The 114,101-nt window shown below is 54.8% G+C and carries 111 protein-coding genes, 3 tRNA genes, 1 pseudogene and 1 other annotated feature (2 of these 116 only partly in view); of the genes and pseudogenes, 53 read left to right on the top strand and 62 right to left on the bottom strand.

The annotated features are described in order from the left end of the window. Positions 1-2,028 carry the 3' portion of an autotransporter family protein gene (locus tag AC2FAK_RS01710; RefSeq protein ID WP_170942760.1) on the top strand. It extends 516 nt beyond the left edge of the window, so 2,028 of the gene's 2,544 nt are visible here — the last part of the coding sequence; the start codon falls outside the window, past its left edge; it ends in the stop codon at positions 2,026-2,028. Positions 2,029-2,075: 47 nt separating this feature from the next. Here the strand turns inward: AC2FAK_RS01710 and AC2FAK_RS01705 are convergent, their stop codons facing one another. From AC2FAK_RS01705 to AC2FAK_RS01660, 10 genes and pseudogenes are all read right to left on the bottom strand, one after another. Beyond that, a complete protein-coding gene (locus tag AC2FAK_RS01705; RefSeq protein ID WP_013095533.1) occupies positions 2,076-2,309 on the bottom strand; it encodes a YgdI/YgdR family lipoprotein in 234 nt (77 codons plus the stop codon). A gap of 139 nt (positions 2,310-2,448) precedes the next feature. Continuing rightward, complete coding sequence (gene carB, locus AC2FAK_RS01700) at positions 2,449-5,673, bottom strand: carbamoyl-phosphate synthase large subunit (RefSeq protein WP_013095532.1); 3,225 nt, start codon at positions 5,671-5,673, stop codon at positions 2,449-2,451. Positions 5,674-5,691: 18 nt separating this feature from the next. Continuing rightward, complete coding sequence (carA, locus tag AC2FAK_RS01695) at positions 5,692-6,840, bottom strand: glutamine-hydrolyzing carbamoyl-phosphate synthase small subunit (RefSeq protein WP_045292772.1); 1,149 nt, start codon at positions 6,838-6,840, stop codon at positions 5,692-5,694. A gap of 454 nt (positions 6,841-7,294) precedes the next feature. Then, positions 7,295-8,116: a 4-hydroxy-tetrahydrodipicolinate reductase gene (gene dapB, locus AC2FAK_RS01690; RefSeq protein ID WP_095455365.1), complete on the bottom strand. Its 822-nt coding sequence runs from the start codon at positions 8,114-8,116 to the stop codon at positions 7,295-7,297. 205 nt (positions 8,117-8,321) lie between these two features. Beyond that, entirely contained in the window at positions 8,322-9,272 is a 951-nt protein-coding gene (gene ispH / locus AC2FAK_RS01685) for a 4-hydroxy-3-methylbut-2-enyl diphosphate reductase (protein ID WP_028015471.1), read from the bottom strand. A gap of 1 nt (position 9,273) precedes the next feature. Further along, positions 9,274-9,723 carry an FKBP-type peptidyl-prolyl cis-trans isomerase gene (gene fkpB, locus AC2FAK_RS01680; protein WP_013095528.1) on the bottom strand — a complete coding sequence of 150 codons (450 nt, stop codon included), beginning with the start codon at positions 9,721-9,723 and terminating at the stop codon, positions 9,274-9,276. Positions 9,724-9,840: 117 nt separating this feature from the next. Next, positions 9,841-10,341 carry a signal peptidase II gene (gene lspA / locus AC2FAK_RS01675; protein ID WP_013095527.1) on the bottom strand — a complete coding sequence of 167 codons (501 nt, stop codon included), beginning with the start codon at positions 10,339-10,341 and terminating at the stop codon, positions 9,841-9,843. Next, on the bottom strand, positions 10,341-13,157 hold the full coding sequence (gene ileS / locus AC2FAK_RS01670) for an isoleucine--tRNA ligase (RefSeq protein ID WP_095455063.1): 2,817 nt from the start codon (positions 13,155-13,157) through the stop codon (positions 10,341-10,343). Before ileS ends, lspA begins: the two co-directional genes overlap by 1 nt. Positions 13,158-13,202: 45 nt before the next feature. Continuing rightward, positions 13,203-14,129: a bifunctional riboflavin kinase/FAD synthetase gene (gene ribF / locus AC2FAK_RS01665; protein ID WP_020688470.1), complete on the bottom strand. Its 927-nt coding sequence runs from the start codon at positions 14,127-14,129 to the stop codon at positions 13,203-13,205. Positions 14,130-14,136: 7 nt separating this feature from the next. Continuing rightward, a pseudogene (locus AC2FAK_RS01660) lies at positions 14,137-14,355 on the bottom strand (DUF2575 domain-containing protein). A gap of 101 nt (positions 14,356-14,456) precedes the next feature. On the opposite strand from AC2FAK_RS01660, the gene rpsT reads away from it, so the two are divergent. Then, a complete protein-coding gene (gene rpsT / locus AC2FAK_RS01655) occupies positions 14,457-14,720 on the top strand; it encodes a 30S ribosomal protein S20 (RefSeq protein ID WP_003856458.1) in 264 nt (87 codons plus the stop codon). Positions 14,721-14,777: 57 nt separating this feature from the next. Here rpsT and nhaR read toward each other — a convergent pair whose 3' ends face one another. The 4 genes from nhaR to dnaK form a co-directional block, all read right to left on the bottom strand. Next, positions 14,778-15,677, bottom strand: a complete 900-nt coding sequence (gene nhaR, locus AC2FAK_RS01650; RefSeq protein ID WP_020688469.1) for a transcriptional activator NhaR — start codon at positions 15,675-15,677, stop codon at positions 14,778-14,780. Between the two features lie 56 nt (positions 15,678-15,733). Then, complete coding sequence (nhaA, locus tag AC2FAK_RS01645; protein ID WP_095455064.1) at positions 15,734-16,909, bottom strand: Na+/H+ antiporter NhaA; 1,176 nt, start codon at positions 16,907-16,909, stop codon at positions 15,734-15,736. A gap of 173 nt (positions 16,910-17,082) precedes the next feature. Further along, positions 17,083-18,228: a molecular chaperone DnaJ gene (dnaJ, locus tag AC2FAK_RS01640; RefSeq protein ID WP_014830600.1), complete on the bottom strand. Its 1,146-nt coding sequence runs from the start codon at positions 18,226-18,228 to the stop codon at positions 17,083-17,085. A gap of 87 nt (positions 18,229-18,315) precedes the next feature. Next, a complete protein-coding gene (gene dnaK, locus AC2FAK_RS01635) occupies positions 18,316-20,229 on the bottom strand; it encodes a molecular chaperone DnaK (RefSeq protein ID WP_013095521.1) in 1,914 nt (637 codons plus the stop codon). A 297-nt stretch (positions 20,230-20,526) separates the two neighbouring features. Here dnaK and satP point away from each other — a divergent pair, with 297 nt between their 5' ends. Beyond that, positions 20,527-21,093, top strand: a complete 567-nt coding sequence (gene satP / locus AC2FAK_RS01630; RefSeq protein WP_013095518.1) for an acetate uptake transporter — start codon at positions 20,527-20,529, stop codon at positions 21,091-21,093. On the opposite strand, the gene AC2FAK_RS01625 is transcribed toward satP, so the two are convergent. The 3 genes from AC2FAK_RS01625 to tal form a co-directional block, all read right to left on the bottom strand. After that, complete coding sequence (locus tag AC2FAK_RS01625) at positions 21,070-22,392, bottom strand: MFS transporter (protein WP_020688467.1); 1,323 nt, start codon at positions 22,390-22,392, stop codon at positions 21,070-21,072. The genes satP and AC2FAK_RS01625 overlap by 24 nt on opposite strands. Positions 22,393-22,514: 122 nt before the next feature. Beyond that, positions 22,515-23,102, bottom strand: a complete 588-nt coding sequence (mog, locus tag AC2FAK_RS01620) for a molybdopterin adenylyltransferase (protein ID WP_013095516.1) — start codon at positions 23,100-23,102, stop codon at positions 22,515-22,517. 110 nt (positions 23,103-23,212) lie between these two features. Continuing rightward, the gene (tal, locus tag AC2FAK_RS01615; protein ID WP_013095515.1) at positions 23,213-24,166 is read right to left on the bottom strand and encodes a transaldolase; all 954 of its coding nucleotides are present in this window, start codon (positions 24,164-24,166) and stop codon (positions 23,213-23,215) included. A 262-nt stretch (positions 24,167-24,428) separates the two neighbouring features. Between tal and AC2FAK_RS01610 the strand changes: the two genes are divergently transcribed. After that, positions 24,429-25,859, top strand: a complete 1,431-nt coding sequence (locus AC2FAK_RS01610; RefSeq protein ID WP_029882677.1) for an alanine/glycine:cation symporter family protein — start codon at positions 24,429-24,431, stop codon at positions 25,857-25,859. Between the two features lie 66 nt (positions 25,860-25,925). Further along, positions 25,926-26,699 (top strand): peroxide stress protein YaaA, encoded by a 774-nt coding sequence (yaaA, locus tag AC2FAK_RS01605; RefSeq protein WP_013095513.1) that lies wholly within the window; start codon positions 25,926-25,928, stop codon positions 26,697-26,699. A 32-nt stretch (positions 26,700-26,731) separates the two neighbouring features. On the opposite strand, the gene AC2FAK_RS01600 is transcribed toward yaaA, so the two are convergent. The 7 genes from AC2FAK_RS01600 to yjjY all read right to left on the bottom strand — a co-directional run bounded on the left by AC2FAK_RS01600 (position 26,732) and on the right by yjjY (position 33,539). Then, positions 26,732-27,025, bottom strand: a complete 294-nt coding sequence (locus AC2FAK_RS01600; protein WP_095455065.1) for a DUF2502 domain-containing protein — start codon at positions 27,023-27,025, stop codon at positions 26,732-26,734. 243 nt (positions 27,026-27,268) lie between these two features. Next, positions 27,269-28,555, bottom strand: a complete 1,287-nt coding sequence (gene thrC, locus AC2FAK_RS01595) for a threonine synthase (RefSeq protein WP_013095511.1) — start codon at positions 28,553-28,555, stop codon at positions 27,269-27,271. 3 nt (positions 28,556-28,558) lie between these two features. Next, on the bottom strand, positions 28,559-29,488 hold the full coding sequence (gene thrB, locus AC2FAK_RS01590) for a homoserine kinase (RefSeq protein ID WP_083021538.1): 930 nt from the start codon (positions 29,486-29,488) through the stop codon (positions 28,559-28,561). A 1-nt stretch (position 29,489) separates the two neighbouring features. Beyond that, positions 29,490-31,952, bottom strand: coding sequence for a bifunctional aspartate kinase/homoserine dehydrogenase I (gene thrA / locus AC2FAK_RS01585; protein WP_095455066.1), 2,463 nt, complete (start codon positions 31,950-31,952; stop codon positions 29,490-29,492). A gap of 24 nt (positions 31,953-31,976) precedes the next feature. Next, positions 31,977-32,094, bottom strand: a sequence feature (Thr leader region). Then, entirely contained in the window at positions 32,033-32,101 is a 69-nt protein-coding gene (gene thrL / locus AC2FAK_RS01580) for a thr operon leader peptide (RefSeq protein ID WP_015572623.1), read from the bottom strand. It overlaps the preceding feature by 62 nt. A 211-nt stretch (positions 32,102-32,312) precedes the next feature. Continuing rightward, a complete protein-coding gene (locus AC2FAK_RS01575; protein ID WP_095455067.1) occupies positions 32,313-32,999 on the bottom strand; it encodes a tRNA/rRNA methyltransferase in 687 nt (228 codons plus the stop codon). A 399-nt stretch (positions 33,000-33,398) separates the two neighbouring features. Beyond that, complete coding sequence (gene yjjY, locus AC2FAK_RS01570; protein WP_001541509.1) at positions 33,399-33,539, bottom strand: YjjY family protein; 141 nt, start codon at positions 33,537-33,539, stop codon at positions 33,399-33,401. A 95-nt stretch (positions 33,540-33,634) separates the two neighbouring features. On the opposite strand from yjjY, the gene arcA reads away from it, so the two are divergent. Beyond that, positions 33,635-34,351 carry a two-component system response regulator ArcA gene (arcA, locus tag AC2FAK_RS01565; RefSeq protein WP_003856501.1) on the top strand — a complete coding sequence of 239 codons (717 nt, stop codon included), beginning with the start codon at positions 33,635-33,637 and terminating at the stop codon, positions 34,349-34,351. Between the two features lie 46 nt (positions 34,352-34,397). Here arcA and creA read toward each other — a convergent pair whose 3' ends face one another. Beyond that, positions 34,398-34,871: a protein CreA gene (gene creA / locus AC2FAK_RS01560; RefSeq protein ID WP_013095506.1), complete on the bottom strand. Its 474-nt coding sequence runs from the start codon at positions 34,869-34,871 to the stop codon at positions 34,398-34,400. 211 nt (positions 34,872-35,082) lie between these two features. On the opposite strand from creA, the gene robA reads away from it, so the two are divergent. Next, a complete protein-coding gene (gene robA, locus AC2FAK_RS01555; RefSeq protein WP_013095505.1) occupies positions 35,083-35,952 on the top strand; it encodes an MDR efflux pump AcrAB transcriptional activator RobA in 870 nt (289 codons plus the stop codon). Here robA and gpmB read toward each other — a convergent pair. Next, positions 35,949-36,596 carry a 2,3-diphosphoglycerate-dependent phosphoglycerate mutase GpmB gene (gpmB, locus tag AC2FAK_RS01550; protein WP_095455068.1) on the bottom strand — a complete coding sequence of 216 codons (648 nt, stop codon included), beginning with the start codon at positions 36,594-36,596 and terminating at the stop codon, positions 35,949-35,951. The two genes, robA and gpmB, sit on opposite strands and share 4 nt — an antisense overlap. Positions 36,597-36,645: 49 nt before the next feature. Here gpmB and yjjX point away from each other — a divergent pair, with 49 nt between their 5' ends. Beyond that, positions 36,646-37,161, top strand: coding sequence for an inosine/xanthosine triphosphatase (gene yjjX / locus AC2FAK_RS01545; protein ID WP_029882672.1), 516 nt, complete (start codon positions 36,646-36,648; stop codon positions 37,159-37,161). Between the two features lie 27 nt (positions 37,162-37,188). Here the strand turns inward: yjjX and trpR are convergent, their stop codons facing one another. Continuing rightward, on the bottom strand, positions 37,189-37,518 hold the full coding sequence (trpR, locus tag AC2FAK_RS01540) for a trp operon repressor (protein ID WP_013095502.1): 330 nt from the start codon (positions 37,516-37,518) through the stop codon (positions 37,189-37,191). A gap of 55 nt (positions 37,519-37,573) precedes the next feature. After that, the gene (gene sltY, locus AC2FAK_RS01535) at positions 37,574-39,511 is read right to left on the bottom strand and encodes a murein transglycosylase (RefSeq protein WP_095455069.1); all 1,938 of its coding nucleotides are present in this window, start codon (positions 39,509-39,511) and stop codon (positions 37,574-37,576) included. A gap of 227 nt (positions 39,512-39,738) precedes the next feature. Here sltY and ettA point away from each other — a divergent pair, with 227 nt between their 5' ends. Further along, positions 39,739-41,406 (top strand): energy-dependent translational throttle protein EttA, encoded by a 1,668-nt coding sequence (ettA, locus tag AC2FAK_RS01530; RefSeq protein ID WP_013095500.1) that lies wholly within the window; start codon positions 39,739-39,741, stop codon positions 41,404-41,406. 91 nt (positions 41,407-41,497) lie between these two features. Here the strand turns inward: ettA and AC2FAK_RS01525 are convergent, their stop codons facing one another. Continuing rightward, the gene (locus AC2FAK_RS01525) at positions 41,498-42,397 is read right to left on the bottom strand and encodes a LysR family transcriptional regulator (RefSeq protein WP_095455070.1); all 900 of its coding nucleotides are present in this window, start codon (positions 42,395-42,397) and stop codon (positions 41,498-41,500) included. A 108-nt stretch (positions 42,398-42,505) separates the two neighbouring features. Between AC2FAK_RS01525 and AC2FAK_RS01520 the strand changes: the two genes are divergently transcribed. After that, the gene (locus AC2FAK_RS01520) at positions 42,506-43,507 is read left to right on the top strand and encodes a zinc-binding alcohol dehydrogenase family protein (RefSeq protein ID WP_095455071.1); all 1,002 of its coding nucleotides are present in this window, start codon (positions 42,506-42,508) and stop codon (positions 43,505-43,507) included. 115 nt (positions 43,508-43,622) lie between these two features. Here AC2FAK_RS01520 and nadR read toward each other — a convergent pair whose 3' ends face one another. The 3 genes from nadR to serB all read right to left on the bottom strand — a co-directional run bounded on the left by nadR (position 43,623) and on the right by serB (position 47,320). Then, positions 43,623-44,855, bottom strand: a complete 1,233-nt coding sequence (nadR, locus tag AC2FAK_RS01515; protein ID WP_014830583.1) for a multifunctional transcriptional regulator/nicotinamide-nucleotide adenylyltransferase/ribosylnicotinamide kinase NadR — start codon at positions 44,853-44,855, stop codon at positions 43,623-43,625. A gap of 35 nt (positions 44,856-44,890) precedes the next feature. Continuing rightward, a complete protein-coding gene (gene radA / locus AC2FAK_RS01510) occupies positions 44,891-46,276 on the bottom strand; it encodes a DNA repair protein RadA (protein ID WP_013095496.1) in 1,386 nt (461 codons plus the stop codon). A gap of 75 nt (positions 46,277-46,351) precedes the next feature. Beyond that, positions 46,352-47,320, bottom strand: coding sequence for a phosphoserine phosphatase (gene serB / locus AC2FAK_RS01505; protein WP_013095495.1), 969 nt, complete (start codon positions 47,318-47,320; stop codon positions 46,352-46,354). Positions 47,321-47,437: 117 nt separating this feature from the next. Between serB and AC2FAK_RS01500 the strand changes: the two genes are divergently transcribed. The 3 genes from AC2FAK_RS01500 to AC2FAK_RS01490 all read left to right on the top strand — a co-directional run bounded on the left by AC2FAK_RS01500 (position 47,438) and on the right by AC2FAK_RS01490 (position 49,978). After that, positions 47,438-48,082 (top strand): YtjB family periplasmic protein, encoded by a 645-nt coding sequence (locus AC2FAK_RS01500; protein ID WP_013095494.1) that lies wholly within the window; start codon positions 47,438-47,440, stop codon positions 48,080-48,082. 39 nt (positions 48,083-48,121) lie between these two features. Next, complete coding sequence (gene lplA / locus AC2FAK_RS01495; RefSeq protein WP_095455072.1) at positions 48,122-49,138, top strand: lipoate--protein ligase; 1,017 nt, start codon at positions 48,122-48,124, stop codon at positions 49,136-49,138. 150 nt (positions 49,139-49,288) lie between these two features. Next, positions 49,289-49,978, top strand: coding sequence for a DUF1120 domain-containing protein (locus tag AC2FAK_RS01490; protein ID WP_095455073.1), 690 nt, complete (start codon positions 49,289-49,291; stop codon positions 49,976-49,978). Between the two features lie 52 nt (positions 49,979-50,030). Here AC2FAK_RS01490 and deoD read toward each other — a convergent pair whose 3' ends face one another. From deoD to deoC, 4 genes are all read right to left on the bottom strand, one after another. After that, positions 50,031-50,753 carry a purine-nucleoside phosphorylase gene (gene deoD, locus AC2FAK_RS01485; protein ID WP_013095492.1) on the bottom strand — a complete coding sequence of 241 codons (723 nt, stop codon included), beginning with the start codon at positions 50,751-50,753 and terminating at the stop codon, positions 50,031-50,033. Positions 50,754-50,836: 83 nt separating this feature from the next. Then, on the bottom strand, positions 50,837-52,060 hold the full coding sequence (gene deoB, locus AC2FAK_RS01480) for a phosphopentomutase (protein WP_013095491.1): 1,224 nt from the start codon (positions 52,058-52,060) through the stop codon (positions 50,837-50,839). Between the two features lie 51 nt (positions 52,061-52,111). Next, complete coding sequence (deoA, locus tag AC2FAK_RS01475; protein ID WP_013095490.1) at positions 52,112-53,434, bottom strand: thymidine phosphorylase; 1,323 nt, start codon at positions 53,432-53,434, stop codon at positions 52,112-52,114. Positions 53,435-53,534: 100 nt separating this feature from the next. Next, positions 53,535-54,314: a deoxyribose-phosphate aldolase gene (deoC, locus tag AC2FAK_RS01470; RefSeq protein WP_013095489.1), complete on the bottom strand. Its 780-nt coding sequence runs from the start codon at positions 54,312-54,314 to the stop codon at positions 53,535-53,537. Positions 54,315-54,576: 262 nt separating this feature from the next. On the opposite strand from deoC, the gene AC2FAK_RS01465 reads away from it, so the two are divergent. Together AC2FAK_RS01465 and AC2FAK_RS01460 are read left to right on the top strand one after the other, a co-directional pair. Continuing rightward, positions 54,577-56,124, top strand: coding sequence for a YjjI family glycine radical enzyme (locus AC2FAK_RS01465; protein WP_013095488.1), 1,548 nt, complete (start codon positions 54,577-54,579; stop codon positions 56,122-56,124). Then, positions 56,099-56,959, top strand: coding sequence for a YjjW family glycine radical enzyme activase (locus AC2FAK_RS01460; protein ID WP_095455074.1), 861 nt, complete (start codon positions 56,099-56,101; stop codon positions 56,957-56,959). The genes AC2FAK_RS01465 and AC2FAK_RS01460 overlap by 26 nt, the downstream gene beginning before the upstream one ends. Here the strand turns inward: AC2FAK_RS01460 and AC2FAK_RS01455 are convergent. From AC2FAK_RS01455 to AC2FAK_RS01420, 8 genes are all read right to left on the bottom strand, one after another. Next, positions 56,954-57,736, bottom strand: a complete 783-nt coding sequence (locus tag AC2FAK_RS01455; protein ID WP_095455075.1) for a TatD family hydrolase — start codon at positions 57,734-57,736, stop codon at positions 56,954-56,956. The two genes, AC2FAK_RS01460 and AC2FAK_RS01455, sit on opposite strands and share 6 nt — an antisense overlap. Beyond that, positions 57,733-58,785 carry a patatin-like phospholipase family protein gene (locus AC2FAK_RS01450; protein WP_095455076.1) on the bottom strand — a complete coding sequence of 351 codons (1,053 nt, stop codon included), beginning with the start codon at positions 58,783-58,785 and terminating at the stop codon, positions 57,733-57,735. Before AC2FAK_RS01450 ends, AC2FAK_RS01455 begins: the two co-directional genes overlap by 4 nt. A gap of 120 nt (positions 58,786-58,905) precedes the next feature. Beyond that, complete coding sequence (locus tag AC2FAK_RS01445) at positions 58,906-59,067, bottom strand: DUF1328 domain-containing protein (protein ID WP_003856556.1); 162 nt, start codon at positions 59,065-59,067, stop codon at positions 58,906-58,908. 126 nt (positions 59,068-59,193) lie between these two features. Further along, the gene (gene osmY, locus AC2FAK_RS01440) at positions 59,194-59,811 is read right to left on the bottom strand and encodes a molecular chaperone OsmY (RefSeq protein ID WP_048970615.1); all 618 of its coding nucleotides are present in this window, start codon (positions 59,809-59,811) and stop codon (positions 59,194-59,196) included. A gap of 300 nt (positions 59,812-60,111) precedes the next feature. Then, positions 60,112-61,701, bottom strand: coding sequence for a peptide chain release factor 3 (gene prfC, locus AC2FAK_RS01435; RefSeq protein WP_023621922.1), 1,590 nt, complete (start codon positions 61,699-61,701; stop codon positions 60,112-60,114). Positions 61,702-61,793: 92 nt separating this feature from the next. Continuing rightward, positions 61,794-62,471, bottom strand: coding sequence for a pyrimidine 5'-nucleotidase (gene yjjG, locus AC2FAK_RS01430; protein ID WP_020684451.1), 678 nt, complete (start codon positions 62,469-62,471; stop codon positions 61,794-61,796). 20 nt (positions 62,472-62,491) lie between these two features. Further along, positions 62,492-62,935 carry a ribosomal protein S18-alanine N-acetyltransferase gene (gene rimI, locus AC2FAK_RS01425; RefSeq protein WP_095455077.1) on the bottom strand — a complete coding sequence of 148 codons (444 nt, stop codon included), beginning with the start codon at positions 62,933-62,935 and terminating at the stop codon, positions 62,492-62,494. Next, positions 62,904-63,317 (bottom strand): DNA polymerase III subunit psi, encoded by a 414-nt coding sequence (locus AC2FAK_RS01420; protein WP_095455078.1) that lies wholly within the window; start codon positions 63,315-63,317, stop codon positions 62,904-62,906. Before AC2FAK_RS01420 ends, rimI begins: the two co-directional genes overlap by 32 nt. Positions 63,318-63,419: 102 nt before the next feature. Here AC2FAK_RS01420 and rsmC point away from each other — a divergent pair, with 102 nt between their 5' ends. The 4 genes from rsmC (at position 63,420) to AC2FAK_RS01400 (ending at position 64,919) form a co-directional block, all read left to right on the top strand. Then, positions 63,420-64,448, top strand: coding sequence for a 16S rRNA (guanine(1207)-N(2))-methyltransferase RsmC (gene rsmC, locus AC2FAK_RS01415; RefSeq protein WP_013095479.1), 1,029 nt, complete (start codon positions 63,420-63,422; stop codon positions 64,446-64,448). A gap of 151 nt (positions 64,449-64,599) precedes the next feature. Beyond that, positions 64,600-64,686 (top strand) — tRNA-Leu (locus AC2FAK_RS01410). Between the two features lie 28 nt (positions 64,687-64,714). Beyond that, a tRNA-Leu gene (locus AC2FAK_RS01405) sits at positions 64,715-64,801 on the top strand. Positions 64,802-64,832: 31 nt separating this feature from the next. Continuing rightward, positions 64,833-64,919 (top strand) — tRNA-Leu (locus AC2FAK_RS01400). A gap of 52 nt (positions 64,920-64,971) precedes the next feature. Here AC2FAK_RS01400 and AC2FAK_RS01395 read toward each other — a convergent pair. Next, positions 64,972-65,241: a DUF1435 domain-containing protein gene (locus AC2FAK_RS01395; protein ID WP_028028099.1), complete on the bottom strand. Its 270-nt coding sequence runs from the start codon at positions 65,239-65,241 to the stop codon at positions 64,972-64,974. Positions 65,242-65,456: 215 nt separating this feature from the next. Here AC2FAK_RS01395 and AC2FAK_RS01390 point away from each other — a divergent pair, with 215 nt between their 5' ends. Further along, entirely contained in the window at positions 65,457-66,521 is a 1,065-nt protein-coding gene (locus AC2FAK_RS01390) for a GGDEF domain-containing protein (RefSeq protein ID WP_023621917.1), read from the top strand. A gap of 91 nt (positions 66,522-66,612) precedes the next feature. Then, on the top strand, positions 66,613-67,401 hold the full coding sequence (gene fhuF / locus AC2FAK_RS01385) for a siderophore-iron reductase FhuF (RefSeq protein ID WP_013095476.1): 789 nt from the start codon (positions 66,613-66,615) through the stop codon (positions 67,399-67,401). A gap of 95 nt (positions 67,402-67,496) precedes the next feature. On the opposite strand, the gene AC2FAK_RS01380 is transcribed toward fhuF, so the two are convergent. Beyond that, the gene (locus AC2FAK_RS01380) at positions 67,497-68,843 is read right to left on the bottom strand and encodes a PTS cellobiose transporter subunit IIC (RefSeq protein ID WP_013095475.1); all 1,347 of its coding nucleotides are present in this window, start codon (positions 68,841-68,843) and stop codon (positions 67,497-67,499) included. A gap of 328 nt (positions 68,844-69,171) precedes the next feature. Between AC2FAK_RS01380 and AC2FAK_RS01375 the strand changes: the two genes are divergently transcribed. Then, positions 69,172-69,630 (top strand): YbaK/EbsC family protein, encoded by a 459-nt coding sequence (locus AC2FAK_RS01375; RefSeq protein WP_013095474.1) that lies wholly within the window; start codon positions 69,172-69,174, stop codon positions 69,628-69,630. A gap of 42 nt (positions 69,631-69,672) precedes the next feature. On the opposite strand, the gene bglJ is transcribed toward AC2FAK_RS01375, so the two are convergent. Next, positions 69,673-70,308, bottom strand: coding sequence for a DNA-binding transcriptional activator BglJ (gene bglJ / locus AC2FAK_RS01370; protein WP_013095473.1), 636 nt, complete (start codon positions 70,306-70,308; stop codon positions 69,673-69,675). Further along, the gene (locus AC2FAK_RS01365) at positions 70,305-71,042 is read right to left on the bottom strand and encodes a helix-turn-helix transcriptional regulator (RefSeq protein WP_020688833.1); all 738 of its coding nucleotides are present in this window, start codon (positions 71,040-71,042) and stop codon (positions 70,305-70,307) included. Before AC2FAK_RS01365 ends, bglJ begins: the two co-directional genes overlap by 4 nt. A 412-nt stretch (positions 71,043-71,454) precedes the next feature. On the opposite strand from AC2FAK_RS01365, the gene AC2FAK_RS01360 reads away from it, so the two are divergent. The 10 genes from AC2FAK_RS01360 (at position 71,455) to AC2FAK_RS01315 (ending at position 79,485) form a co-directional block, all read left to right on the top strand. Next, on the top strand, positions 71,455-72,231 hold the full coding sequence (locus tag AC2FAK_RS01360; RefSeq protein ID WP_062729719.1) for a threonine/serine exporter family protein: 777 nt from the start codon (positions 71,455-71,457) through the stop codon (positions 72,229-72,231). Continuing rightward, positions 72,222-72,695 (top strand): threonine/serine exporter, encoded by a 474-nt coding sequence (locus tag AC2FAK_RS01355; RefSeq protein WP_013095466.1) that lies wholly within the window; start codon positions 72,222-72,224, stop codon positions 72,693-72,695. The genes AC2FAK_RS01360 and AC2FAK_RS01355 overlap by 10 nt, the downstream gene beginning before the upstream one ends. A gap of 67 nt (positions 72,696-72,762) precedes the next feature. Further along, positions 72,763-73,404, top strand: coding sequence for a TetR family transcriptional regulator (locus AC2FAK_RS01350; protein ID WP_029882177.1), 642 nt, complete (start codon positions 72,763-72,765; stop codon positions 73,402-73,404). A gap of 41 nt (positions 73,405-73,445) precedes the next feature. Further along, a complete protein-coding gene (locus AC2FAK_RS01345; RefSeq protein WP_038981282.1) occupies positions 73,446-73,898 on the top strand; it encodes a MarR family winged helix-turn-helix transcriptional regulator in 453 nt (150 codons plus the stop codon). Positions 73,899-73,982: 84 nt separating this feature from the next. Continuing rightward, entirely contained in the window at positions 73,983-74,411 is a 429-nt protein-coding gene (locus tag AC2FAK_RS01340) for an organic hydroperoxide resistance protein (RefSeq protein WP_013095463.1), read from the top strand. A 148-nt stretch (positions 74,412-74,559) separates the two neighbouring features. Continuing rightward, the gene (gene dnaT, locus AC2FAK_RS01335; protein WP_014830554.1) at positions 74,560-75,105 is read left to right on the top strand and encodes a primosomal protein DnaT; all 546 of its coding nucleotides are present in this window, start codon (positions 74,560-74,562) and stop codon (positions 75,103-75,105) included. Further along, entirely contained in the window at positions 75,102-75,839 is a 738-nt protein-coding gene (gene dnaC / locus AC2FAK_RS01330; RefSeq protein ID WP_023620778.1) for a replicative helicase loader DnaC, read from the top strand. Before dnaT ends, dnaC begins: the two co-directional genes overlap by 4 nt. Before the next feature lie 83 nt (positions 75,840-75,922). Further along, complete coding sequence (locus AC2FAK_RS01325) at positions 75,923-76,405, top strand: YjjA family protein (RefSeq protein WP_095455079.1); 483 nt, start codon at positions 75,923-75,925, stop codon at positions 76,403-76,405. 270 nt (positions 76,406-76,675) lie between these two features. After that, entirely contained in the window at positions 76,676-78,967 is a 2,292-nt protein-coding gene (gene opgB / locus AC2FAK_RS01320) for a phosphatidylglycerol--membrane-oligosaccharide glycerophosphotransferase (RefSeq protein ID WP_095455166.1), read from the top strand. Then, positions 78,967-79,485, top strand: coding sequence for a GNAT family N-acetyltransferase (locus AC2FAK_RS01315; RefSeq protein WP_095455080.1), 519 nt, complete (start codon positions 78,967-78,969; stop codon positions 79,483-79,485). Before opgB ends, AC2FAK_RS01315 begins: the two co-directional genes overlap by 1 nt. A 72-nt stretch (positions 79,486-79,557) precedes the next feature. Here AC2FAK_RS01315 and tsr read toward each other — a convergent pair whose 3' ends face one another. Beyond that, entirely contained in the window at positions 79,558-81,222 is a 1,665-nt protein-coding gene (tsr, locus tag AC2FAK_RS01310; RefSeq protein WP_095455081.1) for a methyl-accepting chemotaxis protein, read from the bottom strand. Positions 81,223-81,305: 83 nt separating this feature from the next. Next, on the bottom strand, positions 81,306-81,746 hold the full coding sequence (hpaR, locus tag AC2FAK_RS01305; protein ID WP_013095456.1) for a homoprotocatechuate degradation operon regulator HpaR: 441 nt from the start codon (positions 81,744-81,746) through the stop codon (positions 81,306-81,308). A 268-nt stretch (positions 81,747-82,014) separates the two neighbouring features. On the opposite strand from hpaR, the gene hpaG reads away from it, so the two are divergent. The 14 genes from hpaG (at position 82,015) to yjiA (ending at position 97,197) form a co-directional block, all read left to right on the top strand. Continuing rightward, positions 82,015-83,292 (top strand): 4-hydroxyphenylacetate degradation bifunctional isomerase/decarboxylase, encoded by a 1,278-nt coding sequence (gene hpaG, locus AC2FAK_RS01300; protein ID WP_141236768.1) that lies wholly within the window; start codon positions 82,015-82,017, stop codon positions 83,290-83,292. Next, complete coding sequence (hpaE, locus tag AC2FAK_RS01295) at positions 83,289-84,755, top strand: 5-carboxymethyl-2-hydroxymuconate semialdehyde dehydrogenase (RefSeq protein WP_013095454.1); 1,467 nt, start codon at positions 83,289-83,291, stop codon at positions 84,753-84,755. The genes hpaG and hpaE overlap by 4 nt, the downstream gene beginning before the upstream one ends. Position 84,756: 1 nt before the next feature. Continuing rightward, positions 84,757-85,608 (top strand): 3,4-dihydroxyphenylacetate 2,3-dioxygenase, encoded by an 852-nt coding sequence (gene hpaD, locus AC2FAK_RS01290; protein WP_029882183.1) that lies wholly within the window; start codon positions 84,757-84,759, stop codon positions 85,606-85,608. Between the two features lie 9 nt (positions 85,609-85,617). After that, positions 85,618-85,998: a 5-carboxymethyl-2-hydroxymuconate Delta-isomerase gene (locus tag AC2FAK_RS01285; RefSeq protein WP_058681496.1), complete on the top strand. Its 381-nt coding sequence runs from the start codon at positions 85,618-85,620 to the stop codon at positions 85,996-85,998. A 335-nt stretch (positions 85,999-86,333) separates the two neighbouring features. Continuing rightward, positions 86,334-87,137, top strand: a complete 804-nt coding sequence (gene hpaH / locus AC2FAK_RS01280) for a 2-oxo-hept-4-ene-1,7-dioate hydratase (RefSeq protein WP_095455083.1) — start codon at positions 86,334-86,336, stop codon at positions 87,135-87,137. 9 nt (positions 87,138-87,146) lie between these two features. Then, a complete protein-coding gene (hpaI, locus tag AC2FAK_RS01275; RefSeq protein WP_095455084.1) occupies positions 87,147-87,944 on the top strand; it encodes a 4-hydroxy-2-oxoheptanedioate aldolase in 798 nt (265 codons plus the stop codon). 21 nt (positions 87,945-87,965) lie between these two features. Further along, on the top strand, positions 87,966-89,312 hold the full coding sequence (gene hpaX, locus AC2FAK_RS01270) for a 4-hydroxyphenylacetate permease (protein WP_023620766.1): 1,347 nt from the start codon (positions 87,966-87,968) through the stop codon (positions 89,310-89,312). A gap of 9 nt (positions 89,313-89,321) precedes the next feature. Continuing rightward, complete coding sequence (gene hpaA / locus AC2FAK_RS01265; protein WP_058678932.1) at positions 89,322-90,254, top strand: 4-hydroxyphenylacetate catabolism regulatory protein HpaA; 933 nt, start codon at positions 89,322-89,324, stop codon at positions 90,252-90,254. A 177-nt stretch (positions 90,255-90,431) separates the two neighbouring features. Next, the gene (gene hpaB, locus AC2FAK_RS01260; protein ID WP_485453286.1) at positions 90,432-91,994 is read left to right on the top strand and encodes a 4-hydroxyphenylacetate 3-monooxygenase, oxygenase component; all 1,563 of its coding nucleotides are present in this window, start codon (positions 90,432-90,434) and stop codon (positions 91,992-91,994) included. Between the two features lie 17 nt (positions 91,995-92,011). Next, entirely contained in the window at positions 92,012-92,524 is a 513-nt protein-coding gene (locus tag AC2FAK_RS01255) for a 4-hydroxyphenylacetate 3-monooxygenase reductase subunit (RefSeq protein ID WP_013095446.1), read from the top strand. A gap of 178 nt (positions 92,525-92,702) precedes the next feature. Further along, entirely contained in the window at positions 92,703-93,605 is a 903-nt protein-coding gene (locus AC2FAK_RS01250) for a helix-turn-helix transcriptional regulator (RefSeq protein WP_020688847.1), read from the top strand. 205 nt (positions 93,606-93,810) lie between these two features. Further along, a complete protein-coding gene (locus AC2FAK_RS01245) occupies positions 93,811-95,964 on the top strand; it encodes a carbon starvation CstA family protein (RefSeq protein ID WP_029882188.1) in 2,154 nt (717 codons plus the stop codon). A 65-nt stretch (positions 95,965-96,029) separates the two neighbouring features. Then, positions 96,030-96,233, top strand: a complete 204-nt coding sequence (locus tag AC2FAK_RS01240; protein ID WP_003856610.1) for a YbdD/YjiX family protein — start codon at positions 96,030-96,032, stop codon at positions 96,231-96,233. A 10-nt stretch (positions 96,234-96,243) separates the two neighbouring features. Then, positions 96,244-97,197, top strand: coding sequence for a GTPase (gene yjiA, locus AC2FAK_RS01235; RefSeq protein WP_045902501.1), 954 nt, complete (start codon positions 96,244-96,246; stop codon positions 97,195-97,197). A gap of 37 nt (positions 97,198-97,234) precedes the next feature. Here the strand turns inward: yjiA and AC2FAK_RS01230 are convergent, their stop codons facing one another. The 3 genes from AC2FAK_RS01230 to AC2FAK_RS01220 form a co-directional block, all read right to left on the bottom strand. Then, positions 97,235-98,503: an O-antigen ligase family protein gene (locus AC2FAK_RS01230; RefSeq protein WP_095455086.1), complete on the bottom strand. Its 1,269-nt coding sequence runs from the start codon at positions 98,501-98,503 to the stop codon at positions 97,235-97,237. Further along, entirely contained in the window at positions 98,497-99,513 is a 1,017-nt protein-coding gene (locus AC2FAK_RS01225; protein ID WP_095455087.1) for a glycosyltransferase family 8 protein, read from the bottom strand. The genes AC2FAK_RS01230 and AC2FAK_RS01225 overlap by 7 nt, the downstream gene beginning before the upstream one ends. A 226-nt stretch (positions 99,514-99,739) precedes the next feature. After that, a complete protein-coding gene (locus tag AC2FAK_RS01220; protein WP_141236769.1) occupies positions 99,740-101,098 on the bottom strand; it encodes an esterase-like activity of phytase family protein in 1,359 nt (452 codons plus the stop codon). Between the two features lie 402 nt (positions 101,099-101,500). Between AC2FAK_RS01220 and AC2FAK_RS01215 the strand changes: the two genes are divergently transcribed. After that, on the top strand, positions 101,501-102,046 hold the full coding sequence (locus AC2FAK_RS01215; protein ID WP_013095440.1) for a YfaZ family outer membrane protein: 546 nt from the start codon (positions 101,501-101,503) through the stop codon (positions 102,044-102,046). Continuing rightward, on the top strand, positions 102,046-102,366 hold the full coding sequence (locus tag AC2FAK_RS01210; protein WP_013095439.1) for a hypothetical protein: 321 nt from the start codon (positions 102,046-102,048) through the stop codon (positions 102,364-102,366). Before AC2FAK_RS01215 ends, AC2FAK_RS01210 begins: the two co-directional genes overlap by 1 nt. A gap of 41 nt (positions 102,367-102,407) precedes the next feature. On the opposite strand, the gene AC2FAK_RS01205 is transcribed toward AC2FAK_RS01210, so the two are convergent. After that, positions 102,408-103,778 carry an NAD-dependent succinate-semialdehyde dehydrogenase gene (locus AC2FAK_RS01205; protein WP_013095438.1) on the bottom strand — a complete coding sequence of 457 codons (1,371 nt, stop codon included), beginning with the start codon at positions 103,776-103,778 and terminating at the stop codon, positions 102,408-102,410. Between the two features lie 137 nt (positions 103,779-103,915). On the opposite strand from AC2FAK_RS01205, the gene AC2FAK_RS01200 reads away from it, so the two are divergent. After that, complete coding sequence (locus AC2FAK_RS01200) at positions 103,916-104,659, top strand: helix-turn-helix transcriptional regulator (RefSeq protein WP_048972195.1); 744 nt, start codon at positions 103,916-103,918, stop codon at positions 104,657-104,659. A gap of 48 nt (positions 104,660-104,707) precedes the next feature. Then, positions 104,708-105,346 (top strand): LysE family translocator, encoded by a 639-nt coding sequence (locus AC2FAK_RS01195; RefSeq protein WP_038418626.1) that lies wholly within the window; start codon positions 104,708-104,710, stop codon positions 105,344-105,346. 30 nt (positions 105,347-105,376) lie between these two features. Here AC2FAK_RS01195 and AC2FAK_RS01190 read toward each other — a convergent pair whose 3' ends face one another. Both AC2FAK_RS01190 and AC2FAK_RS01185 read right to left on the bottom strand, forming a co-directional pair. Then, positions 105,377-105,679, bottom strand: coding sequence for a BrnA antitoxin family protein (locus tag AC2FAK_RS01190; RefSeq protein WP_023620649.1), 303 nt, complete (start codon positions 105,677-105,679; stop codon positions 105,377-105,379). Beyond that, positions 105,666-105,953, bottom strand: coding sequence for a BrnT family toxin (locus AC2FAK_RS01185; RefSeq protein ID WP_023620650.1), 288 nt, complete (start codon positions 105,951-105,953; stop codon positions 105,666-105,668). The genes AC2FAK_RS01190 and AC2FAK_RS01185 overlap by 14 nt, the downstream gene beginning before the upstream one ends. Positions 105,954-106,122: 169 nt before the next feature. Between AC2FAK_RS01185 and AC2FAK_RS01180 the strand changes: the two genes are divergently transcribed. Further along, the gene (locus tag AC2FAK_RS01180; RefSeq protein WP_013095435.1) at positions 106,123-107,421 is read left to right on the top strand and encodes a DUF445 domain-containing protein; all 1,299 of its coding nucleotides are present in this window, start codon (positions 106,123-106,125) and stop codon (positions 107,419-107,421) included. Here the strand turns inward: AC2FAK_RS01180 and AC2FAK_RS01175 are convergent. From AC2FAK_RS01175 to AC2FAK_RS01165, 3 genes are read right to left on the bottom strand one after another with little or no spacing between them, the layout of a single operon-like run. Then, the gene (locus AC2FAK_RS01175; protein WP_095455089.1) at positions 107,391-108,467 is read right to left on the bottom strand and encodes a DUF2955 domain-containing protein; all 1,077 of its coding nucleotides are present in this window, start codon (positions 108,465-108,467) and stop codon (positions 107,391-107,393) included. The genes AC2FAK_RS01180 and AC2FAK_RS01175 overlap by 31 nt on opposite strands. Beyond that, entirely contained in the window at positions 108,457-109,524 is a 1,068-nt protein-coding gene (locus AC2FAK_RS01170; RefSeq protein WP_029882194.1) for an HlyD family secretion protein, read from the bottom strand. The genes AC2FAK_RS01175 and AC2FAK_RS01170 overlap by 11 nt, the downstream gene beginning before the upstream one ends. Then, positions 109,521-109,991 carry a MarR family winged helix-turn-helix transcriptional regulator gene (locus AC2FAK_RS01165; RefSeq protein ID WP_013095432.1) on the bottom strand — a complete coding sequence of 157 codons (471 nt, stop codon included), beginning with the start codon at positions 109,989-109,991 and terminating at the stop codon, positions 109,521-109,523. The genes AC2FAK_RS01170 and AC2FAK_RS01165 overlap by 4 nt, the downstream gene beginning before the upstream one ends. A 271-nt stretch (positions 109,992-110,262) precedes the next feature. On the opposite strand from AC2FAK_RS01165, the gene tssD reads away from it, so the two are divergent. Next, complete coding sequence (gene tssD / locus AC2FAK_RS01160; protein WP_095455090.1) at positions 110,263-112,248, top strand: type VI secretion system tube protein TssD; 1,986 nt, start codon at positions 110,263-110,265, stop codon at positions 112,246-112,248. Beyond that, on the top strand, positions 112,245-112,928 hold the full coding sequence (locus AC2FAK_RS01155) for a DUF2931 family protein (RefSeq protein WP_094916149.1): 684 nt from the start codon (positions 112,245-112,247) through the stop codon (positions 112,926-112,928). Before tssD ends, AC2FAK_RS01155 begins: the two co-directional genes overlap by 4 nt. A gap of 40 nt (positions 112,929-112,968) precedes the next feature. On the opposite strand, the gene AC2FAK_RS01150 is transcribed toward AC2FAK_RS01155, so the two are convergent. The 3 genes in view from AC2FAK_RS01150 to AC2FAK_RS01140 are tightly spaced (each overlapping or abutting the next) and all read right to left on the bottom strand, a layout consistent with a single transcriptional unit that may run on beyond the window. Further along, entirely contained in the window at positions 112,969-113,664 is a 696-nt protein-coding gene (locus AC2FAK_RS01150; RefSeq protein ID WP_095455091.1) for an ArsR/SmtB family transcription factor, read from the bottom strand. After that, positions 113,636-114,034 (bottom strand): amino acid-binding protein, encoded by a 399-nt coding sequence (locus AC2FAK_RS01145; protein ID WP_095455092.1) that lies wholly within the window; start codon positions 114,032-114,034, stop codon positions 113,636-113,638. Before AC2FAK_RS01145 ends, AC2FAK_RS01150 begins: the two co-directional genes overlap by 29 nt. Beyond that, positions 114,027-114,101, bottom strand: partial view of an antibiotic biosynthesis monooxygenase family protein gene (locus AC2FAK_RS01140; protein ID WP_023620659.1) — the end only. 249 nt of this gene lie beyond the right edge of the window; 75 of the gene's 324 nt are visible here — the last part of the coding sequence; its start codon lies beyond the right edge, outside the window — the gene reads right to left on this strand; the stop codon is at positions 114,027-114,029. Before AC2FAK_RS01140 ends, AC2FAK_RS01145 begins: the two co-directional genes overlap by 8 nt.

The raw sequence follows: 114,101 nt of genomic DNA, 5'->3' as shown, positions 1-114,101 counted from the left end.
TGGACGCTGACGGGTAACGTCGACATCATTGGTGCCGGTGATTCACTGCAGGTGAATAGCGGCAACCTGACCCTGGCGGGTACCGTTTCCAATGCTGGCAATACGCTGGTGGCGAATGAAGCCACGCTCCAGTTGGGCAATGGCGAAGGTATGGCAAGTCTCAGCGGTGGCCTAACCAACAATGGTACGGTTATTTTTAACCAGGGAGGCAATTTCACGTTTTCTACCGACATGACCGGCAGCGGAAACGTAGAGAAAGTTGATGCGAATACGCTGACGCTAACCGGCAACAACAGCTATACCGGCGATACGACCCTGCGAAACGGCACAACGCTGGTAGCGGCAGGCGCAACGTTAGGTGTTGAAAACAGCAATGCCACTCTCACCGTGCAGAACGGGGCAAAGTTTGCCACCGCAGGAACCGTCTACAACAATATCACTATTCTCAGCGGCGGTACGCTGGCAGCGTGGAATGCAATTGAGGGCAACACAACCCTCAGAGACGTCGGCATTGATACCATTAACGGCAACGTGACCAACAGCGGCACGCTTTTGCTCAGTGCAGCCGACCACAGCGTGGGTAATGACTTTACCATCACTGGTGACTATACCGGCGCAGAAGGTAGCCAGATTGTGTTAAACAGCGAGCTGGGTACTGACACGGCACCTACCGATCATCTCACAATAACCGGCAGCAGTTTTGGCCAGTCCGGTGTGACCGTCAGCAACATGGGTGGACTTGGCGCACAGACCGTGAACGGCATGGAGATTGTCAGCGTCGCCGGCAGCTCTGAAGCACAGCTGACGCTGGCCAAACCGGTTGTGGCAGGCGCATACGAATACTCTCTTTACCAGCACAGTGACGGGAACTGGTACCTGGAATCGAAGGCCACGCCACCTGTCGATCCGGCAGATGATACTGATGACGGAGATAATACCGACAACGGTGGCAATACCGACGATGGCGGTAACACTGATAATGGCGGTAACAGTGACAATGGCAGCAATACCGACGATGGCGGCAACAGCGGCGGCAATGATAACGGCGACGGTGGTGATAACAGCGATAACGGCGGCGGCAATACCCCTGCACCAGAAGTGATGGCACCTGAAGTGGGCGCGTATTTAGGTAACTATCTGGCTGCTCAGAGTATGTTCCTGCACAAACGTGACGATCGCGATCAGCTCACTTTCCGTAACGAAGACGATCTGAATACCTGGATGTATGTTAAAGGTCGTTACCATGAAAATGATGCAGGCGGCGATAAAGTCAGCTACGACACCACGACCACCGTTCTGCAAGTCGGCAGCGATTTCCTCAGCAAGCCAATGGACAGCGGTATCCTGCGTGCCGGTGGCATGTTCGGTGCAGGCCAGGCGAAGACCCACTCAGATGCGAAACACAACGTGCGTGACGCACAGGGTAAAGTCGATGGCTTCAACGTTGGGCTCTACGCCACCTGGCAGGAAGATCAGAAATTACGCCTGGGAAGCTACATTGATACCTGGGCCGCCTACAGCTGGTACAACAACAAAGTGACCAGCAACCGCAACGATGAGGATTACAACAGCGAAGGTTTTGCCGCGTCTGTTGAAGTCGGCCATGCGTGGGTTATCCCATCTGAAAACGAGCGTACCTGGAAGATCGAGCCTCAGGCGCAGGTGATCTACAGCTATCTTGATCAGGAAAATCATACGGACCGCGATGGCGTCCGGGTGACGACTCTGGATAACGACAGCGTCTTCGGTCGTCTGGGTGTGAAATCCAGCTATTTCCAGCAAAAGGACGTCACGGCCTGGCAGCCATACGTTGCGGTGAACTGGCTGAAGGGTGCAGGTCAAAACGATCTGGCCTTCAACGACGAAACCGTAAGTAATGATACGCCGGAGGATCGTGGTCAGGTAGAGCTGGGTATTACCGGCAATCTTAACGAGACCACGACAATTTCACTTCGCGCCAGCGGCGAATGGGGTGAAAACAACTATGCCGCTTATGGCGGTCATATTTTGTTAAACCACCGCTGGTAATCCATCCGCATCAAGCAAAAAAGCAGTGGCGGATGCCACTGCTTTTTTTAATTATCCAGTTCACCCATGGATTTAACCTGGTCACGGTTAATCTGCTCGGTTTGACCCGTTTCCGCGTTTTTATACGACACCAGACCGGTATCGTCATCCACCTGCGGTTTGCCGTCCGTAATGATGGTGCGGCCATCGGTGGTTTTTACCGCCTGATTAGATGAACACCCCGCTACGGTGAACATTGCAGTGGCAGCCAGAACGGAAGCGATCAGTAGTTTATTTTGCATGGTGTTTTCCCCTGCTCTCAGTTGAATTTCATTATCGACCTAACCATTTTAGGCTAACTGACTGAATGCGGATGGAAAACCAGAAGGTTCTGAAGAGGGGAAGAATGCCCGGTAACCGAACGGTACCGGGCAATTTGTCTTACTTGTTAATCTGGGCGTGCATTTCCTGGACCGAAATCACCTTCTCGGTGGCATCCGCGTTCAGCGCCATGGCTGTTGCGAAACCGCCGTTCAGGGTGGTGTCGTAATGCACTTTGTACTGCAGCGCGCTGCGGCGAATCAGCTTGGAGTCTTCAATCGCCTGGCGGCCCGCAGTGGTGTTGATGATATAGGTGTATTCGCCATTCTTAATGCGATCCTGAATGTGCGGACGACCTTCATGCACCTTGTTCACCAGACGCGGGTTGATTCCCGCTTCACCCAGCACAATCGCCGTACCGTGGGTTGCATCCAGCTCGAAGCCCTGTTTCAGTAGCTTGGCCGCCAGGTCAACCACGCGCTCTTTATCACCTTCGCGAACAGAGAGCAGCGCACGGCCAGATTTCTTCATGGTGGAATTGCTACCCAGTTGCGCTTTAGCAAACGCTTCTGCAAAGGTGCGGCCCACGCCCATCACTTCCCCGGTAGAGCGCATCTCTGGCCCTAACAGCGGGTCAACGCCCGGGAATTTGTTGAACGGCAGCACCACCTCTTTCACCGAGTAGTACGGCGGGATAATCTCTTTTGTGACGCCCTGCTGTGCCAGCGTCTGGCCAGCCATCACGCGCGCCGCCACTTTTGCCAGCGGAATACCGGTCGCTTTAGAGACGAACGGTACGGTACGTGCCGCACGCGGGTTCACTTCAATCAGGTAGACTTCGTTGTCTTTCACGGCGAACTGGACGTTCATCAGACCGCGAACCTGCAGTTCGAAGGCCAGTTTCTGCACCTGCTGACGCATCACGTCCTGAATTTCCTGGCTCAGGGTGTACGCTGGCAGAGAACAGGCGGAGTCGCCTGAGTGCACGCCCGCCTGCTCGATGTGCTCCATGATGCCACCAATCAGCACCATTTCGCCGTCACAGATAGCATCCACATCCACTTCAACCGCATCGTCGAGGAAGCGATCCAGCAGCACCGGCGCATCGTTGGACACGCTGACTGCCGTCTGGAAGTAACGACGCAGGTCAGCTTCATCGTAGACGATTTCCATCGCGCGGCCGCCCAGCACGTAAGAAGGACGCACCACCAGCGGGTAGCCAATCTCTTTCGCCTTCTCAACCGCTTGTTCAATCGCAGTCACGGTGGCGTTTGCCGGCTGTTTCAGCTTCAGACGGTCAACCGCCTGCTGGAAACGCTCGCGGTCTTCTGCACGGTCAATGGCATCCGGGCTGGTACCGATAACCGGCACACCTGCGGCTTCCAGCGCGCGCGCCAGTTTCAGCGGCGTCTGGCCGCCGTACTGCACGATCACGCCTTTTGGCTTCTCGATGCGCACGATTTCCAGCACGTCTTCCAGTGTTACCGGTTCGAAGTAGAGACGGTCAGAGGTGTCATAGTCGGTAGAGACCGTTTCCGGGTTACAGTTGACCATGATGGTCTCGTAACCGTCTTCGCGCAGCGCCAGAGAGGCGTGTACGCAGCAGTAGTCAAACTCGATGCCCTGGCCGATACGGTTTGGGCCACCGCCCAGTACCATGATTTTGTCGCGGTCAACGGACGGATTCGCTTCACACTCGTCTTCATAGGTGGAGTACATGTAAGCCGTATCGGTCGCAAACTCTGCCGCACAGGTATCAACACGCTTGTAGACCGGGTGCAGGTCATACTGGTCGCGCAGCTTGCGGATTTCTGCTTCACGCACGCCGGCCAGTTTTGCCAGACGCGCGTCGGCAAAGCCTTTGCGTTTCAACATGCGCAGGAAGTCAGCGTCCAGGCCATTGATGCCCAGCTCCGCCACTTTCTCTTCCAGACGCACCAGCTCTTCAATCTGTACCAGGAACCAGCGGTCGATGTTGGTCAGGTTGAACACGCCGTCCACGGACAAGCCTGCGCGGAAGGCGTCGGCGATATACCAGATACGCTCTGCGCCCGCGTCTTTCAGCTCGCGGCGGATTTTGGTCAGTGCTTCCGGGTCGTCCAGGCTCACTTTCGGATCGAAGCCGGTCGCGCCCACTTCGAGGCCGCGCAGCGCTTTCTGCAGGGATTCCTGCTGCGTGCGGCCAATCGCCATCACTTCACCCACAGATTTCATCTGGGTGGTCAGACGGTCGTTCGCGCCAGCGAATTTCTCGAAGTTGAAGCGTGGAATTTTGGTCACAACGTAGTCGATAGACGGTTCGAAGGACGCAGGCGTGCGGCCCCCGGTGATGTCGTTCATCAGCTCGTCAAGGGTGTAACCGACCGCCAGTTTCGCCGCCACCTTCGCAATCGGGAAGCCGGTCGCTTTAGAGGCCAGCGCGGAGGAGCGGGACACGCGCGGGTTCATTTCGATAACAATCAGACGGCCGGTTTTCGGGTTCACCGAGAACTGCACGTTAGAACCACCGGTTTCGACGCCGATTTCACGCAGTACCGCCATCGAGGCGTTACGCATGATTTGGTACTCTTTGTCGGTCAGCGTTTGCGCTGGCGCCACGGTGATGGAGTCGCCGGTGTGGATACCCATTGCATCGAAGTTTTCGATGGAGCAGACGATGATGCAGTTGTCGTTTTTGTCACGCACCACTTCCATCTCATACTCTTTCCAGCCAATCAGCGATTCATCAATCAGCAGTTCTTTGGTTGGGGAGAGATCCAGACCGCGTTCGCAAATCTCTTCGAACTCTTCACGGTTGTAGGCGATACCCCCACCGGTTCCGCCCATGGTGAAGGAAGGACGGATAATGCACGGATAACCCACTTCAGCCGCAACGGCCAGCGCCTCTTCCATGTTGTGAGCGATACCGGAACGCGCGGTGTCGAGGCCGATTTTTTTCATCGCCACGTCGAAGCGACGACGGTCTTCTGCTTTATCAATCGCGTCGGCGGTCGCACCAATCATGGTCACGCCGAACTCTTCCAGCACGCCCTGACGCTCCAGCTCCAGTGCGCAGTTCAGCGCAGTCTGGCCACCCATGGTCGGCAGAACCGCATCCGGACGCTCTTTCTCGATGATTTTACGTACCACTTCCCAGTGAATTGGCTCGATGTAGGTTGCATCCGCCATTTCCGGGTCGGTCATGATGGTCGCCGGGTTAGAGTTCACCAGGATGACCCGGTAACCCTCTTCGCGCAGGGCTTTACACGCCTGTGCACCGGAGTAGTCAAATTCACAGGCCTGACCGATAACAATCGGGCCAGCGCCAAGGATCAGGATGCTTTTTATGTCTGTACGTTTTGGCATGGTCTTCTCGGCTCCTGATTATTTAGCGGTCTTACGGTATTGCTCGATAAGTTCGATAAAGTGATCGAACAGCGGTGCGGCATCGTGCGGCCCCGGGCTGGCTTCCGGGTGCCCCTGGAAGCTGAACGCTGGCTTATCGGTACGATGGATACCCTGCAGGGTGCCATCGAACAGGGATTTGTGCGTCACGCGCAGATTAGCCGGCATTGACGCTTCGTCTACTGCGAAGCCGTGGTTCTGTGCCGTAATCATCACCGTGTTGTTGTCGATGTCTTTCACCGGGTGGTTACCACCGTGGTGACCGAACTTCATCTTAATGGTGTTCGCCCCGCTCGCCAGCGCCAGCAGCTGATGGCCGAGGCAGATGCCGAATACCGGAATGTCGGTTTCGAGGAAGGACTTGATGGCATCGATAGCGTAATCGCACGGTGCCGGGTCGCCAGGACCGTTAGAGAGGAAGATGCCATCCGGGTTCAACTTCAGTACGTCTTCGGCAGAGGTTTTCGCCGGCACCACCGTCAGACGGCAGCCGCGATCAACCAGCATGCGCAGGATATTGCGCTTGGCGCCGAAATCGTAGGCGACCACGTGGAACGGCAGCTCGCTCTCTTTTTTCGCTTCCGGCAGGTCATCTGAAAGCGTCCAGCTACCTTGCGTCCAGCTGTATGCTTCAGTGGTCGTCACTTCTTTCGCCAGGTCCATGCCATTCAGGCCCGGGAAGGCTTTCGCTTTTTCCAGCGCCAGCGCCGCATCGAGGTTGTCCCCTGCGATGATGCAGCCGTTCTGTGCACCCTTCTCGCGCAGCAGACGCGTTAACTTACGGGTATCGATATCGGCAATCGCCACAATGTTATGGCGCTTCAGGTAGGAAGAGAGATCTTCGGTATTGCGGAAGTTGCTGGCAATCAGCGGCAGGTCGCGAATGACCAGGCCTTGCGCATGTACCTGAGAAGATTCTTCGTCAGCAGCATTGGTGCCGACATTGCCGATATGAGGATAAGTAAGAGTAACGATTTGGCGAGAATAGGAAGGATCAGTGAGGATTTCTTGATAACCGGTCATTGAAGTATTGAAAACGACTTCCCCAACCGCCGAACCCGTTGCCCCTATGGCCCGACCGATAAACTGGGTTCCGTCTTCCAGAACCAATAGCGCTGACTTAATCAAAACACCCTCCAGAGAATATTCACTCACTTTATTTGCATATTAATTCACAACCATGTCATAAATCAATGCAAATGTGTTGCCAGCGGATTTTTGGCAAACGGCGGCATTCTGGAGATTTGCCAGGTAAAAGTCAACTCAAAACGGATATTTTAATTATCCTTTTGCAAGCCTGGCGGCCTGAAAAGATGTTAAGCGGCAAAAAGATCAGGTAAATCACGACAGAAAACGCTTGCGTGGCAAGTTTATTGGAATTTCTGGTACTCAGATAATAAAAAGTGGACCAAACGGTCAAAATTTACATGCCAGCAACACAAAATGGCGGGATAACATCTACTTTTAGCCAAAAAAGACAAAAATAAACATGAAATGGTAAAAATAAAAGGGCAATAACTTATTGCCCTATGCAATCAAAAAGTTACGACTGCAATAACCACATCACGATGGGTAATATCTCTTACAAATTGTTGAGATCGAGCACATCACGCATATCAAAAAGACCATTTTCTTTGCCTTTCAGCCACAAAGCGGAGCGAACGGCACCATTCGCAAATGTCATGCGGCTGGATGCTTTATGCGTGATCTCTACACGTTCTCCAATATCGGCGAACATCGCAGTATGTTCCCCGACGATGTCACCCGCACGCACGGTTGCGAAACCAATCGTTCCCGGGACGCGTTCGCCCGTATGGCCTTCGCGGCTATATACCGCGCAGTCTTTTAAATCTTTATCCAGTGCATGCGCAATCGCTTCGCCCATTGCCAGTGCCGTGCCGGAGGGAGCATCGACTTTGTAACGGTGGTGAGCTTCGACAATCTCAATGTCGGTATAATCGCCCATCACTTTTGCGGCCTTCTCCAGCAGCTTAAGCATAACGTTGACGCCCACGCTAAAGTTAGCAGCGAAGACAATAGCAATCTCATGTGACGCATCCTGAATGGCTTGTTTACCGGCTTCATCAAACCCGGTGGTGCCAATCACCATGCCTTTGCCGTGCTGACGGCAAAATGACAGATGGGTCAGTGTGCCTTCTGGCCGGGTGAAATCGATAAACACATCAAAATCATCTTTCACCGCATCAAGGCTGCTTTGAACGGTAACGCCCGTCTTGCCCGCGCCTGCCAGTTCACCGGCATCGGCCCCAAGAAGCGATGAACCTTCACGCTCCAGTGCTGCGCCCAGCGCTACGCCATCCATCTGAAGTGCCGCCTGAATGAGCTGGCGACCCATACGTCCACCCGCGCCCGCAATAGCGACACGGATCTGTGCATCATGCATAGTTATTCTCTTACGTTAAAATGATGTAAACCGTTTTCAGATTAACCAGCCTTTGTCAGGCCTGCCAACTGAAAACACCGATAATTAGAATTTAACGTGAAACGGACTCAAATATCAGTAAAAGACATGATTTTGTCGTCACGATAAAGTAGCAGATAAAAAAAAGGCCAGCACAGGAGGTGCTGGCCTTTCATCAGAAGAAGGATTATTCCACTTCGCGTGCATCAATACGCAGCTCTTTCGGGACTTCGAAGACGATGTTCTCTTCGCGGCCTTCCAGCGGAACGGCTTCACCACCACCCAGTTCCTGCAGACGGGCGATCACGTTCTGCACCAGGATATCCGGTGCGGAAGCCCCTGCGGTGACACCGACACAGGCCGCGTTTTTCACCCACGCTTCCTGAATGTCCGTCGCGTCGTCAATCAGAAACGCCGCCTTGCCCATGCGCTGCGCCAGTTCGGCCAGACGGTTGGAGTTAGAGGAGTTTTTCGAGCCGACCACCAGCACCACGTCCGCCTGTTCAGCCAGCGCACGCACCGCTTCCTGGCGGTTAGTGGTTGCGTAGCAGATATCATCTTTACGCGGCCCGACGATTTTCGGGAAACGCTGGCGCAATGCGTCAATCACATCCGACGTATCATCCACTGAAAGCGTGGTCTGCGTCATGAACGACAGACGGGCTTCGTTTTTCACGTTCAGCGTCAGAACATCTTCCGGCGACTCCACCAGATACATCCCCCCTTCCGGGTTGCTGTACTGGCCCATAGTGCCTTCGACTTCCGGGTGACCGGCGTGACCAATCAGGATCGACTCTTCACCGCGACGGCTGGCGCGCGCCACTTCCATATGCACTTTGGTTACCAACGGACAGGTGGCGTCGAACACCGTTAAATCACGGCTTTTCGCTTCGTTACGTACCGCCTGGGAGACACCGTGTGCGGAGAAAATCAGGATCGCGCCGTCCGGCACTTCGCTGATCTGCTCAATGAAGATTGCACCGCGTTCACGCAGGCTGTCGACCACGTAACGGTTATGTACAACTTCGTGACGCACGTAAATCGGCGCGCCGTAAATCTCCAGCGCGTTTTCAACAATGCTGATAGCGCGGTCTACACCGGCGCAGAAGCCGCGCGGGTTAGCCAACAGGATCTGCATTTCAGGCCTCCAGTACCGGATCGATCTCCAGCACTTCAATATCAAAATGGACGGTGCGCCCGGCAAGCGGATGGTTGAAATCTACGGTGATGGAGTCGCCGTTGATTTCGCGGATCACGCCAGGCATTTCGCTGCCATCCATAGCGGTAAAGAGCATAATCGCCCCGATTTCCGGTTCGCCTGCATCCATAAACTCACGACGAGAGAAGTACTGGATAAGATCCGGGCTTGGCACGCCAAACGCCGCATCCGGCTCCAGCGAAAACGCCTTCTTCTCCCCCTCTTTCAGACCCAGAAGCTGCTGCTCCAGACCTTCAGATAACGACGTATCGCCAAGACGAAACAGGGCTGGTTTGCCGTTATTGCGGGTGGATTCGGCCGTTGAGCCGTCATCCAGTTTCAGCGTGAAGTGAACGAGAACCGCGCTATTGCTTTGTACGGATTTAGACATGCAAATTGCTCGCTTGTTTTGGGTCACCTGTTGCCCGGTGGCGCTGCGCTTACCGGGCCTACGGGAGGCCACAAATTCTGTAGGCCGGGTAAGCGCAGCGCCACCCGGCATTTACAATTAAGCCTGCTCTTTCGCGGCGGGTTTCGGCAAGAAACCTTCCAGCACGATTAACGCCGCACCGATACAAATTGCGCTATCGGCGAGGTTAAAGGTCGCAAAGTGCCAGTCGCCGACGTAGAAGTCGATCATATCGACCACAAAGCCATGCCACAGGCGATCGAACAGGTTACCTAACGCGCCGCCAATGATCAGCGCATAGGCGATGTTGTTCAGCTTTTGTGTCGCTTTCGAACGGTACATCAGCACCGCCAGCACCACACAGATACCGATAGCAATACCCGCAAAGAACCAGCGCTGCCAGCCACCGCTGTCAGCAAGGAAGCTAAACGCCGCACCGTAGTTACGCGCATAGTGCAGGTTAAGCGACGGGAACAGCGGAACCGTATCCCCCAGAGCAAAGTTCTGGAGGATCAGGAACTTGCTGCCCAGATCAATAATCAGCACCACCACAACCAGCCACAGCCAGCGCAGTCCTGTTGAACAGAGAGTTTTACTCATCAGGCAAACTTACGTTTTTCGCCGTCACCGGCGACGTTGCTTACACAGCGTCCGCAGATGTCTGCGTGTTCCGCCACCTGGCCGACATCGGTGGTGTAGTGCCAGCAGCGCGGGCACTTCTCACCTTCGGCTTTGCTCAGTGCGATTTTCAGTCCTTTAAGCAGTTCGCTCTGCTGAGCATCAGCAGAAGCGTCGGCATAATCCGCAACTTTCGCACCGGAAGTCAACAGGACAAATCGTAATTCATCGCCCAGCGCCGTCAGTTTGGCCGCCAGCTCAGGTTCTGCGTACAGGGTCACTGCCGCTTCCAGAGAACCACCGACTTTCTTGTCTGCACGCGCCTGTTCGATGACCTTGTTCACTTCGCCACGCACTTTCAGCAGCTCGTCCCAGAAGGCATCGTTCATCGCTTCGGTACTGGAGAGATCGAACAGACCTTCGTACCACTCGCCAGTGAAGACATACTTCTCACGCTCACCTGGCAGGTAGCCCCAGATTTCATCCGCGGTGAAGGACATAATTGGCGCCATCCAGCGCACCAGTGCTTCTGCGATGTGATACAGCGCAGTCTGGCAGCTACGACGCGCCACGCTGTCCGCTTTCGCGGTGTACTGGCGGTCTTTAATGATGTCGAGATAGAACGAGCCCATCTCGATGGAGCAGAAGCGCATCAGGCGCTGCACCACTTCATGGAAATCGTAAGACTCATATGCCTTAACGATATCTTCCTGCGCCGCTTTCGCACAGCCTACCGCCCAGCGATCCAGCACCACCATCTCTTCCGGTTTCACCATGTCTTTTGCCGGATCGAAACCATTCAGGTTCGCCAGCAGGAAGCGCGCGGTGTTACGAATACGACGATAGCTGTCAGCAGCACGTTTCAGGATCTCATCTGATACCGCCATTTCGCCGGTATAGTCGGTAGATGCCACCCACAGACGCAGAATGTCTGCGCCCAGTTTGTTCATCACATCCTGCGGAGAAACGGTATTACCGATAGATTTGGACATCTTACGGCCCTGACCATCAACGGTGAAACCGTGGGTCAGAACCTGACGGTAAGGTGCTTTACCTTTCATGGCGGTGGAGATCATCAGGGATGACATGAACCAGCCACGGTGTTGGTCAGAACCTTCCAGATACATATCAGCCGCGTGACCGGCAAACTCAGGACGCACGTCAACCACGGAGGCGTGAGTAGACCCGGAGTCGAACCACACGTCCAGAGTATCTGGCACTTTCTCGTAGTTGTCCGCGTCAGCGCCCAGGATATCGCGAGCATCGAGATCCCACCACGCCTGAATGCCATCAACTTCAACACGCTTCGCCACTTCTTCCATCAGTTCCAGCGTGTTCGGGTGCAGTTCGTGCGTCTCTTTATGCACGAACAGCGACATCGGCACCCCCCAGGTGCGCTGACGGGAGATACACCAGTCAGGACGGTTAGCCACCATGGATTCAATACGTGCCTGGCCCCAGTCCGGGATCCACTGCACGCCTTTGATCTCTTTCAGAGACTGCTCGCGCAGGCCTTTCTGATCCATGCTGACGAACCACTGTGGGGTCGCACGGAAGATGATCGGCGTCTTGTGACGCCAGCAGCACGGGTAGCTGTGCTGCATTTTCTCAACGTGCAACAGCGCGCCGCGCTCACGCAGCATCTCCACAATGATGTCGTTCGCTTTGAAGACATTGATACCGTCCAGCGATGGATACGTACCTGGCAGGTATGAGCCGTCCGGACCAACCGGGTTCGCGATTTCCAGACCGTATTTCAGGCTGATGTTGTAGTCGTCAGGACCGTGACCACCGGCGGTATGTACTGCACCGGTACCGGCTTCCAGCGTCACGTGGTCGCCCAGGATCGCCGGAACGTCGAAGTCCAGGAACGGGTGTTTGAAACGCATCAGCTCCAGCGCGTCGCCCTTCACGGTGCCCAGCACGTTGTAGTCGGTGATGTTCGCGCGTTTCAGCACGCTTTCCACCAGATCTTTCGCCAGGATCAGCGCCTGACCGTCAATCTGAACCAGTGCATATTCGAACTCACCGGAGAGGGAGATCGCACGGTTAGCTGGCAGCGTCCATGGGGTGGTGGTCCAGATAACCAGCGAGATCGGGCCGCTTACGCCCGGCAGGCCGAATTTACCTTTGATCGCATCCTGATCGACCGCTTCGAAGGCCACGTCGATTGAAGGCGAGGTTTTGTCGTAATACTCAACTTCTGCTTCTGCCAGCGCAGAACGGCAGTCTACGCACCAGTGCACCGGCTTCGCGCCTTTGTGCAGGTGGCCATTGCCGATGATTTTACCCAGCGCACGGATGATGTTGGCTTCGGTTTTGAAGTCCATGGTCAGGTACGGATGCGACCAGTCGCCCAGCACGCCCAGACGAATAAAGTCTGCACGCTGGCCGTCAACCTGAGTGGCCGCGTATTCACGGCATTTCGCACGGAATTCCGCCGCGGTGAATTTCTCACCCGGCTTACCAAATTCCTGCTCAACTTTCAGTTCAATCGGCAGACCGTGGCAGTCCCAACCCGGAACGTAAGGCGAGTCATATCCCGCGAGTCCTTTGGACTTCACGATAATGTCTTTCAGAATCTTGTTTACAGAGTGACCAATATGAATGCTGCCATTCGCATATGGAGGGCCATCATGCAGAATGAAGGTTTTTTTGCCTTTCTTGGCTGCACGAATGATGCCGTACAGGTCATCATCGGTCCAACGCGCCAGCATTCCCGGTTCGCGCTTGGCGAGATCGCCGCGCATCGGGAACCCTGTTTCCGGCAAATTCAGGGTTGATTTATAGTCACTCATCAGATTCTCGGTTCCGTATTTATCACGTAGGCATTTAAGCCGGGTTCAAAGCCCAAAAAACTCGCGGGCCGTTAATTCATCTCGCGCGATTTGCGCTTTTAGTTCATCCAGCGAGGCAAATCGCTGCTCATTGCGTATTTTTTTACGCAGTATGACATCTATATGGCGACCGTAGAGGTCCATTACAACGTCCAGCAGATGCACTTCCAGCTGCTGTCGCACACCGGCGACTGTAGGACGTGTGCCAATATTGGCGACACCGTAAAAAGGCTTCTCGCCCAGTCCAGCCACTTCCACCGCATATACCCCTTTAACCGGGGAGACCTGACGACGCAGCGGTATATTCGCCGTCGGGAAACCTATCGTACGGCCCAGCGCATCGCCATGAACCACACGACCAGAAATGGTAAACGGATGCCCCAGCAAATTCTCTGCGGTCTCCAGTTCATCATTGGCCAGCGCCTGGCGAACCGCCGTACTGCTGACGCGCACGCCACCTTCGCAAAAGGTCATCGCGCTGGTGACGTCAAAACCATATTCCAGGCCAGCCTTCTGTAATAGCAAGAAATCGCCCTGACGACCAGCGCCAAAGCGGAAATCATCACCCACGGCGAGAAACTGCACGCCAAGGCGCTTGACCAACAGGTCGCTGACGAAATTTTGTGCTGTCAGCGCGGCAAAACGACGATCAAAACGGACACACAATACGTAGTCCACACCGGACTGTGCCAGATAGCGCAACTTCTCGCGCAGGCGAGTAAGTCGGGCAGGCGATTTATCGCCCGCGAACAGTTCCAGCGGCTGCGGCTCGAAAATCATCACTACCACGGGCAGGCCACGCGCCTCCCCTTCTTTACGCAATCCCTGCAACAGCGCCTGATGCCCACGATGCACGCCGTCGAAATTACCAATGGTCAGCACGCACCCGTGGGGGGCTTTGCTGAGATTATGTATGCCGCGTATCAGCTTCATGTCTGGCTCAAAACAGTGAAAATCGCCAAAGTATACCTTGTACAGCGATTAAGGTTAACCGACGATTGTCTGCACAAAACAGAAAGCCGTAATGATTTCATCATGCTGACCTTTCACAGCAAAAAAATCTGTCCGGGAACTGCGATTTTTATGCCGAAAAGCTGTATTCACGAAAGACAAGCTGGTAGAATCCTGCGCCATCACTACGTAACGTAGCGTCGCTAATTAACGGCGCTTATTTGCACAAATCCATTGACAAAAGAAGGCAAAGAGGGCATATTCCTCGGCCTTTGAATTGTCCACATAGATCATATTTGGGAGTTGGACTTGGCTAATATCAAATCAGCTAAGAAACGTGCCGTTCAGTCTGAAAAGGCTCGTAAGCACAACGCAAGCCGTCGCTCTATGATGCGTACTTTCATCAAGAAAGTATACGCAGCAATCGAAGCTGGCGACAAAGCTGCAGCGCAGAACGCATTTAACGAAATGCAACCAATCGTGGATCGTCAGGCTGCTAAAGGTCTGATCCACAAAAACAAAGCAGCGCGTCATAAAGCAAACCTGACCGCGCAGATCAACAAACTGGCTTAATCGCCGCTTGTTGTTGCTTGTTTAAAGAACCCGCTTAACGCGGGTTTTTTTATACCTTCAGTTTGCTGGCGGGGTAAACAGCGCCGAGTAGTCGCGGTTACAGATACGCTGCACCGCCGGGTGTTGAATCATCCTTTCGGCGAAGATGGCGTGGTACTCCTCCATGACGTTATCGACTCTGCCAATCTCGGTAATCTTGTTATCTGAATAGAGATCGTGCATGTACAGCGTCGGCGCAACAAAGATTGCGTTGTGCGCCTCACCAAACGCTTTCATCAGTGCTGCATCATCGAACTCACCCAGGATCTCCACGTTCAGCCCCTGAGAGTTAAACCAGTTCTGCAGCTTACGCCCCAGCATGGAGCGCCTTCCCGGCACCAGCAAGCGGCGTTCTTCCAGACAGGCAGGGAACGGTTTTTCCGGAGGCGGGTTGATGCACCAGAAGCTTACCCCGCATTCACCAATCTTGACTGAGAACAGCCCCTCCTGCTGCGTGGAGTCGATGGGGCAATCCGAGATAATCATATCCAGTTTATGCTGGCTCAACTGCTCCAGCAGCATTTCGTGTGTGGATTCAAAACAGCGCAAATGGATCTGTTCGTCTTCAACCACCGCCGCATCCAGCACGCCGCTCACCAGCCGTTTCGAGAGGGCATCCGCCACGCCCACGTCAAACAGCAAATTAGACTCTTTGCGGTAGTTGACAATATCCAGCATCTCCTGGCTCAGGGTAAACATCTTGTCCGCATAGCGAAAAACCAGTTCACCCAACTCGCTTGGCTCTATGCCACGTCCTTTACGCTTGAACAGCTTGCCTTGCAGGCGTTCTTCCAGAGCTTTGATTTGCCCGGTGATAGTTTGTGGCGTCAGAAAAAGAGCTTCTGCCGCCCCTACCACCGAGCCTTGTTTGTAAACATGCCAGAAGTAATAAAGATGGTTGTAATTCAAATGAGACATCGCGTCTTCTCTCCCTGAGTGTATCGGGAGAAGAATGACCTCCTCCCGGTTTTCCGTTATGCCTGGACGGCCTGCCCGGACAACTTCACCTTCAATAAGATATAACCAATAACTGCGGCCAGTAATGAACCGATAAGAATGGCGAGTTTTGCCCAGATAATCAGCTCAGGCGCGTTTGCACCAAACGCCAGCGTCGAGATAAAGATCGACATGGTAAATCCGATACCGCACAGCACGCCGACCGCCATAATCTGACCAAATGTTGTGCCGTTCGGCAACGATGCCAGCTTAAGCTTCAGCGCCAGCCAGCAGAACAGGCTGATCCCCAGCGGTTTACCAATAAACAGCCCGGCAATAATACCCAGCGGCAGCACGGAAGTGAGCCCCTCCAGCGTAACCCCTCCCAGAGAAACGCCCGCGTTGGCAAACGCAAACAGTGGCAGGATCATAAAGGCGACCCACGGGTGCAGCACATGCTCCAGTTGTTTGGCCGGTGATTTACCCTCCTGCGGCTTAAGCGGCACAAAGAAGCCGACGATCACCCCGGCCAGCGTGGCATGGACACCCGATTTCAGCACCGCCGTCCACAGCACCATCCCCACAAGGATGTAAATTCCAATGCGACGGACATTGAAAATGTTCAACAGCGCCAGGACTGCAATCGCCCCTGCTGCCACGCTCAGCGACAGAATCGACAGATCGCTGGTGTAGAACAGCGCGATAATGACGATAGCCCCCAGGTCATCAATGATCGCCAGCGCCATCAGGAAGATTTTCAGTGCAACCGGAACCCGGCTCCCGAGCAACGCTAAAACGCCAAGCGCAAACGCGATATCCGTTGCCGCCGGGATCGCCCACCCGTCACGCGCGACAGGATCCTGCCAGGCAAACGCGAGGAAGAGCAGCGCCGGAACGACCATCCCGCCAATGGCGGCGATCACCGGAAACGCTGCGCGCTGGCGGCTGGCTAACGAGCCCATCACCAGCTCACGTTTCACCTCAAGTCCCACCAGCAGGAAGAACACCGCCATCAGCGCATCGTTGATCCACAGCAGCATGTTCTTGTTAATTTCCAGCGCGCCGACCTTAAGCTCGACGGGCGTTTCCAGAAATGCGTGATAGAGATCGCGCGTCATGCCCATGTTGGCGAGCAGCATCGCGGCCGCAGCAGCAATAATCAGGATCACGCCGCCGGATGCTTCACTGCTAAAGAAACGGTGTAGTAATTTCACGTTAATTCTCTCTTTTACAACAATACCTCGATAAAACCATAATATCAGCGCAAACAAATCGGTAAAAACAGATTAATATTGAATATATACTCAGTTTAACCGAGCTTTCGAACAAGAAATAAAAAACCCGGAATCGCTTCCGGGTTTTTAAAGGATAGTTACCAGCTAACGATTTAGCGGGTCAAATCATCGAAGAATTTTTTGACGCCATCGAAGAAGCTTTTGGAGCGTGGGCTGTTTTTCTCACCCGTCGGGCCGCCAAAGCTTTCCTGCAGCTCTTTTAACAGCTGTTTCTGCTTGTCGTTCAGGCCAACCGGGGTTTCAACCACCACGCGGCACAGCAGGTCGCCCTGCGCACCACCGCGAACGGATTTCACGCCTTTACCGCGCATGCGGAACAGCTTACCGGTCTGCGTTTCGCCTGGGATTTTCAGGTTCACGCGCCCATCCAGTGTAGGCACTTCAATTTCGCCACCGAGCGCTGCCATAGCAAAGTTGATCGGGACTTCACAGTAGAGGTTGTTGCCTTCACGCTCAAAGATAGCGTGCTGTTTCACCTGCACCTGAACGTACAGATCGCCTGCTGGTGCGCCGTGCTCACCTGCTTCGCCTTCACCTGCCAGACGGATGCGGTCGCCCGTATCTACGCCAGCCGGGATTTTAACGGACAGGGTTTTGGTTTTCTCAACGCGACCGTGGCCGTGGCATTTGGTGCATGGATCTTTAATCAGCGTCCCACGACCATGACAGTGCGGACACGCCTGCTGGACGGCGAAGAAGCCCTGACGCATCTGCACCTGACCGGAACCGTGACAGGTTGGACAGGTTTGTGGCTGCGTACCCGCTTTCGCACCGCTGCCATGGCAAACGTCACACTCTTCCAGCGTCGGGATACGGATCTCTTTGGTGACACCGCGAACGGCCTCTTCCAGCGTCAGCTCCATGTTGTAGCGCAGATCCGCACCACGCGCTGCGCGTTGACGACCGCGGCCACCACCGAAGATATCGCCGAAAACATCGCCAAAGATATCGCTGAAATCAGCGCCGCCGCCAAAGCCGCCGCCACCGAATCCACCGCCACCCATGCCGCCCTGTTCAAAGGCTGCGTGACCGTACTGGTCATAGGCCGCACGTTTTTGTGCATCGGTCAGGACTTCGTAGGCTTCTTTGATCTCTTTAAATTTAGCTTCAGCCTCTTTGTCACCCTGGTTGCGATCCGGGTGGAATTTCATGGCCAGGCGCTTATACGCCTTTTTGATTTCACGCTCTTCCGCAGTTTTCGGAACGCCTAAAATCTCGTAATAGTCTTGCTTTGCCATTGGTTTTTTTAAGCCCCTTAACATGCGAGCACGGGCGTGGAGAGTTCTCCTACGCCCGTGCCGATTAATTACCCTGCATCAGGGCGATTATTTTTTGTCTTTAACTTCTTCGAACTCAGCGTCGACAACGTCGTCGTCTTTCGCGTTGTTCGCTGAAGCGTCAGCGCCTGCCTGCTGCTGGGCATGCTGCTGCTGAGCGATTTCCATCAGCTTCTGAGAAGCCTGTGCCAGCTCCTGCATCTTCGCTTCGATATCCGCTTTGTCTTCGCCTTTCAGAGACGTTTCCAGCGCGCTCAGTGCAGCTTCGATAGCAGTTTTGTCTTCCGCTGGCAGTTTATCGCCGGCTTCTTCAACCTGCTTACGGGTGCTGTGCAGCAGATGGTCGCCCTGGTTACGGGTCTGAACCAGTTCTTCGAACTTACGGTCAGATTCCGCGTTGGCTTCCGCTTCACGAACCATTTTCTGGATCTCTTCCTCGTTCAGACCGGAAGAGGCCTTAATGGTGATCTTCTGCTCTTTACCGCTGTTTTTGTCTTTCGCGGAAACGTGCAGAATACCGTCGGCATCGATATCGAAGGTCACTTCGATCTGCGGCATGCCGCGTGGTGCCGGGTTAATACCATCCAGGTTGAACTGACCCAGAGATTTGTTATCAGACGCACGCTTACGCTCACCCTGCAGCACATGGATGGTTACCGCAGACTGGTTATCTTCAGCGGTAGAGAACACCTGGCTGTGCTTGGTTGGGATGGTGGTGTTTTTGCTGATCAGCGCCGTCATTACGCCACCCATGGTCTCGATACCCAGAGACAGTGGGGTAACGTCCAGCAGCAGAACGTCTTTAACATCACCGGTCAGCACGCCGCCCTGAACCGCAGCACCAATTGCCACTGCTTCATCCGGGTTAACGTCTTTACGTGGTTCTTTACCAAAGAATTCAGCCACTTTCTTCTGAACCATTGGCATACGGGTCTGGCCACCAACGAGGATAACGTCGTTGATATCAGACACGGACAGGCCAGCATCCTGCAGTGCAACTTTCAATGGCTCGATAGAACGGTTCACCAGGTCTTCTACCAGGCTTTCCAGTTTCGCACGGGTCACTTTGATGTTCATGTGCTTAGGACCGGTCGCGTCTGCAGTAATGTACGGCAGGTTCACGTCGGTCTGCTGAGCGGAAGAGAGTTCGATCTTCGCTTTCTCAGCGGCTTCTTTCAGGCGCTGCATAGCCAGCGGGTCGTTACGCAGGTCAATGCCCTGATCTTTCTTAAATTCGTCAACGAGATAGTTGATCAGACGGGTATCGAAGTCTTCACCACCCAGGTGCGTATCACCGTTGGTTGCCAGAACTTCGAAGGTTTTTTCGCCGTCTACTTCGTCAATTTCGATAATAGAGATATCGAAGGTACCACCACCCAGGTCGTAAACCGCGATAGTACGGTTGCCAACTTCTTTATCCAGACCGTAAGCCAGAGCAGCAGCGGTTGGTTCGTTGATGATACGTTTTACTTCCAGACCTGCGATACGGCCAGCATCTTTAGTTGCCTGACGCTGAGCATCGTTGAAGTACGCAGGAACGGTGATAACAGCTTCAGTTACCGGCTCACCCAGGTAATCTTCTGCGGTTTTCTTCATTTTTTTCAGCACTTCTGCAGAGATCTGAGGTGGTGCTGTTTTGGTGCCTTTCACATCAAGCCATGCATCGCCGTTATCTGCTGCGATGATTTTGTAAGGCATGATAGAAACGTCACGCTGAACTTCTTCGTCCTGGAAGCGGCGGCCAATCAGGCGTTTAATCGCAAACAGGGTGTTTTGCGGGTTCGTCACTGCCTGACGTTTAGCCGGCTGACCAACCAGAGTTTCACCATCCTGGGTATAGGCAATGATAGAAGGCGTGGTGCGATCGCCCTCGGCGTTCTCCAGCACACGTGCAGTAGTGCCATCCATAATCGCTACACAAGAGTTGGTAGTACCCAGGTCGATACCAATAATTTTACCCATCTAAACGTCTCCACTAAAAATTCAGTCAACATGTGGTTGTGTACCTGTAATAAGGGCAGAACGTGCTTTTTCAACTGCCCAGATTTGATTTTTTTCAGGTCCACACACTGCGGTTGCTTACAAGATGGGGTCGCAACGTCATCCATCAAGGGGGGAAGGATAAAAAAAATTTTAATTTCACCCTGACGAGATCATAGACGGCATCGTTTGCGCCCATTATGATGCCGCGCCCCTTCAGGGAGTACTGTCGCGGGTTTAACCATTTCACCATATTAATGATGATTTTTTTGAGGACTTATGGGCAACACTAAGTTGGCTAATCCGGCTCCGCTGGGCCTGATGGGTTTTGGCATGACCACCATTCTGCTGAACCTGCACAACATCGGGATGTTCCCGATGGATGGCATTATCCTGGCGATGGGCATTTTTTACGGCGGTATCGCGCAAATCTTCGCGGGCCTGCTGGAATATAAGAAAGGCAATACCTTCGGCTTAACCGCCTTTACCTCTTACGGTTCCTTCTGGCTGACCCTGGTCGCCATTCTGCTGATGCCTAAAATGGGCCTGGCAGAGGCGGCAAACGCCCATTTCCTGGGCGTTTACCTGGGCCTGTGGGGTGTCTTCACCCTGTTCATGTTCTTTGGCACCCTCAAGGGTAACCGCGCACTGCAGTTTGTCTTCCTGAGCCTGACCGTGCTGTTCGCCCTGCTGGCGATTGGTCATCTGGTGGACAACGAAGGCATCGTTCACGTTGCAGGCTGGATTGGTCTGGTTTGCGGCGCAAGCGCTATCTACCTGGCAATGGGTGAAGTGCTGAACGAGCAGTTTGACCGCACCATTTTACCGATTGGTGAAAAACACTGATCCCTCTGTCGTGTCCGCCTCGCGGGCACGACATTCTCCCATCTGGCGAAGCCAAATCCCCAACACCAGCCCCATCAGCGACAACGCCAGCACATACCAGGCAGGTGCCAGCGGTGACACGCCCATCAATACCGTAACCGCAATCGGCGTCAGTCCACCGAAGATGGCATATGAAACATTGTATGAGAATGAGATGCCGGTGAAGCGGACTTCTGGCGGGAAGGCCCGAACCATCACATAAGGCACCGCCCCCACCACGCCAACGCACAGCCCTACCACGCCGTATAAAAGGAACAGCTGTTCAGGATGACTCCCGGCCAGATGGTAAAACGCCCAGCTTGAGCCCGCCAGTAACAGGCTGCCAACGATAAAGGTTACGCTAGCACCGAAACGATCCGCAGCCAGCCCGGCGGCCAGGCAGCCGAAGCAGAGCATAACCGTGGCGATACTGTTCGCCTGTAAGGTCACCGCCGGGGCAAAGCCATACTGCTTTTGCAGCCAGACCGGCGACATCAAAATCACCACCACAATGCCTGCCGAGAGCAACCAGGTCAGCAGCATCGACACCACCACCGCTTTTTTATGACGCACCACGACGGCTTTAACGGGCAACTCTTGTGCCAGCGCTTTGCGCTGCTGCATTTCGAGGAAAATCGGTGTCTCCTGGAGCCAACGGCGCAGGTACATCGCCACCAGGCCAAACGCCCCGCCCAGCAGGAACGGCAGACGCCAGCCCCAGTCGTGTACGGCCTGTTGCGTCATGCTGGTATTCACAATTGTCGCGACCACGGAACCGAGCAAAATCCCCACCGTTAGCCCCGCGGTTAAGGTTCCGCAGGCGATACCAATGCGGCGCGCCGGAACATGCTCCGCGACAAACACCCACGCCCCCGGCACTTCACCGCCGATGGCCGCCCCCTGAAGAATACGCATCAGCAGCAACAATAACGGGGCGAGAATGCCCATCGAGGCGTAGGTTGGCAGCAGACCAATGGCCAACGTCGGCACGGCCATCAGCAGGATACTGAGGGTAAACATCTTTTTGCGCCCGACAAGATCGCCAAAGTGCGCCATCACAATCCCACCAAGAGGACGCGCCAGATACCCGGCAGCAAAAATACCGAAGGTTTGCACCTGACGCAGCCATTCCGGGATATCCGCCGGGAAGAACAACTCCCCCACCACGGCGGCAAAGAAAACAAAGATGATGAAATCGTAAAACTCCAGCGCGCCGCCCAGGGCCGCGAGCGTAAGAGTTTTGTAGTCCTGTCGATTCAGAGGTCGGGTGTTATGTGACATAGCGAACCATTTAGCGTGTGTTGTGGAATTATTATTACAGCCATCGTAAAGAAAAAATTACTATACCGTAAAACTTTTAGCACACCACAGCAGCTTCAGCTAATGTCACATAATGGTTATTTTCAGGAGATTGTTTCGCGGCGTGCGCTTTTAGGACGAAATGCTGCTACTACTTTGTCGTCGGTTTCGACATACGGCCCGTCCAGCAGCTGTATACAATACGGTACACTTGCAAAGATCCCATGGACGATCACGCTGCCGTCATCCGCTTTTAACCCTTCCAGCGTCTCTTTGATCGACTTAGGCTGGCCCGGCAGATTCAGGATCAGCGCCTGCTTGCGAATCACCCCCACCTGACGGGAGAGGATCGCCGTTGGAACAAAGTGCAGGCTAATCTGGCGCATCTGTTCACCGAAGCCCGGCATTTCACGGTCAGCTATAGCAAGCGTAGCATCTGGTGTCACATCACGACGTGCAGGACCGGTTCCGCCGGTGGTCAGCACCAGGTGGCAGCTCATCTCATCCACCAGCTCACACAACGTCTGCTCGATGATCGGCTGTTCGTCCGGGATCAGGCGGGTCTGGATTTCAAACGGGGTGGTCAGCGCGCTACCCAGCCACTCTTCAAGAGCAGGGATGCCTTTATCCTGATAAACACCGCTTGAGGCGCGGTCAGAAATCGACACTAAGCCGATGCGTAAGGTATTCATATCCATTCCATTCAAAAAGTACTGATTAAAGGGAATGATACACGCAGAGGGGAATTTCAGACAGAGTACGAAAGAAGTCGCGTGACCGGGAGCCCGGTCACGCAGAATGATTACAGCAGATCGCCGATCATTTTTTCCAGTTTTTCCTGGTCAATAGCAAACTTACGGATACCGTCAGCCAGTTTGTCTACCGCCATTGGATCCTGGTTGTGCTGCCACAGGAACTCGGATTCAGTGATACGCTCTGGACGCGCTTTCACTTCACCGGTGTAAGACAGTTTACGCTCGATGGTACCTTCGCTTTCAGCCAGCTCTTTCAGCAGCGCTGGTGCGATGGTCAGGCGGTCACAGCCAGCCAGTTCGATGATTTCGCCGACGTTACGGAAGCTTGCGCCCATAACAACGGTCTCATAACCGTGCTGTTTGTAGTATTCGTAGATTTCAGTCACGGAAATCACGCCTGGGTCTTCAGACGCGGCGTACTCTTTTTTGTCGGTATTGGCTTTGTACCAGTCCAGAATACGACCCACGAACGGAGAAATCAGGTATACGCCCGCTTCCGCACATGCACGCGCCTGCGCGAAGGAGAACAGCAGCGTCAGGTTACAGTTGATACCGTCTTTTTCCAGCTGTTCAGCAGCGCGGATACCCTGCCAGGTAGAAGCCAGTTTGATCAGGATACGGTCATTGCTGATACCCGCATCGTTATACATTTTGATCAGACGTTTGGCTTTCGCGATAGACGCTTCGGTGTCGTAGGAGAGACGCGCATCCACTTCGGTAGAGATGCGGCCAGGAACCAGTTTAAGGATCTCCAGACCGATGTTCACTGCCAGTTTATCAGTGGCATCCACAACCTGCTGCGCGCGGTCGTTGCTCTGTGCTTTCGCCCAGGTCACGGCGTCGTCAATCAGTTTGCGATACTCAGGGATCTGCGCGGCGTTAAGGATCAGAGAAGGGTTAGTTGTGGCATCCTGCGGCTGGTACAGCTTCATTGCCGCGATATCTCCGGTGTCAGCTACGACAGTGGTGAACTGACGAAGGGAGGTCAATTTATCCGTCATGATAGTGTTTCTCTTTTAACGTGCCCTGGATAATTCACGCTACCGACAGCATGCCTGCAGCGGAAAAATGACAGGTTTACTTGTTAGGGGGATGTAACCGGTCTGCCCTGATGATAACACGACAGAGGGGTAGCGCAACCGCAGACAGTGCGCTTAGCCAATGTATGATAAACTCGGAATATTAAGAGGCAGCTACGTAACAGTACGCCCAATATGTGGTAGTGCTTACATCCTTACCCTGGCATCAACATGAGGGACGTTAATGCCTGATTTCTTTTTCTTTATTAACGAAGTGCTCTGGGGTTCGATAATGATATACCTGCTTCTGGCAGCAGGTATATGGTTTACGTTACGCAGCGGTTTTATCCAGTTTCGTTATATCCGCAAATTTGGCAGAAGTCTGAAAAACAGCGTCACGCCACAACCCGGTGGATTAACCTCGTTCCAGGCGCTGTGCACCAGCCTTGCGGCACGGCTTGGCAGCGGTAACCTGGCGGGGGTCGCGCTGGCTATCAGCGCCGGTGGGCCGGGGGCGGTTTTCTGGATGTGGGTGACGGCAATTATCGGCATGGCAACGTCCTTTGCCGAATGCTCTCTCGCCCAGCTCTACAAAGAAAAAGATCATCATGGCCAGTTTCGCGGTGGCCCTGCCTGGTACATGGCGCGCGGCTTAGGGATGCGCTGGATGGGCGTGCTGTTCTCACTTTTCTTACTCGTCGCCTATGGCCTGATTTTCAACACCGTCCAGGCAAATTCTGTCGCCCATGCCCTGCGCTATGCCTTCGCCTGTCCGGAATGGCTCACCGGCGCGGGGTTAGCCCTCTGCATACTGCTGACCATCTCTACCGGTCTTAAGGGTACAGCCCGCCTGATGCAGTGGCTAGTTCCCATTATGGCCTTGCTCTGGGTTGCGGCCAGTCTGCTTGTCGCTGCGTTGCATATCGACCAGGTGCCGGATGTGATTGCGACCATTTTCAGCAGCGCCTTTGGCTGGCGTGAAGCGGCTTCGGGTGCGCTGGGCTATACCTTTAGCCAGGCGCTGATGGCGGGTTTTCAACGCGGTATGTTCTCTAACGAAGCCGGAATGGGGTCTACCCCCAATGCCGCGGCGGCGGCCGCTTCCTGGCCCCCTCACCCGGCCGCGCAAGGCATTGTGCAAATGATTGGCGTCTTCACGGACACGATTATTATCTGCTCCTCCAGCGCCATGATCTTGCTGCTGGCAGGCCCAATCTCTCACTCAACGGAAGCCGGCGGGATACAGCTTCTTCAGCAGGCGCTGGTGAACCTTACCGGTGGCTGGGGAGCGGGATTTGTTTCGCTCATTCTGCTGTTGTTCGCCTTCAGCTCGATGGTCGTCAATTACCTTTACGCCGAGAACAACCTCATTTTCCTGAAGCTCAACTCTCGCCCCATGCTCAACCTGTTGCGCCTGGGCATGTTGCTGATGGTCATCGTGGGTTCTCTGCTTAGCATGCCGGTGGTCTGGCAACTGGCGGACGTGATTATGGCGCTGATGGCGATCACCAACCTGACGGCGATTTTGCTGCTCTCGCCCGTGGTTACCCTCATCGCCCGGGACTACCTTCGCCAGCGCAAGCTGGGGGTTCCGCCTGTGTTTGACGCCTCGCGCTACCCCGAAATCAAGTCGCAGATTGCGCCCGGCACGTGGGATGATTTGCCGCGGCAATAACAGCTATCGATCAATTCAGGGCGATTTTTTGCTAAAGTCGCCTTAAATTTCCTGCAAGGACTGGATATGCTGATTCTGATTTCACCTGCAAAAACGCTCGACTACCAGAGCCCGCTCGCGACCGAGCGTTATACCCAGCCTGAACTGCTGGACTACTCGCAACAGCTGATTCACGAGGCGCGTAAGCTCTCCGCGCCGCAAATCGCCTCGCTGATGAGCATCAGTGATAAGCTCGCCGATCTCAACGCGACCCGCTTCCATGAGTGGCATCCTGACTTTACTCCTGCGAATGCGCGCCAGGCGCTTCTGGCATTCAAGGGCGATGTCTATACCGGCCTGCAGGCAGAAGAGTTCAGCGAAGCCGATTTCGATTTTGCCCAGCAGCATCTGCGTATGCTTTCAGGCCTGTACGGCGTGCTGCGCCCGCTGGATCTGATGCAGCCCTATCGTCTGGAGATGGGCATCCGCCTGGAAAACGCCAAAGGCAAAGATCTGTACCATTTCTGGGGCGACATTATCACCGATAAGCTGAACGCAGCCCTGCACGCGCAGGGGGATAACGTGGTGATTAACCTCGCCTCCGATGAATACTTCAAATCGGTGAAGCCGAAAAAGCTCGATGCGGAAATTATTAAACCGGTCTTCCTTGATGAGAAAAACGGCAAGTTCAAGGTCATCAGCTTTTATGCCAAAAAAGCGCGTGGCCTGATGAGCCGCTACATCATTCAAAACCGCCTGACGAAGCCAGAGCAGCTCACCGGATTCAACAGCGAGGGGTATTTCTTTGACGAGGAAGCGTCAGGGAAAGGGGAACTGGTGTTTAAGCGCCACGAACAGTAAAAAAACAACCCCGCCTGCTGGCGGGGTTTGTATTAGTGATGCTTCCAGTCCGGGCCTGGTCGGTGATCGTCGTGGCGGTGGTCATGACGATCGTCACGATCGCGATGCTCATCATATGGACGCCAGTGGTTATCGCGCCACTCATAATGCGCCTTCCACCAGTCATGGTCGCGCCAGCGGCCGCCGTCCCAGTAATGGCCGTTATTATCCCGATCGCCAATCTGCAGTTTGACCGCCGGAACCAGGGTGATTTCGGATGCCTGTACCGCCATGGGAGCGACCAGCATCAGTGAAAGCGCAATCAGCGCAGGTTTCAGTTTAGACATCGGTGACTCCTTATGATTCTTGCCCAACGTGGGCTGATGTAAGGAGATTACGTGAGGGGAACCGGGGATGTTATTCTCTGCAATCCTAAACGCTAAGTGACCGCATTTATTGGGAATTTCTGCTTTTTCCCTGCTATTTTTCTCCTTAATTTCTTCACAAAAAAGCCGGGTGGTGCTTCGCTTACCCGGCCTACGATTGAGATCGTTGTAGGCCCGGTAACCGCAGCGCCACCGGGCAAAAAATCACGCTCGAGTCATCATCAGCTTACGCAGCGCGGCAAAATCCGCTGGCAGCTCATGAGAGAGCAGCGGCAGGTCAGCGCGATCCGCCAGCTCTTTCGGCAGCGGTAGCGTTTCACCCAGAATCTCTTCCACGCTCTCTTTGAATTTTGCCGGATGCGCCGTCCCCAGGAACAGGCCATACTCGCCAGGATTCAGCTGGTCGCGCAGCGCACGGTAAGCAATCGCCGCATGCGGTTCAGAGGTATACCCCACCGCTTTCAGCTCACGCATAGTGCTTTTGGTGGTTTCATCGGTGACCGCCGCATAGCCCAGATCGCCCAGACGCCACACTTTACGGCGGAACAGCTCTTCCACGCGCGGCCAGTTGTTTGGCTGTGACACGTCCATCGCGTTAGAGAGCGTCGCCTGGGTCGCGTTCGGCGCCCATTTACCGTCTTTCAGGAAGCGTGGCACGGTGTCGTTGGCGTTGGTCGCCGCAATAAAGCGTTTCACCGGCAGCCCGAGGGATTTCGCCAGCAGGCCCGCGGTCAGGTCGCCAAAGTTTCCGCTCGGTACCGATACCACCAGCTGATTACGCGCCTCTTGCGGCAGTTGGGCAACCGCTTCGAAGTAGTAGCAAATCTGCGCCAGCAGGCGGCTGATGTTAATGGAGTTAGCAGAGTTGAGCCCCAGCGCGGCTTTCAGCTCTTCATCATCGAAGGCCTGTTTCACCAGTGCCTGACAGGCATCGAAGTCGCCATCTACCGCCACGGTTTCAATGTTGCCGCCGAGGGTGCAGAACAGTTTTTCCTGGAGTGGGCTGATCTTGCCTTTCGGATAGAGGATCACCACGCGGACGTTCTTCAGACCGTAAAAAGCATGCGCCACGGCAGCACCGGTATCCCCGGAGGTGGCGGTCAGAATGGTGACCGGCTTGTCGCCGCTGATGTGGGTAAGCATCTGCGCCATAAAGCGGCCGCCGAAGTCTTTAAACGCCAGCGTTGGGCCGTGGAACAGCTCCAGACAGCCCACATCCGGCTCAACCTGCTGAACCGGTGCCGGGAAGGCGAACGCCGCACGTACGCGCTCTTCCAGCAACTCCTGCGGGATTTCGTCGCCGATAAACGCAGACAAAATTTTTGTGCTGCGCGTGACAAAGTCCTGCTTCAGCAGCTCATCAATGTCGGTCAGCTGGAATTCAGGGAGATCGTGAGGGAAGAACAGCCCCTGATTTTTGCCCAGTCCCTGAGTCACCGCCTGCGCGAAGCTGACCTGCTCGTTATGATCTTTCAGATTGTAGAGTTTCATTCGTTATCCCAGTACTCGTGCGCCAGCCGTGTCCAGACGGCAAATATGAACAAAGCCTTCCTGATTTTGCAGGTAGTGTTTAGAGAGCCAGTCGGCCACGCGCTGCGCGGTGTCTGGCTTATCGCACAGGGCGAACAGCGTCGGGCCGGAGCCGGAGATGCCGCACGCCTGCGCGCCAATATCAAGCGATGCCTGTCGCGCCTCATTAAAGCCAGGCAGCAACTTCGTACGATACGGTTCGGCAATCACATCTTTCATCAATTTCGCCGCCAGCTGTGGCTGACGGGTATAACAGGCGTGAATAAAGCCTGCCAGGTGACGCCCGTGGGCGATGCAGTCCTGACGACGATACTGCGCAGGCAGGATCGCACGCGCTTCCGCGGTAGACACTTTGATACCCGGGTAGGCCAGTACCCACAGCCACTCATCAAACCCTGGCACCTGCTGGCTGATGATGCCATTTTCTTCGATCATCAACTGCATACCGCCGAGGAAACACGGCGCGACGTTATCGTAGTGGATACTGCCAGAGATGCGGCCTTCCAGCTCACCCATTAACCCCAGCAGACGGCTATTGTTCAGGGGTTTGCCACAGTGCTCATTCATCGCCACCAGCGCGGCCACAACAGAGCAGGCACTTGACCCCAGGCCAGAGCCAATCGGCATACTTTTTTCCAGCGTCATGGCGACCGGCACGTTTTTCCCGATCTCCTGACAGAAGCGCTCCCAGCACTGATAAACAATATTCTCGCGCGGTTCGGACGGCAGCTTGCTGGCAAAACGTCCCATGTTATTCAGGCTGAAACTTTCTGCTGCTTCCACCGTGACCGTATCGCCCAATAGTGAACCGTCCACCGGCGTCACCGCCGCACCCAGCACATCAAACCCGACGCTCATATTGGCGCTGGAAGCCGGGGCATAAACTTTGACCATGTTAAACTCCTAACTTCCATGACAGGGTACGCAGCAGATCGGCAAACACACCCGCCGCCGTAACATCGTTCCCTGCGCCATAGCCGCGAAGCACCAGCGGCAATGGCTGATAATAGTGGCTGTAAAACGCCAGGGCGTTTTCGCCGTTTTTGACTTTGTACAGCGGATCGTTGCCATCGACTTCGGCAATCTTCACCCGGCACACGCCATCTTCTTCAATGTTGCCAACATAGCGCAATACCTTACCTTCATCACGGGCTTTCGCCACGCGTGCGGCAAAAGCGTCATCCAGCTGCGGTAAATTATCCATAAAGGCGCTGACGTCACCGCTGCTGTCAAATTCAGCCGGCAGCACGGGTTCTATCACGATATCGGAAAGCTCCAGCTCACGGCCCGTTTCGCGCGCCAGAATAAGCAGTTTGCGCGCCACGTCCATACCGGAGAGATCGTCACGCGGATCCGGCTCGGTGTAGCCCAGTTCACGCGCGGCGCGGGTTGCTTCTGAGAGGCTCATCCCTTCATCCAGCTTACCGAAAATAAAGGACAGCGAGCCGGAGAGAATGCCGGAGAAACGTTGCAGTTCGTCGCCCGCGTTCAGCAGGTTCTGCAGGTTTTCGATAACCGGCAGCCCCGCCCCCACGTTGGTATCGTACAGGAACTTGCGGCGCGATTTGCTCGCCGCCAGACGCAGCTGGTGATAGTAATCCATCGACGAGGTGTTGGCCTTTTTGTTCGGCGTGACCACGTGGAAGCCTTCGCGCAGGAAGTCCGCGTACTGATCGGCAACCGCCTGGTTCGACGTACAATCGACAATCACCGGGTTCAGCAGGTGATACTCTTTCACCAGACGGATCAGACGCCCAAGGTTGAACGGCTCTTTTGCCTCGTTCAACTCGGCCTGCCAGTTTTCCAGGTTCAGTCCATGGACGTTGGTCAACAGCGCTTTTGAGTTGGCGATCCCGCAGACGCGCAGATCGATATGCTTCTTCTTCAGCCACTCCTGCTGACGCTTCACCTGCTCTAGCAGCGCACCGCCAACACCGCCCACGCCAATCAGGAACAGCTCAATCACCTGATCGGTGTTGAACAGCATCTGATGAACCACGCGTACGCCGGTAGTCGCGTCATCGTTATCAACCACCACCGAAATAGAACGCTCGGATGAGCCCTGGGCAATCGCCACGATATTAATATTGGCGCGCGCCAGCGCGGCAAAGAACTTGGCGGAGATACCGCGCAGCGTGCGCATACCGTCGCCAACCACGGAGATAACCGCAAGACGTTCCTGAATGGATAACGGCTCCAGCAGCTCTTCTTTCAGCTCCAGATAGAACTCTTCTTCCAGCGCACGACGGGCGCGCAGACAGTCACCCTGCGGCACGCAGAAGCTGATGCTGTATTCCGATGAGGACTGGGTGATCAGCACCACAGAGATCCCGTTGCGTGACATTGCGGCAAACACGCGCGCCGCCATGCCAACCATCCCTTTCATACCAGGCCCGGAGACGCTGAACATTGCCATGTTGTTGAGGTTGGAGATGCCTTTCACCGGCAGGCCATCTTCGTCTGTGCTGGCGCCAATCAGCGTGCCAGGCGCTTGCGGGTTACCGGTATTTTTAATCAGGCAAGGGATCTGGAACTGGGCAATGGGGGAGATGGTACGAGGGTGAAGCACTTTCGCGCCGAAGTAGGAAAGCTCCATCGCCTCCTGGTAAGACATCGACTTCAGCAGCCTGGCGTCCGGTACCTGGCGCGGGTCGCAGGTGTATACGCCGTCAACGTCAGTCCAGATCTCGCAACAGTCCGCGCGTAAACAGGCGGCCAGCACGGCAGCAGAGTAATCAGAGCCGTTACGGCCCAGCACCACCAGTTCACCCTTTTCATTGCCGGCGGTGAAGCCCGCCATCAGGATCATATGGTCAGAAGGAATTTTGCTCGCAGCGATGCGGCGGGTTGATTCAGCAATATCAACGGTGGATTCGAGGTAGTGGCCTACCGCCAGCAGTTTTTCAACCGGATCAATCACCGTGACGTGATGCCCGCGCGCTTCCAGCAGGCCCGCCATGATGGCGATAGAGAGTTTCTCACCGCGGCAAATTAACGCCGCGTTGATGCTGTCCGGGCACTGACCCAGCAGGCTGATACCGTGCAGCACATGTTTAATCTGGGCAAATTCTTGTTCTACGAAGACTTTCAGCTGTACGAGCGGGAAACCTGGCTGTGCCTCCGCCAGCCCCTGAAGCAGCTCGGCGAAGATACGCTCGGCATCGCTAATGTTCGGAAGTGCATCCTGACCGCCAATGGTCTTTTCAATCATCGCCACCAGGTGGTTAGTGATTTTTGCCGGCGCAGAGAGAACGGTCGCGACCTGTCCCTGCCTGGCGTTGCTCTCCAGGATATCGGCAACACGCAGAAAGCGTTCTGCATTTGCCACTGATGTACCGCCGAACTTCAACACACGCATGGTTCTACCTCGTTTCCTTTAGCCGAAAAAAAAGCCCGCACTGTTCAGGTGCGGGCTTTTTTCTGTTTTTCCTGTACGCGTCAGCCCGCATCGTTACCTGTGGTAATGATGATGGTTGTGGTAATGGTGGTGATGCTGATGCGTTTCATGGATGTTGTGTACTCTGTCATTATTATCTGTCTGTGCTGTATTCTTTTAGGGTTAAAGGATCGGGCACCTTAAGTCAATGAATTTTTAATTTGATCACAATTCAGCGGATTCTTACGTCCCGCTGCGTGCAGATTTATTTTCATCCGATTCCGCCAGAGGCAACCCTTAACGTCAGACGCTTACGCCATAGTAAAAAATTATGGCAGCATTTTACTCGGCTAATTTTTTTTCGATATCGTGCAGCAAACGGTGCAGCATTGCCGTATCGCGCTGCTCCAGGCGCCCAAGACGCTGCTGCAGCCAGTCAGCCATTTTTTGGTCATCCGCCACGCCAAGTTGCATCAGCAGGTAGTCAACGCGCGTACGCAGCGCGGCCAGTTGGTTTTCGTCGGTACCCACCGCTGGCGGTTGGGGAATTTGTATTAAGGACGCTAATTGATAGCAATAGACCATCACCGCCTGGCCTAAATTCAGGGACGGATAATCCGCGACCATCGGAGCCCCCGTCAGCACATCCGCGAGCGCCAGTTCGTCGTTTGTTAATCCTGAATCTTCCCGCCCAAACACCAGCGCCGCTTTTTCCAGCCACTGGCTTTTCTCGCTCAGCATCGGTACCAGTTCCGCTGGCGTGGCGTAATAGTGGAACTTCGCCCGACTGCGCGCCGTGGTCGCAACGGTAAACGAAATATCGTGCAGCGCGTCGGCGAGCGTGTCGTAAGTGGTTATATTATCAAGAATATCGCCCGACCCGTGCGCCACCCAACGCGCCGCGGGTTCCAGGTGAGCAGCGCTGTCCACAATACGCAAATCGGTGAACCCCATGGTCTTCATGGCACGCGCCGCAGCGCCTATATTTTCAGCTCTGGCTGGCGCGACCAGTACAATCGACAGATGCATTTATGCTCTCTTTTTAATCAGTTAGCGGGGATTAATGTGATGCGCGTCAACATATTACGCGGCGCGAATTTACAATTTTGCAACACAAATCACCGAAATAGCGTTTCATAACAAATTAAAAGCGCTAAACTATTTTGTAGCTGAACAATCATTTAGAATGTTAACAGAACCTGATTATCCTTATGTTTTATAATGATAATGACAGGGTGAATACGCGATTTAAGTTGGATTCGTAACGTTTATCAATCAAGATCCGCAACTAGTTGGTTTATTGAAAAATTGTGACAAAGGCTAGCATTTAGCTATGATGATTTCATCAAACTGTTAACGTGCTACAATTGAACTTGATATATGTCAACGAAGCGTAGTTTTATTGGGTGTCAGGTGTCACTTAGCCTGTTATGTTGCTGTTAAAATGGTTAGGATGACAGCCGTTTTTGACACTGTCGGGTCCAAAGGGAAAGTACCCACGACCAAGCTAATGATGTTGTTGACGTTGATGGAAAGTGCATCAAGAACGCAATTACGTACTTTAGTCACGTTAGCCCGGTCATGTTAATTTGCGACATGCATCAGGCAGGTCAGGGACTTTTGTACTTCCTGTTTCGATTTAGTTGGCAATTTAGGTAGCAAACATGCAGACCCCGCACATTCTTATCGTTGAAGACGAGTTGGTAACACGCAACACGTTGAAGAGCATTTTCGAAGCAGAAGGCTACGATGTCTTTGAAGCGACCGATGGCGCAGAGATGCATCAGATCCTTTCTGAAAATGATATCAACCTGGTCATTATGGATATCAATCTGCCAGGTAAAAACGGCCTTCTGCTGGCGCGCGAACTGCGTGAACAGGCGAACGTCGCATTAATGTTCCTGACAGGCCGTGATAACGAAGTTGATAAGATCCTTGGCCTGGAAATCGGTGCGGATGACTACATCACCAAACCGTTTAACCCACGCGAGTTAACCATTCGTGCACGCAACCTGCTGTCCCGCACCATGAACCTGGGCACCGTCAGCGAAGAGCGTCGTAGCGTAGACAGCTACAAATTCAACGGCTGGGAACTCGATATCAATAGCCGTTCACTGATCAGCCCGAACGGTGAGCAGTATAAACTGCCGCGCAGTGAATTCCGCGCGATGCTGCACTTCTGTGAAAACCCGGGCAAAATTCAGTCCCGTGCAGAACTGCTGAAGAAAATGACCGGCCGTGAGCTGAAGCCACACGACCGTACTGTAGACGTGACCATCCGTCGTATTCGTAAACATTTCGAATCTACGCCAGATACGCCGGAAATCATCGCCACAATTCACGGTGAAGGCTATCGTTTCTGCGGTGACCTGCAGGAGTGATCCCGCAGTCAACACCATAAAAAACGGCGCGAAAGCGCCGTTTTTTTTATTCCCGCCATGGCATAATCGGCACCGCGCTAATCGCGTTTTTCGGTGAGCCTTCCACTACTTTGTCGGAGTAAGCAAGGTAGGCCAGGGTGTTACGTTTAGCATCGTAAAAACGCACCACCTGCAGCTTTTTGAAGACCAGCGACGTCCGTTTCTGGAACACCACATCCCCCTGCGCTTTGCCGTTTTTGATTTTCTCGCTCAGTTCAACCGGCCCGACCTGCTGGCAGGAGATGGCCGCATCGGATGTATCCTCGGCCAGCCCCAGACCGCCTTTTATCCCCCCGGTTTTTGCCCGGCTAACGTAGCAGGTGACGTTTTTCACATCCGGATCGTCAAACGCCTCCACCACAATTTTGTGGTCCGGCCCAAACATTTTAAACACGGTATCGACAGAACCAATCTGTTCCGCCTGCGCCGCGCGGCCCGCTATCAGCAGTAAGGCTGTTAAGAGCAATGTCTTATATTTCATATTGTTACCATTTCTTAATATTACGTTGAGCGATTATTCAACACGTTAGACAAAAATGTAGCAAGATCACAGGATTAGAATATATTCACCCAAAACGCAGGACAAAAAGCATTAATGAGCAAAAAAAACACTGAATGCTAAAACATCAAAAAATGCTATTATCCGCTAACCTGTTATCAGGCACCTGCTGTTTTAAGGATGAGGATAGTATATGGATCAGGCTGGAATTATTCGCGACCTGCTAACCTGGCTGGAAGGTCATCTTGACCAGCCTTTGTCACTGGATAATGTGGCGGCTAAAGCAGGCTATTCCAAGTGGCATCTGCAAAGGATGTTCAAGGATGTCACCGGTCATGCTATCGGTGCCTATATTCGCGCACGTCGTTTATCTAAATCTGCGGTGGCCTTACGCCTGACCGCGCGGCCCATTCTTGATATTGCCCTGCAGTATCGTTTCGATTCGCAACAAACGTTCACCCGAGCCTTTAAAAAACAGTTCTCGTTGACGCCAGCACTATATCGCCGTTCACCTGACTGGAGCTCATACGGTATGCGCCCGCCGCTGCGTCTGGGCGAGTTCGCCATGCCGAAGTACGAAATCATTACCCTGCCGGAAACCCATTTGATCGGTACGACACAGAGCTACACCTGTTCTCTGGAGCAGATTTCTGAGTTCCGCCATCAAATGCGCGTTCAGTTCTGGCGCGACTTCCTGAGCCATGCCCCGGCGATCCCGCCTATCCTGTATGGTCTCAACGAAACGCATCCAAGCCAGGAAAAAGACGACGAGCAGGAGGTGTTCTACACCACCGCGTTAACGCCGGAGATGGCCAATGGCTATATTCAGGGCTCTAAACCGGTCGTGCTGGAAGGCGGAGAGTATGTGATGTTCTCCTACGAAGGGCTGGGAACGGGCGTACAGGAATTCATCCTGACCGTTTACGGAACATGCATGCCTATGCTGAACCTGAATCGCCGTAAAGGTCAGGATATTGAGCGCTACTACCCGGCAAGTGATGCGAAACCGGAAGAAGGCCCCATTAATCTGCGGATGGAATTCTTAATCCCGATCCGTCGTTAGCGCTGTAGTTCATCCAGTGCAGGGGCATCAAGATGCGAAATGTCCCCTGCCATCTCAACGACCCATCCCGACGCCAGCCACGCGCTTTCCTGATAATCGATACGGGAAATAGAGCAGTTGCGCAGACGCAAACGGCGCTCCGCATAGGCCGGTAACCCCAGAATGGTGCTGACCAGACATCCCAGCGCAATCCCGTGACTCACCAGCAGTGGACGGCTTCCGGTGGGCAGCTTCAGGCATTCCGCCAGCGCAGCATGCATACGCACGCTCAGCTCCTGCATGGATTCGCCCTCAGGGATACGGCCATCTTCGGTACCGTTAACCAGCGTGCGGCGCCAGCCCTCTTCCGTTTCCGTCAGCGTATCGATATGGCGTTTTTCGAGCACCCCCATATCCAGCTCTCGCAGGCGCGGTTCAAGCAGCACATCACAACCACAGGCATCAGCAATAATGCGCGCCGTCTGCTGCGTGCGACCTAAATCGCTGGTGATGACATGGGTAATGCCCAGCGTTCTGGCACGTTCTGCCACCTGCCACGCTTGCTGCACACCCTTTTCAGTGAGAGGACTGTCGGACTGGCCTTGAATACGTCGCTCGGCGTTCCACTGCGTTTCACCGTGGCGAACAAGGTATACCTGTAACATGCTTTTTTTCCGTTATACTGCGATGAGTTTTTTTGAATCGAGCTTAATTATGCACCATGTTGTCTCTGCTACCACCAATCCTGCCAAAATTCAGGCAATTCTAAGGGCATTTGAAGAGATTTTCGGCGAAGGATCCTGCCATATTGATGCCGTCGGCGTCGAGAGTGGCGTTCCTGAACAGCCGTTTGGCAGCGAAGAAACGCGCGCTGGCGCACGAAATCGCGTGTTAAATGCGAAAGCGGCCGCACCCGATGCCGACTTCTGGGTCGCCATTGAAGCGGGAATTGACGAAGGCGCGACGTTTAGCTGGGTGGTTATCGAAAGCCGTGAACAGCGCGGTGAAGCACGCTCGGCCACCCTGCCGCTGCCGGACATCATTCTGGAAAAAGTGCGCGCAGGCGAAGCGCTCGGGCCAGTGATGTCGCAATACACCGGCATTGATGAAATAGGCCGTAAAGAAGGGGCGATTGGCGTCTTTACTGCTGGCGCGCTTACGCGCTCAAGCGTTTACCATCAGGCGGTGATCCTGGCGTTAAGCCCGTTCCATAACGCCATTTATCGTTGAACGTATAGGCCGGATAAGGCGCAGCCGTCATCCGGCGTTTTTCAGCAATACCGCTTCCAGCCACTGACGCAGCTCAACCGGCGCAGACTTCAGGCTGTTTGAACCGCGGGTGATCGTCGCGATCCCCGCGCCCAGCTCGTTTTTGAGCTCACGCTGGCTCATCTCACCGCGAAGTAACTCTTCGATGATCCGCACGCGCGTGCCCAACGCCTCACGCTCGTCTGGCGTCAGCATCAGTTGCAGCAGGGGTAAATGCAGATCCTGGTCGTAAGACTGGCGGAGCAACTCCACAAAACGAAGCCACTCCTGATGACGTTGTTCGGCCAGTGCCGAGGAATACGGGGAATGCTGGGTCATGTTATGCCGCCTGTTGTACTCATTAACGAGTACAGCATAACACAACCCATCCCAATCAGTAACGTCTCTGCCACTCCGCATCGCTCATCAGGGTATCTTTTTGCCCCATGAAGTAACGGTAATAGGCATCATACGCCAGCACGTTCTTCACGTAGCCGCGCGTTTCTGAGAACGGAATGCTCTCGACAAACGCCACGGCGTCGATGCGTCCGGCGCTGTTACCCAGCCAGGTACGCACACGCCCTGGGCCCGCGTTATACGCCGCAGAGGCGAAAATGCGGTTGTTACCAAACTGCTGATAGACGTACTGCAGATAGCTGGTACCAATGTTGATGTTGGTATCCGGATCCAGCAGCTGTGATGGACTGCTGTATCCCGGGATATTAAACATCTTCACCGTATGCGTCGCCGTGCCCGGCATAATCTGCATCAGGCCGCTGGCCCCTACCGGGGAACGGACTTTCGGGTTCCAGGCGCTCTCCTGACGGGCAATCGCCATGGCGTAGCTTTGCGGAATATCTTTACCGCTGGTGTAGCGATCGAACAGATCTTTGTAGGCCAGCGGGAAACGTTCTTCAAGATGATCCCACAGCTTACCGGCGATCGTCGCCTGAACGCTCAGATCCCACCAGTGGTTATCAAAGGCGTAACGGGCAAGCTGGGCTTTCTCATCCGTAGTGCGGCTGGTGACCAGATTCGCCCACTCGCTACGGGCGGTGTTGTCCATATTCCAGTACATCAGCTCGCGCACGCGCGCCATTTCCGGCCCCTGGGTCAACGCCGGGCTGGCGTTACCCGGCGCTTTATCAATGCGGAAGGTGTACTCCTCACCCAGACGCTGCGCGGCCACCATTGGGTAGAAGCCTCGCTGCTGCATCAGCGCGTGGAGGATCTCTTTGGCTTCGTCCTCGCGTCCCCGCTCCATCAGCAGATCCGCCTGCCAGTAGCGCCATTCGTCTTTCTCTTTGGCTTCCATAGGCAGACGCGCAAGCCAGGTATTAAGGCCTTTACGATCGCCCGTCCCCAGCGCCATACGCACGCGACGTTCCACCAGCGACGTGGAGTTGGAGCGCATAATGGCATCGTCCCGCCAGCGGGCCTGTTCGTCGGTTACGTCCGAGCCCATCAGTCTCCACGCCACGATGTCGCGCAGTTCCTGGGTTTGCTCTTCATTGAGCTGCTGTGCCTGCACCAGCTGCGGGATCATCAGCCGCGCGTTTTCGACATCGTCACGCGCCACGCTGGCAAAGGCCACCGCCGCCATCTGTCGGGTAAAATCGGTCGCTCCCGTGCTGCGGGCAAAAGTCAGAACGCTGTTGGGGTCGTTTGCCAGCGACATCACGGCCGTGGAAATGGTCTGGTAATCCGACGGCATTTGACCCGCCAGAGCCATCACCAGACGCGTGTTTCCCGCTTTCATCGCCAGACGGATACGTTCAAGGTAAGCCAGCGGATCCTGTTTACCGGAAGCACGCCAGGCACCAAAGAGCGAATCACAGGCGTTAGGCTGGCTTTTCCCGGTCAGCCACAGCTCTTTTGCCCCGGCCCAGGCTTCCTCCTGCTGACCGGTGGCCCATTTTGCATAGTAATAGTTACACTGGGCTTCCGTGGTGTTCGGTTTTTCCGGGCTGAACGCCAGCAGTCCGCGCCAGTCTTCACGACGCGCCAGCTCGTTTACAAAACGAGACTGCAGGTTCCGGGCGGGCGGCAGGGTCGGGTTCGCCTGAATGAAGTTATTCACGGTGACCGTGGGTTGATTCATGAGATCGTCAGTAATCTGGCGATACTCCAGATAGGGATAGAGAGGATAGTCTTTCAGCGTCGGCATCAACGCCTGCACAGTATCCATCTGTTTGTTGTCCCACGCCTGTTTAATCTGGGCGTAGCGGTTACGTTGTTCATCCAGTGAATCGGCATGCACCGCCTGGCTTACCGCCATTACGCATACGCTGGCCGCCAGCAGACGCCAGACCACCCGTTTGGCTTTTTCCACAAGCTCTTCCTCATTGTTTTTTCGTCAATTGCAGCGTCTTGCCACGTCAAAGTCTAATTAACTTATGCTAACCAGGCATCCCGGAACGCGCCACGTTACGGACACTTTTTTACCTTTCCTGCGCGTTTTAACACTCCCGACGTTCCTGGCTGGGATTAGGGCGGGAAAAAGGCTACACTTCGAGGCTGAAATTCCTTTTCATCACGATAAAAGAGGCGAAGTCCAACGTGGCTCAATTCGTTTATACCATGCATCGTGTCGGCAAAGTGGTACCGCCGAAACGTCATATTCTTAAAAATATCTCGCTGAGCTTCTTCCCGGGCGCAAAAATCGGTGTTCTGGGCCTCAACGGTGCCGGTAAGTCCACCCTGCTGCGCATCATGGCCGGCATCGATACAGACATCGAAGGTGAAGCCCGTCCGCAGCCTGGCATCAAAATTGGCTACCTGCCGCAGGAACCTCAGCTGAACCCTGAACACACCGTTCGTGAATCGGTTGAAGAAGCGGTATCCGAAGTGGTTAACGCGCTGAAAGGTCTGGATGAAGTGTATGCCAAATACGCCGAGCCAGATGCGGACTTCGATAAACTGGCCGCTCAGCAAGGCAAATTTGAAGAGATTATCCAGGCGCACGACGGTCACAACCTGAACGTGCAGCTGGAGCGCGCCGCTGACGCCCTGCGTCTGCCGGACTGGGATGCGAAAATCGCCAACCTCTCCGGTGGTGAGCGTCGCCGCGTGGCGCTGTGCCGTCTGCTGCTGGAAAAACCAGACATGCTGCTGCTCGACGAACCCACTAACCACCTGGATGCGGAATCCGTGGCGTGGCTGGAACGCTTCCTCCACGACTTCGAAGGCACCGTGGTGGCGATCACCCACGACCGTTACTTCCTCGACAACGTGGCGGGCTGGATCCTGGAGCTGGACCGCGGCGAGGGTATCCCATGGGAAGGCAACTACTCTTCCTGGCTGGAGCAGAAAGATCAGCGTCTGGCGCAGGAAGCGTCAGCTGAAGCAGCACGCCGTAAGTCTATTGAGAAAGAGCTGGAATGGGTACGTCAGGGCACGAAGGGCCGTCAGTCTAAGGGCAAAGCCCGTCTGGCACGCTTTGAAGAGCTGAACAACACCGAATACCAGAAACGTAACGAAACCAACGAACTGTTTATTCCACCTGGCGCGCGTCTGGGGGATAAAGTGGTCGAAGTCAGCAACCTGCGTAAATCTTACGGTGACCGCGTGCTGATCGACGATCTCTCCTTCTCCGTACCGAAGGGTGCCATCGTCGGTATCATCGGTCCGAACGGCGCGGGTAAATCCACCCTGTTCCGTATGATGTCCGGTCAGGAGCAGCCAGACAGCGGTTCTATCACCCTGGGTGAAACGGTGAAACTGGCGTCCGTTGACCAGTTCCGTGACGCAATGGATAACAGCAAAACCGTGTGGGAAGAAGTCTCCGGTGGGCTGGATATCATGCGTATCGGTAACACCGAAATGCCGAGCCGCGCCTACGTTGGCCGCTTTAACTTCAAAGGTACCGATCAGGGTAAACGCGTCGGCGAGTTGTCCGGTGGTGAGCGTGGTCGTCTGCATCTGGCGAAGCTGCTGCAGGTTGGCGGTAACGTACTGCTGCTCGATGAACCAACCAACGACCTCGACATCGAAACCCTGCGCGCGCTGGAAAACGCCCTGCTGGAGTTCCCGGGCTGTGCCATGGTTATCTCGCACGACCGTTGGTTCCTTGACCGTATCGCCACCCACATTCTGGACTACCAGGATGAAGGGAAAGTTGAGTTCTTCGAAGGTAACTTCACCGAATACGAAGAGTACAAGAAACGCACGCTGGGCGCAGACGCGCTGGAGCCGAAGCGTATTAAGTACAAGCGTATTGCGAAATAAAAGTAAAACGGCAACTTCGGTTGCCGTTTTTTATGTTTGTGCCCTCTCCCGGTGGGAGAGGGTCAGGGTGAGGGCAACAGGCCGCACATAATCACCCACCCACGTAAAACCGCCTCACCTCATCACACTGCATTGCAAACTCGATATAGCTCATCAGCGCGGGCGAATTGAGCTTACGGCTCGGATAGGCGAGCCAGAGATCGTTTCCTTCAACGTTCCACTCCGGTAGCACCTGCACCAGCGCCCCTTTTTCAATTTTATCTTCCAGCAAAAAAGCGGGTAAGAGTGTGATCCCCGCACCAGCTACCGCGCACTCACGAGCATACACAAGATTATCCGTCATATGCGCATTGTCCGGCAGATAGCGGTAATCCTCACTCTCGCTTTGCAGGAGCCATTCAGACCAGGCCTTGTGGGTAATACAGCGGTGATCCACCAGCTGGCGGGGATGGTGCAGCGGCTCCCGGCGTGCCAGGTATTCCGGCGAGGCCAGCATATAGCGCGGGCAGTGGCCAATCATGCGGCCAATCAGCGAGGAGTCCTGCGGTTTACCGGTACGCAGCGCCACGTCAAAGCCAGACTCCACCAGATCGAGCACATCGTCAGAAATAGAGACATCCAGCGAAACGTCAGGATAGCGGAGCTGAAACTCGGCATTCAGGTGTGCCAGTAACGTCGCGCCAATGCCCGCCGGGCAGGTGATACGAAGCCGCCCGCTGGGGTTTTCACGCAGCCGCTGAATGGCATACTCCGCCCTTTCGCTGGCCGCCAGCATCTCGCGACAATGCACCAGATAGTGCTCCCCCGCAAAGGTCAGATTCAGCCTGCGCGTGGTGCGGTTTAGCAGGCGGATCCCCACCTCCTGCTCAAGCTGGCTAATCCGCTGGCTAACGCTGGATTTCGGCAGATCTGCTTTCTGCGCTGCGGCGGTAAAACTCCCCATCTCCGCTACCAGCGCAAACAGCGCCATATCCTGAAGCTGTTTAAACATGATTGTTCACCCCATACGAACACTCCGTTCTTGATTGTCCATCTTATCATGCGCATGACCACTTAATAGACTAGCCTCAACAAAACGCATTCCATTGAGGAGTTGATCATGTCTGTTAAAGCCATTGCCGTTAATCCTGAAAATCCCGCAGCTTTTATTGAGATCACCCAACCGATGCCACAGCCCGGTGAACACGATCTGCTGGTGGAAGTAAAAGCCGTTTCCATCAACCCGGTCGATACCAAAGTGCATGCGAGTCTTGTTAAAAACGGCCTGCAGGCGCCACGCATTCTCGGCTGGGATGCCAGCGGTGTCGTCAAAGCGGTGGGGACAAGCGTCACCGGCTTCAAACCGGGCGACGAAGTGTGGTACGCGGGTGATATTACCCGTCCGGGCAGTAATGCCACGCATCAGCTGATTGATGCGCGTATTGTGGGACACAAACCGACAAGCCTTGGCTGGGATGCCGCTGCCGCATTGCCGCTGACCGCGCTCACCGCCTGGGAAGGGCTGTTTGAGCGCCTGAACATTCAGGATGCCAGGTCGGACAAAACGCTGCTGATCATCGGCGGTGCTGGCGGCGTAGGCTCCCTTGCGATCCCGTTTGCGAAGCACAACAGCAAGGTCAGGGTCATCGCCACCGCGTCGCGGGAAGACTCAGCCCAATGGTGTCGCGATCGCGGCGCGGATTTGGTGGTGAATTATCGCGATCTGCAAGGTGAACTGGCCAAACAAGGCATCACCTTTGTGGATTATATTTTTATCCTCAATGATACCGATGGCCACTGGGACGCGGTCAGCGAATTGATTGCGCCGCAGGGGCACATCTGCTCCATCGTCGAAAATGCGCACCCGCTGAACCAGGACAAGCTGAAATCCAAATCCGCCGCCCTGCACTGGGAATTCATGTACACCCGCAGCATGTACCAGACTGCCGATATGGCGCGTCAGGGTGAGATCTTAAACGAGGTGGCAAAGCTGGTGGATAACGGCGTAGTGGAGAGCTCGCTCAGCGAAACGCTGCAAGGGCTGAGCGTGGAAAGCATTACCGAGGCCCACCGCAAAGTGCTGGACGGGCATATGCGCGGGAAGGTGGTGGTTGCGTTCTGAGTGGATAATTCCCCCTCACCCTGCCCTCTCCCCACGGGGGAGAGGGTAAAGACAGCTCCGTACGATCCCCTCTCCCCATGGGGAGAGGGTTAGGGTGAGGGGCAAACCTGTGAATTTACCCCTGCTCCCCCATCATCTCCTTCACCAGCTCGACGCAGCGCAGGAAACGGGTGTCGTAATCCGACGCTTCAACGTGGACAAACTCCACGTTGTTCTCGTGAAGCATCTCCACCAGCATCGTCTGGAACTCTTTTCTGTCCACTGAGCTACCGAGGCTGCGCATCCCGTCGGCGACCCACGGCGTGTTGTTTTCCAGCAGGATCACCAGGTCGAAGCGATATTCATCGATCAGCGCCTGTACGAACGGGTGCTCGCGTCCTTCATACTTCTTACAGAAGGCTTGTGTGGTGACAAAATCGGTGTCGATGAAGGCCACTTTGTTGGCGTATTTCACCGCGAAATCAATGTACTGAGCATGGCCTAGCGCGATTTTGTCGTAATCAGAATACTGTAGCGCCATCTCGTCTCCCCCCAGATGGGAAAAGACATAATCACGTCCGTATTCCCACGCGCTGGTGGTATTGAAGATATTTGCCAGCTTGTTGACCAGCGTCGATTTCCCGCTGGATTCACCGCCCAGAATCGCAACTGTGCGCACAAAGAACGGCTTCACTTCGGTCGGGATGTAATCCCAGTAGCGGAACGGGTTTTCGCGGATCTGCGCCCCGCTGATGTTCATGAATGTACGCTTAGGATCGATCAGCACCGTTTCAATGCCCAGATGCTCGCGGAACTGCGGTGCGTCGGACTCTTCAGAGGTGTAGATCCAGTTGGGCGCAATGCCCTTCTCTTCCATAAACGCTTTAATGCCGTTGCTCCACACGTCCCAGCCGTGTGGATACGGCTCCATGCCCTCTTCGTTAAAGGCATGAATGCGAATGTTTTTCTGATATTTGAAGGTCTGAAGCAGCCAGCGCAGGCGATCCGGCACCGTCGGCTGCTGCGACATGGCGCTGTCTTCAAACAGCTGACGGTCACGGGTTTCATCGTAACCCATGATGATGTGCAGCTCGTCGACCTGGCTACAGGCGCGCTGGATCAGGTAGATATGGCCGGTATGCAGCGGGTAAAACTTACCAAACACCACGCCGATGTTCTTTTGCATACGCGGGAATTCAAGCCCCAGAAAGCGATGTAACGCTTCCAGCTTTTGCGCGCTGGGGCTTTTGATTTTGGCGTTCAGCAACTGGCTAAGATAGCCTTTCGTCATGCCGCTGGCGTCAGCCACCTGCTGTAGCGTGCAGCCTTTCTGACGGATTGCGGTCTTGATGTAGTCAAATGATGACATAAATTACGGTGCCTCCTGCAAAATCGAATACGTAATTATAAGTCGTCAAAGACATTTAACGCATCTGCGAGTTTTTTAACGCCAAAGACCTGCATCCCTTCGGGGATCTTCTTCGGCACGTTGGCCGCCGGCACAATCGCCCGGCGGAAGCCATGTTTCGCCGCCTCGGAGATGCGCTCCTGGCCGCTGGGCACCGGGCGGATCTCCCCGGCCAGCCCCACTTCGCCGAAGACCACCAAATCCTGCGGCAGCGGTCTGTCGCGCAGACTGGAGACCATCGCCAGCAGCAGCGCCAGATCGGCACTGGTCTCTGAAACTTTCACGCCCCCGACTACGTTGACGAAGACATCCTGATCGGCCATTTGCAGGCCACCATGACGGTGTAGCACCGCCAGCAGGATCGCCAGACGGTTCTGTTCCAGACCGACCGCCACGCGCCGCGGGTTACCCATCATCGAGTGATCCACCAGCGCCTGAATTTCAACAAGCAGCGGGCGCGTCCCCTCCCACAGCACCATCACCGAACTGCCGGAGGTGACTTCATCTCCCCGGCTCAGGAAGATGGCCGACGGGTTGCTGACTTCGCGCAGCCCCTGCTCGGTCATGGCAAATACGCCCAGTTCATTCACCGCACCAAAGCGGTTTTTGTGGCTGCGCAGGGTACGGAAGCGGGAGTCTGCGTCGCCGTCGAGCATCACGGAGCAGTCGATACAGTGCTCAAGCACTTTTGGCCCCGCCAGGGAGCCGTCTTTGGTGACGTGGCCGACCATGACGATCGCCACGCCGCGGGTTTTGGCAAAGCGCGTCAGATACGCGGCGGTCTCGCGCACCTGCGCCACGCTGCCCGGCGAGGACTGAATATCCGCCATGTGCATCACCTGGATGGAGTCAATCACCATCAGCTTCGGCTGCTCTTCTTCGGCAATCATGCAGATCTGCTCAATGCTGGTTTCCGACAGCATATTCAGATTGCCGGTAGGCAGACCCAGACGGTGTGCTCGCATCGCCACCTGCTGCAGGGACTCTTCGCCAGTGACGTACAGGGTTTTCATCTGCTCGGCGAGCTTGCAGAGCGTTTGCAGCAGCAGGGTCGATTTACCCGCTCCCGGGTTACCGCCGATCAGGATCGCACTGCCCGGCACCACGCCGCCGCCAAGCACGCGGTCAAACTCTTTGAAGCCGGTGGAGAAGCGCGGCAACGCTTCCAGACTGATTTCTGACAGTTTTTGGACTTTTGCCACACCGGCATTACCCGCATAGCCGCTCAGGCGTTCATTGCGGGCCACGCTCGGCGAAGCCGCCACACCACGCACTTCGGTGATGGTGTTCCAGGCATGACAGGCGCTGCATTGCCCCTGCCAGCGCGGATAATCCGCACCACATTCATTACAGACAAATGCGCGTTTTGGGGCTTTAGCCACGGTTTACCTCGTTATTTCAGTGCGGCCTGCGCGCCGGGTGGCGCTAACGCTTACCCGGCCTACAATCGCATACCGTTATTTCTGATTCAGGCTGCCGGAGAGAATGCAGAACACCCCCATCAGGTCAGCGTGACGGATAGTCACTTCCGTCTTTTCATTCACTTTTGGCTTGGCATGGTAGGCAATGCCAAGACCGGCAACTTTGATCATCGGCAGATCGTTTGCGCCATCGCCAATGGCAACGGTCTGGGCAACCGGAATTTCATATTTCTCGGCCAGTCGGCTCAGCGTATTGGCTTTATACTGCGCATCCACGATATCGCCGAGCACCTGCCCGGTCAGCTTACCGTCCATGATCTCCAGCTCGTTGGCGACCACGGTGGTCAGATGCAGTTTTTCCCGCAGGTAATCCGCGAAGAAGGTAAAGCCACCGGAAGCGATCGCCACTTTCCAGCCCAGCGACTGGAGCTTCAGCACCAGTTGCGTCAGCCCGGGCATCAGCGGCAGTTCATCGCGCACCTGACGCAGGATATTGGCATCGGCCCCTTTGAGGGTCGCCACGCGCTGTCTCAGGCTGGCAGTAAAATCCAGCTCGCCGCGCATCGCGCGCTCGGTCACTTCCGCCACCAGCTCGCCGCTGCCCGCCAGTTTGGCAATCTCATCGATACACTCAATCTGGATGGCGGTAGAGTCCATATCCATCACCAGCAGACCCGGCGTTTTCAGATGCGGGATTTTACCCAGCGGGGCAACGTCCAGCCCGGCGTCGTGCGCCAGACGCGTCGCGCGCTGCGTCAGGGAACCGGCCAGGCGAATGACCTGATAATCTTCCACACACCAGGCGGCGACAATCACCATCGCCGCACCCAGTTTAGTTTGATATTGGGTAAGGCGTTGCTTATCCAGGCCGCGTCCGTACAGCAGCCAGCCGCTACGGCCAGCGTGGTAATCCAGAGGCATCACCTCATCGCCACTTAAAGAGAGCGGCAATCCTGGCCATAAAGAGACATCCGTTGGCAGGTCGCACCAGGTAATGTTCGGCATTGAAGCTCCTGTAATTTCGTTCGCGCCGGAAGGTTCCAGAGGGAAAATAACGCATGAGGCTACCCTGTAACCATCACTTCTGGCAACATTAAGCCGTAAATTTTCAGCAGGTGGAATATGGCTCGCGCAAAACTGAAATTCCGGCTTCATCGTGCCGTGATCGTCCTTTTCTGTCTCGCCCTGTTAGTGGTGCTGATGCAAGGGGCGTCGTGGTTTAGCCAGAATCATCAACGGCAACGGAATCCGCAGTTTGAGGAGCTGGCCCGCACGCTGGCGCGTCAGGTTACGCTTAACGTCGCGCCCGCTATGCGTACCGAAACGCCGGATGACAAACGCATCAGCCAGGTTTTGCGTCAGTTAACCGAGAACAGCCGTATCCTGGATGCCGGTGTCTACGATGAAAAAGGCGATCTGATTGCCCGCGCGGGCGAGCATGTCGACGTACGCGACAGGCTGGCGCTGGACGGTAAAAAAGCCGGGGGCTACTTTAACCAGCAGATCGTCGAACCTATTCAGGGCAAAAATGGTCCGCTGGGGTATCTGCGCCTGACGCTCGACACCCATACCCTGCCCACGGAAGCAAAACAGGTGGATAACACCACCAATATACTCCGTCTGATGCTCCTGCTCTCCCTCGCCATTGGCGTGGTACTGGCCCGCACCTTGCTGCAGGGCAAGCGCACTCGCTGGCAGCAGTCGCCCTTCCTGCTGACCGCCAGCAAATCTGTTCCTGAAGACGAAGAGAGCGAAAAGAAAGATTAGTGATAAAGTAGGCTGATGATTCGGAAAAGGAACTCTGCCATGACGACGTTACGCCTGCTGCTCTCTGACTCTTACGATCCGTGGTTTAATCTTGCGGTGGAAGAGTGCATCTTCCGCCAGATGCCCGCCACCCAACGCGTGCTGTTTCTCTGGCGCAATGCCGACACGGTGGTCATTGGCCGCGCACAGAATCCGTGGAAAGAGTGTAACACCCGGCGTATGGAAGAGGACAACGTCCGTCTGGCGCGCCGCAGCAGCGGCGGTGGTGCGGTATTCCATGATCTGGGCAATACCTGCTTTACCTTTATGGCGGGTAAACCGGAATACGACAAGACCATCTCAACGTCCATTGTCCTCAACGCGCTCAATTCGCTCGGCGTGACGGCAGAAGCCTCCGGGCGTAACGACCTGGTGGTCAAAACGCCCGATGGAGATCGCAAAGTGTCAGGCTCAGCCTATCGCGAAGCACTGGATCGCGGCTTCCACCACGGCACCCTTCTTCTTAACGCCGATCTCAGCCGTCTGGCGAACTACCTGAATCCCGACAAGAAAAAACTGCAGGCCAAAGGGATCACTTCCGTGCGGGGGCGCGTGGCCAACCTGGTTGAGCTTCTGCCGGACATCACTCACGCACAAATCTGCGAGGCGATCCAGGAAGCCTTCTTTGCCCATTACGGTGAGCGCGTAGAGGCAGAGGTGATCTCCCCGGATAAAACCCCGGATCTGCCCAATTTCGCCGAAACCTTTGCCCGCCAGAGCAGCTGGGAGTGGAACTTTGGCCAGGCGCCTGCCTTTTCGCATCTGCTGGACGAACGCTTTACCTGGGGCGGCGTGGAGCTGCACTTTGACGTAGAGAAAGGTCATATCACCCGCACCCAGGTGTTTACGGACAGCCTTAACCCGGCGCCGTTAGAGGCGCTGGCGGCTCGTTTGCAGGGCTGTTTGTATCGGGCGGATATGCTGCAACAGGAATGCGATGCGCTGCTGGGGGATTTTCCTCAACAGGAAAGGGAATTAAGAGAGTTATCGGAATGGATAGCTCGGGAAGTAAAATAATTAAGAGTAATAATATTCAAAAAAGTGTTTTTTAAAAAAATCACATTTCTAATGTAAATAGATTAAATAGACGAAATAGCACAGCGCATAAGAAAATCCCGACACAGAGGAACAAGTGATGTTCCTCATAATTAATGTTAAGGATTAAACATGAAAAAACTTCTTTTAGCAGCGTCTGTTGCTGTGATTATGTCGTCTGCCGCCCATGCTGCGGAAACTGCAGTATTAAAAGTCACAGGTGTTTTAACTAACTCCGCGTGTACTCCCTCCCTGAGTGGTGGCGGTATTGTGGATTTCGGTACGACGAATATTGGTAGTATGTCTGCCACGCAGACTAACCAACTTGGCAATAAAGATCTGTCGTTCTCTATTAACTGCGTAGCCCCGACAAAAGTAGGCTGGAGTATTATCGACGATCGTGCGGATTCCAGACAGAATTTGATTGTCGAAAATACCGACTGGAGTGGTTCTGGTTCGGTGTGGAGCAGTAATAGCCTTTTCGGGGCGGGTAAAACCTCGAAGGGTGTAAATCTGGGGGCGTATTCCGTTACGATGCAACTGAGTAACGTCACTGCGGACGGAAATACCACAGGGATGATTTCAGGTGCCAACTCCACCGGAAGTTATGCATGGGGCCAGATGGTGGGCGACAGTGCGCCGGTTCGACATGACGGCATGGTTTACACGGTAGCTGGTAGCTCAGGCGTCGATCCAGTGGCCTTTACCAATGCGGTATTCCCGCTGCGCGTCGCGCTGGCCGTTCAGGATACAACATCGCTCGCCCTGACCGATGACACCACGATTGACGGGCAGGCAACAATCAGCCTTGTTTATCTTTAAGGTGTGAAGAACAAAAAAGAGTGTAGCCAGGGCTACACTCTTTCATTCTGTATTACTCTTTATCGCCCAGCAGAACGGATTCCAGCGCGATTTTGATCATGTCGTTGAAGGTGGTCTGACGCTCAGCAGCCGTGGTCTGCTCGTGGGTACGGATGTGGTCAGATACGGTGCAGATGGTCAGCGCTTTCGCACCGAACTCAGCCGCGACGCCGTAGATGCCCGCCGCTTCCATTTCCACGCCCAGGATGCCGTATTTTTCCATCACGTCGAACATCTCGCCGCCGTCCGGCGCATAGAACAGATCCGCAGAGAACAGGTTACCCACGCGAGCATCAACGCCCAGCGCTTTAGCCGCGTCAACCGCGTTACGCACCATGCCGAAGTCAGCAATCGCCGCGAAGTCGTGATCTTTGAAACGCATACGGTTGACTTTGGAATCGGTGCAGGCACCCATACCAATCACCACGTCACGCAGTTTAACGTCCATGCGCACCGCGCCGCAGGAGCCAACACGGATGATTTTCTTCACGCCGAAATCGGTGATCAGCTCTTTGGTGTAGATGGAGCAGGATGGGATACCCATACCGTGGCCCATCACGGAGATTTTGCGGCCTTTGTACGTTCCGGTGAAGCCCAGCATGCCGCGAACGTTGTTCACTTCACGCACGTCTTCCAGGAAAGTTTCTGCAATGTGTTTCGCGCGCAGCGGGTCGCCCGGCATCAATACGACGTCAGCGAAATCACCCATTTCTGCGTTAATGTGAGGAGTTGCCATCTTCAGTTCCTTTTCATTGTAAATTCGCCCTCTCCCCGTGGGAGAGGGTTGGGGTGAGGGCATCAGGCCGCACCCAACATAACTCAGAACATCGCCTTGCCATATTCCATGTCAGACGTGCCAAAATATTTCGCAATCGTCTGGCCGATGTCCGCGAAGGTTTCACGGTGACCCAGCGAGCCCGGTTTCACTTTCGGGCCATACACCAGCACCGGAATGTGCTCACGAGTGTGGTCAGTACCGGTCCAGGTTGGGTCACAGCCGTGGTCAGCGGTCAGGATCAGAATGTCATCTTCACCCACCAGCTCCATCAGCTCTGGCAGACGACGGTCGAACAGCTCCAGGCCAGCCGCATAACCCGCCACGTCGCGACGGTGGCCCCAGGAGGAGTCGAAGTCGACGAAGTTGGTGAAGACGATGGTGTTATCACCCGCTTCTTTCATCTCTTTGACGGTCGCGTCAAACAGCGCATCCAGGCCAGTGGCTTTCACCTTTTTGGTGATACCGCAGTTGGCGTAGATATCGGCGATTTTACCCACGGAAACCACGTGACCGCCTTTCTCATCAACCAGTTTCTGCAGCACGGTGGGTGCCGGTGGCTCAACGGCCAGGTCGTGACGGTTACCGGTACGCTGGAAGTTACCCGCTTTGTCACCGATAAACGGACGCGCGATAACACGACCGATGTTGTAGCCGCCTTCGGTCAGCTCTTCACGGGCGATTTCGCACAGCTCGTACAGTTTATCCAGGCCAAACGTCTCTTCGTGGCAGGCAATCTGGAATACGGAGTCAGCAGAGGTGTAGAAAATCGGCTTACCGGTTTTCATGTGCTCTTCGCCGAGCTGATCCAGAATCACGGTACCGGAAGAGTGGCAGTTACCGAGGTAGCCCGGCAGGTTGGCGCGTTTCACCAGCTTATCGAGCAGCTCCTGCGGGAAGCTGTTCTCGTGATCGGAGAAATAGCCCCAGTCAAACAGAACCGGCACACCGGCGATTTCCCAGTGTCCAGACGGGGTGTCTTTACCGGAAGAGAGCTCATGCGCCCAGGCGTAAGCGCCCACCACTTCCGCGTTGCCGTCCATACCGGCAGCGATTTTACCGGTAGAACCTTCATGCGCTTTCACCAGACCGAGGCGGGTCAGGTTGGGCAGAGTCAGAGGGCCTTTACGACCGTTGTCCGCTTCGCCTTTCGCACAGGCTTCCGCGATGTGACCCATGGTATCGGAACCCACGTCACCAAAACGTTCTGCATCTTCGGTTGCGCCGATGCCGAATGAGTCCAGCACCATAATAAATGCACGTTTCATAATTGTTCTCCGTACGTAGTGCTAAAAATAATTGATCAGATCAGTATACCGCTATTCGGTGATACGACGATAGACCGAAGGCGAGCTTTCTGGTGCTTTATCAGCAAGCGTAATAGCCGCTTTCACCGCCTTCGCCGCCTCCTGCCAGCTGGCTTCGTCTTTGGCGTGGATCACCGCCAGCGGACGTTCTCCGTCAACGCTGTCGCCCAGACGGGCCATATCGGTAAAGCCAACGCTGTAATCAATGGTGTCCGATGCCTGACGACGTCCGCCGCCCATCGAGACCACCGCCATACCCAGTGCACGGGTGTCCATAGCAGAGACAAAACCTTCGCTATCGGCATAAACGGCTTTGCTGAGCGTCGCGGTCGGCAGGTATTTCGCGTAGTTTTCCACGAAGTCGGTCGGGCCTTTTTGCGCCGCCACCATGCGGCCAAAGATCTCTGCCGCTTTGCCGTTATCCAGCACCGCCTGCAGTTTCGCGCGCGCTTCAGCGTCGTCTTTCGCCAGTTTGCCTGAAATCAGCATCTCGACGCACAGCGCCATGGTCACGTCGAACAGTCGTGGGTTGCGGTATTCGCCTGTCAGGAACTGAACGGCTTCGCGCACTTCGACGGCGTTACCGGCGCTGGAGGCCAGCACCTGATTCATGTCCGTCAGCAGTGCGGTGGTGCGCACGCCTGCGCCGTTGGCAACGCCAACGATCGCTTCAGCAAGCTGAGCAGAGAGTTCATAGGTTGGCATAAACGCGCCGCTGCCCACTTTTACGTCCATTACCAGCGCGTCCAGCCCTTCTGCCAGTTTCTTCGCCAGAATAGAGGCGGTGATCAGCGGGATGGAGTCAACGGTTGCGGTGATATCGCGGGTTGCGTAGAAGCGCTTGTCTGCCGGGGCAAGCGAGCTGGTCTGGCCGATGATCGCCACGCCAACGTCTTTAATAATTTCGCGGAAGCGGTTGTCATCCGGGAAGATATCGAAGCCCGGAATGGCTTCCAGTTTGTCGAGCGTACCGCCGGTGTGTCCCAGGCCGCGCCCGGAGATCATCGGGATATAACCGCCGCAGGCCGCCACCATGGGGCCGAGCATCAGAGACGTTACATCGCCTACGCCGCCGGTGGAGTGTTTATCGACAATCGGACCGTTGAGATTGAGGCTCTTCCAGTCCAGTACGGTTCCTGAATCTCGCATCGCCATGGTCAACGAGACACGCTCAGGCATCGACATATCGTGGAAGAAGATGGTCATCGCCAGGGCTGCAATCTGCCCTTCTGAGATGGTGTTATCTCGAATGCCGTTGATAAAGAAGCGGATCTCTTCGTCGCTTAATGCATGACCATCACGTTTTTTACGAATAATTTCTTGTGCGAGAAACACGGTAACCCCCATGAGGAATCGGGTGAATGATGGCGGGTACGATATACCCGACCACGATCCTGTAGGCCGGGTAAGCGTAGCGCCACCCGGCAATTCAAACTTAGTAGCTGCTGGCGCTCTTACCGTCGCCATGACCCAGCGCTTTCAGCAGGCTGGCCAGCAGGCTGGACGCGCCGAAGCGGTAGTGACGTGAGTCCGCCCACTCTTCGCCGAACAGCTCGTCGGCAATCGCCAGGAACTGCTGCGCGTCTTCCGCAGTACGCACACCGCCCGCCGGTTTAAAGCCCACGGTTTTGGACACGCCCATATCGCGGATCACTTCCATCATGATGCGCGCGCTTTCCGGGGTCGCATTCACCGGCACTTTACCGGTAGAGGTTTTAATGAAATCCGCACCGGCTTTGATGGAGATTTCGGACGCTTTACGAATCAGCGCTTCTTCTTTCAGTTCGCCAGTTTCGATGATCACTTTCAGCAGCACGTTTGCCGCCGCGCAGGCGTCTTTACAGGCTTTCACCAGGTCAAAGCCCACCTGCTCGTTGCCCGCGATCAGCGCACGGTACGGGAATACCACGTCAACTTCGTCTGCGCCGTAGGCAATCGCCGCGCGGGTTTCCGCCAGCGCGATCTCGATATCGTCGTTGCCGTGCGGGAAGTTAGTTACGGTTGCAATGCGCACGTCCGGGGTACCCTGCTCTTTCAGCGTTTTGCGGGCAATCGGGATAAAGCGCGGATAGATGCAGACAGCGGCAGTGTTGCCCACTGGCGTTTTCGCCTGATGACACAGGGCGATGACTTTTTCATTGGTGTCGTCATCGTTCAGGGTGGTCAGGTCCATCAGTTTCAACGCGCGCAGGCTGCTTGCAGTTAAATCGGTCATAACATTCTCCAACGGCGGTGCCGTATCAATTTTACCTTGCGGGTCTGTGAGTATTCTAACATCCACCCGCATTCACACTTCGACATTCATCACAGTTAATGAAAACTACGTACAAATTTGCATTGCTGTAATGAGATCTGCTTCAAACTTTAATGCGTGAACTGCTGACGAATGCAGCGATTCCCCTCGTCAGATCAAAAGCCCTGACAGGATGGCTTCCTACAATCCGTTCAACATCCGCAGAACAATCAAGGAAGCGAACATGCCCCACGCCAGCCCCGACGCCCTGCAACAACGTTGCCAGCACATTGTGACAAGCCCGGTATTAACCCCGGAACAGAAGCGTCATTTTTTGGCGCTGGAAGCGGAAAACAATCTGCCTTATCCGGCACTTCCTGAGGCGGCTCGTGCCGCGCTGGACAAGGGATTTATCTGCGACATGTTTGAAGGGCACGCGCCCTATAAACCCCGTTATGTTCTGCCGGATTACGCAACGTTTCTGGCTAAAGGTTCAGAATGGCTGGAGCTGGAGGGGGCGAAAGATCTGGATGACGCGCTCTCGCTGTTAACCATTCTCTACCATCATGTGCCTTCAGTAACATCAATGCCGGTCTATCTCGGTCACCTTGATGCCTTACTGCAACCCTATGTTAGAATTCTAACACAAGAAGCGATCGATAGCCGAATAAAACGTTTCTGGCGCTATCTCGACAGAACGTTGCCGGACGCCTTTACGCACGTCAACATTGGTCCGGCAGATACCCCCATCACCCGCGCCATTTTGCGTGCCGATGCAGAATTGAAGCAGGCTGCACCGAATCTGACGTTTATTTATGACCCGGACGTGACGCCGGACGATCTCCTGCTTGAGGTGGCAAAAAATATCTGTGAATGCAGCAAACCGCATATTTCCCATGGCCCGGTGAATGATAAAATTTTCACAAAAGGCCGCTATGGCATCGTGAGCTGTTACAACTCGCTGCCGCTGGCGGGCGGCGGCAGTACGCTGGTCCGCCTCAATCTGCGGGCGATTGCTGAACACAGCGCGTCACCCGACGATTTCTTCACGCGTATGTTGCCGCACTACTGCCAGCAACAAATGGCCATCATTGATGCCCGCTGCGCGTTTCTCTATCAACAATCCGGCTTCTTTGAGAATAGCTTCCTGGTGAAAGAGGGGCTGATTGATGCCGATCGCTTTGTACCGATGTTTGGCATGTACGGCATGGCAGAGGCGGTGAATACGCTTTGCGAAAAAGCGGGTATTGACGGCCGTTACGGTAAGAGCGAGCAGGCCAACGCGCTGGGCTATCGCATCAGCGAGCAGCTGGCGGCGTTTGTGGAAAACACGCCGGTGAAATACGGCTGGAAACAGCGTGCGATGCTCCATGCACAGTCGGGAATAAGTTCAGATGTCGGTACCACCCCGGGTGCGCGTCTGCCGTACGGCGACGAGCCGGATCCCATCACTCATCTGCTGGCCGTGGCGCCGCATCACCCGCACTACTCCGCCGGGATCAGCGACATTCTGACGCTGGATGAGACGGTAAAACGCAATCCGCAGGCGGTCGTGCAGCTGTGCCTGGGGGCGTTTAAGGCCGGTATGCGGGAATTTACCGCCAACGTAGCCGGTAACGATCTGGTGCGCGTGACCGGCTATATGGTGCGGCTGTCGGATCTGGCACAGTATCGCGAAGCCGGATCGCGCACCAATACCACCTGGCTTGGCGAAGAAGCCGCACGCAATACCCGCATTCTGGAACGTCAGCCGCGCGTGGTCAGCCATGAACAGCAGATGCGCTTTAGTTAGTCAGGTTATCCCCTTCTCCTGCGTGGACGGGCCGGGCAGCCGCCTGGCCCTCTTCCTGCAGGGCTGTAACCTGCGCTGTAAAACCTGCCACAACCCGTGGACCATCGGGCGCTGCAACGACTGCGGCGACTGCGTGCCCCACTGCCCGCACGATGCACTGAACATTCAGGCCGGACGCGTCTGGTGGCAGGAGAGTCGGTGCCAGCAGTGCGATACCTGCCTGCATCTGTGCCAGCAGCAGGCAACGCCAATGGCGCAGCGCCTGAGCGTGGAAGAGATCCTCGCGCAGGTCCGTAAAGCCGCCCCTTTTATTGAAGGGGTTACCGTGAGCGGCGGCGAAGCCACTACCCAGTTGCCGTTTTTGATCGCCCTGTTCACGGCGATCAAAACGGATCCCGCCCTGCGCCACCTTACGTGTCTGGTGGACAGTAACGGTCTGCTGGGGGAAACCGGCTGGCAAAGACTGCTGCCGGTACTGGATGGCGCGATGGTGGATCTCAAGGCGTGGGGAAACGAACATCACCGCGTGCTGACCGGACGCGAAAACCCGCAGATTAAGCAGAGCATTCGCTGGCTGGCGCAGCATCAGCGGCTGACGGAACTGCGTTTACTGGTGATCCCTGAGCAGTGCGATTATCTGGAGCATCTTAAGCCCTTGACAACATTTATCCTCGGGCTGGGGAATGTGCCGGTGCGCATTAACGCGTTTCACGCGCACGGGGTTTACGGCGAGGCGGCGTCATGGCGCAGCGCTACACCGGGGGACATCGAGCCGCTGGCGCTGGCGCTTGAAAAACAGCACATCACGGTGATCCGCCCGGCACTTTACCTATAGCGTGATGCCAAACAGCGCGCGGGTATTTTCCAGCAGCGCATCTGCAATCTCCGTTTCCGGCTCCTCACGCAGTTCACACAGCGTGGTAAACACGCGTGCCGCCTGTTCCGGGCGGTTCGGCTGCCCCTGAAAACCGTTTAACGGCATATCAGGAGCATCCGTTTCCAGTAACAGAGCAGACAGCGGTAACTGTGCCATTACGTCGCGCGTTTTGCTGGCCCGGGGATAGGTAATGGTACCGCCCACGCCAATCTTATAGCCCAGTTCAATAAAACGCTGCGCCTGCTGCAGGCTACCGGAGAAACCGTGCACCACTCCTTTTCGCGGCAGATCGATGCGTTTCAGGTGCATCGCCAGTTTGTCGTGTGTACGTCGTGAGTGGAGGATCACCGGCAGATCGTGACGCTTTGCCAGCCTGAGCTGGGCATCAAGGATCGTCTGCTGGCGTTCAAACTGCGGATTATCGCGATAGAGATCGAGGCCGATCTCACCCATCGCGACCAGTTTGTTTTCGCGGGTTTGCAGCGCCGCATCCAGTACGTCGAGATGTTCGTCCAGATGGTGTTCTATCACTATAGGATGCAGACCCAACGCGGCGTACAGCGCATCATGGCGGTGGGCGAGATCAAGCACGCGCTCGAATCTGTCCACTTCGATCGCAGGCACAATCATCGCGTGGATACCCGCCTGAGCGGCGCGCTCAATGCTCTGCGTCTCGTCCCCCGTAAACGGCGGAAAATCAAAGTGACAGTGGGTATCAACAAAACGGTGCGTCACGCCAGATCCTCGTTATCCAGTAAAGCGTCATTCGCCTGCGGGACATCCACCAGTGGCACGGTCAGCGGATCGTTAGCCACAATCGCAGGCGGCGTAATAATGTGTTTGTGCCGATGCAGCGGCGGTTGCTCTGCCAGCATTTTTCCAACCGTCGCCAGGAAGTAGCGTCCGCACAGTCGCCCCGTTTTATAATCTGCACGCAGCGCGGGAACACGGCTGCCGAGCGCCATACTGACCAGCGGTTTCGGCGGATAAATTTCAAAAATACGCAGCTTACCCGGCGGTTTTTCGATAAAGCGTTGCATCGCGCCGTAGGTGGTTTCATGCTGCTTCGCGATATTCACCAGCGGCTGCAGACTGCTGTCGCCCAGCCAGCGCTCCATCCGTTTAAACCACTGCGGCGTGTAGTACATTTGCGACGGCACAGTGCGGATCACCACAATGGTTTTCGCCCCCCGCCGGGCCGCTTCCTGCACCGGCACCGCGTCACTGATGCCGCCGTCGAGATAGCTGATGCCGTCCAGCAGCGCGCCGGTCCGATAAAAACCGGGAATGGCGCTGGAGGCACGGATGATATCCAGCCAGTTCTCTTTTTGCGGAGAGAAATAGCCCGGGGAATAATCATCGCCCCGGCTGGCGCACATCCAGAACGCTTTGCCGCTATCAAACAGGCGTGCGGCGGTATCCATCGCCAGCGGCATCTGGCTGGAGGTGGATTCCAGCAGCCAGTCGAGATCGATCAGGTTGCCGCCGCGCACGAAGCGCACCGGGTTAAAAAATTCTTTCGCCGTGGTGTAGCGCATAATGACTTTTCGCGCGTAGCCAGGCTGGTTACAGACATAGGCAGACAGGTTCTGCGCCCCGGCAGACGTGCCGAAGTAAAGGTCAAACGGGTTGAATTGCGCGCGCATAAATTCATCCAGCACGCCGGCGGTAAAAATGCCGCGCTGCCCGCCCCCCTCGCAAACCAGCGCAAGTTGACCAGCACGAAACGCTTTTAACGTCAGCGGCGCAATATTGCCGAGCGTAACGGGAATTCGTTGCCCCACCTCTGCTTTCCTGTTTTGATTATTTTCTCTCTCCACAGTAACGCACCCGACCAGCAACGCAAATAAGAAAAAGCCAGTCATCACGACTGGCTTTTTTTTGTTTAAGGAATATTGCGTTTGCTACGGACGTCTGCGTCCCGTAAACAGGCTCACCAGGAACAGGATGATACCGACAACGAAGACAATTTTAGCTGCCCAGGCCGCTGTACCCGCCAGTCCGCCAAAGCCCAAAGCGGCGGCAATTAACGCGATAACCAGAAATATAATGCCCCAACGAAACATAAGCCTCTCCTTTACCATAGTTAATGTCGGCCGCTAAATATGAGCGCTCAGGTCACTCACCGGCGTTTTTCCAGAGTCATTTTTATTTCGCCCGCAGGGCTGGCCTGTCGGGCGAATCGTGCAGGTTTACTTCGTTTTCAGATCGTTTTTAACGCTTTTCACACCATCAATCGCTTTCGCAATTGACTCAGCACGTTCGATTTGTGCCTGGTTCTCTACCGTACCGGACAGCTGTACCACGCCATCGGTGGTTTCAACTTTCACCATACGGGACGGCACGATGTCGTCAGCTAACAGTTTAGCTTTGATTTCGCTGGTCGTAGCGGCATCGCCTGCATAGCCTTTCACCGACGCGTTTTTGCTGTCACGGACGTGCAGTTTGTCGCTCACAGAGGCAACGCCCTCAACGCCCTTCGCCACTTTGACGGCCTGTTCGGCCTGGGCCTGGCTTTCAACAAAGCCACTCAGGGTGACAACTTTTTGCTCGGTTTTTACGGAAATATCGGTGCTCTTGATAGCTTCATCATCTACCAGCGCGGCTTTCACTTTTGCTGTGATTGAGCTGTCATCCATGAAATTACCGACTTTATTCATAGAGCTATCGATTTTTTCCCCTGCGGTATTAGCGGTGTTTTGCGCTTTATCCATGGTGCTGGATTCCGCCAGAGCGGAGCCGCTTACCAGAACGCTACCCAATGTCACCGCCAGCAGAGTTTTAGAAATCTTCAGTCTTGTCATATTCATCGATGTATTCCTGTGTTTTGCCCGTTATTCGGGCTACATACTTCCTTAGTAGTTTTATATATTGCGAATAGACACACGGGCAAAATGGAGAACCTAAAGTCATGCATTGAACAGTTTATTCATCCACGCCCGGAGCTAAACACTGAGTTAAATATAGATCACTCTCACAGAGGTGCTTTCAGTTTCGGGCAAAAAACGAGCAAAAAGCGCGAAAATGCGATGAATTAAGAACATTCCGCAAGGGACTAATAAGACAGGAAATAAAGAAGAGCACGGCGGCTGCCGTGCTCTGAGAGGGGATTAGTGTTCGCGCGTTTTGCGGAACTGTACGTCAGGATAACGTTCCTGCGTCAGATTCAGGTTAACCATGGTTGGGGCGATATAGGTCAGATTATCACCGCCATCCAGCGCCAGCTGAACTTCGTTCTTACGCTTGAACTCTTCGAATTTCTTCACGTCAGCACATTCAACCCAGCGCGCGGTCGCCACGTTGACCGATTCGTAAATCGCTTCCACGTTGTATTCGCTCTTCAGACGCGCAACCACCACGTCGAACTGCAGCACACCCACCGCACCCACGATCAGATCGTTATTCGCGATTGGACGGAAGACCTGCACAGCACCCTCTTCGGAAAGCTGCACCAGCCCTTTCAGCAGCTGTTTCTGCTTCAGCGGATCTTTCAGGCGAATGCGGCGGAACAGCTCTGGCGCGAAGTTCGGAATCCCGGTGAACTTCATCATTTCGCCCTGCGTGAAGGTATCACCGATCTGGATGGTGCCATGGTTATGCAGACCGATAATGTCACCCGGATACGCTTCTTCCACGTGCGAACGGTCGCCCGCCATGAAGGTCAGCGCGTCGGAGATCACCACATCTTTACCGATACGCACCTGACGCAGCTTCATACCCTTTTCATACTTGCCGGACACCACGCGCATAAAGGCCACGCGGTCGCGGTGTTTCGGGTCCATATTGGCCTGAATTTTAAAGACGAAGCCGGTGAACTTCTCTTCTTTCGCTTCCACTTCACGGGTGTCGGTTTTACGTGGCATCGGCTGCGGCGCCCACTCCACCAGACCGTCGAGCATATGGTCGACGCCGAAGTTACCCAGAGCGGTACCAAAGAAGACCGGGGTAATTTCGCCGCTCAGGAACAGCTCTTTGTCGAACTCATGAGATGCGCCTTTCACCAGCTCCAGCTCGTCACGCAGCTGCGCAGCCAGCTCGTCACCCACCGCGGCGTCCAGATCCGGGTTATCCAGACCTTTCACGATGCGCACTTCCTGAATGGTGTGGCCTTTACCTGTCTGATACAGATAGGTTTCGTCTTTATAAAGGTGGTAAACACCTTTAAACAGCTTACCGCAGCCAATTGGCCAGGTGATGGGCGCACAGGCAATCTTCAGCTCGTTTTCCACTTCATCCATCAGCTCCATCGGATCACGGATGTCACGGTCGAGTTTGTTCATAAAGGTGAGGATTGGCGTATCGCGCAGACGGGTCACTTCCATCAGCTTACGGGTACGGTCTTCTACACCTTTTGCGGCGTCGATCACCATCAGGCAGCAGTCCACCGCCGTCAGCGTACGGTAGGTATCTTCGGAGAAGTCTTCGTGGCCCGGGGTGTCCAGCAGGTTCACCAGGCAGTCGTGATACGGGAACTGCATCACGGAGGTGGTAATCGAAATACCACGCTGTTTTTCCATCTCCATCCAGTCAGATTTTGCGTGCTGGCTGGAGCCACGGCCCTTTACGGTACCGGCGGTCTGGATGGCCTGTCCGAAAAGCAGCACCTTCTCGGTGATGGTGGTTTTACCGGCATCCGGGTGCGAGATAATGGCAAAAGTGCGGCGTTTGGCCACCTCTTGCAGATAAGGAGACAACGTCATAATCAAATCTTCTTATATAAGCGCGACAGCAGGCCGCGCATCAAGGAATACGAAAAATGCGGCTATTTTACCCATCAATGGGGGGCAGGCAATCATTGTTTACACAGGAGCTGCTCCAGTTCGTTCAACGACGTTACGGTCCAAGTTGGCTCAATACCTTCTGGCTTCACGCGGCCATGCGCATTCAACCAGACGGTGGACAGACCAGAATTCATGCCGCCCAGAATATCCGACTCCGCGGTATCACCCACCATCAGCACACGGTCGCGATCGGGGTTGCCGGCTTGCGCCAGTGCATAATCAAAAATACGTGGATCCGGCTTCGGCACGCCCACCTCTTCTGAGATCACCAGCGCGTCGAAATGATCGCGCAGGCCCGTGCGCTCAAGGCGGATCTGCTGCAGCGCGGTAAAACCGTTGGTGATGATCCCCAGTTTGACCTTGCCTTTCAGCGAATCAAGCAGGGAAACCGCCCCCGGCAGCGGGGCGCAGATATCGGCCATCGCATTGAGGAATGCCTCGTTTAACGCGCCTGGACTTACATTTAACCGTTCGGCCCAGACATCGAAACGCTGGTGCTGCAGTTGTAACGCGGTGATGGCACCGTTCTGGTAGTCCACCCACAGCGGTTTATTCACCGCCTGATAGTCCTGAAAATCTTCAGCGGTGAAGGTCACGCTATAGTCCAAAAACATCCGCTGTAGACCACCGAACGAATCGAACGTAAAGAGCGTTTCGTCGGCGTCAAAGAAAATCCAGTCCCATTTCATCGTTACAACCTTATTTTTCGTTATCCAATCGGCAGAGCCATAATAATGGCGTCTTCACGTCCCTCTGCGGTCGGGTAGTAGTTACGGCGAATTGTCGCCTCGTTAAAGCCTAAGCTTTCATAGAGCGCGATGGCGGCGACATTTGACGCGCGCACCTCCAGCCACAGAGTGAAAACGTCACGGGTTTCGAGCTCACGAATGAGATGCGTAAGCAGTTCTCTTCCCAGCCCACGGCGCTGAAACGCGGGATCCACCGCGATATTAAACAGCGTGGCCTCATCCAGAACGACCTGGGTTATCGCAAATGCAGCCAGGGTGCCGTCAACGTCCAGGCGGTAATTCAGATACCGTTCGCCCTGATTGCTGGCGAGTGTCTTTTCGCTCCACGGAAACGCATGGGCGCGTGTTTCAATCGCATACGCCGCAGGCAGATCAGGCGTCGCGAGGGAAGAAATCGTGTTCATATTCGCAGATTTGTTGCCATAGCGCGCTTCGCGCTTTTGGGTTGGCTTTCAGCTCTTCCAGCACGGGGGAGCTGATCTGGCTCCCGGAAAGGGATATGTCGTTTGTCTCGCCCATTCGCCAGCAGTTGCAATGGCTGTCAGGAGGAAGCATGGCGACCCTGTCCGGCGTCAGATGTAAAACCTGGTCGGCCGTCAGCTTCAGGCTGCGAAGGACATCACCAATCAGGGCATCATTCAGGGCAGGCAGTTCTTCCGCCACCATCACCAGACGCACATGCGCAGGGATGGCGATGGCGATTTCACCCTGCAACGCCGTCGGGCGACGCAAGGCCCACTGGGTGATACCCAGCTGCTGCAACTGCCAGTCACGTCGGGATGTCATAGCGAAAACTCCTGTCTCTCAGGCGCGCAAATATAGCAAATGTGTCGAAAGTGCGCCATCTACCTACTATAATCCCCGCCTGAGTTTATTGAGGAACAATTCATGTCTGCATTTACCCCGGCAAGTGAAGTCTTGCTGCGTCACAGTGATGATTTCGAAGAAAGCCGTATTCTGTTTGCCGGAGATATGCAGGATGACCTGCCCGCGCGTTTCGACTGTGCTGAAAGCCGTGCCCATACCCAATACTACCACCACTGGCAGGTGCTGAGCCGCCAGATGGGCGAGCGCGCACGCTTTAGCCTGGTGGCGGAACAGAGTGATGTCGCTGACTGCGACACGCTGATCTACTACTGGCCGAAGAACAAACCGGAAGCGCAGTTCCAGCTGATGAATCTGCTCTCTCTGCTGCCGGTCGGGTGCGATATTTTCGTGGTCGGTGAGAACCGCAGCGGCGTGCGAAGCGCAGAGCAGATGCTGGAAGCGTACGCCCCGCTCAATAAAGTCGACAGCGCCCGTCGCTGCGGCCTGTATCATGGTCGTCTGGAAAACCAGCCTTCCTTTGATGCCGGGACATACTGGGATGCGTATCAGCTTGATGGCCTGACCATTAAAACCCTGCCGGGCGTTTTCAGCCGTGACGGGCTGGACGTGGGCAGTAAGCTGCTGCTCTCCACGCTGACGCCGCACACCAAAGGCAAAGTGCTGGACGTAGGCTGCGGTGCAGGGGTACTGGCCACGGTGCTGGCAAGCCACTCACCAAAAGTCCGCCTGACGCTCTGTGACGTCAGCGCGCCCGCAGTTGAAGCCAGCCGTGCGACGCTTGCCGCAAACGGCTTCGAAGGGGATGTCTTCGCCAGCAACGTCTTCTCGGACGTTACCGGTCGGTTCGACATGATTATTTCAAATCCGCCGTTCCACGATGGCATCGAAACCAGCCTTGAAGCAGCGCAAACGCTGATCCGTGGCGCAGTACGTCACCTGAACAGCGGGGGGGAACTGAGGATCGTCGCTAACGCGTTTCTGCCGTACCCGAAAGTGCTGGATGAAACCTTCGGCTTCCATGAAGTTATCGCGCAAACGGGCCGTTTTAAGGTCTACCGTACCGTGATGACGCGTCAGGCTAAAAAGTAATCCACGGGTATTGTTTGCCGGAGAAGGGCCATCCCCCTCCGGCCATTTTTGCAGCAATCAAAACAACGCGCGCATTTTTCTATTGACGTAAAGCTCAAAACATCTAGAATGCGCCTCCGTGGTTACGATACTTTTACAGTATCGATGGTATGCGAAGGTGGCGGAATTGGTAGACGCGCTAGCTTCAGGTGTTAGTGTCCTTACGGACGTGGGGGTTCAAGTCCCCCCCCTCGCACCATAAATCACGTTGATATTGCTCGCACTGGGCGAAGGTGGCGGAATTGGTAGACGCGCTAGCTTCAGGTGTTAGTGTTCTTACGGACGTGGGGGTTCAAGTCCCCCCCCTCGCACCAACGAGGCGATATCAAAAAGTAAGATAACTGTGCGAAGGTGGCGGAATTGGTAGACGCGCTAGCTTCAGGTGTTAGTGTCCTTACGGACGTGGGGGTTCAAGTCCCCCCCCTCGCACCAATTATCTTGCATCCCCTCTGAAGTCCTTCATGTTATTCCCTGTTATTCCCTGTTATTTCAAACTCATCAGTATCACCAGAATTCCACTGACCAGCGCGACGCATGATGGCAACAAAACAAAGTGCCTTAATTGCTTATGCCAGATCATCGCTGAGGTCATCAGCAACCCTGACACGATGATGGCTTTCCAGAGTTCAATGGAGAGATCGGCAAACATCAGACCGCCGAGGATGGCTCCCGGCAGTAATACCCCCCAACCACTTCCTAACACCCGGTTCAACATGGTTTGCCCTTTCGAATCGATAATGATAACCAATATCATATGACAAGCATTATCATTTGTCAGCACCGATAATTAAAAAGCGTGGCCGTTTACCTTTCCCGTAATGACAGGCATTGTTTAAGGTGATAAATTGCCCACCTGTTAACTACTCATAAAGTTTCTCTGATAATTACTCGTTGATTTTTTTGCTTCCATTATTGCGAAACAACATCCATTTACCTGTTTTAATTAAATTTTAATAAAAACGCACTACTATGACATCACAATCCTGGCGGTCTTTGGTCAACAGCAAATATCAATTATCGTTACGTTTATTTTTATTTTTGAACGCAACCTCAGCGGTGTTCTCGGTAACAAATCCGCTCTATTCTGTTCAGCTGTTATCTTTCCCCCTGCTGGCTATTTTTACGCTCAGCACCGGATTGCTGCTCTGGCACTGGCAAAAGTGTACCCGCAAGATAAATATTCCTGTGGTTTCAGCGATATTCGGTATTTTATGGGCCTGGCAAATCGCCTCAAAATTTTCGTTAATTACGCAGGATCGGGCGACATATTTGATCATGGCGCTATTAACGGTGCTTTTTATCGGTTCGCTGGCATTCGCCATTAATATCAAAGCGTTTACGCTCCACTCATTACCCGCATTTATTGTCTGCCTGTGGTTAAGCCCCTCTGAACACTGGTTGAGAATGATCTACTCTTTCATTCTTCCGGTCGTGGCTATCGGCGTTCACCACGTACTACAAAGACGTAACGATCGCTTCGCTCAGGAGCTCCTCTCCCGGTTACTGGAAGAACGAGAAACCCTGACCGATCTCAGCATGATGGATCCACTTACCGGCCTGTATAACCGTCGCGGCTTGCAAAGCCGACTGGAGAATCTGCCTGCGGTAGAGAACGGCGAACACTTTGTCCTGCTAATGGATATCGATCACTTCAAGGCCTATAACGACCACTACGGCCATATGATGGGTGACCAGGCGTTAATCCGTGTCTCGGCAGCCATTCGTGATGCCGTACGCTCGCGGGATATTGTGGCGCGGTTTGGCGGGGAAGAGTTTATGGTACTGCTGACGAACATCTCGCTGGAACATGCCCGCCAGACGGCAGAGCGTATCCGTCAGAAAGTGTACGACTTAAAAATCCCCCACATGTTCAATGAGCGCGTCGCGACTAACGTCACCATCAGCATTGGTATTGCCATTTTCGAGAATGAAGACGCAGAAGGCGCGCTGGAAAAAGCAGATAAAGCCCTCTACGAAGCAAAGCATCTTGGGCGGAATAACATTCTGCTCAGCGAAGAACTACAGGCGGTTTAAGCACGGCATCTCTCTCCAGGACAAAAGTCTTGCCATCGGTATGAGCAATAGTTAGGATTGGCAATCATTATCATTTAGATTTCTATCTATTATGGCCACTCATACCGTACAGACTGTTGAACCCCTCCTCTGGCGAGCCCGTCTCACCACGGGAGACTCTTCGCTTGCGGAAGCCATACGCGAAAAGATAGCGGCAACCCGTGCCCATCTGCTGGACTTTATCAAACTGGATGAGCCGCATCCGCACCACGCGATGACGCTGGCACAGTGGCAGCAGCCGGCAAAACGCCAGTCGCTGCTGGCAACCTATTCTGACCATATCTATCGCAATCAACCCACCCTTACGCGGGAAAATAAGCCCCTGCTCTCTCTCTGGGCGCAATGGTATATCGGCCTGATGGCGCCTCCGCTCATGCTGGCATTGCTCACCCAGGAGACCATGCTGGATCTCTCCCCGGAGTATTTTCACGTTGAATTCCACGAGACGGGGCGTGCGGCCTGCTTCTGGATCGATCTTCACGAAGACCCAACGGCCATGCATCTTTCTGCCACGCAGCGGATGGAGCGGCTCGTGACCCGCGCCCTGATGCCGGTGGTGAATGCTCTGGAAGAGACAGGTGAGATCAACGGGAAGCTTATCTGGAGTAATACCGGCTATTTAATCCACTGGTATTTGACGGAAATGAAGCCCCTGCTCGGTGATGAGAAGGTGGATGCCCTGCGTCAGTCCTTATTCTTTACGAAACAGCTTGCAGATGGCCGCGATAACCCATTATTCCGTACCGTAGTGCCGCGTGACGGGCTTCTGGTGCGTCGCACCTGCTGCCAGCGCTATCGCCTGCCGGACGTTCAGCAGTGCGGGGATTGTACGCTGAAGTAGTCGTACCCGGCCTGATGCCCTCACCCTGGCCCTCTCCCTATGGGAGAGGGAACAAACACTAAAAACGGCAACTTATGTTGCCGTTTTGCTTTTACCTAGGCCACCTGCTGATTTTCCGCTTCCGCATTACGCTGCGCTTCTTCCGCTTCCTGCTCCAGCAGCTGCTTCTCGTATACTTTAAAGAACGGGAAGTAGATGATGGCTGAGACACACGCAAGCACCACTACCAGAATGGCCGCGCGGAAATCCCAGCCCAGCGCCCATGCGGCGCCCACAGGCGCGGGTGCTGTCCATGGCACAACAGAGATCACGCGGCTTATCAGATCAAACTTCATTGCCGCCCAGGCCAGCACGGCGTTGACCATCGGTGCCAGCAGGAACGGAATAAAGAACACCGGGTTCATGACGATCGGCGTACCAAAAATGACCGGCTCGTTGATGTTAAAGATGCTCGGCACCACGCTCAGACGCCCGATTGAGCGCAGGTGCGCTGAACGGCTGCGCAGGTAGCAGAACACCAGCCCCATTGTCGCCCCCGAGCCCCCAATCACGATAAAGAACGTCCAGAACGCCTCCATAAAGATATGGGGAAGAGGCTGGCTTGCCGCCAGGGCGGTCTGGTTAGCCCCGAGATTGGTCAGCCAGAACATCTGCAGCATCCCGGAGACAATTGCCGCCCCGTGGATCCCTGCGAACCACAATAAATGACCAATCAACACCGCCAGCAGGATGGCAGGCAGAGAATCCGCAGCGGAAACCAGCGGTTTGAAGATTGACATAATGGCCTGCGGGATCAGCATGCCAAACTGAGACTGAATCAACAAACTCAGCGGATAGAGCGTCAGTACAACCACCAGCACCGGGATCAGCAGATCAAAGGAGTTTTTGATCATCGGAGGAACCTGGTCCGGCAGACGGATACCGATATTGTGCGCTTTGAGGAAACGCATCATCTCAACGCAGTAGATTGCTACCAAAATCGCAGTAAAGATCCCCGTGCCTCCCAGGCTGTCTACAGGCAGCGTGCCTTTGGTCTTAGGTGCAGCCACTAACAGAAACGCCATCAGCGACAGCATGGCGCACATGAACGGATCTAACTGATGCGATTTCACATAGTGTTTGCCGAGGTTATAGGCAATGGCCGCACAAATATAGATGGACATAATGCCCATCGTCATATCGAACGGCGTGAGAATCTGGCCTTCAAATTGCTTTGCCATGTCCAGCCAGGCGCGCGCGAAGCCCCAGGTGGTGTCTGGCGAAAACGGTGGGTAAGCAAACACTAACAAAAATGAACCGACAATCATGAAGGGCATCGCGGAGATAAACCCGTCGCGGATAGCCATAACATGACGCTGGGAAGAGATCCGCCCGGCAATGGGACTGACGTAATTTTCAACGAAACGGAATATCAGATTAAACGCAGCATGGTTGGCAGACATAGCAGATCTCCTGTCAGACGTTCGATACGGGCGCTTTCACACCACACGTTGTTCCATAAATCAGCTTCACAACCTTGCTGGCTCGTGTACCAGCGGTACTGCTCAGACGGAATGGTTTCATAATGTGCTCTTATTATTGGATACAGGGGACGTTACGTCCTCAGTATTAATCTCTGATTCACGCTCTGCAACCGGTTACTGTAACCGGTTTCCGTGAATGTGAAGGCGATCCAGAAATCGGCCATGTAGGATATTTGTTACTTAAGAGATATTTACAGCAGATAAATTCTTATGACAGATTACGCAGGATATTTGTCAGGAGGAAACAATGAGTTTGCAGTCTGTACAGCAGTTTTTTGCCGACAACGCGCCGGATATAGAAATCATTGAACTGAGTCAGAGTACCGCGACCGTTGCGCTGGCTGCTGCCGCTCATCGCGTTGAGCCGGGACAAATCGCCAAGACGTTATCGCTAAAAGTAAAAAATGAGGTGATTCTGGTAGTGGCGAAAGGCGATGCGCGTCTGGACAACAAAAAACTGAAAGATACCTTTGGTGCAAAAGCGCGCATGCTCAGTAGTGATGAAGTGGTGACGATTACAGGCCATCCCGTCGGGGGAGTCTGTCCGTTCGGGCTGGAAAACCCACTTTCTGTTTACTGCGATATTTCGTTAAAACAGTACGCGGAAGTGCTGCCCGCCGCAGGTGCCATCCACAGCGCCGTGCGCATTTCTCCAGACCGGATGGCTGAGCTGACGTCCGCAAAGTGGGTCGATGTATGCATTTAATTGATGTGCCAGAATGTATCTGGCGCATCAAAAAATCACCGATTATAAAAATGCCGGCGAGCCCGACACCGAACAGCGCATGTCTCTTGCCGGAAGATGAGTAAGAATATCCGCCGCATCAAGCAGCCCTACGTCAGAATTCACCCCCAGTTTCACCATCGCATTAAACTTGTGCGCGCGGATGGTTTTAATATTGCGTTCAAGTTGTGTCGCAATTTCAGGAATGGAAAACCCGAAAGACATATAACGCAATATCGCCCGCTCCGTTGGGCTTAACAATCTGTTTTGATTGACATACCAGTGGTTCAGCATATTGTCATTGATATGATGCGTCTCTCTCAATAGCACCACCAGCTCCTCCTGCAGGTGGCTCAGCGGTACCGATTTACTCACAATGCCATGCAGACGAGAAGGCGACAGATGGCTTATCAGGCGCGCTTCCATGTCATCAGACGCAAGTACAATTCGCTGAATATCGCTATGGGTGAAAGCGAGATCCCGCAGGGAAGCCAGGCAGTTACGACGCTCTTCACGCGCATCCGAGAGCGAATAGATCACCGAGAAAAAAGAGATATTGGTCAGCGCCTTTTTAAAGCTTTCGAACTGACTGAAGAGGTGCAGTCGATAATGGCTGAGCATCGGCATCGCAAAAAGATGCTGCAGCCCAACGGCACTCATTGTGCAATTTTCGATGACAGCGATATGTCCTGGTGTATCGGTTTTTTCCATTCCTCATACTCTCCATAGGCTGACATTAAACTCAGCTCTCTCATTCCCTGTGCACTGTTAATCCAGGCGTACATATCGGCATTGCTGCGCAGCGACAACCGTCGCATCGCACTGTTTTTCTGCGCACTGATCGTTTTGTTGCTCTTCTTGAGCAAGGTAGCAATTTGGTTAATTCCCCAGCCCTTACCTAGCAGGCGTAACACTTTGCGTTCAGAGTGGGTAAGCGCAACAAACGGTTCGTCTTCGGTTTCCGCCTCGGCGGGTTCAGGAGACAATAACGTCTGGCTTATCCGCTCCGCCCGCTCGCTACCTGCACGAATAGCATTAATCACGCCTTCAATCGGTTCCATTTCAGAAAGCAACGTGCTTTCCGGGCGCATAAGCAGTTCCACTGCAATGGGATAAAGGGGACGAGAGACCATAAAAATCCAGTGAATATCCCGGTATTGGTTCAGTAAGTTGTAATATTCTTCTAACGTTCCCCGGGGTTTCCTGTATTCACCTGAAATATCAGCAATAATGACATTAGCCCGGCGAAGCTGAAGTAACGTTAACTCCTGCAGCGAACGACAATAAGTCAATTCAAATTCTGGGAAATGGTTTGCCATAACGCTGCCTAACCCGTTTTGCATAACGGGTACCCTGCTAATAACTACGCCATGTTTACCATTCAATGACAACATAGACCCTCCGTGTCCATTTTTCATTTGATGAGTAGCGTCTAAACGCATCAAGATTTATGTTTTTTCGTCCCTGAGTGTAGACTGATTAATACAAGCAGAAGATGAGATATGTTCTTAGCTTAAGAAAGGCCTAAAACAACGCTAATATCTCACAAAGCGCAATTAAATTTAATTGCAAGAGCATTAAAATAATGAAAATATAAAATAAGAATAACTTAATATAAATATTCTATATTTCGAATCATATAAATTCATCGCATTTATATTTAAACCTCATTCTCTTTCGCGAACCGGGCTGCAACTGTTTGCAGGAATCTTGATCTGACCCAGAGCAAGGGATACCGCACTCTGTGCTAAAAGTAAGCATCAGGGGCCAACAGGCAAGCGACTCACCAACACTTCGGGACACTACATGCAGGCAGAAATAACGATGCAGCGTGCCACCACGCGGCTGTGTATTCAGTGCGGACTTTTCCTGCTCCAGCACGGGGCGGAAAGCGCCCTGGTCGAGGAGCTTTCGACGCGTCTGGGGCTGGCATTGGGGATGGATAGCGTCGAAAGCGCGATTTCATCGAACGCTATCGTGCTGACCACCATCAAAGATGGCCAGTGCCTCACCTCTACCCGTAAAAACCACGACCGCGGCATTAATATGCATGTTGTAACCGAAGTGCAGCACATCGTCATTCTGGCTGAACATAAGCTGCTCGACCTGAAAGAGATAGAAAAACGGTTCAACCAAATTAAACCCCTACGTTATCCGCGCTGGCTGGTGGTGTTGATGGTGGGGTTATCGTGCGCCTGTTTTTGTAAGCTCAATAAAGGGGGCTGGGACGGCGCGTTCGTGACCTTCTGCGCCAGCAGCATCGCCATGTATGTACGCCAGGTACTGACACACCGGCAGTTGCACCCACAAATCAACTTCTGCATCACCGCGTTTGTTGCCACCACGGTGTCGGGGCTGCTGCTGCGCCTGCCGCAGTTTGCCAACACGCCCACCATCGCCATGGCCGCCAGCGTGCTCCTGCTGGTTCCGGGCTTCCCGCTGATTAACGCCGTTGCCGATATGTTTAAAGGGCACATCAATACCGGTCTGGCGCGCTGGGCGATTGCCAGCCTGCTTACGCTGGCAACCTGTATCGGCGTAGTGATGGCCATGACGCTGTGGGGGTTACGCGGATGGGCGTGATAACGTTTCTGCTGGCACTGATGCAGGACATGATCCTGGCCGCCATTCCCGCCGTCGGCTTTGCGATGGTCTTCAACGTCCCGCAGCGCGCTTTGCCATGGTGTGCGCTGCTGGGCGCCATCGGTCATGGCTCGAGAATGATCATGATGACCGCTGGTTTTAACATCGAGTGGTCAACTTTTATGGCCTCCATGCTGGTCGGCAGCATTGGTATTCAGTGGTCGCGCTGGTATCTGGCGCACCCTAAGGTGTTCACCGTCGCGGCCGTCATCCCGATGTTCCCTGGCATTTCAGCCTATACGGCCATGATTTCAGCGGTAAAAATCAGCCACTTTGGCTACACCGAGCCACAGATGATCCTGCTTCTGAGCAACTTTCTTAAGGCCTCATCTATTGTTGGCGCGCTCTCGATCGGGTTGTCGATCCCGGGGCTGTGGCTTTACCGCAAACGCCCGCGCGTTTGATGTTTGTGTTATTTCGCTGCCATGGGGATAATCTTTCTATTCCGTTTAGTGACGATAAGGAAAGGATGTGGCAAACCCTGGCAGCGAACTCCCGGAGCACAGTGAAGAATCCAGCCTGAAGGAAAAAATCTTTCAGAGCGCTATCGCCCTTTTTGCCGAATATGGGTTGAACGGCGCCCGCATGGAGCAGATCGCAGAGAAAGCAGGCACCACTAAACGGATGGTGGTTTACCATTTTAAGAACAAAGAAAATCTTTACCTTCTCGTTCTTGAGTACGTCTACACCCGGATTCGCGCCAGTGAAAAAGCGCTCAGCCTTGCAGAGATACCGCCGGTTGAAGCGCTGGTGCACCTGGTGGAAGCCACCTTTGACTACCACGCAGACCACCCGGATTACATTCGTATTATCTGCATGGAGAACATGCAGCGTGGTCGCTTTATGCAGCAATCCAGCTACCTGCGCCAGGTCAACCGCAGCGCGCTCGATCTGCTCGACGATATCCTGCGGCGCGGAAAAGAAAAGCAGTTGTTCAGCCAGTCGGTTGACCCGCGGGATCTTCACCGCCTGATCAGCAGCTTCAGCTTCCACTATGTTGCCAACAGCTACACCTTTACGCTGCTGTTTGAAGAGGGAGCTGACGAGCAAGCTCAGCGCCAGCACTACCGGAAAATGGCCGTTCAGGTGGCGCTTCGTTATACCTGCCCATAAAATTGCTTGCAATTATATCGTGCACTATCTATATTCAACACATGAACGCAAAAACGAACGACACCACCAACGCGCTTCTGCTGGATAACCAGCTCTGTTTTGCCCTCTATTCGGCAAACCTGGCGCTTAACAAGCTGTACCGGCAACTGCTGGCGCCGCTTAACCTGACCTACCCGCAATACCTGGTGATGCTGGTACTGTGGGAGCAGGATGACATTACGGTGTCGGACATCGGTGAGCGGCTGTTTCTTGACTCTGCCACCCTGACGCCGCTGTTGAAACGTCTGGAAAGCGCCGGGCTGATCAACCGTCAGCGTTCGCGTAAAGATGAACGCCAGGTCGCCGTCACGCTGAGCGACGCGGGACGTGAGCTACAGCAGCAGGCCTCCGGGATCCCTCACGCGGTGGGATGCGCAGCGCAATGTGACACTGACACCATGCTGGCACTCAAGCAGCAGCTTGAAATTTTGCGACATCAGTTACATCACGCGTAAGGCTATACTTTACGCGTATTTATTTACCCCAATAAATCGCGTGCTATTTAATAGCACACAATAACGTAAGATGAGGAACCTGCCATGTCTTTAGAAAAAGTTGTCTACACTGCCAAAGCAAAAGCGACCGGAGGCCGTGACGGCCGCGCAACCTCTTCCGATGGCGTCCTGGACGTCAAACTGGGTGTGCCAAAAGAGATGGGCGGCATGGGTGGCGAAGTGACCAACCCTGAACAGCTGTTTGCTGCCGGCTACTCTGCCTGTTTCCTGGGAGCGATGAAATTTGTGGCTGCGCGCGACAAATTTACGCTGCCAAAAGAGGCCTTCATTGAAGGTGAAGTGGGAATTGGTCCACTGCCAACCGGTTTTGGTATCGAAGCCAAACTGAACATTCACGTTGAAGGCATGGATCCTGCAGAAGCCAAAAAACTGGTGGATGCCGCGCACATTGTGTGCCCGTACTCTAACGCGACCCGCGGCAACATCGACGTGACCCTGAATATCATCGCGTGATAAATGCCTGATGGCGCTGCGCTTATCAGGCCTACGACTGTAGCCCCGGTAAGCGCAGCGCCACCGGGGAAATCCCCTCTATTCCCTCATCCTCTCTGTGCTACCATAAGCCCATATCACGCCCGTAGTAATCAGTAGAGAAAGCGTTATGTCCTCCAGAATTCTGACCACCAGCATTGCTGGTATTGATGCCTTTATGCGCGATCCCCGCGGTGTGTTGACGCACGCCGAAGGCGGCACGCTTGCAGTGTTGGCCGACAACGCCCCGGCGTTTTACGCCCTCACCCCGGAGCGTCTGGCGCAGCTTCTGGAGATAGAAGCGCGGTTGTCGCGCCCGGCAAGTGACGTCACGCTCGATAACCAGTTCTTTGAAGAGCCGGGTAACGCCCCCGTCACGGTGCCGATGGGGAAATTTGCCCTGTACGCGGGCTGGCATCCGGATGTGGATTTTCAGCGGCAGGCGGCATTGTGGGGCATTGCGCTGACGCAACCGGCTACCCCTGAGGAGCTTGCCGCCTTTATTGCCTGGTGGCAGGCAGAAGGCAAAGTCTTCACCCACATTCAGTGGCAGCAAAAGCTCGCCCGCCATCTGCAAATTAACCGCGCCAGCAATAACGGCCAGCCAAAACGCGATATCAACGCTTTTTCAGAACCGGATAAACAGATCCCTAATGGATTCCGAGGTGCGAAATGAAAAACGTCGGCGACCTGATGAAACGACTGCAAAAGATGATGCCAGCCAATGTGAAGCCTGCCTTCACAACGGGTGAAGAACTTCTGGCGTGGCAAAAAGAACAGGGTGAGATCCGCGCTGCCGCCCTCGCCCGTGAAAACCGGGCGATGAAAATGCAGCGTACCTTTAACCGCTCCGGTATTCGCCCCCTGCATCAGAACTGCTCATTCGATAACTATAAAATTGAGACCCACGGGCAGATGAACGCCCTGGCCGCCGCCCGGCAGTACGTGGACGAATTCGACGGCAACATCGCCAGCTTTATCTTCAGCGGTAAGCCCGGCACCGGTAAAAATCACCTGGCCGCCGCCATCTGCAACGAACTGCTTCTGCGCGGGAAATCGGTGTTAATCATTACCGTGGCCGATATCATGTCTGCCATGAAAGATACCTTCAGCAACCGTGAAACCAGCGAAGAGCAGCTGCTTAACGATCTGAGCAATGTGGATTTGCTGGTTATTGACGAGATCGGTGTTCAAACCGAATCCCGCTATGAAAAGGTGATCATTAACCAGATTGTCGATCGCCGCTCTTCTTCCAAGCGTCCCACCGGCATGCTGACCAACCACAATATCGACGAGATGACCCGCTTACTGGGCGAGCGCGTGATGGATCGCATGAAGCTGGGCAACAGCCTCTACGTCATCTTTGACTGGGAAAGCTATCGCAGCCGCGTCACCGGTAAAGAGTATTAAGACAGTTCCAGGAATCGCCGCCGGAGCGGAGGTATATACTGGACCCCTTCCGGCCCAAAACGGACCTTTTTGAGAAAGCCATTATGAAAAAACAGATTCTTTTCAGCACACTTTTAGGCGCACTGCTGGTCACCGGCATGGCCCATGCCGCGTCATGGCAGGAGTCCCTCTCCAGCGCCGCCAGCGAACTCACCAAAGAGAGCGGCAGCACTCAGGGCGGGCTGTCAGCCTCTTCCCTCACCAGCTTGCTGGGCAATAGCTCCCAGAGTCTGAGTGCCGGCACCATGAACAACGCAGCAGGCATCCTGGAATACTGTGCGAAGCAAAAGCTGGCTTCCGTGACCGATGCGCAAAATGTGAAAAACCAGGTGCTCGGTAAGCTGGGTCTGGACACCCTGGAGCAGAAAGCCGACACCAACTACATGGACGGCATTCAGGGTCTGCTGAACGCGCAAAATGGTCAGCAGCTGAATCTGAGCACCCTTGGCAACTCATCTCTGGCGAAACAGGTGAAAACCAAAGCCTGCGATCTGGTGCTGAAACAAGGCGTTAATTTCATCTCCTGATCGGCCCCATTTCCTGCCACAACACGCCGCGTTTAATACGTTAGTCTTGCAACGCGGCGTGAAACCGGCATTTTCCCCTTCTGCCCTCGTCTCAGCATCCGTACAGCAGGATGCGACCGCCTTCAAAAAAACGATTTTCTAAACCAATTCCTAACAACGGCACACTTTCGTGACACTAAAATTGCAGCTTAGCGACATCGCCATTACATTGTATTACCCAAAAAATAATCAATTAGCCAGCGAAGCACCTGGCGCCATGAGGATATGCTGTTGTCAGAGTTAATGTCCCTTGCCCTTTTTCTGGCCTCCATCGGCGTTTACGCCTGGAAAGCTGGCCGTAACACCTGGTGGTTTATCGCCACGCTGGTGGTGCTCGGCATTTTTATTGTTTTAAACATTACGCTCTACGCCAGCGATTACTTTACCGGAGACGGGATAAACGATGCGGTGCTCTACACCCTGACCAATAGCCTGACGGGCGCGGGCGTGGGTAAATATATCCTCCCCGGTCTGGGCCTGGTGCTGGCGCTGGTGACCATTTTTGGCGCGCTCGCCTGGGTGCTGCGCCGCCGCCGTCATCTTCCGCACCACCATGGCTACAGCCTGCTGGCGCTTTTCCTTGCGCTGGCCTCCGTGGATGCCAGCCCGGCATTTCATCAGATCACCGAGCTGGTGAAATCCCAGTCGCGCGACGGTGACCCGGATTTCGTGGCGTACTATAAAGAGCCATCGAAAACGATAGCCAACCCGAAGCTTAATCTGGTGTACATCTACGGCGAGAGTCTGGAGAGGACCTATTTCGATAACGACGCCTTCCCGAACCTGACGCCGGATCTGGGCGCGCTGAAAAACGAAGGCCTCGACTTCAGTCACACCATGCAGCTGCCCGGCACCGACTACACCATTGCAGGAATGGTCGCCTCCCAGTGCGGCATTCCTCTGTTTGCCCCCTTTGAAGGCAACGCCTCAGCTTCAATGTCGAGCTTCTTCCCGCAGAATATCTGCCTGGGCGACATCCTGAAAAACTCCGGTTACGAGAACTATTTTGTCCAGGGGGCCAACCTGCGCTTTGCCGGGAAAGATGTGTTCCTGAAATCACACGGGTTTGATCATCTGTACGGCTCAGAAGAGTTAAAAACGACCGTCGCCGACCCCACTTACCGCAACGACTGGGGCTTCTACGACGATACCGTGCTGGAGGAGACCTGGAAAAAATTCGAAGAACTGTCCCGCGCCGGGAAACGCTTCTCCCTCTTTGCCCTGACGGTAGATACTCACCATCCTGACGGTTTCGTCTCGCGCACCTGCCAGCGCAAACGCTACGACATTGACGGAAAAGATAATAAATCCTTCAGCGCCGTCACCTGTAGCCAGGAGCATATCGCCGCCCTTGTTCAGAAAATCAAAACCTCACCCTGGTTCAAAAACACGGTGATCGTGGTCTCTTCAGACCATCTGGCGATGAAAAACAGCGCGTGGGATCAGCTGAACAAACAGGATCGCAGCAACCTGTTCTTCGTTCTGCGCGGCGACAAACCGCAGCAGGAGGTGATCGCCACCAAACGAAATTCGATGGATAACGGCGCCACGGTGCTGGATATTCTTGGCGGTGACAACTTTATTGGCCTGGGCCGCAGCACGCTGTCGGGACAATCGCTGTCCGAAGTGTTCCTCAACATGAAGGAAAAAATCCTCGCCTGGAAGCCGGATATCATACGTCTTTGGAACTTCCCGAAAGAGATGAAAGACTTCACTATCGATCAGGATAAAAAAACGATCGCCTTCTCAGGCAGCCACTTCCGGCTGCCGCTGCTGCTGCGCGTGTCGGATAACCGCGTTGAGCCGCTGCCTGAAAGCGAATACTCGGCGCCGCTGCGCTTCCAGCTGGCGGAGTTTGCCCCGCGTGATAACTTTGTCTGGGTCGATAAGTGCTACAAAATGGGCCAGCTCTGGTCGCCGCCGCTGGCGCTGTCGACAGACTGGTGCGTCTCTCAGGGGCAGCTTGGCGGGGAGCAAACCGTGCAGCACGTAGATAAGCCAGTATGGAAGGGCAAAACCGCCTTCAGGGATACGGTTATCGATACCGCCCGCTATCAGCGCAACATTGATATGCTGAAAATCGTCGACAACGATATTCGCTATAAAGCCGACAGCTTTATCTTCAACGTCGCCGGTGCGCCGGAAGAGGTTAAACAGTTCAGCGGTATCTCTCGTCCGGAGTCCTGGGGACGCTGGTCCAACGCACAGCTGGGCAATGAGGTAAAAATTGAGTATGCCCACCCCTTGCCGCAGAAATTCGACCTGGTGATCACCGCCAAAGCGTATGGCGCTAATGCTAACCGCCCTGTTCCGGTACGGGTGGGCGACAGCGAGCAGACGCTGACCCTTGGCAACGAAGTCAGCACCACCACGCTGCATTTCGATAATCCTTCACGGAGTAATACCCTGGTGATTGTGCCGCCAGAGCCGCAATCCACCAATGAAGGCAATATTCTCGGCCACTCACCGCGCGAGCTCGGGATTGGCATGGTCGAAATTAAAATCGTGGGTAACGCAGGCTAATGCGTGTCGGCCTTAACATCACCGTTCGCCCAACACGCCCCGGTGACGTCACCGCCCTGCCCGCCATAGAACGCGCGGCGGGCGAGCGTTTCCGGGATTACCCGGAACTCGCCTGGCTTGCAGAGGGCGATGTCATTTCCGCTGAGCAGCATCTCGACTACGCCGAACGCGGACTGAGCTGGCTGGCGCTGGCCAACGAACTGCCGGTCGGTTTTATCCTCGCAGAGACGCACGTTTCGTCGCTGTTCATCGTGGAGCTTTCGGTGCATCTGGACTGGCAGGGAAAAGGGATCGGCCGACGGCTCATCGCCTGTGTCGCTGACCAGGCCTGCAAAAGGGGGCTGGCATCGCTGACGCTGACAACCTTCCGGGACGTGCCGTGGAATGCCCCGTTCTATGCGCGGCTGGGGTTTGAAATGATAACGACGCTGACGCCTGAACTGCGTGAAAAACGCGAAGAAGAGACGGCGCACGGTTTAGCGTATGACGCTCGCTGTGCCATGCGCCTGCCTCTGTAATATCGCCCGACGGTGCACAGTCATTGCGTAGGCCGGGTAAGGCGTAGCCGCCACCCGGCACCACACAAGGCGTTAGAAGGTTTCCCAGTTATCGCCCGCATCCGCGGTCGCCGGTTTACGCATCACCACCGGTGCAGCAACGCTTTTGGCTGCGGCAAACTCACGTGCTTTCATCTGCTCCTGCTGAATGCGGAATACCGCGACGGCCTGCGTCAGACGGCTCGCCTGCTCTTCCAGCGCCGCAGCGGCAGCAGCAGACTCTTCCACCAGCGAGGCGTTCTGCTGGGTCACGCGATCCATCTCCGCCACCGCCAGACCAACCTGATCGATACCGCGGCTCTGCTCATCAGAGGCAGAGGCGATTTCGCCCATGATATCGGTCACGCGGGTCACCGCATTAACGATTTCACCCATCGTTTCACCGGCGCTTTCCACCAGCGTTGAGCCCACTTCCACACGACCGACGGAGTCTTCAATCAGGCTCTTGATCTCACGGGCAGCCTGGGCACTGCGCTGGGCCAGGTTACGTACTTCACCTGCCACGACGGCGAATCCGCGACCCTGCTCACCCGCACGTGCAGCTTCAACCGCCGCGTTCAGTGCCAGAATGTTGGTCTGGAAGGCAATACCGTCAATCACGCTGATAATATCGGCGATTTTCTGCGAACTGCCCGCGATGTCGCGCATGGTTTGCACCACGTTATCCACCACTTTCCCGCCCTTCTGTGCGGTTTCAGACGCGCTCAGCGCCAGGTTGCTGGCCTGACGGGCATTCTCGGCGTTCTGCTTCACGGTCGCCGTCAGCTGCTCCATGCTGGCTGCAGTCTCTTCCAGGGAAGCGGCCTGCTGTTCCGTACGGGAAGAGAGATCGTTATTGCCCATCGCGATTTCGCTCGCACCGCTGTAGATGGCGTTTGCGCCGTTACGCACGTCACCGACGGTACGCACCAGCTCACCCTGCATATGGCGCAGCGAGTCGGCCAGCTCCCCCATCTCGTTAGCGCCTTCCACTTCAATGCGCTTCACCAGATCGCCACTGGCGATATGGCGGATGTTGTCGATGAGACGGGTCAGCGGAGAGATCAGCGCCTGCTTGATACCCAGCCACACGCCCACGATGACCACCAGCACAACCATCAGCACGCTGATCAGCACCCAGATCGCCTGGCTGTAAGAGCTGTTACTGTTTTCCACCGCCATCTGATACAGCTTGTCGTTCTGCAGCAGGTAGTTCACATACTGCTTCTCAAAACCATCCTGATAGCTCTGGGTAGGCTGATCGAAGAAAGCGTTAATTTTGCCTGCCCCCAGCAGTTGAATCAGCTCCGCCAGCGCGCCGTGATAAATATCGTAGTTACGCTTAATTTCCATCGCTTCAGCGTCGCTCTGACGCGGATCGCGCGGCAGGGCTTCGTAGGCAGCCCAGTTTTTTTCCGCCTGTTTCAGTGACACAGAGGCAATTTGCATCAGATCGTTCACGGTCGCGCCGCTGCCGATATTGTTCTGATCCATCATGTAGCGGATGCCCGCGCGGTTCAGGGTGTTACGGGTTTGCAGCAACGCCACCCAGCTGGCGTTCAGCGTGGATTGTTGCTGGCGAATGGTTTGCAGGACGGTGAAATTCTCTTTGTCATGCTTCAGGGCATTGAAGAAAAGACCACCGGAGGTCAGTTGTAAAAGGCCAAATATCGCTAAAACCAGCATTAAGCTGGTGACAATCTTGATACGGTTTAACATGTTTTCTCTTCCTTCAGACAGATACAGAATTTTCGGCCTGGAAAGGGAAAACTTTACGAAAATCATCCTTTAATTTGTGGTTTTTACTCTTCGTCACGCGCTGCGTTATGGCGGTTTCCCAGCGCGATAAACTCCTCAAGCAGCGCCGTCAGCTGTTTCATCTTCTCCGGCGTATATTCCGCCTCTATCTGCTGGTACGCCTCTTCCACCTGCGCCTGAGCGTGCTCGTACAGCGCGTTGCCCTCTTTGGTCAGCGATACGTACAGCTTGCGCTGGTCATTGACCGGTTTTAAGCGCAGCACCAGACCGTCGCGCTCCATGCGCGTCAGAATGCCCGTCAGGCTCGGGCGCAATATGCAGGTCCGAAACGCCAGATCGTGAAAATCCATCGAGGGATGTTCAGCCAGCACTCGCACAATGCGCCACTGCTGCTCGGTCAGGTTATGCCGCTTCACAATCGGTCGGAAGTAGGACATTGCCGCTTCCCGCGCCTGCAACAGGGCGATAGTTAAAGAATCATGCATAGCCACTCCCGCTTATTGTTAACAAGTAAACAATTCAAAATCGCTGTTTTAATCAACTGCTTTTTGACCATCGAAAAGTCTAACAGAAACAATAGCACTTTATTAACACGATGATAAATATATCATTTTAAACAAAAATGTAAATTTATTGTTATTCATATCACAAATATTTCACTTCTGATTGCGAAATAATCAGCAAAAGCATAAAACCAGATCATTAACATATTAACAAAATCAACGCCGGCGTTCCGGCCTGAGGAGTATGTCAATGAAAGGTACCGTTTTTGCCGTGGCGCTGAACCACCAAAGCCAGCGCGACGCCTGGGCTGAGGCGTTTGAAAAAGCCCCTTACAACACCCCGCCAAAAACCGCGGTGTGGTTTATCAAGCCACACAACACGGTGATCCGCGCAGGTGAACCCATCCCGTTCCCGCTGGGTGAGACGGTGCTGAGCGGCGCAACCGTCGCGCTGGTGGTGGGCAAAACGGCCAGCAAAGTTCGCGTGGAGGACGCGGCGGCCTACATCGCCGGATACGCACTGGCCAACGAGGTAAGCCTGCCGGAAGAGAGCTTTTATCGCCCGGCAATCAAAGCCAAATGCCGGGACGGGTTTTGTCCGCTGGGTGAGCTGGTCGCCGTCGACAACGTGGATAACCTGACTATCATCACCGAAATCAACGGCCGCGAAGCGGACCACTGGAACACCGCCGGGCTACAGCGCAACGCCGCCGAACTGCTGAGCGCCCTGAGCGAGTTCGCGACCCTGAATCCGGGCGATGCGATCTTGCTCGGCACGCCGCAAAGCCGCGTCGAGATCCGCCCTGGCGATCGGGTACGCATTCTGGCGGAAGGGTTCCCGGCACTGGAAAACCCGGTGGTGGATGAACGCGACGTGGCGATGGCTCAGGGCGCGCACCCTCACCCCACGCTGTTCGCCCTCGGCCTGAACTACGCCGATCACGCCAGCGAGTTGGCATTCACGCCGCCGACCGAGCCGCTGGTGTTTATCAAAGCGCCCAATACCTTCAACGGCGACAACCAGACCTCGGTACGCCCGGACAACGTTGAGTACATGCACTACGAGGCGGAGCTGGTGGTGGTCATCGGCAAAACCGCGCGTAAGGTCAGTGAAGCCGAGGCGATGGATTTTGTTGCGGGCTACACGGTCTGTAACGACTACGCCATTCGCGACTATCTCGAAAATTACTACCGCCCGAATCTGCGGGTCAAAAGCCGCGACGGGTTAACCCCCATCAGCCCCAACATCGTGCCAAAAGCAGCCATTCCCGATCCGCATAACTTAACCCTGCGCACCTTCGTCAACGGTGAATTACGTCAGGAAGGGACCACGGCGGATCTGATTTTCAGCATCCCATACCTGATTGCATACCTGAGCGAATTCATGTCTCTGCAGCCGGGCGACATGATCGCCACCGGCACGCCAAAAGGACTGTCCGACGTGGTACCGGGGGATGAAGTGGTGGTGGAAGTGGAAGGCGTGGGTCGCCTGGTAAACCGGATTGTGAGTGAGGAGACGGCAAAATGAAAAAGATTAACCACTGGATCAACGGCAAAAACGTGGCGGGAAGCGACTACTTCCACACCACCAACCCGGCCTCCGGCGAGGTGCTGGCAGAAGTCGCCGCCGGCGGGGAAGCGGAAATCCATCAGGCCGTGGCGGCAGCAAAAGAGGCTTTCCCAAAGTGGGCCAACCTGCCGATGAAAGAGCGTGCGCGTCTGATGCGTCGCCTGGGCGATCTGATTGACCAGAACGTGCCGGACATTGCCGCGATGGAAACCGCCGACACCGGCCTGCCCATCCACCAGACCAAAAACGTGCTTATCCCGCGCGCCTCGCACAACTTTGAGTTCTTCGCCGAAGTGTGCCAGCAGATGAACGGCAAAACCTACCCGGTTGACGACAAGATGCTGAACTACACCCTGGTGCAGCCGGTGGGCGTCTGCGCGCTGGTGTCGCCGTGGAACGTGCCGTTTATGACCGCCACCTGGAAGGTCGCCCCCTGCCTGGCGCTGGGGAATACCGCCGTGCTGAAGATGTCTGAACTCTCGCCGCTGACCGCCGACCGTCTGGGCGAACTGGCGCTGGAGGCGGGTATTCCGGCGGGCGTGCTGAACGTGGTGCAGGGCTATGGCGCCACGGCAGGCGATGCGCTGGTGCGCCATCACGACGTGCGGGCCGTCTCCTTCACCGGGGGCACCGCCACCGGGCGCAACATCATGAAAAACGCCGGGCTGAAGAAATACTCCATGGAGCTGGGCGGCAAATCTCCGGTGCTGATTTTTGAAGATGCGGACATCGAGCGCGCGCTGGACGCCGCCCTGTTCACCATCTTCTCCATCAACGGCGAGCGCTGCACCGCCGGCTCGCGCATCTTCATCCAGCAGAGCATCTACCCGGAATTCGTCAAACGCTTCGCCGAGCGCGCCAACCGCCTGCGCGTGGGCGATCCGACCGATCCGAACACCCAGATTGGCGCACTGATTAGCCAACAGCACTGGGAGAAAGTCTCCGGCTATATCCGCCTGGGCATTGAGGAGGGCGCGACCCTGCTGGCGGGCGGCCCGGACAAACCGGCCGACCTGCCTGCGCACCTGAAAGGCGGTAACTTCCTGCGCCCGACGGTGCTGGCGGATGTCGACAACCGCATGCGCGTGGCGCAGGAGGAGATCTTCGGCCCGGTAGCATGCCTGCTGCCGTTCAAGGACGAAGCGGAAGGGCTACGCCTGGCCAACGACGTGGAGTACGGCCTGGCGTCGTACATCTGGACCCAGGACGTCAGCAAAGTGCTGCGTCTGGCGCGCAATATCGAAGCGGGCATGGTGTTCGTGAATACCCAGAACGTGCGCGATCTGCGCCAGCCGTTTGGCGGCGTGAAGGCCTCCGGCACCGGGCGCGAAGGCGGCGAGTACAGCTTTGAGGTGTTCGCGGAGATGAAGAACGTCTGCATCTCCATGGGCGACCATCCGATTCCAAAATGGGGGATCTAAAATGGGAAAGTTAGCGTTAGCGGCAAAAATCACGCACGTACCGTCAATGTATCTCTCTGAGCTGCCGGGTAAAAACCACGGCTGCCGTCAGGGGGCCATCGACGGGCATAAAGAGATCGGCAAGCGCTGCCGCGAGCTGGGCGTCGACACCATCATCGTCTTCGACACCCACTGGCTGGTGAACAGCGCCTATCACATCAACTGTGCGGACCATTTTTCAGGCGTCTACACCAGTAACGAGCTGCCGCACTTTATCCGCGACATGACCTACGACTACGACGGCAACCCGGAGCTCGGGCAGCTGATCGCCGACGAGGCGGTCAAGCTTGGCGTGCGCGCCAAAGCGCATAACATCCCGAGCCTGAAGCTGGAGTACGGCACGCTGGTGCCGATGCGCTACATGAACGCGGATAAGCACTTCAAAGTGGTCTCCATCTCGGCGTTCTGCACGGTTCACGACTTCGCCGACAGCCGCAGGCTGGGCGAGGCCATCGTCAGCGCCATCGAAAAGTATGATGGCACCGTGGCGGTGCTCGCCAGCGGCTCGCTGTCGCACCGCTTTATCGACGACCAGCGTGCGGAAGAAGGGATGAACAGCTACACCCGCGAGTTCGACCGCCAGATGGACGAACGGGTGGTGAAGCTATGGCGCGAAGGCCAGTTCAAAGAGTTCTGCAGCATGCTGCCGGAGTACGCCGATTACTGCTACGGCGAGGGCAACATGCACGACACGGTGATGCTGCTGGGTATGCTCGGCTGGGACAAATACGACGGCAAGGTTGAATTCCTCACCGAGCTGTTCGCCAGCTCCGGTACCGGCCAGGTTAACGCCGTTTTCCCGCTGCCCGCGTAAGGAGCCACCATGCCGCATTTTATCGCTGAATGTACCGACAACATCCGCGAGCAGGCCGACCTGCCGGGGCTGTTCGCCAAAGTGAACGAGGCGCTGGCCGCCACCGGCATTTTTCCTATCGGCGGTATCCGCAGCCGCGCCCACTGGCTGGATACCTGGCAGATGGCGGACGGCAAGCAGGATTACGCCTTTGTGCATATGACGCTGAAGATTGGTGCCGGGCGCAGCCTGGAAAGCCGCGAGGCCGTGGGGGAGATGCTGTTTGCGCTGATCAAAGCGCATTTTGCCAACCTCATGGCCGCCCGGTATCTGGCGCTGTCGTTTGAGCTCGACGAACTGCACCCGACGCTCAATTACAAACAAAACAACGTGCACGCGTTGTTTACGTAATACCGTCCCCTCTCCCTTTGGGCTGAGGAATCCCCACTAATTTTTTATTAGTGGTTTCAGAGGATTAGAATGAATATTTTGCGAGCAGTTAGATTCACTCAGCTCGTAGACAGACAGAAAACGCTCATAAATGTGCATCTTCTGTCGAGTTATCGGTTGTTTTTAGCTCCATTTTTGAACAATAAACAACCATTTATCCATATCTAATTTTCTGGGGATTCCTCAGCCCTTTGGGAGAGGGTTAGGGTGAGGGGAAATCTCTGCGGCCCGATGCCCTCACCCCGTCCCTCTCCCACTGGGAGAGGGAGAAAACAAACATAAAACAGGATATCGCCATGCTCGACAAACACACCCATACCCTGATCGCCCACCGCCTGCATCAGGCGGAGCAGTCCCGGGAGCAAATCCGCGCGATCTCGCTGGAGTACCCGGAGATCACGATTGAAGACGCCTACGCCGTACAGCGCGAATGGGTGAACCTGAAAATCGCCGAAGGCCGCGTGCTGAAAGGCCACAAGATCGGCCTCACCTCAAAAGCAATGCAGGCCAGCTCGCAGATCAGCGAGCCTGACTACGGTGCGCTGCTGGACGATATGTTCTTCCACGACGGCAGCAACATCCCCGTCGATCGCTTTATCGTCCCGCGCATTGAGGTGGAGCTGGCCTTCGTGCTGGCAAAACCGCTGCGCGGCCCGAACTGCACGATCTTCGACGTCTACAACGCCACGGATTACGTCATCCCCGCGCTGGAGCTGATCGACGCCCGCTGCCACAACGTTGACCCGGAAACCCAGCGCCCGCGCAAGGTGTTCGACACCATCTCCGATAACGCCGCCAACGCGGGCGTGATCCTCGGCGGCCGTCCGATTAAGCCCGACGAGCTGGATCTGCGCTGGATCTCCGCCCTGCTCTATCGCAACGGCGTGATCGAAGAGACCGGCGTTGCCGCGGGCGTGCTCAACCACCCGGCTAACGGCGTGGCGTGGCTGGCCAACAAACTTGCCCCCTACGACGTTCAGCTTGAGCCAGGCCAGATCATTCTCGGCGGTTCGTTTACCCGTCCGGTCGCGGCCAGCAGAGGCGATACCTTCCACGTGGACTACGGCAACATGGGCTCCATCAGTTGCCGCTTTGTCTAGGAGATAACCATGCAAAACGCATTCAAAACGGCGCTGAAAGCCGGAAAGCCGCAGATTGGTTTATGGCTGGGGCTGACCAGCAGCTACAGCGCCGAACTGCTGGCCGGGGCTGGTTTCGACTGGCTACTGATCGACGCCGAACATGCGCCGAACACCGTGCAGACCGTCTTAACCCAGCTGCAGGCCATCGCCCCTTATCTGAGCCAGCCGGTCGTCCGCCCGTCGTGGAACGATCCGGTGCAGATCAAACAGCTGCTGGATGTGGGCGCGCAAACCCTGTTGGTACCGATGGTACAAAACGCCGAGGAAGCCCGTCTGGCGGTCCGTTCCACGCGCTATCCGCCTGCGGGTATTCGCGGCGTGGGCAGCGCCCTGGCGCGGGCCTCACGCTGGAACCGCATCCCGGACTACCTGCACCAGGCCAACGACGCCATGTGCGTGCTGGTGCAAATCGAAACCCGCGAGGCGCTAAAAAACCTGCCGCAGATCCTGGATGTGGACGGCGTCGACGGGGTGTTTATCGGCCCGGCGGATCTGAGCGCCGACATGGGCTTTGCCGGTAATCCTCAGCACCCGGAAGTGCAGGCGGCCATTGAACAGGCGATCGCGCAGATCCTGAGCGCCGGCAAAGCGCCCGGCATCCTGATGGCCAACGAGCAGCTGGCAAAACGCTATCTCGAACTCGGCGCGCTGTTTGTCGCCGTCGGCGTCGACACGACCCTGCTCGCCCGCAGCGCCGAAGCGCTGGCGGCACGTTTTATCGATCACCCGGTTACGTCAGTTAATAACAATAAATCCGTCTACTAAACGTAAGATCTGGAGCGCACCATGACGACCTCTACCCTGCAAGATAATAAAGCTGTTGAACATCGCGTTATAAATAAGCTGTTCCGTCGTTTGATCGTGTTTCTCTTTATCCTGTTTGTCTTCTCGTTTCTCGATCGCATCAACATTGGCTTTGCCGGGCTGACGATGGGCAAAGATCTGGGCCTCACCTCCACGATGTTTGGCCTGGCCGCGACGCTCTTTTACGTCACCTACGTGCTGTGCGGGATCCCAAGCAACATCATGCTGGCGAAGATCGGCGCCCGGCGCTGGATCGCCGGGATCATGGTGGTGTGGGGGATCGCGTCCACCTGCACCATGTTCGCCACCAGCCCGGAAACGCTCTATGTGCTGCGCATGCTGGTGGGCATTGCCGAGGCTGGCTTCCTGCCGGGGATTTTGGTCTATCTCACCTGGTGGTTCCCGGCCTATCACCGCGCCCGCGCCAACGCACTGTTTATGATTGCCATGCCGGTAACCATGATGCTCGGCTCTATTCTTTCCGGCTACATCCTGGCGATGGACGGGCTGTGGAACCTGAAAGGCTGGCAGTGGCTGTTCCTGCTGGAAGGGTTGCCGTCGGTGGTGCTCGGCGTGGTGACCTGGTTCTACCTTAACGACACCCCGGATCAGGCCAGCTGGCTGGATGATGAAGAAAAGCAAACGCTGAAAACCATGATCGCCCGTGAGCAAGAGCTGGCGGTGGCGCATGCCGCCACGCCGCGTTCAACGTTGCGTGAAGTCCTGACCCCGGCGGTACTGCTCTATACGCTGGCCTATTTCTGCCTGACGAACACGCTGAGTGCGATCAACATCTGGACGCCGCAGATCCTGCAAAGCTTCAACACCGGCAGCAGCAACATTGTGATCGGCCTGCTGGCGGCGATCCCGCAGTTTTGCACCATCCTCGGCATGATCTGGTGGAGCCGTCGCTCCGACAGGCTGAAAGAGCGAAAAAAGCACACCATCCTGCCGTATCTCTTCGCGGCGGCGGGATGGATGCTGGCCTCGGCCACCGATCACAGCCTGATCCAGCTGCTTGGCATCATCATGGCCTCAACCGGATCGTTTACCGCCATGGCGATATTCTGGACCACGCCGGATCAGGTTATTAGCGTGCAGTCCCGTGCGGTGGCGCTGGCGGTGATCAACGCTATCGGCAACGTCGGATCCGCCGTCAGCCCGCTGCTGATCGGCATTCTGCGTGATGCCACCGGCAGCTTCAGCTCCGGGCTGTGGTTTGTCGCCGGGCTGCTGGTGGTGGGCGCGCTGGTGCTGACGCGGATCCCAATGACCCGCCAGGAAAGCCTCGGGCGCGATCCGGGGATGGCGGCACAGAAGATCCACTGAGGAGAAGCTATGTGCCAGAGCCCCGTCGCCAATATCGATATCAGCAAAGAGTACGACGAAAGTCTGGGCACCGACGATGTGCACTATCAGTCGTTCGCCCGCATGGCGGCCTTTTTTGGCCGCGACATGCAGGCGCATCGTCACGACCAGTATTTTCAGATGCACTTTCTTGATACCGGGCAGATAGAACTCCAGCTCGACGATCATCGCTACTCGGTGCAGGCTCCGCTGTTCGTCATTACCCCGCCGTCGGTGCCGCACGCGTTTATCACCGAATCCGACAGCGATGGCCACGTTCTGACGGTACGCGAGGATCTCATCTGGCCGCTGCTGGAGGTGCTCTACCCCGGCACGCGAGAAGCGTTTGGCCTGCCGGGGATCTGCCTGTCGCTGGCTGATAAGCCCGACGAGCTGGCGGCGCTCAGGCACTACTGGCAGCTGATTGCCAGGGAATCCACCGGGCAACTTCCTGGGCGCGAGCATACCCTGGTGCTGCTCGCGCAGGCGGTCTTTACCCTGCTGCTGCGTAACGCCAGGCTCGACGACCACGCTTCAGGCGGCATGCGCGGTGAGTTAAAACTGTTCCAGCGCTTTACCCAGTTGATTGACACCCACTATCACCAGCACTGGACGGTGCCGGACTACGCCTGTGAACTCCACCTGACCGAATCCCGCCTGACCGATATCTGCCGCCGCTTCGCCAACCGTCCGCCGAAGCGGCTGATCTTCGACCGCCAGCTGCGCGAAGCCAGACGGCTGTTGCTCTTTTCCGACAGTACGGTCAGCGAGATTGCGTGGCAGTTGGGCTTTAAGGATCCGGCCTATTTTGCCCGCTTTTTCAATCGCCTGACAGGTTGCTCGCCCAGCGCGTATCGGGCGCAGAAAGTACCGGTTTCCCCTGTTGCCCTCACCCCTGCCCTCTCCCAACGGGAGAGGGAGTAACCGTCCCCTCTCCCGTTGGGAGAGGGTTAGGGTGAGGGAAATCACACTCTGCGATCTCTCGCGAAAAGTACCTGCCGTTGTCCCAATCGTCCCTTCACGTTCCGCCCCTCTCACGCTTCAATTAAACAACAAAAACAAAACATAAATTTAACAAACCAATTCCGATACGAGGTCCCTATGAAGCCTGAAGAGTTCCGCGCTGATACCAAACGCCCGTTAACCGGCGAAGAGTATTTAAAAAGCCTGCAGGATGGCCGCGAGATTTATATCTACGGCGAGCGCGTTAAAGACGTCACCACCCATCCGGCGTTTCGCAATGCGGCGGCCTCCATCGCGCAGATGTACGACGCGCTGCACAAACCGGAGATGCAGGACACGCTGTGCTGGGGCACCGACACCGGCAGCGGCGGTTACACCCATAAGTTCTTCCGCGTGGCGAAAAGCGCCGACGACCTGCGTCAGCAGCGAGACGCCATCGCCGAGTGGTCTCGCCTGAGCTACGGCTGGATGGGCCGCACGCCGGACTACAAAGCCGCGTTCGGCTGCGCGCTCGGCGCAAACCCGGCCTTCTACGGCCAGTTCGAGCAAAATGCCCGTAACTGGTATACCCGCATTCAGGAAACCGGCCTGTACTTTAACCACGCTATCGTCAACCCGCCTATCGACCGCCACAAACCGGCGGACGAGGTGAAAGACGTCTATATCAAGCTGGAAAAAGAGACCGACGCCGGGATCATCGTCAGCGGCGCCAAAGTGGTTGCCACCAACTCCGCGCTGACCCACTACAACATGATCGGCTTTGGCTCCGCGCAGGTGATGGGCGAAAACCCGGACTTTGCGCTGATGTTCGTCGCGCCAATGGACGCCGAAGGGGTGAAGCTGATCTCCCGCGCCTCCTACGAGATGGTGGCTGGCGCTACCGGCTCGCCGTACGACTACCCGCTCTCCAGCCGTTTTGATGAGAACGACGCGATCCTGGTGATGGATAATGTGCTGATCCCATGGGAAAACGTGCTGATCTACCGCGATTTCGACCGCTGCCGTCGCTGGACCATGGAAGGCGGTTTTGCCCGCATGTACCCGCTGCAGGCCTGCGTGCGTCTGGCGGTGAAGCTCGACTTCATCACCGCCCTGCTGAAAAAATCGCTGGAGTGTACCGGCACCCTGGAGTTCCGCGGCGTGCAGGCAGATCTCGGCGAAGTGGTCGCCTGGCGCAATATGTTCTGGGCGCTGAGCGACTCCATGTGTTCCGAAGCCACGCCGTGGGTGAACGGTGCGTACCTGCCGGATCACGTGGCGCTGCAAACCTATCGCGTAATGGCGCCAATGGCCTACGCGAAGATTAAAAACATCATCGAACGCAACGTCACCAGCGGGCTGATCTACCTGCCATCCAGCGCACGGGATCTGAACAACCCGCAGATCGACCAGTATCTGGCGAAGTACGTGCGCGGCTCCAACGGCATGGATCACGTCGAACGCATCAAGATTTTGAAGCTGATGTGGGATGCCATCGGCAGCGAATTTGGCGGCCGTCACGAGCTGTATGAGATCAACTACTCCGGCAGCCAGGACGAAATTCGCCTGCAGTGTCTGCGCCAGGCGCAAAGCTCCGGCAACATGGACAAAATGATGGCGATGGTCGACCGCTGCATGTCTGAGTACGACCAACACGGCTGGACGGTGCCACACCTGCACAACAACAGCGATATCAACATGCTGGACAAGCTGCTGAAATAACGCAGCGGGAGGTTTCAATGCATTCAGATGAACAACGCCTGCGTTTTCGCGACGCCATGGCCAGCCTGTCGGCCGCGGTGAATGTCATCACCACGGCGGGCGATGCCGGACGCTGCGGGATCACCGCCACTGCCGTCTGCTCGGTAACGGATTCCCCGCCGTCGGTCATGGTCTGTATCAACGCCAACAGCGCCATGAACCCGGTGTTTCAGGGCAACGGCAAACTGTGCGTGAATGTACTCAACCACGAGCAGGAGATCATGGCTCGCCACTTCGCCGGTATGACCGGGATGGCCATGGAGGAGCGCTTTACCCTCTCCTGCTGGCAGAAAGGTCCGCTGGCGCAACCGGTGCTGAAAGGGGCGCTGGCAAGCCTGGAAGGCGAGATAAGTCAGGTGCAAACCATCGGCACGCATCTGGTTTATCTTGTTGAAATTAAAAATATCATCCTCAGTGAAGAGGGCCACGGCCTGATCTATTTCAAACGCCGTTTCCACCCGGTAATGATGGAGCCGGAAGCAGCCGTGTGATCCCCTCTCGCGCTGGCCCTCCTGAGGCCAGCGCGCCTTTCTGCAAAAATTCCTAAGGTTTCCGCTAAATCCCGCCGTTATATAGCCATAAGAGAAATTTTCTGTGCCTGAATACTGACACGCTGTGTCAGTGCTACCCGCATCATTCAGCGCATACCCTAATATACAGGAAGACCTTATGGCTAAAACGACGCGGAGCCGCTCGGCTGAACGTCTGGTCGATATTCTCCTTGAGCTACATTTAAACGGTGTGATAAACCGCAGTGCGCTGATGGAGAAATTTAATATTACCGAGCGTACCGTCTACCGGGATTTAAATGCGCTCTCCCCGATTGTGGAACACACCGGAAACGGGCTATATCGGCTGATCCATTCCGCGCAATCGCCCGGCGGACAAGGATTACACCATACCCTTGCTAACTTCCTGAATGCTGATAGTTTTTTCCCCGAAAGAAACGCGGAGTTTTGGGAGAAACTCGAAAACCGCGTTGACGAAAATCATATTCTTATTCTCGCCAACGAGGCGGAGCACACGGCGGAACGTGATATTCGTCGCCATTTATCCAACATTGAAAAATCGATTAAAAACTGTAATGTTTGCCAGATCGTTTATAAAGGCAAAACCCGGCTGATTAACCCCTATAAACTCATTAACAAAAAAAATATATGGTATTTACAAGCTACCGAAAATAGCCGGTTAAAATCCTTCTCATTGAGTCAGATTCGCTGGCTTGATATTCAGAAACGCACCTTTACGCCGGACGAAAATGTGATCGGGCTGTTGGAAAAAAACCTCGACCCGTGGGTATCGGAAGATACTTTCGAGGTGAAAATATTTATTAAGGATAATATTTCACACTACTTCCTGCGCCGCGATCTCCTCCCGGCACAAGAGCTGCTGGAGGAGCAACACGACGGCGTGACGCTGCGCTGTCAGGCAGCACATGAAAACCAGATCCTGCCGCTGCTGTTCTACTGGTTACCCAACATTCAGATCCTGGAGCCAGCCTGGCTTAAGGAAAAGCTGGTTAAAACGCTGGAAGGCTACCTGGCGGGGAGCGCAGCCACGGTAACCGGGTGATCTGTATCACATTATTTCTCCCGCTGGCGGCGAGCCTGAACCACTCGCCGCCCCCTTTGACCGCTCACCAGGCACTTTCAACCACTCACCCATTTTCTCCCCTTTACGCGCGCAAGCTTCTGGCACGATCGCTCCAGCATTACTCAATACCTCCTCACAACGAACCCTGACCCTTTTTTCTTTACATAAAAAACCAGGTCTTACTATGGATACTAAAAAACTACTGAAGCACGTGCCCTGGGCCTTACTCGGGATCCTCGGCGCTTTCTGTCTGGCGGTTGTCGCATTACGCCGGGGCGAACACGTAAGCGCCCTGTGGATCGTGGTCGCGTCGGTTTCCGTCTACCTTGTGGCTTATCGCTACTACAGCTTATACATCGCGCAGAAGGTCATGAAACTCGACCCGACGCGTGCCACCCCGGCGGTCATTAACAATGACGGCCTGAACTACGTGCCAACCAACCGCTATGTGCTGTTTGGTCACCACTTTGCCGCCATTGCAGGCGCTGGCCCGCTGGTCGGCCCGGTACTGGCCGCGCAGATGGGCTACCTGCCGGGTACCCTGTGGCTGCTCGCTGGTGTAGTGCTGGCGGGTGCAGTGCAGGACTTTATGGTGCTGTTTATCTCCTCGCGCCGTAACGGTTCGTCGCTGGGTGAGATGATCAAAGAAGAGATGGGCCGCGTGCCGGGTACCATCGCCCTCTTCGGCTGCTTCCTGATTATGATCATCATCCTCGCGGTGCTGGCATTAATCGTGGTGAAAGCGCTGGCTGAAAGTCCGTGGGGCGTCTTTACCGTCTGCTCTACCGTGCCGATTGCGCTGTTCATGGGGATCTACATGCGCTTCCTGCGCCCTGGCCGCGTCGGCGAGGTGTCGGTCATTGGTATCGTGCTGCTGGTTGCCTCTATCTACTTCGGCGGTGTGATTGCGCACGACCCGTACTGGGGTCCGGCGCTGACCTTTAAAGACACCACCATCACCTTTGCCCTGATTGGTTACGCGTTTATCTCTGCCCTTCTGCCGGTATGGCTGATTCTGGCTCCGCGTGACTATCTGGCGACCTTCCTGAAAATCGGCGTCATCGTCGGGCTGGCGATCGGTATTGTGATCATCAACCCTGAACTGAAAATGCCGGCGGTGACCCAGTACATTGACGGTACCGGTCCGCTGTGGAAAGGCGCCCTGTTCCCGTTCCTGTTTATCACCATCGCCTGTGGTGCCGTTTCTGGCTTCCACGCGCTGATCTCCTCCGGCACCACGCCGAAGCTGATGGCCAACGAAACCGACGCGCGTTTCATCGGTTACGGTGCCATGCTGATGGAATCCTTCGTGGCGATCATGGCGCTGGTGGCTGCGTCTATCATCGAACCGGGTCTTTACTTCGCGATGAACACCCCGCCGGCAGGCCTGGGCATCACCATGCCAAACCTGCATGAGATGGGCGGTGACAACGCGGCGCTGATTATGGCGCAGTTGAAGGACGCCAGCGCCCACGCGGCGGCGACCGTCAGCTCCTGGGGCTTTGTGATTTCGCCTGAGCAGATCATGCAGACCGCGAAAGACATCGGCGAACCGTCCGTGCTGAACCGCGCCGGTGGCGCACCGACGCTGGCGGTAGGTATTGCACACGTGTTCCACAAAGTGCTGCCATGGGCGGACATGGGCTTCTGGTACCACTTCGGTATTCTGTTCGAAGCGCTGTTCATCCTCACCGCGCTGGACGCCGGTACCCGTGCAGGCCGCTTTATGCTGCAGGATCTGCTGGGTAACTTCGTGCCGTTCCTGAAGAAAACCGACTCGCTGGTGGCGGGCGTGCTGGGTACCGCGGGCTGCGTTGGCCTGTGGGGTTACCTGCTGTACCAGGGCGTTGTTGACCCACTCGGTGGCGTGAAGAGCCTGTGGCCGCTGTTCGGTATCTCTAACCAGATGCTGGCAGCCGTTGCCCTGGTGCTCGGCACCGTGGTACTGGTGAAGATGAAACGCACCAAATACATCTGGGTCACCGTGGTGCCTGCGCTGTGGCTGCTGCTCTGCACCACCTGGGCGCTGGGTCTGAAACTGTTCAGCAGCAACCCGCAGCTGGAAGGCTTCTTCTACATGGCTAACCAGTACAAAGCGAAAATTGCCGCCGGTGGCGCGGATCTCACCGCCCAGCAGATTGCCAACATGAACCATATCGTGGTGAACAACTACACCAACGCGGGTCTGAGCATTCTGTTCCTGGTGGTGGTGTACAGCATTATCTTCTACGGCATCAAAACCTGGATGAAAGTGCGCAACGCTGAAGGTCGTACGGACAAAGAGACCCCGTACGTGCCGGTACCGGAAGGCGGCGTGAAGACCTCTTCGCACCATTAATCCAGCATGTAACTGTAAGCCCGGATCGCTGCGCGCCACCGGGCTTTTTCTTATCAGGACAGGTTATGTTTGGTAACTTAGGCGAAGCAAAAAAATACCTCGGTCAGGCAGCGAAAATGCTGATTGGCATTCCGGACTATGACAACTACGTTGAGCATATGAAAACCAACCACCCGGATAAGCCCTACATGACCTACACTGAATTCTTCCGCGAGCGTCAGGAAGCGCGCTACGGCGGAAGTGGAGAAGGCGGCGTCCGCTGCTGCTAAAGGAGAGACCATGACCCCGATTGCCGTCACCCTGTTGACCGGTTTCCTCGGCGCCGGTAAAACCACCCTGCTGCGCCACATTCTCAACGCGCAGCACGGTTTCAAAATCGCCGTGATCGAAAACGAGTTCGGCGAAGTCTCCGTTGACGACCAGCTGATTGGCGATCGCGCCACGCAGATCAAAACCCTGACCAACGGCTGCATCTGCTGTACCCGCTCTAACGAACTGGAAGATGCCCTGCTGGACCTGCTCGACAGCCGCGATCGTGGGGACATCCACTTTGACCGCCTGGTGATTGAATGCACCGGCATGGCCGACCCCGGCCCGATTATTCAGACCTTTTTCTCACATGACATCCTTTGCCAGCGCTACCTGCTGGACGGCGTGATTGCCCTGGTCGACGCGGTTCACGCCGACGATCAGATGAACCAGTTCACCATCGCCCAGTCTCAGGTGGGCTACGCCGACCGCATCCTGCTGACCAAAACCGACGTGGCGGGCGAGAGCGTTAAACTGCGCGAGCGCCTGGCACGCATCAACGCCCGCGCGCCGGTATACACCGTGACGCACGGCGATATCGACCTGTCTCAGCTGTTCAACACCAACGGTTTTATGCTGGAAGAGCATGTCACCTCAAAACCGCGTTTTCACTTTATGGCGGATAAGCAGAACGACGTGGCGTCGATTGTGGTGGAGCTGGATTACCCGGTAGACATAAGCGAGGTCTCCCGCGTGATGGAGAACCTGTTGCTGTCGTTTGCGGATAAGCTGTTGCGCTACAAAGGCATGCTGTGGATCGACGGCGAACCAAACCGCCTGCTGTTCCAGGGCGTACAGCGGCTGTACAGCGCGGACTGGGACAGACCCTGGGGCGACGAGACACCGCGCAGCGTGATGGTATTTATCGGTATCCAGCTGCCGGAAGAGGAAATCCGGGCGGCGTTTGCGGGGCTGCGGAAATAAGATAATTCAGGGTCACATACAAGTGACCCTGTTTAACCTAACGATCAAGGTTTGCAAAATTTTTATTCTTCGCACTCTGGCAGAGAAGTAAGACTACTGCACAAGCACCAATCACCATAGCCGTATTTCGTTGAATGAGCAGGACATCAGTGAGTCCCATCAAGAGTAGCGCTGTTATATAAAGCAGCAACCCAGAATTTAGTCGGTTATTTTTTACAAATGATGCCATGACACAACTAATATAGAATAAAACCAGAGAAAAAACTCCAAAAACCCCTTGCAAACTAAAGCTTTCTATTATTTCATTATGAAAATGATACTTAATAACCCTGATTGCCTCTCGACTTTTGTAATTTTCCGAAATATATTGCTTTGCTTTATTATAACGATCTTCAGCATCCTGACCAAAAAGAGAAGCGCTTGCTACATGAAATCCTGCATCGAGCATTACAAAACGAGCTCCCAATGATGTATTAGCATTATCGTTTTGAAGTTGCTGTATATTATCATATGCCTCCACAATTCTCTTTTGCATCTTATAGGCTATGCCACATCCAATAACCGATATCGTCAATACAGCCAGACACCAATATCGAAATTTTACGTTTCTAAGCTCAATACAGGCTAAAACGCAGCATACAATAAAAAAAGTACCTATGGCACCACGGGTTTCAGTCATTAATAACAAATAAGAAAACACAATAAATGTTACCGCAAAACTTAACATCCGCCACGACGGATTTGCGATAGTTTTCTTTAATAAAGACATACAAACTATTGACTGAATAACCATTATATAAGCAGCTGTTGTTGCCGCATCGGCCAAAAGTTTGATTCTGTTTACACCTATAGCTTGTTGTTGATAACCGAACCAAACTGTAATTATACCTAACACGAGGCTAATGCAAGCAGCAAATTTCCAGGTTTGAACAGTTATCTCGCTAACAGATTTAAGCAAATAAAAAGCTATTAGACCAGCCAGGATAAGCAACTTTCCACCAGCATAGTAATTATCCTTTATATCTTGCAAATGCGCTGACGAAAAACTTATAGACCATATCAACTTACTGGCCCCAAGAAGCACAATACTTAATATAAAAGTCATAGCTATCCTGTTATCAAACAGCCACTGACGAAAGTTGTTCCAACTCTCCAATAAAACAAGTCCAAAAATAGAAAGATAGCAACTCATATAGAATAGTTTTCTTGGATATGCCTCCATGAAAAGATCGCTACCAATAGAAAACACAATAAGAATGAAAATAAAATTTACATTTAACTTTTTAATATACGCACGACTTAACATGACTTTTTTGCCTTCTTTTCAAGGAGACGTACAAAATGATATTTAATAAAAATATAGAAAGCCTCAACAAACTGTTTTTTGATAAGGAGCATTTTATAGTATTTCTTTAATTCTTTAGCACAACGTGGTTCAACATCCGCAACATCACGCCAGGGGGATAATTTTTTATACTTGCGATAGTGAGCACTAATATTCTGTTGATTCCAAAGTTGCCATGGTTTATCACTACCAACATAATGCAGAAAAATTGTTTCTTGAGGTGGTTCACACATAAAATCTGCACTCTTATGCCCCGTCTTAATTTGCCGATTATATTTTTCATCAACAAACATAACTCTTTTATGTAGAACAACATTTAGAGCATCCTGATCAAAATACTTAAATTCAGTTCTTCTTTCCAATAAACATTCAATAACTTTTTGCGAAATATTGTTTTCATTCCAATTCAGAGCATCGATATAGAGCATGCCTGAGTTGAAATAATTGCCATCCGAAATATTAATAGATTTTGATAATAGCAATTGCTGCTCTGGTTCCTTGACTGCGCAACAAATATGATCTCGAGGTTTATAATCCTCTATTAAATCAGAAATGCTATTCAATGCTACAATATCAGCGTCAATATATAATAAATAACGATAATTTTTAATTAAATATGGAGCTAAAAGGCGAAAATAAATTGCAACAGGAAAAACTGATGTCTTAGGTAAAATAGTCAGCGTTTCAGCAGAGATGATAATAATCGTAAGCGCATGCTGCGTATTTTTTATGACGGATTGCAACCTGGCAAATTCAACCTCATTTTTTTTATCAGTAATAATGAAAAAATGTAACGTTTTTTCCGGTGTATTTTTAACTATAGATAACAACGAAATCCCACAGTGCATCAAAAAATTGCCATCAACGCCATAAACTACTGCAGAGTAATGGCCTTCTGTATCTAAATTAAAATCCAATATTTGCAAGTTCAATAAAGATTCGTTTAAATTAAGAGTAGTCGGGTTCATCATTATTTATATAGCTCAAAAATACTTATAATACATACGATAACAAATTATAAGTTTCTTCCCCAGTACTTTCTCCATTTTGTTTAAAAAACAGGCTAAGCCTAAGAGATATAATGAAAATTTAATCATATCCATATGAAAAGTAAATAAAAAAGCACTGCAATCGCTTTCACATGACTGCAGTGCTTTAGTACTTCATGGCTGGTGGATTACAGCAAGCCGCTCGTTTTCAATCCAACGCCTCCGGCAGCGTCACAATCCACAGCTCACTGTCAGACTCCGGTTTCTCCAGTGGCTTCACGCTGAGGGTCGTCTCAACCGGCTTATCATCCAGCGTCAGCTTTCCTTCCGCGTTCACCCGATAATCCTTGAGCTTCTTGCCCTCGACCGGATGTTGCATCGCCACCTTCACGCCAAAGTCGTTATCGTTCGCCACCGCCAGCGTTTTACTGTCAATCAGCGCCAGCCCTTCAGCCTTTTCCTGCTGCCAGCCCAGGGCGCGCAGATCAACAACCTGCGTTTTCTGCGCAAGGGTAATGCCGCGCTGTGCCAGGGTTTTCTCATCATCAAACTCCGGATATTCGCCCGGCTTGTCGAAACCTGACAAATCGCTCGCCTTACTGAGATCGACCTTGTAAATCAGGTTACGCATTCCGTCGTTTTTATCACTTCCCTGTTCGATCAGCAGGATGTGCTGGTCATCGAGCGCCACGATGTCGCCGATTTTAGCGTCGCTGTTTTTGCTGTAAGCCGCGCTGTCGATGGGATAACCGTACATCGCGGTTTTTCCGCTTGCCGGATCAAAGCTCACCAGACGCGTAAACAGCGCCTTTTTCTTGCTCTTACCGTCGATATCCAGCGTACTTTGCACGGCGGCAATAATACGCCCGTCCGGCATACGGGTGAGGCCTTCAAAGCCGCGGTTCGCCTGACGCCATTTGAGGATATTCGGCAAACCGCCCGCAATTGCTTTTTCCCCTTCCGCCGCCTGCGGACCGTGGATCGCCAGGATTTTCCCTTTACTGTCGATGTTAATCAGGAACGGGCCATACTCATCGCACAGCCAGTAACCGCCTTTACCGTCCGGGGTGATCCCTTCCGTATCCAGCCCGCGATTATCCCCCTTCAGCCTCTTTAACGTGTCGCTGAAGGCCACTTCATTGGTGGATCCAATCACGTCGCTTTCCAGCGGCAGACCGTTGATCGCGCCTTTATCGTCATGCAGAGGACGGGCATCAATGGCCTCCGCTTTGCCGTTTTGTACACGAATCGTCATCAGCAGCGGCGCGAAATCTGGCGTAACGAAAATTTTGGCTTCGTTTTTACCCACTTTCGGTGAATCCGCGTTCGGACCGCGATCGGTAATGGTGGCGAAGGTCAGGGCATCGCCCTGTTTCCCGGTGAACAGCAGGCCAGAACCTATCCCAACCGGAAGGCCGTTCGGGAATGCACTGGCAAATGCGCCGGTGTAGTTCACGTGTGTGCCTTCTGGAAAACTGACGACATAGCGCTCAGCCGTAGGCTGCGCCGCGAGGGCAGAGAAAGAGAGCACACAACCGATTAGCACAGGAATAATTTTTCTTTTCATATTGTTAGCATCCATAAAGTGAAGCTCACACCGTAAAGAAGAAACGTGTCAGGAAAATGACATCGAATGGCAACATTGCGCGGGCCGGAGCGCCAAAGAAATGTAAAGCTCTGTTGTTATCTGTAACAGCGGAAACATTTCTGGAAATTATTAGAAACCCAATTAATTCGCTGCGAACCACTCTTTCTGCTCTCGTTCAGATTATGTTTAGCTAAAAAAATAAACACTTTCTAAACGCCAAATCATTACCCGTTGACGACCTCTCAACCCAACACTCTCGCAACACCACCAAATTAAAAAATTAACAAAACCAGCATAAAACGGCGACTTTCATCACATTTGCAGTCATTAACATCGCTTGTTAAGGTGCGCCCAGATTAAATTGATGACGAGGCATATGAGATGAAAAAACTGAATATCCTTCTGCTGACTGCGTTGACTGCTGTATCGGGTTCTGCACTGGCTCTGGGTGGCAGCGTTGAGCAGGGTAAAAACTTCACCAACCTCAATCTTGAGATGGGTAAATCCTCATCCGGTCTGTATGTGGAAAGCAACTGGCTGAAAAACACCGATGACGGTACGCAGACCGGCGGTGTGGGTGCAGGTTATAACCTGGGTCTTGGCCCGGTCATGCTGAACGCGGGTGCAAAAGCTATCTATATCGGCCCGAAAAAAGGCGATAACGGCGTGGCGTTCCCGATCGGTGGCGGCGTAAACGTTGCCCTGACCGACAGCATTCATCTGTATGGTGAAGGCTACGTGGCACCAGAAGGGATGAACAACAGCGTGAAAAACTACGTTGAAGCCAACGGCGGCGTAAGCTGGACGCCAGTTACACCTGTGACCCTGAAAGTGGGTTACCGCCACGTGAGCGTTGATGGTAAAGACGGTCGTCCAGGCCACACCCTGATTGACGGTGCGTATGTTGGCGGTGGAGTCACCTTCTGATGAAACACCGCATTACCGCGCTTTGCGTTCTGAGCCTCACGCTTCTGCTCACCGGCTGCGTCCAGTACAAATGGGTGAAACCGGGCGTCAGCGACGCTGAAATGAACAAAAAGCTCACGGAATGTGAAGCGCAGGCGCTGATCGATCTGCCCCCGGATAACGTCGTAACCGGTTCGGACTCGGAAAAAACGGATCTGAAGAACAAGAAAAAGGATATTTCCACGAGCTACACGGTTGAAGACGCCAATGAGGATCGCAGGGCGACCCTCGTAGACAGCTGCATGTTCAAAAGCGGCTGGGATAAAATTGAAGTGCAATAATCTCTAAAAAACCTGCCTACTGGCAGGTTTTTTATTGCTGCTTACTTACGCACCACCACCAGCTTCTGGTTCACAAACTCTTTGATCCCCAGATCCGACAGCTCGCGTCCGTAACCGGAGCGCTTCACGCCGCCAAACGGCAGCTCTGGCGCGGTATCGGTGAGCCAGTTGATATACACCATCCCGGTCTCAATCCGTGACGCCATTTTCTTCGCGCGTTCAATATCCTGACTGAACACCGCACCGCCCAGTCCGTAGTGAGAGTCGTTCGCCAGGGCGACCGCCTCGTCATCGTTTTTCACCACATATATCTGCGCCACCGGGCCGAAGAACTCCTCGAAGTACGCCGGGTTGTCGCGGGAGATATTCGTCAGGATCGTCGGCTCAAAGAAGCTCCCGTCGCGCTGCACCGGTTTACCACCATAGTGTAACGTCGCGCCCTTTTTCACCGCCTCGTTGACCTGTTTTGTCAGCGTTTCGAGCGCATCTTTAGACGACAGTGGCCCAAGCGTGGTGCTTTCATCCAGCGGGTCGCCAATTTTCACCTGCTTAAAGGCGTCGGTGAATTTGCTCAGGAAGGCATCGGCAATTTTCTCATGCAGGATAAAGCGCTTCGCTGCGGTACAGACCTGACCGGCGTTGTTAAGTCGCGCGTTCACGCCTGTCTTCACCGCTTTATCAAGATCCGCGTCGTCCAGCACCACGAAAACATCGTTACCGCCCAGCTCAAGGGTGGACTTCTTGATGTGCTTCGCCGCCTGCGCGGCCACCACGCTGCCGGCTTTTTCGGAACCGGTCAGCGCGGCACCCTGGACGCGGTCGTCAGCGATGATGTTCGCCACCTGCTCAGACGAGATAAAGAGGTTGGTCCATGCCCCTTCCGGCGCCCCTGCCTCACGCACCAGATGAGCAAAGGTTTCGGCACAGTGCGGCACGATGCTGGCATGTTTAGCCAGCACCGGGTTACCCGCCGCCAGGTTAGGTGCCAGAACACGCATCAGCTGATAATACGGGAAATTCCACGGTTCCACGGCCATCAGCACGCCGATGGGGTGATGCTCCACCCACGCTTCTCCGAGTTCAGACGGGTACTTCACCGGGGCCAGGAACTGCTTCGCGTTATCGGCATAGTAGCGGGCGATCTGCGCGCACAGCTTCACCTCGCCGCGGCTTTGTTCGATGAGCTTACCCATCTCCTGACTGGCAATTTTAGCCAGCTCCTCGGTGCGTTCGTCGATCAGGTCAGCAAGCTTATGCAGCACCGGCAGGCGCTGTTCAATGTCGCCTTTCGCCCACTGCGAATGGTAAAGGGCGTCGGCTGCTTTCAGCGCCGCTTCGATATCCGCGTCGGTATGAGAGGGATATTCTTTGATGAGCTGGTTGGTGGCAGGATTTACTGTCTGATAAGCCATATCGAATCTCCATGTTTTACCGCTTAGGGTAGTAAGGGTAGACAACATGACGGGTGATGGACGTAAAGTTGGGTATATCCGGAAGGTTCTTAGTAGGGCCAGGGCATGGTATAAAAATGTTCCTGACAGGAGCGCCTATGACCCATACCCGACACATCCGCCAGACCTTTAACCGCCTTCCGGGCCTTGAGCTGCGCAGCACGTGGCAGAGTACCGTGGCGTATAAACGTCATTGTCACCCCCAACTTTCGATTGGCGCGATAGTGGAAGGCCAGACCTGCTGCCGGTGCAATGACACGCAGTACATCCTCCACCCCGGCGATCTCATCGTGATCCCGGCACATGTGCCGCACAGCTGCAACCCCGTTGCGGGCCAGCCCCGTAGCTATCACATGCTCTATATCGACACGGATTATCCCCTGGCAGAACAGGTCATACGCGACAGCACGTTGTTTGCTCTTTACCAGAACGTTGTTGAGAACATGTCGGCTAATTCCCTGAACATGCTGATTTCTGCCCTTCCGCGCTGCGCCAGCCGCACGGGTGAACTACGTACAACCAGCCAGCACATCCAGCAGGCGTTTCTTGCCGATTTAACCAGCCCGCCGTCACTTGACGACCTTGCCCACCGCTTCTCGCTGCGCAAAGAGACGCTGATCCGCACCTTCAGGCAGGACACTGGCCTGACGCCGGGCAGCTTTCTCAACATCTCCCGCGTGGAATACGCCAAAGCGCGGCTGCGTGCCGGGGATGATATTGCCGATGTCGGCTACCAGAGCGGGTTTGCCGATCAGAGCCATTTTCATAAGACCTTTGTGAGCTATACCGCCGCCACGCCGCGCCAGTACGCCACGGGCCGATCAATATCGGACAATAAATAGCGTTTGCATCGCCGTAGTCTGACCTCGGTTTTTTACACAGAGGTTGCTATGGAACTGTTATTCCCTTCCGCTTTTCTCGCTCTGGCGCTGGCGCATTTTGTCGCCCTGTTAAGCCCGGGCCCGGATTTCTTCCTGCTGGTGGGCTACGCGGCGCGCTACCGGGTGCGCGGCAGCGCCGGGCTGTGCCTCGGCATCGCCGCGGGCAACGGGTTGTATATCCTGCTGGTGATCATTGGCTGGAGCGCGCTGCGCCAGTTTACGTGGCTGTTTACCCTTATCGAGCTTTGCGGGGCGCTGTATCTGCTGTGGATCGGCTCGCATCTGGTGCGCAGCCGCCCGCAAGCGCTGGCGCTGAACGAAACCCACCAGCGCTTCCCCTCACTGCGTAAACAGATCCTGCTGGGGCTCGGCTCGGCGTTATTAAATCCAAAGAACGCCCTGTTCTATCTGGCGCTGATGACGGCGCTGCTGGGGCCAAATGTCACGCTGCTTCAGCAGGCGACCTGCGGCGTCTGGATGGTGATGGTAGTGCTGGTGTGGGATCTGGCGCTGGTATCACTGATGGGGCTGCCCGCGGTGCAACAGAGGCTCAGCCGTTCGCTGTGGCTAATTGAGCGGGCGGCGGGGGTTGTACTAATGGGGTTTGGCGGGTGGGTACTGTGGCGGCTGCTGGAGCTGATAAGCTGAAATAAGGGGCAGCCCAACGCTGCCCGTGGTTTATTTTTTGTTTTGATCGCGCAGCATCGCTTCACGCAATATGGCGTTTAGCCGCGTCTGGTAACCCTTTCCAGGCCGTTTCAGCCACTCCATCACGTCGGCGTCAATGCGTACAGATGCCTGCGTTTTAAGTGGCCGATAGAACTTCCCTCGCACCGCCCCGGACCACTGTTTATCGTCCGTGGCAGGAATATCGCTGTAATCGATTTCTGCTTCTGGTTTTTCAGCTAATGCTTTTAGCTCAGCGTCACGACGAGCGCTAACCTCAGGCGAACTACCTCGTTTATGTTTAACGATGCTCATAACGGTTCCTCTCTTTACGGTCCGCCTTACGTGCGCTAATGATACGAATAATTTCGCCTCCGCTTTCGAAACGTACCGTATGTGCGACCAGGATAACAATGACGCCTTGCACAAGGCCGATGGTTTGCCAGCGAAACTCACCGTTCTCATAGCGATCCTGAACAGACAAATGATAAGGATCGTCGAAAACCAAAACCGCATCCTCAAAGCGTATGCCATGTTTTTGCTGGTTACTTTTCGCCTTATCGCTATCCCACTCATACTCCGTTGGCATAGTGTACCCTTCCCTGATTGTATATACAAAAAAGCATATACAAACTGCGCAAGGATTAAACCCATTAAGCAAAAGCGGTGTTTAATTTCGGAAGGTGGATTCCAGAAGCGAAGATGGTGTAACGCTCCCGTCTTTGCACTTTCCCCCCGTCTCCCTCTATCCTTAACCCATGGAAAAAATCGCTGAACTCAAACGCGCCAAGCTGCTGGCGCTGTCGCTGCTGCTGATTGCCGTCGCGGCGTTTATCACCACCCTGTTTCTGCCGCAAACCTTCTGGGTGCGCGGCGTGAAGGCCATTGCCGAGGCGGCGATGGTTGGCGCGCTGGCGGACTGGTTTGCGGTCGTCGCGCTGTTTCGCCGGGTGCCCATTCCGTTTATCTCGCGCCATACGGCGATTATCCCGCGCAATAAAGACCGGATTGGCGATAATCTCGGCCAGTTCGTGCAGGAGAAGTTTCTCGACACCCAGTCGCTGGTGGCGCTGATCCGCCGTTATGAGCCGGCGCAGATGATTGGCACCTGGTTCAGTAAGCCCGACAATGCCCAGCGTGTCGGGCAGCATCTGATTCAGGTGATGGGCGGTTTTCTTGAACTGACCGATGACGGGCGTATTCAGCGCCTGCTCAAACGCGCGGTGCATAAGGCCATCGACAAGGTCGATTTCACCGAAACCAGCGCAGTGATGCTGGAGAGCATGACCAAAAACAACCGCCATCAGGTACTGCTGGACGCCATCATCAACCGCCTGATCACCCTGATTCAACGCGACAGCACGCGGGAATTTATTTCAGACCAGATCGTCCACTGGCTTAAGACCGAGCATCCGCGCAAGGCGATGGTGCTGCCCACCGAGTGGCTGGGCGATCAGAGCGCGGAGATGGTGTCAAACGCGGTGAATACCCTGCTGGACGACGTCAGTCATGACCGTACCCACCAGATCCGCCAGGCGTTCGACCGCGCCACGCTGAAGCTTATCGACAACCTGAAAAACGATCCGGAGATGGCCGCAAAGGCAGAGAACATCAAGCATTACCTGAAGAACGACGACGCGTTTAACCGCTATCTGGGTGAGATGTGGGCTGACCTGCGCCAGTGGCTGAAGGCGGATATGCAACGTGAGGATTCCCGCGTGAAGCAGCGCATCGCCAACGCCGGGCAGTGGTTTGGCGAAACGCTGCTCGGTGACGACAGCCTGCGGGCATCGCTCAATGAGCACCTCGAGCAGGCGGCGCACCGCGTGGCACCGGATTTCGCGGCGTTTCTCACCCGTCATATCAGCGACACGGTAAAAAGCTGGGACGCCAAAGATATGTCCCGCCAGATCGAGCTTAATATCGGCAAAGATCTGCAGTTTATCCGCGTCAACGGCACCCTGGTGGGCGGGACAATTGGCCTGATCCTGTTTTTACTCTCGCAACTGCCCGCCGTGCTTGCGCATTACTCCGTTTTGGGTGGTGCAATGACGTAGCGCGTCGCCTCAAAGCGATTGAGGATCAAGTGCACCAGAAACACCATCGTCAGCGTCGCCACCAGGGAAAAGGTCACCGACGTGATGCGATACAGATCGCTGAACACAAGGTCGCTGTCCGGGTGCATGTTCTGCCCGAACATAATCCCGATGGTGGTAATACTGGAAAACCCAACGCCGGCTCCCACCTTCTCCATCACATGCAGGCGCGCGCCAAACGCCAGCCCGAGTCCGATCAGCGGCATCATCAGCAGCATATGGCTGCTGTGATCGTAGAGGATAAGCTGGACGACCAGAATATAGAGACAGCCCAGCACCACGCCAGCCACGCGCCAGATAGAGCTCATCACCGCGCCACGATAGTGCATCGGGAACAGAATCAAAATCCCCGCCATCAGCGCCGAAAGCGAATCGCTCAAATCGCTTATCTGGAAGATGACAAAAATCATCGTCGCAACGGTGCCGGAGAGCAGAGACTCGTGTCGCACGCGGGCATCATCTTTCTCGATCAGCGGCGGCGGCTTGCGCGGCTCAACGTCCGGCAGGAGGTAGTTCATCAGCGCGCTCAGGCATACCGCCATCACACTCGCTTCAATGTTGGAAAATAGCAGCGTGTGCCAGTCGGTTGTGGGATAGCTCATAAAGTTGAGCATCACGCTCTGGCACACCACGCCCATCGACCCGAACAGGAACAGCGGCCCCTTACTCATAAAGCGAAAACGCATGACATACAGCGCAAAAACTACCAGCGTCATGATCACCGGCCACTGGGACAGATAGCCGATGATAATCACCATTTCGACGCAGTTTAGCGATGCGCTGAAGATAAACTGCTTCGCCACATGGCTGTTAAAAACCGGCACCAGCGACAGCAGCATGATGGGGTAGACCACATAAAACACGCCGTAGCTGGTGTTATAGAAACTTGAAATACTCAGCGCGATCATCCCGGCAAAGACGATGCGCAGGGTCTGGCGAAAGTCATTGGCCGTATAGACGATGTTGCCGTGCGGGGTAAAGACCCGCGCCAGCGTGCTAATAGACATAGTGGAGCAGGCTCACCAGGTGGATTTGCATCCCAGAGAAGAAGCGCGCAAACGGCCCTTCGCTGTTGTAGAGCTGCACGGTGGCACGAGCGCCGGTCGGGAGCGGTTTCGGCAGCGTCTCATCCAGCGCCACGTGAATGCGCATTCGCTGAGCGTCGCGCACCCAACGGTTGGAGGTTTCCGGCGCGGACAGTTCGCCGCTCACCGCCTCCTGTCCGGCAAGGATCCCCGCATCGCTGCTGGTCACGTGGGCGCGGAAAACCTGTCCCGGAAAGGCGTCAAATACCACGGCGGCATCGGTCCCCTGATGGGTATGGCGCAGACTCTTCTCACGAAAATCGGCCACAATATCGGTCTGATTATTCACCAGCGCCAGCGCCGCCGAGCCGGACGAAGCATAAAACCCGGGGCTTAGCTGCAGGTTGCTGACCGTACCATCCGCCTGGGCGTAAACCTTCGTCCAGCCGAGGTTCAGCTCCGCCTCATCCAGCGCGTTACGGTATTTCTGCAGCGTCACGTTGCGGTGCTCTTCCCGCTCGCCGCGCTGGATGCGCAGGTTATGGATGTTCGCCTGAATCGAGCTCACAGACTGCTCGCTGCTCTGCCAGGTGGTACGGACCTTATCCAGATCCGCCTGCGAGACGTTCTGTAACGTGCTCAGCTTCTGGTAGCGGTCAAAGGTCACTTTATCGTTACGCGCGGTCAGCACGGCGGTTTTCAGGCTGGCCTGGGCGGCGGCGATCTGCGCATCCAGCTGTTCATTGGACAGGCGTGCCTGCTCAAGCGCGATTTGCGCCGCTTCCACTTTATTGCGAAACGGCGTGTCATCCAGCTCAAACAGCAGGTCGCCCCGCTTCACCTGGCTGTTGTTGTGTACGTGCACGGCCGACACATACCCGGAGACGCGCGGAGAAACCGGCGTCACCACGCGCATGACGGTGGAGTCCGGCGTCAGCGGGATCCAGATATCAGCGACGACAAAGTAGACAAACATCAGCAGGAAAGAGGCAATACTCACCCTTACCCAGCGGGCAAACTTTTGTTCAGGAGTCATTATTTTTCGGTCTTGTTATCTTCTTCGCGGATTGTCCGCAAATTGCAGGCGATTTGATTCAAGGTGGCGCTGAAAATTTCGATATGCTCAGGCGCGATGTTTTGCGATACGCGCGTCTGGTACGTCTCAATCACCTGGGTGAGCCTTTTTAGGATGGCTTTTCCCTCAGGCGTCAGCGTCAGAAGCCGGATGCGCTTGTCATAAGGCGATACGGTGCGCAGCAGGTATCCCTGCTTTTCCAGCTGTGTCAGGGTGCGCATCAGCGGCGGCAGTTCAATGCCCTGCACCTCCGCCAGCTCACTCACCGAGACGTTATCCCCCAGTTGATGAAGCTGCATCATTACCGTCCAGCTCGACTGGGTTAACCCGGTATCGAGAATGGCGTCGTCAATAACGGCGCGCCACTGGCGCACAATCATCGCCATCCGCATGCCCATCGGCCTGCGGCAAAACAGTTGTTCTTCACTCATGGGGGGAACCTCTCGAAACACGTCGTCAAGATAATAGTTATCATGGTAACTATCAAGAAACGCGAGGCGAAAGAGCAGGAATTGCGAAAGCGTGCAGATACGGATGACCTTATAGAAGATTGGTTAATTGAGAGAGTAAATTTGCAAAATTAAGTATTCACGTAACGTTAAAACAATAGTGAGTAAATAGACCATGTTTTGACAAGTAACAGTTTTATTCTCTCACTTTATCGTTACGCTTATTCGTCAAAATAAAAACCGGAACAAAGGAATGAGCCATCTAATTTATTTAACGCTTGAAGGTGATATTCAGGGGCAGATTTCTGCTGGCTGTGGTTCTCAAGCTTCAGTCGGCAACCGCTATCAGCTGGGGCATGAAGATGAAATCTTTGTTTTCAGCCTGATGCAGGAAGCGAGCGGTACCGGTGGCAGGCTTCATCATCGCGGACTGCAATTCTGTAAGCTCCTGGATAAAAGCTCTCCGTTAATCAGTAACGCCATTAATAATAATGAACATCTTAAACTTACCTTTGATATTTACCGCACTAATCGATACGGTCAAGTGGAGAAGTATTATCTTATCGAATTACGTGGTGCATCAATACGGTCCATTCAGCTGCACTCAAAGATGAATGATATGGATTATGAATATATTTCGGTGGATTATGATTATATTCTGAGTCGACATCTTATCGCCGGTACCGAATTTGATTATCTGCTGACGCCTGAAAATTACAAGCGCCTTTTTCCGGTGGTGCAGAAGACTCACCTCCCCGACGAACTGCCTGAGCGCAGGGTGACGCTGGTGCTGGGGATATTCTTTGATGGCACCGGTAATAACGCGGTCAATACCCGGAACATGCTTGAGGCACTCACGGCGCAGCACTTTGATATCAACAGCCCGGATGCGGCAACCATTCTCGCCAGAAATGCATCGGAAAAGATGGGGATTAGTGGAGTTGGGGCGGGAAGCTATCTGGGGTATTACACGAATATTCACTGGTTGAATGAATTGTATGAACGTAACTTTCCGCCAGACGGTAATTATATTCAAGGTGGTGTTTATGTTGAGGGCATTGGTACCCGGGCAGGCGAACCTGATAACCCGATAGGCCTTGGACTGGGTACTGCCGAAACGGGGATTATTGCCAAGACTGACGATGCGATAGCGCAGCTGGCGAGAGCCATACCTGCAGCGCTTGGTTTACTGAAAGGGACGTTTGTCGTCGACAAACTGCTGTTTGATATCTTCGGCTTCAGCCGCGGCGCTGCGGCGGCCCGTCATTTCGCCAACCGTGTCCTGGCGAAAGATCGCGCCATAATGAACGCAATCTCGACCGGGATGAAAGAATATAATTATCGCGGCGCACCTGCAGGCAAAACCCGTTTTCTCGGCATCATGGACACCGTAGCGGCCGTCGGTACGCTGGCGAACGGGCTTAATCCACACAGTGCGGATACCGGTAGCGTCAACATCCACCTGCGTCCCGGTGTGGCGCAGAAGGTGTTCCACATCACCGCCCAACATGAATGCCGCTATAACTTTGCCCTCAACAGCGTTGCTCCCGCCTGGCCGGAACTCATACTTCCCGGTGCTCATTCTGATATCGGCGGCGGCTATCTGCCCCAGCTGCGGGAAGACCTCTTTCTCACCCGCCCGCGGGTGGAAACCCTGCCTCACAACCAGCCCGGCACGCAGTCACGCGTTTACCAACGGACGATAGCACATCTACGTGCGCTGGAGCATTCACCGGCGATCATGCCCGTTATTCGTACCCATGCTATTACCCCTGATGTCTGGGAAGATGATTTCGCCCCGCCTGACCGCTACAGCCAGCCGCAGAAGCGCGCGTTTGCCGCCCTGACGCTGCGTCACCGGACGGTCTTTTTTGACTGGTCAAATGTGGCGCTGCGGGTCATGGTCGATGCGGCAGTAGAGGCAGGAGCGTTCTTTGCTGACGTAGACAGCATCAAAACACACGCCTTACCTGATGAGCTAAAGCCGTTGTCTGACCGCGCACGGGAGATGGGAAAAGCGGCCCGTCAGTACAGAAGCGTAACCGGCTTTACACCTGACGAGGTGGACATAATTGCCCGGAAATATATCCACTGCTCAGCCCACTGGAACGCCGTTGAGCTTAAACAGTCCAGTGAATTGCAGGGGGGTGCCTCAGCGTCGGAAACCGTCGGCTTTGTCAACAGACCGGACGAGAACTGGCTCAGAACGATTTACAACATGGATGGAAAGAAGCGATGAAAAAACATAACGCATTGACATTTGCACTTCTGCTGGCACTCACGGGCTGTAGTCCGCAGAAATCCCACCCGTTACAGTCAAAACAGGCCGCCAGCGGAGACTGGACGCTGCCTTATGATGAGTGGACTTTTACCTTCATCACGCCAAGAAAATTACCATCTATGGTAAATCACGCCAGAGTCATCGACACGGATGGTTATCTGTATACGTTCAATACCCTCGATCCAACTTCATGGGATCCTGCCACTGTTGATAAATGGCCTGAAAATGCGCACGGTTTTTACGCGAACTTCAACAAAGTCAAAAAGCCCCCTCAGTATATTGTCTTCTGCTGGGAATCCTATATTGACCAACAAACCTACGAAACCAGCGCCGTGTTCGGACCGGATACCTGGCTGCGCATGAAAACCCCTGCCAATCATACATACCGCTCTGGTGCACCCGTCTGGTACGACAATATGACTTTCGGCCTGTCCCCCGGTGGCAACGTTAAGGTCTGGCTTCCGGATGTCGCCGGACGCCCCAGCCTGCCCGTCAAGCCCTTGAAAATGTGGACCCTCTCCGGCAAGGACCTGACGCTCTGCAAAGACTACATCGTTCCCGGCGGTACGTTTAACATCATCCCGTCAACGCAGGATTTCATTAAAGGCAAAACCTATCCCTATGGCAACTGGGATTAACCACTCACCAGCCCGGTAAGCGCAGCGCCACCGGGCGTTTTTAGCGGCTAAAAAGTCGCTTAACGGCAGCCCTTCCTGAAGCCGTCACCACCACTTCCCGATACCCCGCTACCCGCTGGATCCAGCCCTTGCTTTCCAGATGCATGAGCAGCGCCGCACCGGCTTCACCGCCCAGATGAAACCGCCGCTCGCTCCAGTCCAGACAGGCGCAACAGGCCTTTCGCCGGGGATGGGTGCTTAACGGGATACCGAGTTTCAGAAACTGCTCCCGGCCATACAGGGTCAGTGCCGAACCGTCTGGCTCCAGCCAACTTTCGGCCTGCATGAAATCGTAGATCTGCACCGCCACCGCGCCCGCCAGATGGTCGTAGCAGGTGCGGGCTTCACGCAGGGCTTTTGGCGCGCTGGTTTCCGGCGGAGAAATGCGGTGCCACGACAGCCCCATAATCTGCTCCACCAGCTCCGCTACGTCATGCCCTGCCAGGCGATAATAGCGATGGCGCCCCTGCGACAGGCAGGTAATGAGCTTTCCGTCCAGCAGCCGCGCAAGGTGCCCGCTGGCGGTAGACGGTGCCACATCCGCCGCCGCACTCAGCTCGGTGGCCGTCCACGCCCGCCCGTCCATCAGCGCACAAAGCATTTTCACGCGCGACGGATCGGCCATTGCGGCTGCTACTGCGGCAATGGCCTGCTCCAGCGCTGCGCTGTTATCTGGCGGTAAGCTCGTCTTTAACATAGGTTGCCCAGGGTTCGGTGATTGCTGCGGCCAGCTTATCATTACCCGTCAGCAGAATAAGGTGATTCGCGTGGTCGCTGTACTGGGTAAGAATAGACACCCCGCGAGCCGCCAGTGCGGCAGCTATCTCCCCTAGTTCGCCGGGGCGTTCCTGCCGCAGTTTTCTGATGATGGGCCGACGAACCGCTTTCAGGTTAAATCCGGCCTCAAGCAGAACATGGCGGGCTTTTTCACCGTCTTCCACCAGAAAATGTGCCTCAACGCCGAATACACCACCGCCTTCCAGCCCAATCCCCTTACTGCCCAACAGCTGACCAAAGCGTGCCAGTTCACCCGGCGTATCGTTAAAAATCACATGAACATCATACATCCGCGTGCCCTCCGTTTTCGGCGCTGTATTCCCGCACCAGCTGTGCCACCCGAATGCGGTAGTACGT

Source organism: Enterobacter cloacae complex sp. 394F7, from assembly GCF_057320385.1.
The sequence above is the reverse complement of the archived record's forward strand: the minus strand, read 5'-3'. Positions and strand labels throughout refer to the sequence as shown.

Excerpts from the sequence above, each read along its gene's own strand:
- AC2FAK_RS01315 (WP_095455080.1), top strand. The coding sequence starts at position 78,967 with ATGCGTGTCGGCCTTAACATCACCGTTCGCCCAACACGCCCCGGTGAC.
- AC2FAK_RS01365 (WP_020688833.1), bottom strand. The coding sequence starts at position 71,042 with ATGTTGTCATTGAATGGTAAACATGGCGTAGTTATTAGCAGGGTACCC.
- AC2FAK_RS01390 (WP_023621917.1), top strand. The coding sequence starts at position 65,457 with ATGACATCACAATCCTGGCGGTCTTTGGTCAACAGCAAATATCAATTA.
- ribF (WP_020688470.1), bottom strand. The coding sequence starts at position 14,129 with ATGAAGCTGATACGCGGCATACATAATCTCAGCAAAGCCCCCCACGGG.
- AC2FAK_RS01395 (WP_028028099.1), bottom strand. The coding sequence starts at position 65,241 with ATGATATTGGTTATCATTATCGATTCGAAAGGGCAAACCATGTTGAAC.
- carB (WP_013095532.1), bottom strand. The coding sequence starts at position 5,673 with ATGCCAAAACGTACAGACATAAAAAGCATCCTGATCCTTGGCGCTGGC.
- thrB (WP_083021538.1), bottom strand. The coding sequence starts at position 29,488 with ATGGTCAAAGTTTATGCCCCGGCTTCCAGCGCCAATATGAGCGTCGGG.
- thrA (WP_095455066.1), bottom strand. The coding sequence starts at position 31,952 with ATGCGTGTGTTGAAGTTCGGCGGTACATCAGTGGCAAATGCAGAACGC.
- AC2FAK_RS01150 (WP_095455091.1), bottom strand. The coding sequence starts at position 113,664 with ATGTTAAAGACGAGCTTACCGCCAGATAACAGCGCAGCGCTGGAGCAG.
- hpaI (WP_095455084.1), top strand. The coding sequence starts at position 87,147 with ATGCAAAACGCATTCAAAACGGCGCTGAAAGCCGGAAAGCCGCAGATT.
- osmY (WP_048970615.1), bottom strand. The coding sequence starts at position 59,811 with ATGAATATGACAAGACTGAAGATTTCTAAAACTCTGCTGGCGGTGACA.
- yaaA (WP_013095513.1), top strand. The coding sequence starts at position 25,926 with ATGCTGATTCTGATTTCACCTGCAAAAACGCTCGACTACCAGAGCCCG.
- yjjG (WP_020684451.1), bottom strand. The coding sequence starts at position 62,471 with ATGAAATGGGACTGGATTTTCTTTGACGCCGACGAAACGCTCTTTACG.
- serB (WP_013095495.1), bottom strand. The coding sequence starts at position 47,320 with ATGCCGAACATTACCTGGTGCGACCTGCCAACGGATGTCTCTTTATGG.
- nadR (WP_014830583.1), bottom strand. The coding sequence starts at position 44,855 with ATGTCATCATTTGACTACATCAAGACCGCAATCCGTCAGAAAGGCTGC.
- AC2FAK_RS01625 (WP_020688467.1), bottom strand. The coding sequence starts at position 22,392 with ATGTCACATAACACCCGACCTCTGAATCGACAGGACTACAAAACTCTT.
- gpmB (WP_095455068.1), bottom strand. The coding sequence starts at position 36,596 with ATGTTACAGGTATACCTTGTTCGCCACGGTGAAACGCAGTGGAACGCC.
- AC2FAK_RS01340 (WP_013095463.1), top strand. The coding sequence starts at position 73,983 with ATGTCTTTAGAAAAAGTTGTCTACACTGCCAAAGCAAAAGCGACCGGA.
- AC2FAK_RS01355 (WP_013095466.1), top strand. The coding sequence starts at position 72,222 with ATGGGCGTGATAACGTTTCTGCTGGCACTGATGCAGGACATGATCCTG.
- AC2FAK_RS01520 (WP_095455071.1), top strand. The coding sequence starts at position 42,506 with ATGTCTGTTAAAGCCATTGCCGTTAATCCTGAAAATCCCGCAGCTTTT.
- ispH (WP_028015471.1), bottom strand. The coding sequence starts at position 9,272 with ATGCAGATCCTGTTGGCTAACCCGCGCGGCTTCTGCGCCGGTGTAGAC.
- trpR (WP_013095502.1), bottom strand. The coding sequence starts at position 37,518 with ATGACCCAGCATTCCCCGTATTCCTCGGCACTGGCCGAACAACGTCAT.
- AC2FAK_RS01575 (WP_095455067.1), bottom strand. The coding sequence starts at position 32,999 with ATGCATCTGTCGATTGTACTGGTCGCGCCAGCCAGAGCTGAAAATATA.
- AC2FAK_RS01610 (WP_029882677.1), top strand. The coding sequence starts at position 24,429 with ATGCCTGATTTCTTTTTCTTTATTAACGAAGTGCTCTGGGGTTCGATA.
- robA (WP_013095505.1), top strand. The coding sequence starts at position 35,083 with ATGGATCAGGCTGGAATTATTCGCGACCTGCTAACCTGGCTGGAAGGT.
- AC2FAK_RS01325 (WP_095455079.1), top strand. The coding sequence starts at position 75,923 with ATGAAAAAACAGATTCTTTTCAGCACACTTTTAGGCGCACTGCTGGTC.
- tsr (WP_095455081.1), bottom strand. The coding sequence starts at position 81,222 with ATGTTAAACCGTATCAAGATTGTCACCAGCTTAATGCTGGTTTTAGCG.
- fkpB (WP_013095528.1), bottom strand. The coding sequence starts at position 9,723 with ATGTCTAAATCCGTACAAAGCAATAGCGCGGTTCTCGTTCACTTCACG.
- AC2FAK_RS01245 (WP_029882188.1), top strand. The coding sequence starts at position 93,811 with ATGGATACTAAAAAACTACTGAAGCACGTGCCCTGGGCCTTACTCGGG.
- AC2FAK_RS01240 (WP_003856610.1), top strand. The coding sequence starts at position 96,030 with ATGTTTGGTAACTTAGGCGAAGCAAAAAAATACCTCGGTCAGGCAGCG.
- prfC (WP_023621922.1), bottom strand. The coding sequence starts at position 61,701 with ATGACGTTGTCTCCTTATCTGCAAGAGGTGGCCAAACGCCGCACTTTT.
- AC2FAK_RS01205 (WP_013095438.1), bottom strand. The coding sequence starts at position 103,778 with ATGGCTTATCAGACAGTAAATCCTGCCACCAACCAGCTCATCAAAGAA.
- hpaB (WP_485453286.1), top strand. The coding sequence starts at position 90,432 with ATGAAGCCTGAAGAGTTCCGCGCTGATACCAAACGCCCGTTAACCGGC.
- ileS (WP_095455063.1), bottom strand. The coding sequence starts at position 13,157 with ATGAGTGACTATAAATCAACCCTGAATTTGCCGGAAACAGGGTTCCCG.
- deoC (WP_013095489.1), bottom strand. The coding sequence starts at position 54,314 with ATGACCGATTTAACTGCAAGCAGCCTGCGCGCGTTGAAACTGATGGAC.
- AC2FAK_RS01460 (WP_095455074.1), top strand. The coding sequence starts at position 56,099 with ATGAACAGCAGATGCGCTTTAGTTAGTCAGGTTATCCCCTTCTCCTGC.
- AC2FAK_RS01360 (WP_062729719.1), top strand. The coding sequence starts at position 71,455 with ATGCAGGCAGAAATAACGATGCAGCGTGCCACCACGCGGCTGTGTATT.
- AC2FAK_RS01705 (WP_013095533.1), bottom strand. The coding sequence starts at position 2,309 with ATGCAAAATAAACTACTGATCGCTTCCGTTCTGGCTGCCACTGCAATG.
- AC2FAK_RS01185 (WP_023620650.1), bottom strand. The coding sequence starts at position 105,953 with ATGCCAACGGAGTATGAGTGGGATAGCGATAAGGCGAAAAGTAACCAG.
- rimI (WP_095455077.1), bottom strand. The coding sequence starts at position 62,935 with ATGAACACGATTTCTTCCCTCGCGACGCCTGATCTGCCTGCGGCGTAT.
- AC2FAK_RS01255 (WP_013095446.1), top strand. The coding sequence starts at position 92,012 with ATGCATTCAGATGAACAACGCCTGCGTTTTCGCGACGCCATGGCCAGC.
- AC2FAK_RS01285 (WP_058681496.1), top strand. The coding sequence starts at position 85,618 with ATGCCGCATTTTATCGCTGAATGTACCGACAACATCCGCGAGCAGGCC.
- bglJ (WP_013095473.1), bottom strand. The coding sequence starts at position 70,308 with ATGAGTGCCGTTGGGCTGCAGCATCTTTTTGCGATGCCGATGCTCAGC.
- satP (WP_013095518.1), top strand. The coding sequence starts at position 20,527 with ATGGGCAACACTAAGTTGGCTAATCCGGCTCCGCTGGGCCTGATGGGT.
- hpaH (WP_095455083.1), top strand. The coding sequence starts at position 86,334 with ATGCTCGACAAACACACCCATACCCTGATCGCCCACCGCCTGCATCAG.
- dnaK (WP_013095521.1), bottom strand. The coding sequence starts at position 20,229 with ATGGGTAAAATTATTGGTATCGACCTGGGTACTACCAACTCTTGTGTA.
- hpaG (WP_141236768.1), top strand. The coding sequence starts at position 82,015 with ATGAAAGGTACCGTTTTTGCCGTGGCGCTGAACCACCAAAGCCAGCGC.
- AC2FAK_RS01190 (WP_023620649.1), bottom strand. The coding sequence starts at position 105,679 with ATGAGCATCGTTAAACATAAACGAGGTAGTTCGCCTGAGGTTAGCGCT.
- dnaJ (WP_014830600.1), bottom strand. The coding sequence starts at position 18,228 with ATGGCAAAGCAAGACTATTACGAGATTTTAGGCGTTCCGAAAACTGCG.
- AC2FAK_RS01180 (WP_013095435.1), top strand. The coding sequence starts at position 106,123 with ATGGAAAAAATCGCTGAACTCAAACGCGCCAAGCTGCTGGCGCTGTCG.
- AC2FAK_RS01145 (WP_095455092.1), bottom strand. The coding sequence starts at position 114,034 with ATGTATGATGTTCATGTGATTTTTAACGATACGCCGGGTGAACTGGCA.
- AC2FAK_RS01380 (WP_013095475.1), bottom strand. The coding sequence starts at position 68,843 with ATGTCTGCCAACCATGCTGCGTTTAATCTGATATTCCGTTTCGTTGAA.
- AC2FAK_RS01600 (WP_095455065.1), bottom strand. The coding sequence starts at position 27,025 with ATGTCTAAACTGAAACCTGCGCTGATTGCGCTTTCACTGATGCTGGTC.
- hpaX (WP_023620766.1), top strand. The coding sequence starts at position 87,966 with ATGACGACCTCTACCCTGCAAGATAATAAAGCTGTTGAACATCGCGTT.
- thrC (WP_013095511.1), bottom strand. The coding sequence starts at position 28,555 with ATGAAACTCTACAATCTGAAAGATCATAACGAGCAGGTCAGCTTCGCG.
- hpaA (WP_058678932.1), top strand. The coding sequence starts at position 89,322 with ATGTGCCAGAGCCCCGTCGCCAATATCGATATCAGCAAAGAGTACGAC.
- dnaT (WP_014830554.1), top strand. The coding sequence starts at position 74,560 with ATGTCCTCCAGAATTCTGACCACCAGCATTGCTGGTATTGATGCCTTT.
- AC2FAK_RS01375 (WP_013095474.1), top strand. The coding sequence starts at position 69,172 with ATGAGTTTGCAGTCTGTACAGCAGTTTTTTGCCGACAACGCGCCGGAT.
- rsmC (WP_013095479.1), top strand. The coding sequence starts at position 63,420 with ATGTCTGCATTTACCCCGGCAAGTGAAGTCTTGCTGCGTCACAGTGAT.
- lspA (WP_013095527.1), bottom strand. The coding sequence starts at position 10,341 with ATGAGTAAAACTCTCTGTTCAACAGGACTGCGCTGGCTGTGGCTGGTT.
- AC2FAK_RS01465 (WP_013095488.1), top strand. The coding sequence starts at position 54,577 with ATGCCCCACGCCAGCCCCGACGCCCTGCAACAACGTTGCCAGCACATT.
- nhaR (WP_020688469.1), bottom strand. The coding sequence starts at position 15,677 with ATGTCTCATTTGAATTACAACCATCTTTATTACTTCTGGCATGTTTAC.
- yjiA (WP_045902501.1), top strand. The coding sequence starts at position 96,244 with ATGACCCCGATTGCCGTCACCCTGTTGACCGGTTTCCTCGGCGCCGGT.
- AC2FAK_RS01230 (WP_095455086.1), bottom strand. The coding sequence starts at position 98,503 with ATGTTAAGTCGTGCGTATATTAAAAAGTTAAATGTAAATTTTATTTTC.
- tal (WP_013095515.1), bottom strand. The coding sequence starts at position 24,166 with ATGACGGATAAATTGACCTCCCTTCGTCAGTTCACCACTGTCGTAGCT.
- yjjX (WP_029882672.1), top strand. The coding sequence starts at position 36,646 with ATGCACCATGTTGTCTCTGCTACCACCAATCCTGCCAAAATTCAGGCA.
- AC2FAK_RS01200 (WP_048972195.1), top strand. The coding sequence starts at position 103,916 with ATGACCCATACCCGACACATCCGCCAGACCTTTAACCGCCTTCCGGGC.
- AC2FAK_RS01220 (WP_141236769.1), bottom strand. The coding sequence starts at position 101,098 with ATGAAAAGAAAAATTATTCCTGTGCTAATCGGTTGTGTGCTCTCTTTC.
- dnaC (WP_023620778.1), top strand. The coding sequence starts at position 75,102 with ATGAAAAACGTCGGCGACCTGATGAAACGACTGCAAAAGATGATGCCA.
- AC2FAK_RS01420 (WP_095455078.1), bottom strand. The coding sequence starts at position 63,317 with ATGACATCCCGACGTGACTGGCAGTTGCAGCAGCTGGGTATCACCCAG.
- AC2FAK_RS01525 (WP_095455070.1), bottom strand. The coding sequence starts at position 42,397 with ATGTTTAAACAGCTTCAGGATATGGCGCTGTTTGCGCTGGTAGCGGAG.
- fhuF (WP_013095476.1), top strand. The coding sequence starts at position 66,613 with ATGGCCACTCATACCGTACAGACTGTTGAACCCCTCCTCTGGCGAGCC.
- AC2FAK_RS01445 (WP_003856556.1), bottom strand. The coding sequence starts at position 59,067 with ATGTTTCGTTGGGGCATTATATTTCTGGTTATCGCGTTAATTGCCGCC.
- AC2FAK_RS01175 (WP_095455089.1), bottom strand. The coding sequence starts at position 108,467 with ATGTCTATTAGCACGCTGGCGCGGGTCTTTACCCCGCACGGCAACATC.
- hpaR (WP_013095456.1), bottom strand. The coding sequence starts at position 81,746 with ATGCATGATTCTTTAACTATCGCCCTGTTGCAGGCGCGGGAAGCGGCA.
- hpaD (WP_029882183.1), top strand. The coding sequence starts at position 84,757 with ATGGGAAAGTTAGCGTTAGCGGCAAAAATCACGCACGTACCGTCAATG.
- AC2FAK_RS01165 (WP_013095432.1), bottom strand. The coding sequence starts at position 109,991 with ATGAGTGAAGAACAACTGTTTTGCCGCAGGCCGATGGGCATGCGGATG.
- dapB (WP_095455365.1), bottom strand. The coding sequence starts at position 8,116 with ATGCATGATGCACAGATCCGTGTCGCTATTGCGGGCGCGGGTGGACGT.
- creA (WP_013095506.1), bottom strand. The coding sequence starts at position 34,871 with ATGAAATATAAGACATTGCTCTTAACAGCCTTACTGCTGATAGCGGGC.
- deoB (WP_013095491.1), bottom strand. The coding sequence starts at position 52,060 with ATGAAACGTGCATTTATTATGGTGCTGGACTCATTCGGCATCGGCGCA.
- AC2FAK_RS01195 (WP_038418626.1), top strand. The coding sequence starts at position 104,708 with ATGGAACTGTTATTCCCTTCCGCTTTTCTCGCTCTGGCGCTGGCGCAT.
- mog (WP_013095516.1), bottom strand. The coding sequence starts at position 23,102 with ATGAATACCTTACGCATCGGCTTAGTGTCGATTTCTGACCGCGCCTCA.
- AC2FAK_RS01250 (WP_020688847.1), top strand. The coding sequence starts at position 92,703 with ATGGCTAAAACGACGCGGAGCCGCTCGGCTGAACGTCTGGTCGATATT.
- lplA (WP_095455072.1), top strand. The coding sequence starts at position 48,122 with ATGACGACGTTACGCCTGCTGCTCTCTGACTCTTACGATCCGTGGTTT.
- AC2FAK_RS01155 (WP_094916149.1), top strand. The coding sequence starts at position 112,245 with ATGAAAAAACATAACGCATTGACATTTGCACTTCTGCTGGCACTCACG.
- AC2FAK_RS01345 (WP_038981282.1), top strand. The coding sequence starts at position 73,446 with ATGAACGCAAAAACGAACGACACCACCAACGCGCTTCTGCTGGATAAC.
- AC2FAK_RS01210 (WP_013095439.1), top strand. The coding sequence starts at position 102,046 with ATGAAACACCGCATTACCGCGCTTTGCGTTCTGAGCCTCACGCTTCTG.
- tssD (WP_095455090.1), top strand. The coding sequence starts at position 110,263 with ATGAGCCATCTAATTTATTTAACGCTTGAAGGTGATATTCAGGGGCAG.
- hpaE (WP_013095454.1), top strand. The coding sequence starts at position 83,289 with ATGAAAAAGATTAACCACTGGATCAACGGCAAAAACGTGGCGGGAAGC.
- AC2FAK_RS01215 (WP_013095440.1), top strand. The coding sequence starts at position 101,501 with ATGAAAAAACTGAATATCCTTCTGCTGACTGCGTTGACTGCTGTATCG.
- AC2FAK_RS01490 (WP_095455073.1), top strand. The coding sequence starts at position 49,289 with ATGAAAAAACTTCTTTTAGCAGCGTCTGTTGCTGTGATTATGTCGTCT.
- arcA (WP_003856501.1), top strand. The coding sequence starts at position 33,635 with ATGCAGACCCCGCACATTCTTATCGTTGAAGACGAGTTGGTAACACGC.
- deoD (WP_013095492.1), bottom strand. The coding sequence starts at position 50,753 with ATGGCAACTCCTCACATTAACGCAGAAATGGGTGATTTCGCTGACGTC.
- AC2FAK_RS01225 (WP_095455087.1), bottom strand. The coding sequence starts at position 99,513 with ATGATGAACCCGACTACTCTTAATTTAAACGAATCTTTATTGAACTTG.
- AC2FAK_RS01500 (WP_013095494.1), top strand. The coding sequence starts at position 47,438 with ATGGCTCGCGCAAAACTGAAATTCCGGCTTCATCGTGCCGTGATCGTC.